This is a genomic window from Peribacillus sp. CSMR9 (assembly GCF_033141925.1).
Classification (GTDB): Bacteria; Bacillota; Bacilli; order Bacillales; family DSM-1321; genus Peribacillus; species Peribacillus simplex_A.
This window is the reverse complement of record NZ_JAOPHO010000004.1, coordinates 1-115,343: the sequence shown is the minus strand read 5'-3', so window position 1 is coordinate 115,343 and position 115,343 is coordinate 1. Positions and strand designations below refer to the sequence as shown.

The following is a 115,343-nucleotide window of genomic DNA, read 5'->3' as shown; positions in this document are numbered from 1 at the left end:
GTAGAAGAGTTGCGTGATACATTAGGACCGGCCGTCACTCCTAAGACTTTACAGGATCTACTGAAAGAATATGAAATGACTGAAGCTGAACTTACGGAATTATTAATAGATTACGGTGAATTGGAAGAAGGAGATTCCATCATCGATACCTTCCACTTCATTTACGACATAGAAGATATCATCGATTTGGAAATGGGTTATGATGATGAAGAGACGGAATATGATGATGAAGAGATCCTCGATTTAATGGATGGGCTCTTTTCTGAGATCGATCTTACAGACGAAGAGCTGGATAGATTCATGAACCACCTTTTACCTATCGTCGAGGATCCTTCTTTTGAAGATCGTTTAATGGCAATTTCCGATAGGATGAACCAACTCGATTATTTTGAAACAATTGATGAATTGTCTGCAGAGCAAGTGGCGGAATTGCTTTCTATATATAATGATCTGCAAAACTTGCTGCAAATTCAATTCAAATTCGCCTTAATTCAGGATGGCGTCACCACAAACCTATCCCTTGAGGCTTTATTCCAGCTTAAGGAATTGACGAATGCTAGTTTACTAGTTTCCATTTATGATTTAAACGGCAATCTATTGCTCGATTTTAAATTGACAGGTGAAATGATTGGTTCCGATTTAGTGAAAGAAACCGGTAATGACATCAAACAGTCCACTGAGGTCATTTCGAAAGTGGTTGAAGTAAAAAAAGAAAAGAAGAAGAAACCCGAGAAACACGCAAAACCCGTACATAAAACGGAAAAAGGCGGAGTGCTTCCTAAAACGGCTGGTAATTACCTATTCGGTGCTTTAATCGGTTTAGTGATGATGGGCATTGCTTTCGGATTAATTAGAAAAGCGAGACTTGCAAATTAAGATGAGCAAAAATAGGCAATCCAGGCATAAGAGAAAATGGTTACTCATCACGGCTGTTTGCTTTTTAAGCCTTGGTTTTTATTTTACAACGACAAACGCCTATACACTATTAAAAGGCTATGCCATATATAAATGGAATAAATCTGAAACACCCGAGACGACGGAGCTGGTCGAGGCGACGGCTAAGCTCCCAGGACCGAAGACGAAAGCAGATATTCCCGATGGGCCTGAACTATATGATGAACGGCCAAAGACAGGTGATTTGATGGGTGAGCTTTATATTCCAAAAATCGAGGCAACACTCCCAATTTACCATGGAACGGATGAAGATGAACTCGAAAAGGGTGTCGGCCATTATGCAGGGTCTGTCCTCCCCGGTGAAAAGGATAATTCCGTTTTATCCGGGCATCGAGATACCATTTTTAGAGATCTGGGTGAAGTCGGTAAAGGTGACTTGCTGATAGCCAAGACAAAAGCTGGTACGTTTACATATAAAGTGAGGAAGGTTCGTATCGTCGATGCAGATGACCGTACCGTGATCGTTCCCAAGCCTAAAGCAACACTTACAGTAACAACCTGCTATCCTTTTTCATATATTGGTAGTGCACCGGAACGATACGTATTGGTTGCCGATTTATTGAAAACGGAAATAGATAAATGAGATATGGGGGCTGAAGTTGTTCAGCCCTCTCTTCATAAATCTTAAAAAGATTGAGGTGGACAAGCTGAGTATGGATAAACAAGCGCAGGAAAAGTTTTTTCGAATCTTGAAAGACACTTATGAAACGACAGTGAACAAGGAAAATATATCGATTAACGAAGTCATAGATCATCTAAAGAATGAACTGACTCGGCTATACCCAAAATGCCATTAAAAAGACCTGCCGCATATTTGGGCAAGTCTTTTTTCATAAAGAAGTTTGCTGATCCCTCTCAAGCATTTCCTCTTTCGTATATATGATTTGCATTGGATTTCCCCCGACGAAAGCTCCCTCTGGAACATCCTTATGGACTAGCGTCCCTGCAGAAACAATCGCTCCATTACCAATTGAGAGCCCTGGAAGAATGGTCGAATTGGCTCCAATCAATACCTCATCCCCAATGACTACATCTCCTAAACGATATTCATGAATCAAATATTCATGAGCGAGAATCGTCGTATTATAGCCAATGACTGTATTAATTCCCACGGATATTTTTTCAGGAAACATCACATCCGGCATGACCATCAAAGCAAACGAAGTATGCTTTCCGACTTTCATATGTAAAAAAGTCCTGTAAAGCCAATTCTTCATACCCAGAAAAGGCGTATAACGCGCTAGCTGTATCACCACAAAATTCTTTACGACTTTCCAGAATGGAACGGTCTTATACACATGCCATAGTGAATTTGCCCCCTCAACTGGATAGCGGAACGTGCGTCTCATTTTCTATCCTCCATGAGCTTTTCAACCTCAACGATATTCAATAAATCTGCCATCTGCTCAAGCATATAGTCAGGATGGTAACTTTCCAAAAATTCACGGCCTTTAATGGACCATGAGACCCCTGCCGTTTTTGTCCCTGTGTTTTTCCCGCCCAAAATATCATGATAACTGTCACCAATCATGATCGCTTCCTCAGGAACCGAACCGAGTTGATTTAAAGCTTTTTCCAAAGGCTCTGGGTCCGGCTTTGCTTTTTCAACCTCATCCAGCGTGACCACCACTTCAAAGAACTGATCCAGTTTGCTTAATCTCAGACCCTTTTCGACGACATCACGTTTCTTTGTCGTAACGACCGCCAATTTATAGCCGCTCTGCTTCAATGTTTGAACGGTTTCGAATACCCCGTCAAATTGTGTGACAAGCAAATCATGGTTCTTCCAATTATGCTCCCGATAGAAAGCGATCATTTCATCCACTCGTTTTGGATCAATGGACGAAAAAGTATCAACCAAAGTCGGGCCGATGAATGTAATGATATCTTCCCGATTGAACTTTCCAGGACAAAAATGATTTAAAGTTTCTGTAAAAGAGGCGATGATCAATTCATTTGTATTGATCAACGTCCCATCAAGATCGAATAATAATGTAGTTATTTTACCGTTCATATACAGCTCCCTTTCTCTGTACTCTGTCAGTCCGATTCCAAATATACGCAACTGCCATCGTTAGAACAATAGCCGTGAGTAAGCGAATAAATAACAACGGCAAGACCGGAATCCCCAGTGGAATGAAAATCAGTGTGTCTTCTACAACTGCATGACAGGCAACTAAAAAGATGAATGCAATCGTCATATCCTTCTTCGAGACATTATCTTCTTTCGCTGCTTGAATCATTACGCCTGCCCCATATGCCAAACCAAGAGTCAAACCTGTCACGAAAGGCATCGAAGCATTCGGCTTCATCCCCAAGACCTTCATAAATGGAGCAAGGGCTTTTGAGAAGGCTTCCAGCCATTTCAAATCTTTCATGATTTGAACCACTACCATTAGCGGAATAACGATGACCGCCAGCTGGGCGATTCCGGAAAGGGCCTGGATGACCCCATGTAAAAGGATTGCACCCGCTCCGGTAATCTCAACAGTCTCCCCGATAGCCACTCCATGGGCCATTTCAGATCCGCCCTGCCAAACAAAATTGATGACGATTGCTGACAACAGCGCGAGCCCGACCCTTACTGTTAATATAATCCACAGCTTGACACCGGTTTTCATCGCCACACCTGACTCGATCAATAAATTATGTGAAAAAGATAGCATCATAGCGATAATGAAAACTTCTTTAACAGTCAAATCAAGCGTTAATATGCCCGCTATCGCTGCATACAAATTCAGGAAGTTCCCTAACACGAGCGGAATGGCCGCTTCCCCTGGAAGACCGATCAGATTCATTAAAGGAGCTATCAAGTTGATGATAAATGGTAATACAGGCGTATATTGAAGCACAGTGACGATCAGAGTAACTGGAAATATGACTTTTCCTAAAGACCAAGTTGTATTCAAGCCAGATAGAAGTCCCTTTTTAACCGAATCCACTATCACTATGCCCTCTCCCTTTACACATATTCCCTATTCATCTAAATATCTTTTGACTGCTTGCCCACTGACCCTTCTATAGACCACTAAAACAATGGCAACAACTACTAACACAATCGAGATCACTTGTGCGATCCGCAGTGATTCCGTCAGCATCAAACTATCCGTCCGGAATCCTTCAATGTAACAACGGCCGATGGAATACCATATCACATAGGTTAAAAATAGTTCACCCCTGCGCAAGTTCACTTTCCGTAAACTTAAGAGAATGATTACACCGACGATATTCCAAATCGATTCGTACAAAAAGGTTGGGTGATAATATGTACCGTTTATGTACATTTGATTAATGATGAAATCAGGCAAATGCATATTTTCCAGGAATGACCTTGATACTTCTCCCCCATGTGCTTCCTGATTCATGAAATTCCCCCAACGGCCAATTGCCTGCCCCAACAATAAGCTCGGTGCAGCAATATCCGCCAGCTTCCAAAATGAGACTTTCTTGACCTTGGCAAAAATTATGGCAGTTAACACCGCTCCAATCAATGCACCGTGTATGGCGATTCCGCCATTCCATATTTTTATGATATCCCCTGGGTTTTGTGAATAGTACTCCCATTGGAAGATGACATAATATATACGGGCACTAATGATCGCGATTGGGACGGCAAACAAAATCATATCAGTGAATATTTCCTTATCAAGACCTCTTCGCTCAGATTCCCTTAAAGCAATGATAAGACCCAGTAATACACCAAAACCGATGATTAGTCCATACCAATGTACCTGGATAGGGCCTAGATCAATTGCTATTGGATTCAGTGGCTGTATTCCTTGTTCCATTTTGTCCCCTCTTTTCCTATATACCTTTTAAAATTCATCATGTTCCGGATCTGCAATTGCATGATTCAAGCGATCTGAAAACTGTTCTGCAGCATTTACTCCCATTCGTTTCAGGCGGTAATTCATGGCTGCCACTTCAATGATAACAGCTAAATTTCGGCCTGGACGTACAGGTACGGTTATTTTCGTCACTTCTGTATCGATGATTTTCATTTTTTCTTCATCTAGACCAACCCGGTCATACTGCTTGTTTTTTTCCCATAGTTCCAGATTGATGACGATTGAGATCTTTTTATTGCTCCGGACTGCACCAGCTCCAAAAAGTGTCATTACATTAATGATTCCCAACCCTCTTATTTCAAGAAGATGTTCGATTAAATCCGGCGCATTCCCGACTAGCGTATCCTGGTCTTCCTGTCGGATTTCGACGCAATCATCCGCTACGAGACGATGACCCCGTTTCACTAATTCCAAGGCTGTCTCACTTTTACCGACGCCGCTTTTACCGGTGATCAGCACACCTAGCCCATAGATATCCACCAATACACCATGAACAGCAGTAGTGGGTGCCAATCTACTTTCAAGGAAATTGGTCAAACGGCTGTATAAACGTGTTGTCTTCATACTAGACCTCATCACAGGAACGGATTCCCGCTCAGAAGCTTCAATCAACTCTATCGGCACTTCCTGACCACGCGTAATGATGATGCCTGGAGTAAAGTCCCTGCATAACTCTTCCATCCTTTGTATTCGCTCCGGTTCATTCAACCGATTAAAAAAGGACATCTCCGTCATACCTAAAAGCTGTACTCGATCCGCGGGATAGTAATCAAAAAAACCGGCTATTTCAAGTCCTGGACGAGATAGATCACTCGTCACAATTGGTCGGTTAATTCCTTCTTCCCCACTGATAAGTTCTAGGCCGAACGCTTCAACTATATCCTTTGTACGGACTTTTGCCATATATCTTTCCTCCTTTTGGAGCGATGCTATTTCTAGAGATACTTTTACTATTTTAGCATTTTTCTGTTAATAACCAAACAAAGCATTATCGATTTATTGATTTTTTATTCACTTCCTTCGGCTGATGGCAGCGGGAAGGTCCCTGTGAATAGGAAAAAGATGAGATGAACATACATGAATCCTTACACTCGTTTCATGCCAATATAAGAAAGCCCGCCAGTTTATATCGGCGGGCTCACTTGTAGACAAAAGTAGTCGGAAAACGTATCTTTCAACAAATGATGTTCCCGAACCAACTCCAAAGCCTTCAACTACTTAGGTATGGTTTCTATCTAAATTCAATAAAAAAGTTGATTGGAGAGGAGCGTGCGGCAGGAAAAGTGCGTCTAGGGGAGAACCCCGCAGGCGCAAGCCAGGAAAAGCGATTGTCTGGAGCGGAAATCAACATCCAAATTGTACAAGCCATAAAAAAAATGTAGGCAAACTCGATTTTCATCGGGTTTGCCTACATTCTGAGCCCGCCAGTTATATCAGCGTGTTTTATTTTTCTTCAGGAAACCGTTATCGCAGCAGTCTTGGTTTCTGCAAAAACATGAAGAACAGGGACCTCTTCTTTAACCGTTTTAAACTTAAGGACCTTTTGAACGACATCACTTTTCTCTTCGATGATGGTCATTCCTTCCAAGCTTACATTAAAGCTTCCTAAGTTAGATTTTAACTCTCCTTCAATCGCCTTACCTTGTGGCAGGATCAGCTGGACTTTTCCTGTAACTGACTTAGCATGTATTGAATCGCAATCCATCCCTGAATTTGTACAGACGATTTCCCCATTGAAAGTTTGAACATCCACTTTCTTGAAGTACCCATCGGCATTAATCGCTCCATTCAGGGTCTCAGCTTCCAAGTAATTAAAGTTGGTATCTGAAATGGTGATCATTCCATTACCCGTTTCAAGCTCACACGAATCACCTGTACCCTGCATGATATGAATGGCACCATTCGCTGTTTTTGCTTTAAGGTTCTCTGATTTCAATGACTCTGTCGTGATTGCACCATTGAACATCCTTACATGAATGTCATCATATTCCTTCCTTGGAATGTACATGATCATATCGACCTTTATGGATTTTTCACGAACCTTGAACTTCATCTTTCCATCCTCGATCGAAAAATCGACTTCCTCCAAAAAGTTTTTCCTAGCTTCTTCCATATCCTCCACCCGGTATACCTTAGCTTGGCATTCAACCCGGACATCATTCTGATTCCATGTAGCGATTCTTATTTTCCCATTTGCTATATCTACATCAACTTCATTTAGAAAATCATAATCATGCTGAAAAATATGACTGACCTCCACAGATTTCCCGAAATTGAAATCAAGGTCTGTTTCTTTGATTTTCTTAAAAGCAGTTTCAACGAAATCAATAATCTTTTCTTTCGATGACTGGATATTCTTCTTAAACGTATCCTGAGTGCTTCCTTCGCTTTGCTTATCCACGACAACCGTCGATAATTCATTTTGTAATTTCTGCTCTTTTGCTTCACTTTCCTGACTAGCTTTTTCTAATTCTTCTAAAAGGCCCATAGCTTCTTCCGCTGATAGCTTGCCATCTTGAATCATTTCTAAAATTTTCTTTCTTTCCTCCTGCATGAACATTCCTCGCTTTCTCCTATCATTTTATTTATACATACGCCCAGATATCTAAAAAGTTTCATAAATACCATTTTTCCCATCATTCGACAAAGGAAAATGACAATTTCCGAAAAGGGAATTGTACGATTTCCCCGGAAATATCTTGTTTACCTATTGTTTAATCAAATGATTGATTAAATGCACACTGTCATTTTTCTACAAAAAAAACAAGCCGGCCGGCTTGTTCTTTTAAGCATGTTCATGCTCTTGTTCTTTTTCTTCAATCCAATTTTCCATACGAATTTGATCACGAGTCAGTACTGGTTTTAAGTATTTCCCCGTATATGATTCGGACACTTCACATATTTTTTCAGGTGTACCATAAGTGACGATCGTTCCGCCCTTGTCTCCGCCTTCCGGACCTAGGTCAATAATATGGTCCGCCGTCTTGATGACATCCAGATTATGCTCAATCACCAAAACTGTATCCCCATTGTCAACCAGCCGCTGCAAGACCTCAAGCAACCTCGCTATATCGTGGACATGAAGTCCTGTAGTTGGTTCATCCAAGATATAAAAGGAGCGCCCAGTGGAACGGCGATGCAGTTCAGAAGCAAGTTTCACCCTTTGCGCTTCCCCCCCTGATAAAGTGGTCGCAGGCTGTCCAAGCTTGATATAACCCAAGCCAACGTCAAAAATCGTTTGTAGCTTACGTTTGATTTTCGGGATATTTTCAAAGAAACTAACGCCTTCCTCAACTGTCATATCGAGAATGTCAGAGATGTTTTTCCCTTTATATTTCACTTCAAGCGTTTCCCTGTTATAACGTTTCCCATGACAGATTTCACAGGGGACATAGACATCAGGGAGAAAATGCATTTCAATCTTGATAATGCCATCACCACGGCAAGCTTCACAGCGGCCGCCCTTCACATTGAAACTGAACCGTCCTTTTTTATAACCGCGGATCTTCGCTTCATTAGTCGAGGCAAAAACGTCACGAACATCATCAAATACACCTGTATAGGTAGCTGGATTTGATCGTGGCGTTCTACCGATCGGTGATTGGTCAATATCAATGACTTTGTCTAAATGCTCAATGCCCTTGATCTCACGGAAATCTCCTGGTCTAGCTTTGGCCCGATTCAGCTTTTGAGCCAAAGACTTATGGAGGATCTCATTCACCAATGTACTTTTCCCTGATCCCGAGACTCCTGTAACGGCTGTAAAGACTCCAAGAGGGAATTTTACATTAACATTTTTCAAATTATTTTCCTTGGCTCCCTTTATTTCAATGACACGGCCATCATTCTTCCGGCGTTCCAATGGCAAAGGAATGAATTTCTTCCCTGCTAAATATTGGCCCGTTAACGATTTAGGATTATTCATGACCTCTTCCGGAGTCCCAGCGGCCACTATTTCTCCCCCATGGGCTCCTGCTCCAGGACCAACATCGATCAAATAATCCGCTGCAAGCATCGTATCTTCATCGTGCTCAACAACAATCAGGGTGTTCCCGATTTCGCGCATATTCTTTAACGTTTCAATTAATCGATCATTATCCCTCTGATGCAGCCCTATTGATGGTTCATCTAAGATGTACAGGACTCCTGTCAATCGGGAACCGATCTGCGTCGCCAATCGTATACGTTGCGCTTCGCCGCCTGATAATGTTCCTGCCGCCCTGCTCAACGTCAGATATTCCAAACCTACATTGGCTAGAAAACCGAGCCGCTCATGAATTTCACGTAAAATCAATCTCGCTATTGCAGCTTCCTTTTCAGTCAGATCAAGCTTATCGAAAAATACTAACGCATCTTCCACTGATAAAGCTGTTGTTTCACTTATATGGGCCCCTTGTATGAGCACAGAAAGACTCTCTTTTTTCAATCGGTGACCCTTACAGGTTGGACAGTGGTGTTCTGACATATATTTCTGCATTTGCTCACGAATAAAGTCTGAACTCGTCTCCTTGAAGCGCCTTTCAATGTTTCTTAAAACTCCTTCAAAAGGAATATATCCTTCTTGCACTCTTCCAAAATCATTTTTATAACGGAAATAAATCTTATCTTTACCTGAACCAAGCAAGACCTTCTCCAATTTATCTTCCGGTAAATCTTTAACGGGCATATCCATATCTATCGCATAATGGTTGGCTACCGCTTCAAGAAGCTGGGGATAATATTGAGAACTCGTCGGCTCCCATGGCGCAATAGCATGCTGACGGAGGCTTAATTCCTTATTCGGGATGACCAGATCACGGTCCACCTCAAGCCTCGCCCCCAAACCATCACAATCCGGGCAGGCTCCAAAAGGGCTATTGAAGGAGAACATCCTCGGCTCTAACTCTTCAATCGAAAATCCGCAGTATGGACAAGCATGATGTTCACTGAACAGCAGCTCTTCTTCACCCATAACGTCAATGATGACCTTGCCTTCGCCAAGCTTCAAAGCACTTTCCAGTGAATCTGCCAGCCGCGCCATGACACCCTCTTTAATGACGATCCGGTCTATTATGACTTCAATCGAATGTTTTTTATTTTTTTCGAGAGTGATCTCATCACTAAGATCATGCATTTCCCCGTTCACACGAACTCGGACATATCCTTGTTTCTTAACTTCCTCCAAAACCTTTGCATGTGTCCCTTTTCTGCCTGAGACAAGCGGTGCCAATACCTGAAGCTTGGTTCGCTCAGGGTAATCAAGGATGCGGTCCACCATTTGCTCAATCGTTTGTGAGGTGATTTCAATATTATGGATCGGACAGGTCGGCCTGCCCACCCGTGCATATAACAGCCTTAAATAATCATAGATTTCCGTAACAGTCCCTACGGTTGAACGAGGATTTCGACTGGTCGTTTTCTGGTCTATGGAAATGGCTGGTGACAAACCTTCAATCGCATCGACATCCGGTTTATCCACTTGGCCCAAAAATTGACGCGCATAAGCGGACAGTGATTCCACATAACGTCTTTGCCCTTCTGCATAAATCGTGTCAAAGGCCAAGGAAGACTTTCCAGATCCGGATAATCCGGTTAGCACAACAAGTTTGTCTCTCGGTATCGTGATATCAATATTCTTTAAATTGTTGGCCCTGGCGCCTTTTATCACAATTTTATCCATTGCCATGTTTCGTCACCCTTCCGCTTTTAACTCTAGTAATAAATCACGTAGCTCGGCAGCTCGCTCGAAGTCCAGTGCCTTAGCAGCTTCCTTCATTTCTTTTTCCATGCTTGCCATCACTTTAACACGCTCTTTTTTAGGGAGCTTCGCGAGGCTTGGTGCAAGATCTTCTTTATACGCTTCTCCTTCTTCGGCTACATGTGTGGCCCTGATGGAGTCTCGGATATCCTTTTGAATGGTTTGAGGCATTATTCCATGCTCTTTATTATAATTTTCCTGTATTTCACGGCGCCGCCTCGTTTCATTGATGGCAAGTTCCATCGAATTCGTGATGCGGTCTGCATACATGATAACGTGGCCGTTTGCATTACGGGCTGCACGGCCCATCGTTTGAATAAGCGAACGTTCCGAGCGAAGGAACCCTTCTTTATCGGCATCCAGAATGGTCACTAATGACACTTCCGGAATATCCAGGCCTTCCCTTAATAGATTGATTCCGACAAGTACATCATATTTGCCCATTCGCAGTTCCCGGATGATTTCTATCCTGTCTAAGGTCTTCACTTCCGAATGAAGGTATTGGACCTTGATGCCAATTTCCTTTAAATAATCAGTTAAATCTTCAGACATCTTTTTCGTTAAGGTCGTAATGAGGACACGTTCGTTCTTTTTGACCCGCTCCTGTATTTCACCGATCAAGTCATCTATCTGTCCTTCAATTGGCCGCACTTCAATCGTTGGATCCAGCAATCCGGTTGGACGGATGATCTGCTGAACCATTTCTGGCGTATGTTCGAGTTCATATGGTCCCGGAGTTGCCGAAACGAATATGGATTGATGGACCTTTTTTTCGAATTCTTCAAATCTTAGAGGCCGGTTATCTTTTGCAGACGGCAGACGGAAGCCATGATCGACAAGCACTTGCTTTCGTGCCTGATCTCCATTGAACATGCCCCGGATTTGCGAAAGGGTAACGTGTGATTCATCCACGACCAATAGGAAGTCCTCTGGAAAGTAATCCATTAAAGTGTAAGGTGTCGCACCTGATGGGCGAAGCGTTAGATGGCGGGAATAGTTCTCTATCCCTGAACAAAAGCCCATTTCCCGCATCATTTCCAAATCATAACGGGTCCGCTGCTCCAAGCGCTGTGCTTCAAGAAGTTTTTCATCTTCCCTTAATTCCTTTAATCTCTCTTCCAGTTCCATGTCGATATTCTGAATGGCTATCCTCATTTTCTCTTCTCGGGTTACGAAATGGGAAGCTGGGAAAATAGCGATATGTTCGCGTTCACCTGTGATTTCACCAGTCAGGGCATCGACTTCACGGATACGGTCTATCTCATCTCCGAAAAACTCGACCCGTACACAATGTTCATCGCGTGATGCCGGGAAAATTTCAACCACGTCACCGCGAACGCGGAAAGTTCCCCGTTGAAAAGCAATATCATTCCGCTCATATTGAATATCCACGAGCCTGTGGAGCAAGGCATTTCGGTCTATTTCCATGCCTGTACGGAGAGAAACAACCATCTCCCTGTACTCTTCCGGAGAACCCAGCCCATATATGCACGAAACACTGGCAATGATGATGACATCTTTCCTTTCGAACAATGACGAGGTTGCCGAGTGACGCAGTTTATCGATTTCATCATTGATGCTTGCATCTTTTTCGATGAATGTATCAGTGGAGGGAACATAAGCTTCTGGCTGGTAGTAATCATAATAGCTGACGAAGTATTCAACGGCATTATTAGGGAAAAACTCTTTGAACTCACTGTAAAGCTGCCCTGCCAACGTTTTATTGTGGGCAATGACAAGTGTCGGTTTATTGATTTGTTGAATAACATTCGAAACGGTAAACGTTTTCCCTGTCCCCGTTGCCCCCAATAATGTCTGCATTTCCTTTCCCTCTTTAATGCCTTCGACAAGCATTTCAATTGCTGCAGGTTGATCTCCTTGAGGAGAGTATTTTGAGACTAACTCAAACTTATCCTTCACCAAGCATAGCCTCCTATTGAAATATTTTTATATGAAAACGGGACATGAGCATATCCCTTCTATTTATTCCGGTTTAAGAAAGTATATATACTCATTCTACCACAATAGCCTCAAAACAAACCAGCAATAAGCGAACATCCATTCTATTTTTTGGTTTTATGGACTCATAGTTTGTTGAGGGAAATGGAAAGTTTTTAGAAAAAAAAAGCACCTTTGATGTCAGGCGCTCTTGGATGTTCGTTTCATCATTCTTTTTGATAACCAAAATCCCACTGTAAGGGATAAGGCATCAACGATGATCAATAAGTTTGTATGCGTATAACCTTTATATGCAGAAGCTGTAATCAAGGCAACAGTTAAAACAAGGCCCACGACATTGTTATAGGTGACTCTTGAAAATAGCATGACAAGTAGACAAGGAAAGAAAAGGGCAGAAAGAATTTTAATCATTTTTTCATCTCCTTTATAAGAGAAAAATAGAGTAGTTTCAGTTTAAATGATTATGAAGTTTTTTGCCAATTAATTTCCCACTAGTTTTTCAAAAGCATCCTTAGAAGATCGTTCCACCCACCCATCCATCAATTATGCCCATAAAAAAAAGAGGCAAACCCCTTTTAAAGGGATGTTTGCTTCTTTTCAGACCAATCAATATGGATCGGCTTCATGTCCTTTTCTAACTGCGACCTCCGGGTTATCCGTTCCACCCAGAGGTTTTGAAGATTCAGTATTTTCAGAAGCCGAGGCTAATCCCTCTTTCAATCTGCGGCCATACTCTTCATCAGCCTCTTCAGCGAGGGCAATCATTTTTACCTGAATGCGCTTGTCGGCAGGAGCCAATGCCGACACTAAATTGGAGATTAAATCATCTTTTTCCCAATCTTCGAATTCACGGAATGTTTCACCGGCCTGCTTCGTATTGCTTTGGCGATCGATTGTCTCACGGACAAGTTTCCCTTCTACCATAGGTGTATACTCCTTGCCCGTCTGTTCAGCTTCTTTCAAACCGCCAACTGTTGATGGTTCGTAGTTGATGTGGGGGCTTTGGTCCCCCCTGCCAACTTCATATTGCATCTGTCCGCCAGTCTGATTCGTGGCTGTCCGTTTCTTTGGAGCATTAATCGGTAATTGCAGGTAATTCGCGCCAACACGGTGACGCTGTGTATCGGAATAAGAAAAAGTACGTCCCTGTAACATCTTGTCATCCGAGAAGTCCAATCCATCCACTAGGACACCCGTGCCGAATGCAGCTTGTTCCACTTCAGTGAAATAGTCTTCCGGATTCTTATCCAATACCATCGTACCGACATGCAGCCATGGGAATTCATCTTTCGGCCAGATCTTTGTATCGTCCAGTGGGTCAAAATCCAATTCAGGATGATCGTCATCACTCATGATCTGTACGTTTAGATCCCATTCCGGGTAGTCCCCACGTTCGATCGCTTCATATAAATCCTGTGTGGCATGATTGAAATTCGTAGCTTGTATTTCATTAGCCTCTTTCTGTGTCAGGTTCTTGATCCCTTGTTTCGGTTCCCAGTGATACTTGACAAGTACGGCCTTGCCTTCCTCATTCACCCATTTATAAGTATTTACCCCTGACCCTTGCATCATGCGGTAATTGGCAGGAATGCCCCAAGGGGAAAAAACAAACGTAATCATATGAAATGTTTCTGGGGAGCTGGAGCAAAAATCGAAAATCCTTCTTCCGTCCTGGATATTCGTAACCGGATCCGGTTTGAATGCATGGATCAGATCAGGGAATTTCATGGCATCTCGGATAAAGAATATCTTCAGATTATTCCCTACAAGATCCCAGTTCCCATCTTCCGTATAAAATTTTACGGCAAACCCCCTGGGATCACGTAGCGTTTCCGGTGACGTCCCTCCATGAATAACAGATGAAAATCTCACGAATACCGGTGTTTTTTTACCTTTTTCCTGAAAAACCTTCGCTCTCGTATATTTTGAAATCGGCTCTTCCCCTGCTTTACCAGTCGGAACAAAATAACCATGTGCACCTGCACCACGGGCATGCACGACACGTTCAGGAATCCGCTCCCTATCGAAGTGGCTGATCTTTTCCAGGAAATCGTAGTTCTCAAGTGTACTTGGACCTCTGTTCCCTACAGTTCTAAGACTCTGGTTATTCGTTACGGGGTGCCCTTGCCTGTTCGTTAATGTTTCTTGCGCTTCATCATTGGTTTTTTTGGATTTATCAGACAAAAAAATTCCCTCCTTTGTTAATAAAAGCCAACATACTATACTTTCCCCTATTCCCTTTATTTCACTCTTCAATCTTCAAATTTAATAGAAATCAGATAAATAATTGCTTTTCTCCTATATGTGAATAAGTATATTTTCACTCCATTAATAACGCCGCTTCATAAAATCGAAAAAACATATAAGGAATCGAGGTACAAAAACGCGTAATTTGCAGGATATTAGAGCTAATAAACAACTGCCATTTTAGTTGGATCAGGATTCATTCCCAATCCTACGGAAGAAAAACTGTTAGCACCCAGTAACTATCAAGATACGCTGCAAACGGGATTCATGATGGATTGAAGCTTTAGAAGCATGAAGGGAGCATACCCATTTTTGTATAAGCTAGCAAAACCCAAATATAATGAAGTAAGGATAAAAAACAAAAAGCGGGGTGCCTTCATTGGACGAATCAATATTAGGAAGACTTGGCAGGATGATGACTGGAAAAACCAGTCGTTGGATTGTCATTGCTGTATGGATAATTACAGCAATTCTATTAACCTTCACATTGCCTGCAGTAAATGATCGAACAGCGAATAATGCCGCTGACTTGCCTGCAGACTCTGCTTCTGTCGTGGCTGATGAACTTATTAACGAAGAGTTTCCGAATTCTTCAGGATTACCGGCCCTGCTGACATGGCATCGGGAAGGAGGACTGACAGCAGCCGACTTGGCCGAAATCCAGTACATCTCCAAAGAACTTACAGATAACCCACTTACACAGCAATCTTTTTTACCACCGCTTCATGACATCCCATTGCCTGCTCTGCAAGAATCAGTTTCAGAGGATGGAACGACTTTCGTACAGCCGCTTTTCTTTAAGGAAAAGACCGGGACTGCCATTCTGGAAAAAAATCTTGGAACCATTAATGAAATAGTATCGGAACGCATTGGATCGGACCCATTCAAGGTCCCGACGGATTCAGATGAATTATCCCTTCGAGTGACGGGCCCTGTAGGGATATCCGTCGATGCAACGGGATTATTTTCAGGTGCTGATTTCCAATTGCTTTTAGCGACTGTAATACTTGTACTTGTTGTCTTATTACTCATTTACCGTTCCCCGCTTTTAGCCATCATCCCGCTAATCGGAGTAGGCTTCGCCTATCTTGTCACAAGTCCGATCCTTGGATACATGGCAGACCATGGTTGGATTACAGTCGATTCACAGGCCATTTCAATCATGACCGTATTATTATTCGGTGCCGGAACGGATTATTGTCTATTTTTAATCTCTCACTACAGAAGTGAATTAAGGACTCATGAAAGTAAACGGGATGCCATGATCGCGGCATTCAAAGATTCATCAGGCGCCATTGCGATGAGCGGCCTTACGATCGTCATTTCCCTACTAACATTGCTTGTAGCCAAATACGGAGCCTATCACCGTTTTGCTGTACCATTCAGCTTGTCCATTTTAATCATGATGGTAGCGGCTTTAACACTTGTACCGGCATTGCTTTCTGTATTCGGTAGGGCTTCCTTCTTCCCAATCGTTCCTCGCACACCAGAAATGGAAGAAGCACGTGCTAAGAAAAAGGGAAAAGCCGTCAAAAAACTTAAAGGATCAGGCCGAATCGGTAATTGGATTGGTCATATCGTCACAACCAAACCATGGATCGTCATTCTTACATGCCTGATCATCTTCAGTGTTTTAGCTGGATATTCTTCGCAAATAAAATATTCATATGATATTCTCTCTTCTTTCCCTAAAGATATGAACTCCCGGGAAGGCTATACTGTCATATCCAACTCTTACTCACCAGGCGAACTGGCACCAGCCACAGTGGTTGTCGATACGGATGGTAAGGATATCGATTTGTCGGATGCATTAAAAGGGATGAGCATCGTTGAAAGTGTTGCTGATCCAGTTACAAGTAAATCAAATAAAAATCTGCAATCCTATGAAGTCACATTCAACATAAACCCATATGATATCGAGGCCATTGATTCAATTCCAGAAATCCGCAATATGGTGGAGAAAGAATTGAAGGCGGCCAATGTCTCTTCAGTTGATGAAAAAGTTTGGGTTGGCGGGCAAACTGCGACACAATTTGATAAAAGGGATACCGTAAAAGCCGATGAATTCATGATCATCCCGATTATCATCGTCCTGATTTCCTTGCTCCTTTTAGCCTACTTGCGATCTATGACAGCCATGGTGTATTTAATGGGAACAGTCATACTCTCATTCTTTGCGGCTATGGGCTTAGGCTGGATAATCTTGCACTATTTCATGGGTGTGGATGCCATAGAGGGGACAATTCCACTTTATTCATTCGTATTCCTGGTCGCACTTGGAGAAGACTATAACATTTTCATGGTTTCAAGCATTTGGCGCAAGAAAAAAACGATGCCAATCAAGCAGTCCATAAGAGAAGGCGTTACAGAAACTAGCGGTGTGATCACTTCCGCCGGAATAATCTTGGCAGCCACTTTTTCCGTTCTTGCCACACTTCCCATTCAAGTATTGGTTCAATTCGGGCTCATTACCGCCCTGGGTGTGTTAATGGACACATTCATCGTACGCCCTTTCCTGGTTCCTGCGATAACCGCCCTACTTGGCCGACGTGCCTTTTGGCCGAGTAAAGTGACTAATCAACAAGTGAAACAACATGACAATTTATAAAGAAAGGTAATCACACCTCTTCTTAAAAGGCCCTGTGCCCCTTAAATGCACAGGGTTTTTACACGTTTTCTAAATAAAGGAAAACTTTCAGTTGACACTATTACTTTCACCTCTTATAATTACATTAAGTTCAAGTATCTCAAATTAAAGATATATAAGTTCAAGATTAATATTCAGGAGGAATAACCATGACCAATACAAAATGGACAGTCGACCCTACTCACAGTTCTATTGAATTTTCTGTAAAACATATGATGATTGCTAAAGTAAAAGGTAGTTTTAGCAAATTCGAGGCAATCATTTCAGCAAATCCATCGGATCTAACAACTGCGGATATCGAGTTTACCGTTGATGTGGCCAGTATTGACACACGCAATGCAGATCGGGATAATCACTTGCGTTCTGCTGACTTTTTTGATGTAGAAAAAAATCCTACATTATCATTCAAATCAACAAAAATAGTGAACACGGATGATGAATACGATGTAACAGGTAATGTAACCCTTAACGGAATCACACAAGAAGAAACTTTCGCCATCACCTTCGAAGGCCAAGGAAAAGATCCATGGGGTAATGAAAAAGCAGGCTTTAGCGGAAAAGGGAAAATTAAACGCAGTGATTATGGTTTAACCTATAACGCAGCATTAGAAACAGGCGGCGTACTAATCGGGGATCAAATCACTCTAACCATCGAAATCGAAGCAGCTAAAGAAGCTTAATGAAAGAAAGAAGCAGCCATCCCTAGGATGACTGCTTCTTTCTACATTTACCGGATTTACGAATTCCTCGTTTTATACAGTAAATAAATGAAGTATGGAGCCCCGATGCTCGCTGTAAAGACACCAGCCGGTATTTCCAAAGGTGAGAATAAGGTCCGTCCAACCAAATCCGCCACCATAACCAGGATGCCACCTAGCAAAGCTGAAGTCGGCAATAACACTCCAAAACTCGAACCAACCAGCCTTCTAGCCATGTGGGGTGCCATTAATCCCACAAAGCCTATTCCTCCAGCAAAAGCTGTAGAACCACCAATCAATGCTGTACTGATCATCAATAATGTAAATCGCTGTTTTTGGACATGCCCCCCAAGCCCCGTTGCAAGGTCATCGCCTAGCTCCTGTAAATTAATATTTCTAGCATACAGAAAGGCAAGTAAAAGGAATAGAATCGTCCACGGAGCAAGCACAGCAATATTACTCCAGCTGGAGTTTGACACTGATCCCGTGATCCAAAGGTTTGCCTGGCTCGCTAGAAAGACTGGGCCAAGAATCATCATCATTGTTGTGAGTGCCTTCATTAAAGCCATCACCCCAATCCCGATCAACACAAGCCTTATCGGGGGAACTCCATTTTTCCAGGCTAAGGAATAAACAAGTAAAGCTACGACTGTCGCCCCAATGAATGCAGCTAACGGCAGCCAATTGATGCTCACCGTTAACGAATGATTCTTGTCGCTAAAAATGGCCATGAAACCAACGACCGCTACAGTCGCTCCTCCTGTTATCCCCAAGATGTCAGGGGAGGCAAGTGGATTTCGAATCATCCCTTGCAGGATTCCTCCAGCTACAGCAAGACCCATCCCTACCAATAGAGCAACGATTATTCTAGGCAGCCGGAAAGATTGGATGATAAGCCGATCGCCCTCAGTTCCCCCTCCGCTAAAGACCTGGAGGACACTCAAAGGATGTATATTCATTTCACCCACTCCAGTACTGATCACAAATACTAATGAAGTGACTAAAAATAATATAAAGATCACGATCATGGCTCTTTTATCCATTAAGAATGATATTTTTTCATTAAAAAAACGAAAGCTCTTAAACGATTTCATCGACCGCTGAACCCCTTTCTAGCTATATAAATAAAGAATGGGGTTCCGATTATGGCTGTCATTACTCCAACCGGAACTTCTCGAGGCATCAGGATATACCTGGATATGATATCTGCTGTGATCAAAAGCACCGCTCCGAAAAGTCCAGAGAACGGAATCAACCAGCGATGATCAATGCCTACTATTGAACGGGTAAGATGCGGAACGACAATTCCTATAAAACCAATCGGGCCTGCAACCGCCACTGATCCTCCAGCGAGCAGAATGATTGCCAGTCCCAGAACAATTTTAAGGAAAACTATATTCAGTCCAAGACCTTTTGCAACATCTTCACCCATGGATAATACATTCATTTTACCGGAGACGACCAAGGCAATGCCCCAGCCAACAGTAAGATAAGGCAGGACGGCTATTAAATTGTCTAAACTTCTTCCGGAAACTGAACCAGCAAGCCAGAATAGGACTTGCTCTAAAAGGGCCTCGTTGGAAACGAGAAGACCTTGTGTCAGTGAAGATACCATGGCAGTCATGGCTGCACCGGCCAATGTCAGCTTCATCGGTGTCAAGCCGCCCCGTCCCATGCTTCCAATCATATATATGCTTATCGCGGCTATGGCTGCCCCTATAAAAGACAACCAAGTGAATACTTGAAGATTGCTTATCCCAAAAACGGTGACCCCAGTGACAACCGCCAATCCCGCGCCTGCGTTGACCCCGAATATATCTGGAGATGCGAGGGGATTTTTAGTCAGCGTTTGCATCAAAACCCCCGAGATGGCTAAACTTGCACCAATTGCCGATGCGATCAGGGCCCGTGGAAGTCTGACTGATTGAATGACAATGTGTTCATTCGTCCCATTGAAATGGGTAAAAGCATCAATGGCCATTTGCCATGTTGTATTTGTATATCCGTATACAATGCTTGAGCATAGTAAAAACAGCAGCAAAAGAATGGTAATGAATAGCCCCATCCATTTCTGCCATGAATTTTTTAATAACATAACCAGTTACCTTTCCAATCATGTTTGTAAATCCTTATTTTATTCAATTGTACTGGCGTTAACAGGATTATGTCAATGAATTTGAGAATCATTTTCAATTATATATTGACAGAAAAGTATATTCATTTTATGATGATGCTGGTAAGTGCGAATGATTATCATTTGCTTTAAAATTGGGAGGGATACATAGATGTTTAAAATAAAGTCATTTTTAACGATTTTTACAATATTTGCAGTCTTCCTTTTAGCAGCTTGCGGGAATTCGAAGGATCAAGCCGAAGGAAATAAAGCTGAAGACAAGAAAAAAGACACAAGCTACACAATAGAGCATGCCATGGGCACTACCGAATTGAAAAAAACGCCTAAAAGAGTGGTCGTTCTAACAAATGAAGGCACTGAAGCATTACTTGCTTTAGGAATCAAACCTGTTGGTGCCGTTAAATCATGGCTTGGTGACCCTTGGTACGACCATATTAAAGATGATATGGATGGGGTCGAAGTTGTTGGTGTTGAACATGAAGTTAACTTAGAGAAAATCGCATCACTGAAGCCTGACTTGATTATCGGAAGCAAGATACGCCAAGAAGCTGTTTATGATAAGTTAAATGCAATCGCCCCTACCGTTTTTTCTGAAACGCTAAGAGGAGATTGGAAAGAAAACTTTAAACTATATGCGAAAGCCTTGAACCTTGAAGAAAAAGGAAACGACGTAATTGCTAAATTCGATAAACGCACAGAAGATCTTAAAGCTAAATTGGGTGATAAGGTAAATCAAAAAGTTTCCATTGTTCGTTTCATGGCTGGAACAACTCGTATTTATTATACAGATTCATTCTCTGGAGTGATTTTCGATCAATTAGGATTTAAACGTCCAGAACAACAGAAGGAACTGTTCACTCCAAATAATAAATTAGGCAACCTTGCCATCGAGGTTGGGAAAGAAGCCATCCCTAAAATGGATGGAGATATTCTCTTTTACTTCACCTACGCTCCTGAAGGAGACAAACAAGCACTAAGCACTGCAAAAGAGTGGACTAATGATCCACTTTGGAAAAACCTTGATGCAGTCAAAAAAGGAAATGCTTATGAGGTTAGTGACGCAACATGGAATACGGCCGGCGGAGTAATAGCAGCTAATAAAATGCTGGACGATATAGAAAAAATCATGCTTAAAAAGTAAAAAGACAGGATCGCGATCCTTCTGAAAAACGGCCTTTCTCGATATAAGATTCGAGAAAGGCCGTTTTACTTTACATTCATGCGCTACGCTTTAATGACTTACCCCGCTTGTCCACTTTCCTTTAATTGATCGTCAACGAACAAGATGCCCAATTCGTAATGCTCCCCGTCAAATAAGGCTCTTTGCACAAAACGAATCTGTTCATTATTATCGATGACCTCAAGCTTGCAATGCGCCCGGTTTATTTGGAGCGCCCTGTATAACTCTTCTTCTTCCCTGACGACGACACCATTTATTTTCGAAATGACCTCCCCTTTAAGCAACCCCATCTTATCTGCCGGAGATTGAGGGATTATGCCTAAGATCTGGACACCAAGCTTACTTTTTGAAAAATAAAAAGGGAGCTTTTCATCCATTGCCTTTTGGGAATAATGCAGGAATTCTCGACCCAGGATTGCTAAAATGGCCGTAATGATTGCCAATGGCGGGTACCAGTAACCAACTGCCGCTAATAGAGTAATCACAAATCCCAATGCTCCAATCTTTTTGCCTTGCGCCCTAATGGCCTGTTCCGGGAGCGTCCCATGAACTTTTTGCTTGAAGCCGATTAAAATGGGAAGCACGATTGGCGACAGATTTATGGCCCCGATTGAAAAAACCGGATACCATTCGAAAGGCGCTGGAAGCTGTCCTCCTGGAATCATAACGAACATTGGAATTAGCCAGATTCGCTGTGAAACATACACACCTATCGGCTGCCCCCTCTTGGATACCTCCAACTGTGGGGATACCTTTTTACTTCCATTGCCTACAATCAAAAACCCTTCAGCAATCAGCAATAACCCTATCAAAATAACAAGTGTCGGATATACGGACCGATCCAGCTGATTAAACGCATCCTGAAATACCGTCAGCTTGATATCTCTATCATATAAAAAGAAAAGGATAAAGAAAGTGAGTCCCACCGTATAAACGGGGGAAACGAACCTCCTTTTCATGGATAACATAGACAAGATCGTAACCCCTGCCATGATGAACAGCGCCGCCAAGGGAATGGTGAGTCCCAAAGCCAACGTGAGGACAGAAAGGATTAATCCCCATATCAACCCTTGAGATAACATGGAACGCAGCTCCATGGAAATACTGTAGATCTTCGTATTAAAATCATGGCGTTCCCGTTTAACGCGAAGATAGCCGATGAATAAACAATATGCAATCGAAACATAAAGCAAAGGATGAAGGAAGAGTTTTCCTAATCCCATTAAGCATGCTATCAGCCAATCCGTTGTCAATTTCTATCCACCATCCTCAAAAGTAATCAAAATTTTGTTGAATTTCGTTCTGGTCATATACCTCCTATTCTATCAAAAATGTAACCTCCCTGCCTATTAAGATGCAGAAAAAGTAGCTTTATCTTTTGTTTCCCCTACACTGCCTTCATGTTTCCAGACGGAAGCTTGATCAAGCGCAAAAAAAGCACCGCTCCTTAAGCTGCGGTGCCTTCGCATTATTTCACTAAATAATTCAAAGCCGTGCGTAATTGAATATCATTATCTTCATCCTGGATCTTTTCCAGTATGGCGGATTCAAGATGTGCCGCGGTTTTAGCGTCCAGCTTGCCAGTCACTTTCAGTCCAAACTGTTTTTGGAATGCTTTTACAGCGACTTCCGTACCCCAATCGAAATAACCATCCTCACGACCCGGTTCAAATCCAATTCCTTTCAGAATGCTTTGTGCATACTGGATTTGTTCATCGTTCATATCCCGCTGCAGGACCTTCTCAACGGCCAGCTGATGGGCATTAAAGTAATCTGGCTGTTTTACTTTGATTGTCGGTTTGATCCCCTTTTTATGGATCCAGTTGCCTGAAGGCGTCAGCCACTTATATAATGTAAGTTTAATCTTACTGCCATCACCCATCGGTACAGCTTGCTGTACTGTGCCTTTCCCGAAGGTCTTCTCGCCGACCAATGGATAACCTCCCGCCTCCTGCATGGCGCCAGCCAGGATTTCCGAGGCTGATGCGCTGCCTTTATCCGTCAAAACGGCAATGGGATAATCTTTCGCTTTCTTAAGGCTTGTAAAAAACGATTGGGTTTCTCCCGTTCTTTCTGCAATTTGCAAATAGGGCTTTTCTTTTGTGATGAACTCGCCAAGAATCGTTTCCACACTAGAAAGAAGGCCACCTGGATTGCCTCGTACATCTATGACCAAGCCTTCGATTCCCTTCTTTTCCAGCTCCTTCATCTGTTTTTTGAAATCAGTGGCAGTATTCTCCGAAAATGTAGTCAACTCGATGTAACCTATTTGTTCTCCGGCGACTTCCTTAATTGATGAAAATACGGTATCCAATGGAATTTCAGCACGAACCATATTGAATTCAAGTGGATTGGCAACCCCTGCCCGCTTTATTTCCATTTTTACGGGTGACCCTTTTTCGCCACGGATTTTCAGGCGTGTTTCATATAGATCTAAACTTTCTACACTTACACCATTCACCTTAAGGATTTGATCTTTCGGCTTTAATCCAGCTTTTTCGGCAGGCGAGTCTTTGTAAGGAGATACAATTATGACCTTACCATCTTCCATTCCAATTTCAGTCCCTATTCCTTCAAAAGAGGAGTCCAAGGTTTCATTGAATTGCTTAGCGGTCTCCTTGTCCATATATACGGAATAAGGATCTTTCAAAGCTGACAGCATCCCTTGGATGGCACCTTCCACCAGATTAGAACCGTCCACCTGTTCTACATACTGGCTTACGATCAAACCGTAAGCTTGTTCCACTTTTGCCCATTCCTTATCCTTCGGTATTGTTTGACTTTCTTCCTTTGCTTCATTCTTATCCGGGAAGCTTGTCCAATATATGCCCCCCACTGCTCCAATGGCTAGTGACATGATGATTGCTAGAGGAAGTACCCATTTTTTGACCATATTTATCCCCATTTCTGACCCTGATATGTATTTCACTATATGTGGGGATTGGAATGAATATGCTTGAAGAAAATGATACACCACAAAAAAACAGATTAGGAATTTATCCTAATCTGTTTTTCCGATGATATATTGGGTATTAAATATTTATATAGTTTAATGGATTAACAGCATTTGACTTACTATAATTCCATGGCCCTTTATGTAACTCAAAGTGTAAATGCTGACCGGTTGAATGTCCAGTGCTACCCATGATGCCAATTTGTTGGCCTTTGGCAACAACAGAACCTTCGCTTACTTGTCTAGATCTTAAATGTGCATACACAGTAGTCCATTGCTGACCGCCGATTGAATGGGTAACAAAGATGACGTTACCGTATGTACTTGATAAGTAAGAACGGCTTACGACTCCGTCGGCTGCCGCTACTACTGGAACCGTTCCGCTAGCAGCAATATCGATGCCGGCATGCTGTTTATTCCAACGTTCACCCATTCTTGATGATACATATCCTGCACTTGGTCTAGTGAAAGTACCCGATGATACAGCTGGCACTTGACTTACATTAGACGAAGAGAGTGAAGGTGATGGTGATGAACTGTTGCTTTTTGCACTGGATTCTGAAGAAGTAGATTGTTTTTTAGATTCGGATGCTCGAGATGCTGCTTGTGCTGCCGCTTGAGCCGCTTCTTGCTCTGCACGTTTTTGCGCTTCGGCTGCCGCTTTTTTACGAGCTGCTTCCAATTCGGCAAGACGTTGATGCTCTAAGTTGATGGCTGACTTGATAGCTTTTTCTTGAGCAGCAAGATTCTCTTTTTCTTCCTCTAAGCCCATCTTCACATCTTCATGTTCTTGAGTTTGTTTCTTTAATTTCTTAACCAATGCGTCCTTTTCTTGCTTCTGCTGCTTTTGTTGCATTTGAATTTCCAATAGTTCAGCTTTTGCCACTTGTAAACTGGCAAGCTTCGTTTCAACGGCATTTTGCTTTTCTTCCAGATCCTTTTTATCCAGCTCATGCTGTTTTAAAATATCCCTGTCGGCTTCAGCAATTGTCGCTACAGCTCCGACACGGTCAACTAAATCCCCAAAACTGGATGATCCGAATAATACTTCAAGATAGTTCACGTCCCCACCAGTCTCCTGGAAAGAAAGTGCCCTTTCCTTCAATACTACATTACGTTTTGCGATCCGCTCTTTTAATACTTTAATCTCTTCTTTCAATGCCTCTATTTCTTTTTTCGTTTCTGTAATTTCAGCATTTTTAGCATCGATTTTTTTTGAGGACTCTGCAATTTTCGCTTCAATGGCCTCGATTTGTTCTTCTGCTGTCATTTGCTTATCCTGCAGGTTATCGATTTTCTTCTCCGTGTCGGAAATATTCGATTCAACCCCCGAACGTTTTTCCTGAATGGATTCTTTCTGTTTTTGCAGATCCGAAATCGACTCAGCATGAACCGAAGGTGCCGCTAAAATGCTTCCCAACCCAATCATGATGGAGGCATTCATGGCAATGATATTTTTTTTCACGTTTCATTTCCCCTTTCAATCCCGTTACATCCAGTGCCTTGTAACGTCTCTCTATCTGTATCTGGCTTCTTTTAATATTCGAGTGTAAAGATGCTTTTTTATACTTTCAAGAACTTCCTAACGGACATCAAGCTGCCCCATATCCCGATAACGGCGCCAATTACAATGAGGATGGCCGAAACTTGATAAATAAATGGGTTTGCAGGTAGAAAATCTATGAATTTGAACGTAATCTGCGGTGCAGCATATTTATAAATATTGTAGTAGAGTGCAGCAATCAGACCGATTGGAACGATGGAACCGAGGATTCCCAACCATAGTCCTTCCAAGAAGAATGGCCAACGGATGAATGTATTCGTTGCTCCCACTAATCTCATGATCTCAATTTCTTTTCTTCTAGCTACAATGGTAATTTTAATCGTATTCGAAATCAGGAACATTGCAGTAAATAGTAATCCTACAATAAGAACGATCCCTATGTTTCTCGCGATATTCACGAATTTGAATAGTTTCTCGACGTAGCCTTGTCCATATTTAACACTTTGGATATAATCAAGACCTTCGATTTTCTTTGCCACCTTGATGACATCTTGCGGAGATTTCGTTTTGATGATATAAACGTCCCTTAATGGGTTGTCCTGTTCAAATGGTTTAAAAGCATCACCATTATCGCCCAAATCATCTATTAAATTCGTAAGCTCTTCATCTTTTGGAGAGAAGATGACTGATTCAATGCCCTTCATCTCCGTAATCTTCCTACCAATTTCTTTTATATCGTCATCATTCGCCGCATTATCAATATGTGCACGAACTTCGACATCTTTCTCCACATTTCCCGCGATATGATTTAAATTCATCATGAGCACTAAAAAGACGCCAACCAATGTTAGTGTGACCGTTACTGCACTGACTGAAGCAAACGTCATCCATCCATTACGGCCAATATTTTTAAAACTTTCACGGAAGTGACGGAGCAATGTTCTAAATTTCATATCCGTAATCACCTCGATGTTCATCGCGAACTATTTTTCCACTTTCAATGGCAATGACACGTCGTTTGATATTGTTGACGATGTCCCTATTATGAGTGGCCATGACAAGTGTAGTTCCGCGTTTATTAATTTCTTCAAATATGTTCATGATTTCCCACGATGTTTCAGGATCAAGATTCCCTGTAGGCTCGTCGGCTATGACTACCTTAGGATCATTGACGATCGAACGGGCTATCGCAACCCTTTGCTGTTCCCCACCAGATAACTCGGAAGGCAGCATCCTTGCTTTATGTTTAATGCCAACCAGATCAAGAACTTCCATGACTCTCTTTTTGATTTCTTCTGGTTCCTTTTCGATAACTTCCATGGCAAATGCTACATTTTCATATGCAGTGAATGTTTGAAGGAGTTTAAAATCTTGGAATACCATACCGATATTACGGCGGAATAGAGGAACTTTCGAATTGCGGATACTTGGCAGGCTAATGCCATTGACCAAGATATTACCGCTTGTCGGCTTTTCTTCCCTATACATCATTTTGATGAAGGTCGATTTTCCGGCACCACTGGGACCTACTACATAAACGAACTCGCCTGGCTTTATTTTCACATTGATACCATTAATGGCAATTACGCCATTTGGATATGTCTTTTTCACATCTATCATTTCTATCATTCTAAAACCACCTAATTTGCTTGTATTATCACTATGTATCTACAGCTTTTTCGACAATTTTCACTGAAATCTGACAGGAATCTCTCTTACTTGAGCACAGAAACATTATAACATCAAATTTTGTCAAATTAAGCATAAAAAATATTACAGTTTCATTTCAGTTAGACATATATCAACATCTATGTAATATTCCTAGGATTTGATTGCTTGATAAGGGATTAAATGTGGTTATTCGAGGTTTTTAAAGGAGACTAAATGAAACGTCCTGCTAAGCAGAACGTTTCATGATCTTTACTTATGTTCGGCAAGCCATTCCGCGACCATACTCGCTTCCTTGCCTTGGATTATAGCTTTTGGCATTGCACCTTGGCCATTCGCAATGACCTTTTCGATGTCCGCTTTTGATAGCCTCGAGCCGACCTTCGTTAAATTCGGTCCCACACCGCCTTCGAGATTCACTGCATGGCAGCTTGAACATTTGTTTTCGTAAATTTTCGCGGCATCACCAGCACCAGCCGTTGTCGTTTCGCTATTTTTAGCAGGCTCTTTATCTGCAGCATCATCATTTCCACCGCATGCTGCCAAGGCCAAAGAAGTACCCAGAAATAAGGCTAACCATTTCATTTTCATTGAATTTACCCCCTCTGATTTATACCAGTACAAGAACATTATACCAATTTCATTCCAGTTTAAAACCCTCCCCAAGTACCTCCGATGCGTCGATTACAATTACAAACGCTTTAGGGTCAACTTGTTTCACCATTTGTTTCAATTTGGTGAATTCCGACTGGTCTATTACGCACATCATTATATAGGACGAGTATCATCCGTATAGCCGCCATATCCCGATATCCCTGTAACACCACCCCGGTCATGGCAATTATGGCCGAACCAACAATCACCCATCAATACTCCATTAACTTTTGCATTAAAGGATGCTTCGCCTCCCGGTTTCTTTTCCTCTATATATAGTATTGGCAAAACGAAGCAGAACATCCCTTTTCATATCCTGTTAATGTCAGCCAGAGGACGTGTTTAATAGGTCATTCAAGGATCTTTCATTCATACAAAACCATAAAAAAGCCGGACCGCGAAACGGTCCGACTTAATATCTTATAATTTTGAACGTAAGTACGCATCAATGAACATATCAATATCCCCATCCATGACAGCTCCCAAGTTTCCGGTCTCCGCACTAGTACGGTGATCTTTAACCATGGAATACGGGTGGAAAACATAAGAACGAATTTGGCTTCCCCAGCCAATTTCCTTTTGCTCACCGCGGATTTCATCCAAATCCGCTTGTTGCTGTTCAATTTCGCGTTGATACAATTTGGCTTTCAGCATATTCATGGCTTGGGCCTTGTTTTTGATTTGCGATCTCTCGTTTTGGCACGTTACCACAGTATTGGTAGGTAAATGGGTGATCCGGACTGCCGAGTCAGTTGTATTGATATGCTGACCACCTGCACCACTTGCCCGGTACGTGTCGACTTTCAAATCTTCCGTGCGTATTTCTATATTGATCGTCTCATCGAATTCCGGCATGACTTCACACGAAACGAATGAAGTATGGCGCCGTCCCGATGAATCGAAAGGAGAAATACGGACTAGACGGTGCACGCCCTTTTCCGCTTTCAAATAGCCATAGGCGTTATGGCCTTTGAAAAGTAAAGTGACACTCTTGATTCCAGCTTCATCACCTGGAAGGTAATCAAGGGTTTCCACTTTAAAGCCTCTTTTTTCACCCCATCTTGTGTACATACGAAGTAGCATGGAACCCCAATCCTGGGACTCCGTTCCGCCTGCACCTGGATGAAGTTCAAGAATGGCATTTTTCGAATCATATTCTTCACTTAGTAAAAGTTGAAGTTCAAAGTCATTCATCTTTTGTGAAAGAATCGTGATTTCTACTTCCAGCTCAGCCAAAAGTTCTTCATCATTCTCTTCTTTCACTAGTTCATATGTCAAATCCAGATTTTCATATGATTCATTAAGGTCGGACAATTGATTCACTTGTTCTTTCAAAGCATTCGTTTCATTGATGACAGTCTGTGCTTTTTGCTGATCATTCCAAAAATCAGGATGTGTCATCTCATTTTCAAGCTGTGCGATTCGTGCCTCTTTTTCATCTAAGTCAAAGAGACCCCCTAAAGTCCGTTAATCGTTGCGCTGTCCGTTCGAGTTCATTTCTAATTTCTGCCAATTCCATTTCTCTTCACCTCATTAAGTATGTTAAAAAAAATCCCTGTAGAGGGATTCGCTTCATTACAAATTAACCTCTTCAAACTATATGCAAATATATTGCTTTATGCAAACTAAACATGAAAAGAGGCGGCAAGCGTTAAACTTTACCGTCTCATAATCATTATACACCTAACTTTAGCCTAAATTACCATGGCAATTCTTATATTTTTTACCGCTGCCGCATGGACATAACGCATTCCGGCCAACGTCTTCCTTTTTACGGGCAGGGGCCTTTTTCACTTTTCCCCCGTCTTCTTCCTTCGGGTTGACCGCTTGTCCTTTTATGACTTCCTTCCGCTCTAAATTGTTGCGGATTTCAGCCTTCATGATATATTTAGCGACTTCATCTTCCATAGAAGCAATCATGGCTTCAAACATTGCGAAACCTTCAGATTGATATTCACGTAACGGATCGATCTGGCCATAAGCACGAAGGTGGATCCCTTGGCGCAATTGCTCCATTGCATCAATATGGTCCATCCACTTACTATCGACTGCACGAAGAACGATTACTTTTTCGAACTCACGCATTTGTTCTTCGGATAGCTCTTCTTCTTTTTGGTCATAGCCTTCTTTCACTTTTGCTAAAATGAATTCAACCAATTCCAATTCATCTTTTCCATCTAAATCATTTACAGTGATTGAGCCTTCATTGAATAGGTTACCATTCAGGTAATCGACTAAACCTTGTAAATTCCAGCCTTCCTCATCGCCCATTGGTGCAAATGCGGCAACATTGCGCTGGATGGATGCAGTAATCATCTTTTCGACGATTTCACGTAGGTTCTCACTTTCCATTACATCGAAACGCTGCTTATAAATAATTTCCCGTTGTTGACGGAGAACATCATCATATTGCAGTAACTGCTTACGTGAATCAAAGTTATTGCCTTCGACCCGTTTCTGTGCGGATTCAACGGCCCTGGTCACCATTTTACTTTGAATTGGCTGGGAATCATCCATACCAAGACGTGCCATCATGCTTTTCATGTTATCCGAACCGAAGCGGCGCATCAATTCATCTTCCATTGATAAATAGAATTGAGTGACCCCTGGGTCTCCTTGACGGCCGGAACGACCACGCAACTGGTTATCTATACGCCTGCTCTCATGGCGCTCCGTACCGATGACAGCAAGCCCACCAAGCTCCTTGACACCTTCACCAAGCTTGATATCCGTACCACGTCCTGCCATGTTGGTAGCGATCGTGACTGAGCCTTGATTACCTGCATTCGCAATGATTTCCGCTTCACGTTCATGGTTCTTTGCATTCAAAACATCGTGAGGGATCCCTTTTTTAGATAAATAGGCAGAAATGACTTCAGATGTTTCGATGGCAACCGTACCGACAAGCACAGGCTGACCCTTTGTATAACGTTCGGCGATGTCTTCCACGACAGCCTTGAATTTTCCATCAGTTGACGCGTATATAAGATCTGCCCGGTCATCCCTAACGATATTCCTGTTTGTCGGGATCGCGATGACATTCATATTATAGATATTGCGGAATTCCTCTTCTTCCGTTTTGGCTGTACCAGTCATACCGGAAAGTTTTTCGTACATCCTGAAATAGTTCTGGAACGTAATCGTCGCAAGAGTCATGCTTTCATTTTGAATCTCAAGGCCTTCTTTCGCTTCAATCGCCTGGTGGAGACCTTCACTGTAACGGCGGCCCTTCATCAAACGGCCAGTGAATTGGTCAACGATGACAATCTCACCTTCCTGGACCACATAATCCACATCCAAATGCATGGAAACATGCGCCTTCAACGCCTGATTAATATGATGATTCAAAGTAACGTGACTAATATCGAACAAATTATCGATGTTAAACGCTTTTTCAGCTCGGTTCATCCCATCTTCGGTCAGCTGAACACCTTTTGTCTTTTCATCATACGTGTAATCCGTATCTTTTTGTAACGTTCTCACAAACGCATTGGCTTGAATATAAAGCTGGGCCGATTTTTGTGCGGAACCGGAAATGATCAAGGGCGTTCTCGCCTCATCGATCAAAATCGAATCGACTTCATCAATGACAGCAAAGTGCAATGGGCGCTGTACCATTTGTTCTTTATATAACACCATATTGTCACGTAGGTAATCAAAACCTAGCTCATTATTCGTGCTATACGTAATGTCAGCATTGTACGCCTCTTGTTTTTCTTCTTTAGAATGACTGTTCAAATTCAATCCGACGGTCAAGCCAAGGAAATCATACAATACACCCATCTCAGTAGCATCACGGTGTGCCAGATATTCGTTGACAGTAACGACATGTACACCTTTACCAGTAAGCGCGTTTAAATAAACCGGCATGGTGGAGGTTAATGTTTTACCTTCCCCCGTTTTCATCTCGGAGATATTTCCATCATGAAGCGATGCCCCACCCATGATTTGAACACGGTAAGGATATAAGCCCAGAGCACGCTTTGCCCCTTCACGCGCAACCGCAAAAGCCTCAACTAGCAGATCATCCACTGTTTCCCCGTTTTGATAACGCTCTTTAAACTCACCCGTTTTGGCACGCAGCTGTTCATCCGATAACGCAGCCGTCTTATCAGCCAGCGCTTCGACCTGATCAGCGATTTTTTCCAAACGCTTTATTTCCCGCTTATTCGGATCAAAAACTTTATTTAATATATTAAGCATTCAATAACGCTCCTCTATTATGGTAATGATCGTTCAATAACAAAATTCATATAAGTAAGAAGAAACACACCTTCTATTATTACAATCCACGCTTAATTTTACCACTTCTACCCTAGAGGTACAACTTCATGTCACTTACCTGGTATAGACCTGAATACAATTCTTGCGAAAAACAATGGATAAATGAAGAGTAAAACTGTTAAAATAAAAGGAAGTATAAAAAATATATTGCAAACTCCCCACTATTCCAAATGCAACTGAGAACTATCCATAACCTTCCATCACTAGATCTGTGTCCTTCTCTAGCGATAGCATGTCAAGGTAATCAAACCTTACAGGCTCCATGCTTTGAATGATTTAATGTGGGCTACTCAAACTTATAAGCAGAAGATAAATAGAACATGTTTCGAGGTGGTATTGATGATTGGTAAACGTGTAAAAAAACTGCGAGAAGAAAAGAAAATGTCCATGACTGAACTCGCCGATAAAGCGGGGGTGGCAAAGTCTTACTTAAGTTCGCTCGAGCGAAACTTACAAACGAATCCTTCTATTCAATTTCTTGAAAAAATCTCCGCCGTGCTTAACATTCCTGTTGATGCCCTTCTTTACGATGCACCAAATAAGGAAAACTTGGACACTGACTGGATGAAAATCGTTGAGGAGGCTATGAATTCGGGTGTATCAAAACAACAATTCAGGGAATTCATCGAGTTTAATAAATGGAGGAAAGATAAAGAAGAATAGTAGTTTAATAATCTACCTACATAATCCGGAAGAATACAGCTTGAATGAACTAGACTTGCTAGAATCTCATGGAAGAACAACCCTATAAACAGCTAATGAATTGAACCACTGTTTATAGGGATGTTCTCGCTCCTTTTCAGTACTCAACTTCCATCGTTCTCCTCTAATGTAACCTCAAGGCTTTCCCGTTCAAAAAAAGCACTAATTTCCTCTTTTTTGAAACCCAAGCTCCTTGCTTCTGAAATCAACTTTACCCATTCTTGATCTATTTCCACATTAGCCACCTCTTCTACCTCCTAAAATACTCTTTGTATTTCAGGCAGACCAGCCATCGCAGTCGCTAAACCTTAGACCTGTGCCTTTGCGCCCTAATCTTCCAATAAGTTTGCCTTTGTCGTGTTACTATTACCAAATACATTACTTTTAAACATATTATAACGGATACACACTCCATATATTGCTATTTTATGTCGGTAAACTATCTAAAAGCAAACCTTTTATCCGACAAAATATTACAATATTAGGAATATTTAATATTAATTCAATCATTATCAAAGTCCTATTCATATTCGCTTTTTTATAAAATGGGGGATACTGCCTTCATTAACCATTCGATGGGCGTATTAATTCTCTCTTTAGGTGCAATCAATTTTTTGCACAGTTAAGTCCTCACCGCAGATCGGGCAAAGCCACTTTCCATATTCGGCACTGCTAAAGGAAGCCCTATGGTATTTATGGCAATTGTTTCGATATAAAAAATGCCCCCTCTGCACCTTGATCAAATGTTTTTTTGCAAGAAACTACTCGTTCTCTTTAAAGAATTAACAACTTGAGTATAGTACAAAAGTTGGAGGTATTTGAATAGGTAAAAATAAACGTCTATCTCGTTAAAGAACAAGAATTGTTCGTTAATTACAGTCATTTTTTATACCTTTTGATTATATCCATCTAACTTTAGTAAAATAGTAATGAAATAATCAACAGCAAACATATGGACTCATCGGCTATTAATGTAATGGGAAACTACCAAAATGTATAAAAAAAGCACAACCCAGAGGCTGGGTTGTGCTTTCGATCTAAGATTAATATATTTAACTAGGTTCAATTAATCCGTAGCGTCCATCTTTACGTCGGTACACCACGTTCGTTGTGTTAGTATCCGCATTCGTATATACGAAGAAACTGTGACCAAGCATATTCATTTGTAAAATGGCTTCTTCACTGTCCATCGGCTTCAAATCAAAGCGCTTATTGCGGACCACTTCAATATCAGTATCCTCTTCGAATTCATCCACCACTTCGTCAACTTCCGTATTGAAGGCGAATGCCTCAGGAGTCGGAGATAGGTTGTTCCGGAACTTACGATTGACCTTCGTTTTATGTTTACGAATTTGGCGTTCAAGCTTATCATTGATCAAGTCAATGGCAGCGTACATATCCGCATTTTCCTCTTCAGCGCGAAGAACCAAATTCTGCATAGGGATCGTCACTTCGACTTTGGATGTATTATTGTTCACTTTCAAATTCACTAACACATTTGCATCTGGTGTATTGTTAAAATATCGTTCTAACTTGCCAATTTTCTTTTCGACGTATTCTCGAATTGCTGGAGTTACCTCAATGTTTTCACCGCGTACGTTGTAATTCATAAAGTGAGTCCTCCTTAAATTAAGACTATACAGTTAGATTCTACAATACCCCTCCGGTTCCCTTTAGAAACACATCATGAAATATGTCGAAATTATGAAGCAATTGTCGGAAGGTTTTGGAAAGGGTTGATGTCTGCCCTAGCTTCATTATAACAAATGCCTAGCAATAAAGAAAAAATTAAGCCCGAATTATTTACAGAAAATTTAAAAATATTTAACATAAAAACCGTTTGGAATCCAAACGGCTGGGTAATCAATTTCTTTTATCGTAGAACATGCCATCGATTGATAGACTTTCATAGGGGTTCGTGTACTTATTAGATGACTTTTTCTTCTTATTTATTTCCTGGATGTCCCGCTTTATCTCCAGCTTTTGGAGATAAAGCATGCGATCGACCTGTTCGTTAAGTAACATTGTTGCACGGCCAAGCTGTTGCTCTTCACCAGTAAAAGGCGGTTTGATTTGAGAAAGAAGTTCATCCCGCTGGTCAATCAGCTGTGTGAACCTTTCTATTTTATCTTCACGTTCTGCAATCGTCCGATCTTCCAAAACGGCAAGTAATTCAACAGTCAAATCATGAAATGTTTGAATGATCATTACACTTGACCGCTTTGTGTAAACTGTTTTTTCCGGTTCATCTGAATAACTTCCTTCCAGGTATTACGGAAGTCAGTAACGAGTCCCTCGACCTCTTCCAAGGCTGCAACATCATTTTTCATATTCGCCTCTATCAGACGTCGGTTCATGAAATCATACAGACTCATCATTTCCTTGGACACTTCGACATCCATATTCAGCGTCACCATCAATTCATGGACAATGTTTTGCGCCTTTATGATGTTGGTATTTTTCGCTTCGATATTTCCTTCTTCAATTGCTTTTTTCCCAAGCATGATGAACTTTATGCAGCCATTATAGAGCATTAATGTAAGCTCTCCCGGGGATGCTGTATTGACTGAACTTTGTTGATATGATTGATATGGATTATTTATCGCCATATTTATCTTCCTTTCCGACTTGCCTTAACTAAAATAAGAAGCTAACGATGAACTTTGGCTGTTTGCCTTTTGAATCGCTTTTTCCATGGCCGTGAACTGATTGTAGTAGCGCGATTCCAATTTCATTAACTTTGCTTCAAATGTTGATATCCTCTTATCCAACCCATCAACCAATTTTCCAATTGTAAAATTGTTATTAACATATCCGGCCTTTCCGGCCTTTTCAGTAATCACTTTCATGGATGATTCTATATCATCCCGTAACCGGCGCGCGAGGCCTTTATCGCTTTTCTCCGTTCCATTGGCCATGAACATATCATAAATCGCATTGGGATCTTCACTAATTGCTGCCCGGAGCTTGTCCTCATCAATCGTTAATTTACCGCCCTCCAAATAATTCTTGGTCGTAGTGATACCCAAACTGCTGAGATTGTTTTTTCCTGTGATTCCATCCACCGAGGTGTATAGGGACGTTCTCATCGTAGTTAGGAGACTTTTTAGTGTTGAGTCACTTTTTAACGTTCCGCTCTTCGCTTTCTCATCCCACATCTTCACTTCATCTTCTGTCATTGCCTTCTTTTGCTCAGTAGTAAGCGGGGTAAAGGAGCGATATTTCGCTTCACCTGTTTTATCCTGAACCTTTTTAATGATTTCATTGTATTTATTCACAAACTGAGTGATTGTGTCCAAGATGGAATCCACATCAGCCGTTGATGAGAATGTGATGGTATCCGTCGTTTTCTGCTTAACCGTTATTTCCACTCCATTGATTTGAAACGTATTCGAAGGCCGGGAAATGTCCAGTCCATTATAAGTAATCGATGCATTTTCCCCTTTTGCGCCGCCAGCCCCTTCATTATTACTGCTCATTTTTAACACAGCAAAAAAATCTCCGCTACCCCCTAATTCAATTTCAGGACGATCATTTACATCACCGGTATTTTTAGCAGTGATGGAAAACTTCTGGGAGGTTTCATCAAAAAATAGAGTCACTCCCGAGTTAGCATTAATTTTATTAATAACACTCTCTAGCGTATCGTTTTCATTAAGAGTAAGCGTATACGGTTTGTCCATTGTTACTCCATCTTTTACTTCCGTATCAAAACCGCCATCTTTATTGATAGCCAGTATCGTAATATCTTGAGGAGTCGTGATACCCAATTCCGATAGTTTCTTTTTGGAATCAGTAACTGCTGATTTATCTGTACTGGTCATGGTTGCTGCTTTGGCAAGCCCATTCACCTTGATATTTCCAGTAAAATCACTGGTCGAGCCCACATTTCTCACCGATACTGCCTCTGGATTCGATACCGATATTTTCTTTTTAATAAAGGAAGACTGCTTCCCAACCCCATCACGAATGAGTCTATCCAATTCTGATAAAGATGTATTTATCGAGCGGTAATCATCCCGCTGCCACTCGGAATACTGCTTTTTCTGTGTTAATTTATCCAAAGGCACCCGTTCCGCCTGCATCATACTCTTAACTAATTCATCAATGTCCATTCCACTCGCAAAACCACTGATTCTTACCACAATCAATCACCCGCCTATATTTTTTCATCCACCATAATCCCGACAAACTCTGTCATTGCCGCATAGAAATCCAGTAACTTCTTAGGAGGGATCTCCCTGATCGTCTCATCCGTAACGTCATCCACAACCTTGACATAATACTCATTCAGCTCCTCATACTCAAAACGGATGGCCGTTTGTTTGGATCCAGGAAGGTGTTCAAACTTTCCACTACTTCTTTCACCTTTTCTTTAGCAGGCTCATTATTAGATTCCACACTTTGTTCTGAATAGGCAAGCGTATTCATTTCACGTTGATAATATGAACTAATTCCGTCTGAGATTGCTGTTCTAAGCTGTGAGGAAAGAATATTCGTGGACAAACTCTCCAGCATCTAAATAGCCCCCAATTTGATCTATATACTTTTTATATCGGTAATTAAGGTTTTATTTTTAGTCACTCATAGATTTTGGTTGCACCTGCAAATACTCATTAATGATCCTTTGCTATAAAAGAGATTCTACTAAAAAAACTCCAGAAAAATATTTGGGGTCTAGTTGATTTCCACTCCAGGCACTCGCTTTCCGCGGGCGGTCCGGGAGACTCCTCGGCGCTTTTGCGCCTGCGGGGTCTCCCTTGGACACGTATCTCCCGCAGGAGTCTCGTACCTTCCGTTCCAATCAACTTTGTTCTAATATTTAGATAGAAAGCCCTTTACCTACAATCTTGTTTAGGACTTCCCTTTTTATTCAAATAATCAGCGAACATACTAAAAATTGATATATCCCATCCAGCTTGTGATTGATAGCTGTGTTCACAGTCATTTCACCATACACATTACTGACATCTTCAGCTATGTATTTTGCAGTGCCATCATACTCCATAAGGTTCCTTGGTGACATGAACGAATGGTCCCTTCCTTTTTAAGGGGCAGTAATCTCTTTTTTTCTACATCACAGTGTTCCTTACACCCTTCAATCAGTACAAATAAAAGAGCCTGACACAAAGTGTCAGGCTCTTTATTGTTAAGCTAACTATTCAATTAACGAAGTAACTGAAGAACGCCTTGCGGTTGCTGGTTAGCTTGAGCTAGCATTGCTTGAGATGCTTGCGCCAAGATAGAGTTTTTAGTTTGCTCCATCATTGTTTTTGCCATATCTGTATCACGTATACGTGATTCAGCAGCAGTCAGGTTTTCAGAAGAAGTACCTAAATTGTTGATAGTGTGCTCTAAACGGTTTTGGTTTGCACCTAGTTTAGAACGCTCTGCTGATACCGTATTAATTGCGTCATTAATTTTTGTAATTGCTGCAGCAGCACTAGCATGGGTTCCTACATTTAATGCTTGCTCAGTTGTTTGGTTATTAGTTCCGTCTGTTACTGCTAATCCTGCATTATCTGCTCCTTTAGTAGATATACCTAAAGCTTCTGCACTCATATTTCCAATATCAAGAGTCAAACTTTGTTTTTCATTAGCCCCAATTTGGAATTTAAGGCTCTTATCCGGGTCAGCAGGAACTGCGTCGACCTTTTCTGCACCCTTAGTAACTTCTGTTACAGTTCCAACGCCGTTACCAGTCAAGGCAACAGAAGATTCTTTGTCAGCTTTTTGAGTTAAAGTAATTTTTCCTGTTCCAGCATCAACAGCTACAGAATAGTTATCTTTAAGTGCGGCATTACCTTCGATGGCAGCTTTTAATGTATCAGCATTACTGAATTTACCTGTAGCTGGATCCTCATCCCCTGCAGCTACAACTGTGAATGTTTGACCACCAATTTCAATTGTATCGTCTACAGTGGTGGAAATTGATCCAAAATCAAATGAGTATTCTCCTGCAACTGCTGGTTTCCCTGCCACTGCTGCTCCATCTTTGTCGCCGTTTAATAGTTTTTGATTATTGAACTCAGTTGTGTTAGCGATACGGTTAATTTCAGATGTTAGGGAATTGATTTCTTTTTGGATTTCATTACGGTCTGTACCAGTATTAGTGTCTGTTGCTGCTTGTGTAGCAAGCTCACGCATACGTTGCAGAATATCAGTCGTTTCGTTTAATGCACCTTCTGCAGTTTGAATCAAAGAGATAGCATCTTGTGAGTTACGGGAAGCTTGGTCCAAACCGCGGATTTGTCCACGCATTTTTTCAGAGATTGCAAGACCGGCAGCGTCATCGCCTGCACGGTTGATACGCATACCTGATGCAAGTTTCTCCATTGATTTAGATTGTGCATTCGTTGCACTTGATAATTGACGGTGCGTGTTTAAAGCTGAGATATTGTGATTGATAATCATTTTATGTTTCCTCCTTGAGTTTTAAGTTCCCACGTCCATGTGGTTGTTTACGAAAGCAATGAATAAGTCAATTTCACTGCTCATCGTTGTATATTTAATATCGGCCTGCTTGGAAACATATTTAGCGGGTTTTCAAGATTTTTTCTTGAAATACTCATTTATATTTTCCAGAAGATTGGTTTTTATTTCAGAAGCTTCGCTATTTTCCTGCTGGATGGACAGGTAGATTTCCTTCCTATGGATATCGACGTTTTTAGGAGCATTGATACCCAGTTTAATTTGTTCTCCCTCAACAGCCAAGATCGTAATTTCGATATCATCGCCAATCATGATCGCTTCGTTTAGCTTTCTGGTCAATACGAGCATCATTCCTCCCCCTGTTCTGCTGGAGGTTCAATCAATCTGTGCTTTGTACGGTATTCACTGCCGTTCATGATAAATTGCTTTCCCGTTTTTTTAGAGGCATTTATGATGATGGGAGCCTGAAGATTCGCCGTCGTTTCATTGAAAGGGTCTTGAATCGTTAATATGACGAAAGTAATGACTTCCAGTTCCGTTTCTATTTGTAAAGAAGATAATACCTCATCCGGAAGCTCCACTTCGTAATCACGAAACACTTCAAAAGGATTTGTCACAATGAAGGCAACCTCTTTTGTTTTTACAGATTGCAGGACGAAAAAGGGCGTGTCATCCAGAGTTAGCAAGCAAAACTGTTTTTCTTCTAGAAATCCTGGTATCCCGCTATCAAATCGATAAATCTCTTCTTCCACTAATTCGATTTCGCCATGAAATTTTGTTTGTAGAATCATCATTGTTTCACTCACCTATCTCATCCGGAAATAAATTGATGAAATCTATATCCAGCGCATTTTTTTGTAGAATTTCCACATCTGCACTCCCTGGTGTGTATGTATGGTTCGGTCTATTGATTCGAGCATCAATGATCGGTTTTTGAGCGGTTGCTTCAATCTCCACCTGGGCCGGCTGATAGTCAAGCTTCACGCTGAAATGAGAGGGAATCCACCCAAGATTGAATTGCTTCTCCGGTCCTTTGCTGTTTTGCCTGGCCTGTTCAGCGAGTGCATTACCGCCTTTTTCAATATGCCTTAGCTCCGTCCCCCGCTGAGCACGTCTTGCCATACCAGCCAGCCAATCTTGATATCCCTGCCGGGCAAATTCCTCCACTCGCTTTGAAAGGCTTTTTAAATCCATATCTTCCCTGGCTTGTGACTGGTCGATCGTCAGCTTGCCTGGGGCCGTTCGGATTTCCAGGATTGCCTGCGGCTGTTCGATAGATTGGTCCGCTGCCTTCTGTTCGATTTGCTGTACAGGCTGTTCTATATTCAATCCAATCTTCATTGAGGTGGATTGCAATCTAATTTGTGGAATCTGCATCATCAACACTCCTTAAGAGAAAAAAGCTATCCTTTTAAGAATAGCTTAGCGAAGAAAATCCAATAAACTTGGTTGCATGATTTTTGCACCGATACTTAATGCAGCACTATGGATACTTTCCTGGGTCGTCAAATCCATGATTGCTTTTTCGATATCGACATCCTCATTTTTCGAAAGGATTTCAGTAGCAAAGACCTCCTGCTGTTTGAGGCGGTCCGTCATCAGCTCAATCCGATTCTGCCTTGCGCCAACCTGTGCTTGCATGCCTAAGAAAGTATTTATGGTTGCGTCAAGTCCTGCCAGCGTGCCACTCACGTCACCACCGTTTTCAAGTGCGTCGATTGTTTGGTCAATGCTTCCCCCAGCGGCAAGCGCATCACCAAAAATCTTCGAACCGTCCGTATTGATTTTCAGGGAAATCCCGGAAAACACTTCAAGGTTTATGTCTCCTGTGCCATACACCGTATTCCCATTCCCATCTTTAACCGAAGACGGTCTCACATTTGTATCCTGGCCGTTGAAAATATATTTCCCGCCTATCTGTGTGTCGCCAAGAGTTATGAGATGTTCTTTTAATTGCTTTATTTCCTCAGCAACATTTTTCAGTTGTTCGCCTTCATACGTACCATTGCTGGCCTGAACCGTCAACTCACGTATCCGCTGCATGGCGGAAACAGCTTCAGAAATGGCATCATCCGTGCTGTCGATCCAATTTGTCGCCTCGGCAATGTTGCTCTGATACTGCCCTATTTGATTGAGGTTTGTCCGGTACCCCATTCCCATCATGGCAGCGACAGGGTTATCGGATGGTTTGGAGAATTTCTTTTGAGAGGAAACCTGCTCTTGCAGCTTGGCCATCTTCTCGTAACTGCTGCTTAAATTGCTTAACATATTATTGGTTAGCATCGATTGCGTTACCCGCATGTTCGTTCACTCCCATTATCGGCCTACAGTGCCCATTCCGTTTATGATTTTATCGAGCATTTCGTCCATCATCGTCATCATTCTTGCAGAAGCATTGTATGCTTGCTGAAATCTGATCATATCGGTCATCTCTTCATCCAAGGATACAGAACTGACAGAGTCTCTATTTTGGTTAACGGATGTAGCAAGCACGACAGAATTAGAAAGGTTTTTTTTGGCGCTTTGAGAATCCACACCCAGTTTTCCGATGATTCCGGAATAATATGTGTCGAAACTTCCCGTCAATTCCTTTGAATTTTGGTCTTTAGTCGAGTACTCACTAAACGCTTTCTTCTTCAGGTCAGCCAGGAGTTTGGCATTTTCATTATCCCCGGATGCCCCTCCGCTTTTAGCGCCTGCGGCAATTTTCGAGGGATCCTTTACGATTTCACTATTCACCTTGATGCTTTGGGCAGCGCTCTTACCTGGTTCTATTTCAAAGAAGTCCAATGTTGAAGCATCGCTATCACCTAGTGCATATCCTTGTTTGTGGATGGTATTAAACTCGTTCACAAAAGCCGTCGTCATATTATCCAGCTTTTTTAGCATATCAGGATACGCTCCCCCGATCGTACCATCATCCTTTTTATAACCAAAATTGTTGATCAAACCGGATAGTTCCCCCGAGAATTTGTAATCCGTCATTGTTTTTGAACCGAACTTCACTCCGTCTACCATACCTGTCGTTTTATCATAGCTAACTTCAACTTTCGAAGTTCCCACCATCCCAGTTTGGTTAACACTTACTAGATTGATAGGCGGCACATAAGACGAACCGTCTTCTTGCATCAATTCGATGTTGTATAGCCCTGCAGCTACATCGCTGGATCTTCCGTAATCCGTCGGAATGACGTTATTCACTTTTATGCTGACAAGCTGCGAAAGTTGGTCTACAAGTACATCACGTTTATCATAAAGGTCATTTGGAATATATCCATGCGGCTCCACTTTACTGATTTGTTGATTGAGTTGATCAATGCTGCTAATAAGCGTATTGATTTCGTTCGCTTTGACGTTCATCTGATTACCGATATCCGTTTGAACGCTCGTTAGCGATTTGTAGTAGTAGTTAAGGGTATCCGCGACCATGACGCCCGTTGAGGCAACGACTTCACGGGCCCCGGAGTTTTCCGTATTGGCCGTCAGCCCTTGCAGCGAATTCCAGAACTTCTCCATCGTGGCAGCTAATCCGCTGTCGGTTGGTTCATTCATGATCCCTTCCATTTTAGACAATGATTCGCTCATGGCCCCGTAAAAACCAATTTTATTACTTTGTGTCCTGAATTGTGCGTCCAGGAAACTATCCCGGATCCGCTGAACCGTTTCTGCCGCTACCCCTGTCCCGATTTGGCCAGCTACGCGCGGGCTGTTCAATCCGACAGTTGGAAAGCCAGACGTCTGTACCAGGTTGACCCGCTGCCTTGAATATCCTAATGTATTGGCATTGGCCACATTATTTCCTGTCGTGTACAAGGCTCCTTGAGAGGTGGATAATCCGCGCTTTGCCGTCTCAAGACCCATAAAGGTTGAAATCATTTGCTCAAACCTCCATCTTTTTTCTGTTTCTTAAGCTTTTGAATCAAACATTGCCATGACGCTTTTTACCGGCTTTTTAACCGAATCCCCATAATTCAAGTTCTGATTCTGCGGCCTCAGCATATCCAAAGAGACATTGATGAATTGAAGGGATTGATAGATTAATTGCTGATTTAAACCGTTCCGCTCTTTCAGCTTAGTCACTTCATCAATCAATTCCGCTTTTAGCCGTTCAATGATTTCCGTTTCAACTGGTCCTGTCAGTTCCGTTACGGCATGGATGGAGGCCTTCTTTCCCACGGTTCCATTTACTGCAAGAAATTCCTTGACTGCCCCCTCTCTCTCCATATCGGTTTGACTGATTGCTTTAATATGCTTTTGTTCCTGAATCAGCAGGGCAGTAATTGCCTCGGTATCACTTGCTTTCAAAATGGCCGTTTTTCTTATCGCTAATTGATTGAAGCTTTTATGAAGCTTGATCAATTTTTCAAGCGATTCGATGATGTTCCGTGCAGACATTTTGCTGCCTCCTCTGCTCATAAATGAAGGACGGAAACTGGTCCCGTCCACTTCATTCAAACTTTAGTTCATTTCCGGTAAAAATCGATGAGACCTTTAGCCGTTGCCTGCGCATTCAATTTATAATTTCCGTTTTCAACTTGGATTTTCAGTTCGTCCACCTTTGCTTGTCTAGCAGCAGGAATCGGAGATGATTGCTGCATTTCTTTTGCCGCTGAAGAAATTTCAACTTTATCCGAGGCATTGACCTTAGACTCTTTGATATTCCCCGTTTTATTGGCTTGAAGATTATACGGGTTAACACCTGTCATACCGATGTTATTGATTTTCATATTCCAGATCCTCTCCTACGGTCGATTTTTTTAAATCCCATAACAATATGATTCTTCAGCAGACCATGAGAATGCTCTGGACTGTGTTATTCACCCTATTGTTATTATCGACAAAGAATCGATTTCTTTTATTGTTTCCTGTAATCTTTCCTTCGACAACCATTGTCGAATATTGTTCTCAATATCGGATATTTTAACAAATCATGCATGCTTTCGCCATGATATCTACCCTTTTTGATCATCCTTCATGTAGTACGTATTTTTTTTATCATTTCCTTGAATTTCAGTTTGGCGCCTTTCCTCACTTTCAAATGCCTGCAAATCCGTAACGAGGGAATCGCTGCACTTGCCGCATAACCTTCCGATCTTGATGTGAGTGCCGCACTTTTCACAAGGAATTCCTAGATTGGGAAACTGCGAAATCCTTAGCTTTCCTGTTTTCACAAATTTAATAATTAAAGTTTCTTCAACGCCAGTTTCCTTAACCACTTGCATCATGGACGCCGTTCTATTTATTTTCTTGCGAATATAGGCATACACTTTATCATATTGGGCTTCTTCTTCTTTATAACAGGCATCGCATAGATCACGGAATTTCGTCATAACGAATAACGAATTACAGTTTGGACAGTTGAATATTCCCATTGAGTTTCCCTCCCTCACCATCACAACGATTATTCTTATTACTGTATATATCGAATAATACCAGCGATACTTTAGGACGTTTATTAAAATTAGCTGTTTCACCTAGCCAGGGTGATGGATGATACCTCTCTGGCCCCAGCCGTTTTTAATGCCTTGGCTGCATGCCTGAGCGTTGTGCCTGTAGTGTAAATGTCATCGATGATCAAAATTGATTTATGCTCCAGCAAATCCGTTTGTATGACCTGAAAAACCTGGGGTAATGACATTCTCTCTTGACGTGACTTTTTTGACTGTTTTTCCGTATGGATCCTTGTTAAGATCTCGGCAGTGTGAAGTCCAAGAAGTACTGCCAAAGCCTGTCCCTGGTTGAATCCCCGCTCCCTAAGCCGTTCATCACTAAGCGGGATGGCCGTTACCAGGTCAAACTCCATGTCCTTTAACCTGTCTTTCAAAAAAGGGACGAATACCTCAGCTAATGCATAATCCCCTCGGTATTTATATTTAGCAATAATATCTTTTAAGTCTTCATTATAATGAAATAGCGATATGTTCTTCGACAAATAGCCGGACCATTCCCTATTCCTTTCCCATCTTGAACAATCCAGACAGATGTCACCAGTACTGTAATTCCTGCCCAGCTCCCTTGAGCACATTGTACATGTTTCCCCGGTTATCCTATTAAGTTTCCCCTCACACTTTTCGCAAATTACCTTTGCCTCAGCCCTCACCAATAGGCTCCTCCATGTCAATGCTTCCTTCATTCCTTCATCACAAACTAGGCATCTCTTCATCCAGCAGCCCCCTTTTCATGGCATCTTTATTCATCATTTGTATATGGTGAACCGTCTCAACCATCGCTTTACTTTTACCGTAATGAAAAAAACTAATCGTCCCGGCAGGGTTAGCAAAGCTTCTCCCTACCCGGCCGGCAATCTGGACGAGGGCACTATCTGAAAACACTTTATGTTCAGCACCAATCACGGCTACTTCCAACCGTTCAATTGTCACGCCGCGTTCCAGGATGGTCGTGGTCAATAATCCAGGAACCATTCCATTCCTTAATGCCATTACTCTTTCTTTTCGGTCAGGGTGCCGTGAGTGGACAATCGATAATTTAGGGGACAGCATTTGAAACAGCGGAAGTGCCTGCTCCATCACTTGAATGCTTGGGAAAAACAATAGGAAGGGGATATTCTGCTCAAGTCGTTCACATACCCATCCTTTGATTGCGGGAGGAATCTTTTTTTGATGAAATTGTTTTTGCCAGTTGCCGCTCCATTTCATTTCAGGGACAGGGATTGGCTGACGATGATAGCGGGCTGGGATTATAACGGCTTTCAATTTGCCGCTTCGATATAGTCGCTGCATTCGTTTCGAAGGTGTGGCGGTCAAGTAGATGGTTGCGGCAGAAAACTTTTTTGATTTATTAACTGCATAATGCAGCGAATCATCAATTGAGTAGGGAAACGCATCGACTTCATCAACAATGATGACATCGAAGGCTTCAATAAAACGGAATAGCTGATGGGTCGTAGAAACAGTTAGTGGCGAAAACGCATGTCGATCTGTACTGCCGGCGTAGAGCGCCGTGACTTCAATGGCAGGAAAGGCTTTTTTTAACCTTGGTGAGAGTTCGAGAACGACATCGGTCCGCGGTGTTGCCAAACAAATTCGTTTCCCAGCAAGCAAGGCTGCCTCAATCGCTGCAAATAGGACCTCTGTCTTACCGGCACCACATACAGCCCATACAAGGAATTCACCTTTTCCGTTTACCGCCTCAACGACACAGTCAGAAGCATATTGTTGACCTGCAGATAAAGTGCCTTCCCAACTCAACACATTGTCAGGTATCTCAAACTGAAAACCCGGACCGGTCCACCTATATAACTTTGCACATTCACTGACTCTTCCCATCATGATGCATGAGCGGCAGTAAGTACAATCCTGATTGCAAATCTTGCATGGGAACGTATAAAACAAAGCTTGATCTTTGTTACCGCAGCGCACACAGTTAAACAGGCCATTACTGGACTGCACTCCGTAAGTTTCCGAGACATACCCATTCTTGAGATGCCCTGCGATGAGTTCCTGGGAGAAGGGGATTTCGAAGGCCAAAAGGTGCCTTCCCGTGAGATGGTGCTGAAGTTCCGGAGAAAAAAAGGGGGGAATGACCATATTTTCCAAACTGTAACCTTCTTTCTTAATAAACTATACTCCTCCATATCATTCGCTTTTTACTCTCAGATCCCTTTTTGCTCATAAAAAAACGCCTTCCTCTTTTTCGAAGGAAAGACGTCCCAGCTTATATTTTATACCAGCCCATCCCCATCGAGCCTTCGCCCAGATGCGTTCCGATTACTGGACCGAAGTAGCTGATATCGAACTCGACATTAGGGAATCGTGCTTCGAGTTCGGTTTTCCAGTCTTTAGCTTCACTTTCTCGCTTTGCATGAATAATGACAGCTTTATACTTCTCTCCACTCGCCGCGTCTTCTCCAAGTAAATCGGCAATTCGTTTCATCGCTTTTTTTCTAGTACGGATTTTTTCAAATGGGACGATGATTTTATCAACAAAATGGAGGACCGGCTTTACTTGAAGCAGACTGCCAATCAATGCTTTGGCACTGCTTAAGCGTCCACCGCGCTGTAGGTGGGATAGGTCATCTGCCATGAAGTATGCCCTGACCGATGGTTTCATTTCTTCGAGCCTGGCCATGATCTCTCCTGCAGCTTTACCATCAAGTGCCATCTTAGCCGCCTCGATCACGTAAAACCCCTGGACCATGCAGCTGACTTCCGAATCAAAGGCATGTACCCTAACCCCCTCGACCATTTCACCTGCCGATACCGCTCCTTGATACGTACCACTGATACCACTCGACAAATGAATCGAAATAACATCATCATATTCTCTTTGCAGCTCCTCGAACTTTTCGACAAACTGTCCGATTGGGGGCTGAGAAGTGGTCGGCAATTTCTCCTGCCTCTTTACTTCCTCATAAAACTCATCCGCAGCAATGTCCACTTCTTCCCGGTAAGCTTCATTGGAAAAAATGACATTAAGCGGCATCATATGTATATGTAAACGTTCACGAATTTCCTTAGGTATATATGCAGTGCTATCTGTTACGACTGCGGTTTTCATAAATAATACCATCCTTATAAAAATTTACTCTGTATCTTATTCACCATTCTATCTGAAATTGCCTTTATTTGCATTAAATAGCTTTCTTCATTACCGGAAATATGTAAAAATTAGTCAAATCTAGCCATCAAAAAAAGCCCGGACTTTCAGCACGCATTGCGGAAACTGAAGAGCCGGACTTATCGAATACTATAATTACTTCACTTCTACCCAGCCATTTTTAATGGCAAGGACAACCGCTTGTGTACGGTCATTCACATTCATCTTTTGAAGAATGTTACTCACATGGTTCTTGACTGTTTTTTCACTGATATATAGGGTTTCACCGATGGCACGGTTGCTTTTTCCGTCAGCTAGAAGTTGAAGCACTTCACATTCGCGTCGAGTCAATAGGTGCAGCGGCCTCCTGATTTCTATTGCATGTACGGAATCACGATCAGCACCCTCTTCGGCTGCCAAGCGGCGATATTCTTTAACTAAATTATGGGTAACCTTCGGATGAAGGTATGAGCCGCCTTCAGCGACTACACGAACAGCATCAATCAACGCATCTGCGTCCATTTCCTTCAACAGGTAACCTTGTGCTCCCGTTTTCAATGCGTGCTGTACGTAGTTTTCATCATCATGAATGGAAAGGATGATTACTTTTGTTTCAGGGTAACGGTTCACGAGCATTTTTGTTGCTTCGACCCCATTCATATTCGGCATGTTGATATCCATGATAACAACATCCGGTTTATGTGTTTCAACGAGATCCATAGCTTCGCTTCCGTCATCGCCCTCGGCAACAACATCAAAGGATGATTCAAAATCTAATATACGCTTTACGCCTTCGCGGAAAAGCTGATGGTCATCGATAATGATTATACTAGTCTTCAACGGCTTCTTCCTCCTAGTTTCTATTCTAAAATTTATAAATGATAGGGAATCTGTATAAACACCAAAGTGCCCGCCCCTGGTTGTGAATCGATCGTCATTTCACCTTCGAGCAGCTCGACTCTCTCCCTCATGCCTACCAGGCCAAATGAACCTTCCTTTTGGATCGAAGAGTCAAACCCTTTTCCATCATCCTTGACGACGACGGTCACCATCTCTTTGGAAATGGACAGTTTAACTTGAACCTGTTTTGGCTCCGCATGCTTCAATGAATTTTGTACAGCCTCCTGAACTAGCCTGAATAAAGCGACCTCCATATCGGAAGGAAGCCTTTTGACCTGCCCAAGGTTGACGAAATTCAAATGCACGCCAGTATTATAGTCTTCGGTCGTTTGCAGGTACTTTCTGAGGGTAGGTACAAGGCCTAGATCATCAAGGGCCATAGGGCGAAGATCATAGATGATTCTGCGCACTTCATATAAAGCATTCCTTACCATGACCTTTAAACTGCGGATTTCAACCAGCGCTTCATCAGGACCTCTCTCGCGTTGCACTCGCTCTATCAGATCAGAACGCATCATGACGTTCGCCAGCATTTGAGCCGGACCATCATGAATTTCACGTGAGAGCTTTTTACGTTCCTGCTCCTGGGCTTCGATTATTTTCAAGCCGAAGTCCTGTTTGCGTTTCGCTTCTTGGAGGGCTTCCCCTACAAATTTAAGATCCTGCATCAAATAATTCTGTACAACCGATATTTGCGAGACGAGATGCACCGCTTTATCGATCGTCTGCTGTAAACCTCTTAACCTTAATTCAAGTTCATCCCGGCGATTACGGAGCTCTTTCTCCAATTGCCTGTTTATTTGCAAATCGACTTGCAGCTTATGTGCCCTTTCATAAGCATCGCGTACCTGTTCTTCAGAAAAATGGTTGAAGTGCATACTGACTTCGGAAAGCCTTTTTCGAGCAAACCTGGCCTTTGAGTCCAGTGCATCGCTGTCGGTTATCACAATGGCGACCCTAATTTTCACATCGTCGAGCTCTTTTGTTAATGATTCAAAGTCCTTTCGGCATTGTTCGCCGATATCAAAGACTTCATCCTTACTTTCACTAACAGTGCTCACCATTGTTTCTAAGATCTTGTCCAATGCTTTAGCATCAACCTTTTTTATGGACATTAAGATCCCCTCCACTTAAATCAAAAGACTTAAACAATTTCTTGTCTTAAAGACTATGTATATGGAAAAAAGTTCTTTTTCCTTTTTCATGAATGGTTAATTTTCAGGAAACTTTTGTATAAAGTAACCTTCATGAACATATTGTACCAAAAAAATAATAATAATACGTTATTTTCCTTATTTGATTTTCACAAAATGTGCAATAACTTTCCATCTCATATTATCGGCTATTAGGGATCATGTAATAGTCACCCATCAAAGGCAGAAAGCCATTTCTATTATCCCAATACAAATTATCCTTTTCTATCAAATGGGATATTCCGCTCCATTGATTATCATATGAAACAGATGCATTTAGTAAATGGCAAAATCCTTGAAATGAGAGGACACGTTAAGGACAAGGCAAGATAATGGCACAGAACTCATGTTTTTCCTACATTGTTATTCTTTTAAGCATATATGATCAGCTAATAATAATAGCAGGCAATAGAATTAATTATAACACGTACAGCTTTTTCTTATATTAAAGTTTCTTTACACATATGGCATGAAATAGAATCGTCATTGCCACTTTTTCCGCAAAGCCTTATAATGAATCAACTAATAGGAAGTACGAAGGTGGAATAGTATGCTCACTCAATATTTAACGGTGACAGGACGCGGCGAACATGAAATCGTCATTGAAAAATCCCGTTTTATTTCCCACATCGCCAGGGTCGAAACCGAAGAAGCCGCACAGGCCTTTATCCAGGAAATCAAGAAAAAGCATAAAGATGCAACACATAATTGTTCAGCCTATATGATAGGGGAACAAAATCAAATCCAAAAAGCCCTTGACGATGGAGAACCTAGCGGTACAGCAGGCGTCCCTATCCTTGAAGTTCTAAAGAAAAAAGAACTGAAAGACACCGCCGTTGTCGTCACACGGTATTTTGGTGGCATCAAACTTGGTGCAGGAGGTCTCATTCGCGCTTACAGTAAAGCGACTTCAGAAGGAATAAATGCCACTGGTGTAGTCATTAGAAACTTAATGCGGGTCATTTCGACAACCGTCGACTATACCTGGCTTGGAAAATTGGAAAATGAACTGCGATCTTCGATTTATCAAATAAAGGAAATCAAGTACCTTGAACAGGTCGATATCCAAGTATATGTTGAAGAAAAACAAAAAGAGGCATATACCGCCTGGATGACAGAGCTGACAAATGGTCAAGGCCAAATTACAGAAGGCGAAATGCTTTATTTGGAACAGGAATTCGCTTGATTTTCTCCTGCATATTTTTCCTTTTTTTTGCTGTAATATAATTGAAAAGAAATATATATTTTACGAAGTTATTAAATCATTGTAAAATTAAGATTAATATATGACGAAATATATTGTAGGATTCGAAAAATGGCGATTTATGTCTGATGTTCGCTATTTAAAAGGAGAAGAAAAAGATGTCTACTACTAGGCGTGTCTATAAAGTTAAAAAAACAAAGAAAAAAAGGCGGAAGAGGCTTTGGTTATTGCTTGTTCCCCTACTGGTACTTGGTCTAGGGGCCACTACGTATGCTGCAACTATATATTTGAAAGCCCAGGATGTTTTCAAGAATTCCTATGACCCGGTTGAAGCTTCAGCCAAGCGGAGTGAAGCGGTAGATCCCCTTAAAGATAATTTCTCGATTCTTTTCATAGGGATCGATGATAGTGATAAACGTGACTATAAAGGACACTCACGTTCGGATGCTTTAATCTTGGCCACATTCAATAAAGATCAGAAATCCATTAAACTTTTAAGCATCCCCCGTGATTCTTATGTGTACGTTCCAGCCAAAGGCGTAACCACGAAAATCAACGCGGCCCATGCTGCAGGTGGACCAAAAGCAACGATGGACACAGTTGAGGAGCTACTCGATATCCCTGTCGATTATTATGTCCGCATGAACTTCAATGCTTTCATCGATGTCGTAGATTCATTGGATGGAATCAAAGTCGACGTACCTTATGAAATAAATGAACTGGATTCACATGACAAGAAGAATGGCATCCATCTTGAAAAAGGATTACAGACCGTTGATGGTGAAGAGGCATTAGCCTTTGCAAGGACACGTAAAAAGGACAGTGATATCCAACGTGGTGAGCGTCAACAGGAAGTCCTTAAAGCCATCGTCGCCAAAGCAACTTCTGCTGGGTCCCTAACGAAATATACAGACGTAATGGAAGCTGTCGGTGACAATATGACGACGAACCTACAATTCTCACAAATTAAGGGTTTCATAAAATATGTGACTACCGATAAGGGTCTTAATCTTGAAACCATCAAACTTGAAGGTCAGGATTCTTACATTAACGGAACCTATTATTATCAACTAAACGATACATCAGTAGCGAACGCTAGGCAGACACTTCGATCCCACTTGAACCTGGGGCCAAAAGAAGGCAATCAAACTGAGGCCGTTCAATCGAAAACACAAGAATAAAGTGAAACCCCCACTCTTCATGTAGTGGGGTTTTCCTTTTTTCATGAATCATCCGGCTCACTTCTGAAATTCCTACCCCACTTCCAAGTCAGGGATAACCGATAGAAGAAAAAAGCCTCCAACCGTTTTTAGTAACGTTTGGAGGCTTTTCATCTATTCAAATCTATTAATCTATTTGCAAAGCATTATGGCTTGTTTTTAAAGTTGAGCATCTTCAGCAATGGCTGATAGTTTGAATTGACCAAACCAATTTTCTCCACAAAAATTTCGATGATCAGCAGGAGTCCGGTTACAAGGATCAAAGCTCCCCACACCGTTGCAAATTGAAAGATTATTGCCGCTAAGCCGAAGCAAGCAGCTAAAGCGTAAATGAGCAAGACAGTCTGCTTATGAGTGAATCCCAAGTTTATCAAACAGTGATGCAAATGGGATTTATCAGCAGCCGAGATCGGCTGTTTATTGACGACCCTGCGGATAATCGCGAAAAATGTATCCGAAATAGGCACACCCAAGATGATGATCGGTACGATCAAGGAAATCATCGTAACGTTTTTAAACCCTTGCAGGGACAGAACGGCAATGATGTAACCTAAGAATAAGGCGCCTGTATCTCCCATGAAAATCTTTGCCGGATGAAAGTTATATTTCAAAAAGCCAAGAGTGCTTCCAATCACGATCAATGCGACCATGGCAACAAATAGGTCCCCTTTGATAAGGGCCATTGTTGCAATTGTCACTAATGCAATTGTCGAGACACCGCCTGCAAGGCCATCCAGTCCGTCTATCAGGTTGATTGCATTAATGATGCTGACGATCCACAAAATGGTGATCGGTATACTTAAAACACCAAATTCAAGTGTATCGGTAAAGAACGGCAAATTGATGAATTCCACTTGAAGACCGCCCCATAATACGATAATGAGGGCCGCCAAAATCTGGCCAAGGAATTTGGGTGCAGCTCTTAATTCAAAAATATCATCAGCCATTCCAATTAATATGATGACAAGAGCACCTACTAGAAGAGGCAATTGCTCCCACAAGTCATTCGTAAAAATTAACGTAAAAATTAAGAATGTAATGGAAAAACTCAAAAATATAGCTAAACCGCCCATGCGCGGCATAATTTTACTATGCACTTTTCGCTCACTCGGTTTATCGGTAGCTCCTAATTTAAAGGCCAACTTTCCGACAAAAGGAGTCAAAAAAATGGATAATAAAAAGGCTACCAACAAGGCCCCTATTAACATCAAGAACCACCTCAATTCAACTAAAAATCTAATACCCGTAACGATCTATAAGAAAACCTATATATAAATGCTTATTTTAATTTTTCATCCTCAAATAAACATTATATACGTTTTTGGCTAAAATCTCTATAGAAAAGTTGTTTTTTGCAAATTTTTGTAAATCCGACCCTATCTTTGTCAGGTCCCCGGATTTTTTTAATTCTAAAGCATTGCAGATCGCCAAGTTCAGTTGATCGACATTTCCTATTTCTGTAATCCAGCCCTTTCCCCCATCCGGAATCAATTCCTTTACACCGCCAACATCACTAGTGATAGCCGGAAGACCGGACCTTGCTCCTTCAAGTAAAACCAGTGGAAAGCTTTCGCTTAAGGAAGTCAATAACGTGACGTCCCCCATTGGGTAGATTCTTTCTAAATCTTCACGATAGCCCAAAAAGAACACGTGATCGGATAATCCCTTTTCCGAGACCATCTCTTCCAGAGCAGTTCTCCTGCTCCCGTCCCCTAAAAGCAACAGTTTTACATGGGGGAATTTCGATACCACTTCACTTAATGCCGCTAAGGCAAATTCGTGACCTTTCACCGGTTCAAGCCTTGCAGGCATGATGATGATGAAATCATCTGCCCCAAACCCAAAATCATCTCTTTGAAAGGGGAAAGGCAATTCCTTTTCAAAGTCGATTCCATTTAGGATTTTTGTTATTTTGGACGAGTCGATTCCTTGGTCAATCAAGCCTTGCTTAAAGCGATCGGAAACTGCCAGTATATGATCTGCATATTTAAATGACCTTACATGAAGTCCCGTAAACAATTTTCCTTTTACACCCTGACCCAAAAAGTCATGATGAGGTGAACTGTGAACAGTAAGGAGCCAAGGGCGTTTAATGAAGCGCTTTAAAAAGGCACCATATATATTCGCCCGCGGTCCATGGGTATGGATGATGTCTATATTATTAAGACGGATAAAGTCCCGTAAAGGTTTCAAAATTGAAAGGTCAAATTTGGAATGTTGCTTGAAAAGTTCGGTTTGTATCCCGGAAGACATGGCCCGCCGGTAAAGTTCACCATCTTCAAATACAGCAAGCAAGCACTCCTCTTTATTCAATTGGTTCAGTAAGGACATAATATGAAACATACCGCCGCCAGTTTCATTGCCAGCGTTTAAGTGCAAGACTCTCATCCATTCCACTCCTTATGTTCAGGAACGCTGGACCGTTTTCCTTAACCGTCTAACCTTGAATACGAATCTTGGCAAAGCAAGCATCCGTTTCCACCGTGAAGGTTGCTGGATCAGTCGGTACAACCATTCAAGACGCATCTTCTGCCAGAAAACCGGGGCGCGGTTCACCTTTCCTGCAAGAACATCAAAGCTTCCCCCAACTCCCATGAAGATTCCTTTTTTAAATAACGGATAATGCCTGGAAACCCATTTTTCCTGTCTAGGAAACCCTAATGCAGTCAAAATGATGTCAGGTTCAAGTTCCGCTATGGACTTGGCCAGGCTATCGTCCTTAATATCGATATAACCATGGTTGTATCCCACCAACTCGAGGCCAGGGTATAGCTCTTTTGCTTTAAGGGCCGCTGTTTCAATAACCTGTTCCTCCGCTCCGAGCAGATATACCTTCAGCGCTTTTTCATCAGCGACCCGAAATAATTCATTCATCAAGTCGAATCCTGTAATCCGCTCTTGTAAAGGTTGATTTAGCCATTTAGAGGCCATAATAATACCAATGCCATCCGGAGTGATGTAATCAGCCGATATAATGATGTCCTTATAATCCTGATGTTCATTTGCATACTCAACTATTTCTGGATTTGCCGTAACGACAAACGTTTTTTCCTGATTCATTAATCTTGGATAAATCATTCCATTCATGAATTCATCCATATTGCTATCGATGAATGGTATGGATAGTATCTCAACAAACTTTTCTGTCATTTCACTTCAGCCTTTCATATGTACTATACATCTAAAGGGTGGGGTATTATTCAAGAAATTTTTTCATACACATCAAAGAACGTGATTTTCGATTCAAAGGTGGTTAATCAATTGAAATTTATAGAAAAACAATCGTTATTCATTCTAATCATGTGCCTGCTCGTCCCATTAGCAGTGCCTCACCCTATCACCGGTTACATGGCAACGGTGTTAATGCTCGTTTTTATCGGTATAAATAAAAAAAACCTGTTATTAATTCTATTCATTTACTTCCCTGCCCGTCCCTTATTGATGGAACTGAATAGCGGCTTAACCTATACAGGTGATCTGATCATCCTCACCTTATTCATTTCTTTGCTTATGGAAAATTTCAAGAAATACGAATGGCAAATTTCTAAATATCATTTTACTGTGCCATTTTGGTTGTTTTGTTTAGTTGGTGCAGTAGCTGGACTCCTAAACGGAGTGGGTATCTTCCCCATCCTATTCGAACTCCGGGCATTGCTTGTTACATTCTTACTTCTTTACATTATCGGTGAATTAAATCTAGAAAGAAAGGATATCTTTCGCTTTTTGAAGGTAATCCTAATATTTACAATCTTTCTTTGCCTGTATGGCATATTGGAGAAAATCTTTTCGCGTACGATCTTGCTTCCCCATGAATGGGAAATGTGGAATCTTTCTCCAACTAACCGGATGAGGATTTATGGAGCACCTGCCAACCCTAATGTATTTGCCTTATTCTTAAGCATTCAGTTATTCCTTAGTTTCTTTCTATTTCAGTCGCTGAAAAAATATAAACCCTTCGTCTTTCTAACGTCCATCTTACTTTCTGGTACGTTACTGCTCACCTATTCACGGGGTACGATGATTGCATTCGGCTTCGCGGCGCTCGTGTTTATAATTTGGACTAGAAATAAATCATTTCTCAAATATGCTGTAGGCGCATTCGGTCTCGGCCTGCTTCTGATTTATTACCCTGTTCTATTCGCTTCAAGTAAAGTGGAGGTATCCGCATTGGTTCCCATGGAAAATATGGCAATTGGCAGCACTCCCACTTCCGAACACGAACATGCCCTTTCCAATCGATTTTCTGAAATGTTCTCTAATACGACTCTTCACCAAAGTACAGAATGGGGCCGATTATATGTCCTAATCAAGGGACTTGAAATTTTCAAAGATCATCCCATAATTGGCACAGGGCTAGCAACCTTCGGAGATTCTGCCACCCTTTCCTTTTCCTCACCAATCTATCAGGAATACAAAATTGGTGAAAGGATGTATACCGATAATCAATATATCCAAATTCTTGTTCAAACTGGGGTGCTGGGTTTTCTCGCGGTACTTGCATTCATTCTTTTTACCTACCGTAAAATCATTAAATCGAGAAATGGCACTTTAACGGTATTTACTATCTGCCTGATGTTAGCAGCATTGCTAGCAGGACTTTTTTACAATATTCTAGAAGATAAAACGTTTACACTATTTTTTTATAGTTGTTTAGGTTTCTGTTTACAAAAGGATATCATTTTAAAGGATTGAAAATATGCCTACTCTTTCACATGTAATTAAATCGGTCGGGCTAGTCACTATTATTGCAGCCATTGGAAAAGTCCTCGGATTCGGGCGGGAATCGATCATTGCCGCCTATTTCGGTGCATCGTCAATGGCAGATGTTTTTTTCGTGGCAAGCCTCATACCAACCATTTTATTTACGGCCCTCGGCAGCGGTCTTCAGGCAGGCGTCATTCCCATTTACTTGGAAAAGAAGGCGGATAACCCTTTGAAAGCTGATGAATTCATCAGTGTTTTAGGTTCCTTCTTTATGTTGATAGCCGGATTAATGACTATTGCCTGCATGATTTTCACAAAGCCGCTCGTCATAATGGTAGCCCCCGGTTTCTCTGATTCGGAACTTGCTCTGACGGAGTCCCTGACCCGGATCATGCTGCCAAGTTTACTATTTTTCACACTTTCATACATGGCGACGGGAGTCCTGAATGCGAATAAGCGTTTTATTCTTCCAGCACTCACTTCGACTGCACAAAACACGGTCATTATAGCAGCCACCGTTTTGTTCGCTGCTCCCTTTGGGGTTGAAGGGCTGGCTTGGGGATTTGTGTTCGGTGCGGCCAGTCAGTTCCTGATTCAATACCCATCATTAAAGAGATTCGGAATCCGGCCCATCGTCTCTTTCCTGCCTCATAAAAGGCAGATCGTTCAAACACTGTACACCTTTTACCCGATTATCATCGCCGCTTTGGCGATCCAATTGAATAGTGTCGTCGATCGGATCATTGCCACCTCGCTCGAAACCGGAAGCGTATCAGCTCTGAACTATGCGAATCGGCTGCTGTGGCTGCCATTAAGCATTGTCCTCACGCCGTTGATTACCGTATTGTATCCTACAATCGTCGAGCGGGCACTTATAGGCTATCAATCTTTCCTTAATTTGACCTTAAAAGGTCTGAAGTCACTTTTATTTTTAGCCATTCCTTTCATGATCGTCATGTTAATCAGCGGAAACAGCTTAATCACTCTGGCTTTCCAACGCGGGGCTTTCGATGCTTCAGCCACCGAAACGACCTATAATGCATTTACCTTTTATTCAGCTTCCCTCCCATTCTTTGCATTAAGGGATTATTTGATGAACGCCTTCTATGCCTTAAAGAAAACAAAAGTGGCCATGTATTCCTGCCTGTTCGCCGTATTGCTTAATGTCCTGCTCAGCTGGGTCCTATCACGTTATCTTGGTGTCGGCGGAATTGCCTTAGCCACAGGGATATCCATGCTCCTGCAATCTCTCTACCTATTCGGCTTCCTATGGTTAAAGACAGAAAGAACGGACAAGGCCGCTTTCAGGGATGTTTTTCAGGAAAGCGGCAAGCTGATCATCATCGGAACCATCATATTCGGACTTGCGCTCTGGGTCCATCCGCTTACCGAAACGTTCCCCATCATTATGGAATTAGTGATCATATCGCTTGTGGTATTCGGATTATATTTCGCATTAGCCACGCTTTTTAAAGTAAGCAGCCTGCAAGCAATGAAAAGGATAAGATCAAAGTAATAAATTAGAAGAAGGAGTGCCATTATGAACATATTAATCACGACGATTTTCAACTACCCTCATGAAGGAGGGCTATCAAGTCATATCACTACGTTAAAAAAGGGGTTAATGTCACGGGGCCATAATGTGGACATATTATCTTTCTCTCAATTGCCCCCTTTCAAGAGGAAGATACTCGCCCAAGCTCCCGGTTTTTTATTGAATAAAGTAAAACAAGGGAGCGGTCAGCTTTTCAATGACAAACAGCGCCAAAAATTATTGGCTTCATCTATTAAAAGCTTGAAAAAGAACTATGATGTCATTAATGCCCAAGACATTTTCGCAACGCTTGCTTCCATTGAATCCGGGATTCCAACGGTACAAACCGTCCATGGGTATTATTCATTCGAAGCAGTCAGCAGGGGTGCCCTCCTTCCGGACAGTGAAGAAGATTTAATCATTCGGGAGCTTGAAAGAAAAGCCTATCAGTCTGCTGCAAAAGTTGTGACGGTCGATCAAAGGATCAAAGACTATATAAATCATTTGGCACATATAGAGGCGGAAACGATCAAGAACTTCATTGACGTGTCAGCTTTCAAACCGGAAACGGAAAAGCGGAAGCAAACCCGTCAGGATTTTCAAATCCCCCTACATAAAAAGATGCTTTTCGTCCCTAGAAGAATGACGGAAAAGAACGGTGTCATCTACCCGCTCCTTGCTCTGCCGGAGGTGCTGGAAAACCACCCTGAAACGGTATTGGTCTATGCGGGTACAGGAGAACAGCGAACCCGGCTTGAGGAAGCGGCAGCACGGCTCAAATTATCCGATTCCGTACTTTTCTTAGGTTCAGTGCCTTTCGAGAAAATGCATAGCCTCTATGAAGCATCGGATATCGTACTCATCCCAAGTGTTCATTCCCACGGGGTGGAAGAGGCGACTTCCATATCTGCATTAGAAGCGATGAGTTGCCGCTCACCCGTCATTGCAAGTGCAATCGGGGGTTTAAAGGAGATTCTCATTGATGGTGAAGATGGTCTGTTAGTTGAGGAAAAAAATATAGAAGCACTTGCACAAGCGATCTCTATTCTGCTTAATGACACTAAATATGCAACAATGTTAGCTACGAAAGCAAGATATAAAATGGAAAGCGAATACTCCCACCTTACAGCTGCCGAGCGGTTTGAGAAAACTTATGATGAAGTGCTTAACTAAAAAAAGCAGACCCGATGGCCGGGTCTGCTTTTCACTATCATACCAGTGTAGAACTACGTCTTTTCATTTGTTCTTCACGGTACTTTTTCTGTTCTTTTTTAGACATGGCGTTATATTCTTTTAAGAATGCTTCATATTGCGGCATTACTTCGTTCATGGCACCGTATGCTTTTAACTCTCCATACTCAAGCCATAGAGCCTTTTGGCAAAACTTCTTCATCTGACCGATTGAATGGCTGACAAAGAACATCGTTTTGCCTTTTTCCTTAAATTCGTTCATTTTCTCCAAACACTTTTCAGCAAAGTTTTTATCCCCGACCGATAAGGCTTCATCAATAATCAGGATATCTGGATCAATATGCACGGAAATGGAAAAACCAAGCCTGGACTTCATACCGCTTGAGTAGGATTTCACCGGTTGATCAATGAACTTGCCAAGCTCTGAAAACTCAATGATCTCAGGCTCAAGTTCTTTGATTTTATTTTTATCGAATCCGAGCATAAGCATTTTCAGCTCAATGTTTTCTCTGCCCGTCAACTGATTATTCAGGCCCGATGAAACGGCAATCAAAGCCGTTTTCCCGTTAGTTTGGACATTTCCATCCGTAGGCGGGATAATACCTGCAATAATATTGGACAATGTGGATTTCCCGGATCCGTTGACCCCGACAAATCCTATTACATCGCCCTTTTCCGCTTCAAAACTTACATTTCTCAGAGCAAAGTACTCTTCCCCATAGCTTTTAGGTAAAAGGAGATCCAATAATTTTTCCGAGTTTTTATTATATAATTTATACTTTTTCGTTATATCTTTGACAATTACCGATTTTTCCAATTTTTCTCACTTCCAGTTTACTTAAAGTCAACAAAGCGATCTCTAAACCTAACATGCAGCGAGGAACCTATCAAAAAGAAGACGATTACGACTGCCCAGAAATATAGCGTATATTCCCAATTCACTATTAGGTACCATGATTCCCCCAATAACGAAGCTCGATACCCATCCACAATATAATATAGAGGATTCAGCTTCATGATTTTAACGATTACAGGATGGTCATTAGCATTTAATACCCAAAGGATTGGTGTTAAATAAAACAAGACTTTCATTAATGACACGATCATATTGTGAACGTCGCGAATAATGGTTGATAAGGTTGACGAGATTAAGCCAAATGAAAATAACAGCGCAACCGTTGCGGCAACATAATACGGCAGTTGTATGATGTAAACTGTAGGGAGGTATCCAGTAAAACCTAATAGTATGATAATGACTCCCAGCAGCACGAGATGCTGATACAACTTAGCAAAAATGACATACGAAGGAATGACACTCATCGGAAAGCTCATCTTGGATACCATATTCAGTCGGGAATAGACGGATTTGGACGTTTGGGTTATAGCAGGATTCACAAAAAACCAGACAACGATCCCTGCCATAAGCCATGGAAGGAATTCTTCACCGCGATTTAAGATTCCAAATCCGAATACAAACCAATAAATCGCAATCTGTATCATCGGATTGATGATTTCCCATAGGATTCCCAGGTAGTTATTACTGTTGGCACTTTTCACCTCATAAACAGATAAACGCCTTACCAAATAAAAATTGTTGATTTGTTCTTTTAAAACGGTCAAAGCTGAACTCATATATTACACAGACCTTCCTAAAAACACTTTTTCTACGACACGGCGTGAAGCCTGGCCATCCTCGAGGGCACAAAACCGTTCGTGAAAGTGATTGAACTCATTGTTATTTTCAAATTTGATCGCACTGATACTATCAATGACCGCATCAGATGTTTTTACTAACATACCTGGCGCATTCTTTTCAAAATCAAAGTAAAACCCGCGAAGCTTGTCCCTGTAATTTTCAATATCATATACATAGAAAAGCATCGGCCGCTTTAAATTTGCGTAATCAAAGAATACGGATGAATAGTCGGTTATTAATAAATCCGAAATAAGATACAAATGACTAATATCTTCGTAATTGGATAAATTGTAGGCGAATCCTTGATAAGCTGTTAAATCCAAGTTCTCAGAAACCAAATAATGAAGACGGAGCAAAATGACATACTCCTCCCCCAGCTCCTGTTTCATTCGATTCAAATCCAGTTTTATTTCAAATTTATATTTTCCCTTGCTATAAAACTCATCATCCCTCCAAGTAGGGGCGTATAAAATGATCTTTTTCTCTATTGGTATACCCAACTTCTGTTTCAATGAGTCGATTGTATCACGATTATTCCCATTGTAAAGTATATCATTGCGCGGATAACCAGTTTCGAGAATTTTAGAAGTATCGACATTGAAGGCACGGGCAAAAATTTCACTTGAATAAGCATTCGGTGAAATTAAATAATCCCACTTACTTGATTCGGCATGGAAATTTTCTTTATATTTATCCGTCGTTGTTCCAGGCATGTGTACTTCATTCATATCTGCAGCAAGTTTCTTTAATGGCGTCCCATGCCACGTTTGCAAATAGATTGTGTGCTTCGGCTTCGGAATCCAAAGCGGGAGCCTGCTGTTCGTTACCCAATAACGGGCCCTGGTCATTTTAAGCAGCCAATTGAATGAAAAACGATTGAGATACGGAATGCCTGCCTCTTTGAAATGAGCACTATATCTTTTATCTACGCTCCAATACATTTTATATTCAGGATGGTGACTCTGCAAGTATTCATAAATCGCTCGTGGATTACAGCTATACTGCTTTCCTAAAAAACTCTCAAATATTACAAGCTTATGATCCACTGGAAATGCTTGCCCTACCATTGCAAAAGCCATTTTATATCCTCTTAAAATAATTGCTTTAGCCCCATTTTTTAATAGCGATAGAAAGGAAGGTCTCTTTGAGGTTTGTATTGTTTCATTTGACATATCTGATCTCCCTTTTTATTAATTAGTAATAATTGAGTAATGATTATAATTAATCGTGGAGCACTGTCTTTCTTTGTGTTATCAGCCTATTAACACAATCCCCATAACCCACTACATACAATCATCATCAAACTTCTTCTCAAATATATCAAATTAAAAATAAGCTCGCCCAATAAAAGGGAGAGCTTATTTTTGGTGTACCTCTAACAGCTACTCCAAAGACTTTATAGCTAGTCCCAAATTATTTGCCACTGTTGTATAAAACTCCACATTTTTGTTATTATACGCCATCTTATTTTTCAGGATTCTTTTAATATTCACCAATTGATAATCATTGTATCGAATGAACACTGTAAATAATGACTTTTCCATTCGGTCAATTTCATCTAATGAAACAGTAAAATGACCTCTATTACCTTCTATTCGAACTTCACAGTTGATTTCATTGTCCATTCTTTTTCTATCACGTATTAATACGGACTCTATGTTGTTTATATCATCACCATAAATCTCAAAACTCTGGTGGTAGACATTATCGATAACATAAGAATCTATTGCACGAGCAAGCATCGGTATCCTTACGAAGCGATAATCACCTTCCAGAAATGGAAGTTCATAATAAGGCAAACAATCTTTAATAAGATATTTTTTATTAGCATCTTGCTTTAACCATTCAAATAACCTTACGAAATCATCAATACGATCCGCCATGAATAATTCAATGGCAAATTTATAGATAGGGACTTTAAATTCATTCTTAAAGTCATATGACAGGTTTTTCGTTGTTTCGACAGCATCCCTTAATACTTCTATAAAATCTTCTTTTTTCTTGGATTTCACAAAAATTTGACTGTCGAACGTTTTTACAATATCGTACTCATAAATCCGGTTGAGGGCCACTCTTTTCAGTTCAATGGCTATATCCTTGGATTGAATATACCTTATTATTTCGACATCCGCTTTTCTTTTATCTAACACATTCGTAACACGTGTTAAAGAATTTGGATTTTCTGAAGTTCTGTTGACATAATAAATAGGTTTTTTAGTAGTTGAAACTGCTCTGACTTTAAAGAAAACATCTGTAAAAAACCATTTATCTTCACCGAATTTCATATTTGGAAAACCAATTTCATTTTCTTTAACCATAGACAAATTCATCATTCTGGCCGTTGGACCCATATGATAAAAAAAGTGCGGTACATCCAATGGGGTAATGCTTCTTCTTTCTTTAATAGAAGCAAACTCACCAATTACAGTCTCTGACTCAGATTCGACTTTTACCGTTTTGCCCACTACATAATCATCACCTGTTTCCTCCAGGATGTTATAGAGGCTTTCCAGTCCATCAGGAGCAAGCCAGTCATCTGCGTCCAAAAAAGTTATATATTTAGATGTTCCCAGTTCTATTCCTATGTTTCTGGGGGTCCCAGGTGACCCATTATTTCCCTCAAGGGAAACTAAACATATATTTTTATATTTAGCTGCATACTCCTGAATAATTTTAACGGTATCATCAGTCGAACAATCATCTATAATTATATATTCAATCTGATCTATACCCATGGATTGATTTATTACTGATTCAATCGTTTTTCTAATGAATTTTTCAGCATTAAAAGCAGCAGTAACTACAGTGACTTTTTTAACTTTTCCTAAAAATTTATTTCTTAAGCTTGAAGGATTATTTTTTATTTGAATATTGCTGCTCTTTAAAAGTTCCCTCGCTTTTTGACGCACCAAAAAATTCATACGGTTCCTCTCCTTTATGTGTAGAGGCACATGCTTCGATTAGGCAGCCAGTTTACCAGTTACTTAAAAGCAAAAATACCCTTTAAGGAATCAATCATCAAAAAATTTATCCACGATTCTCTGTGTAGCTTTACCATCTTCTATTCCACAATACTTCTCTCTAAATAAACTATATCTCTTTTTGTATTGCTTGTTTATTTCATCAATATCGCCAATAGTTTCGATAATCTCTTCAGTTGTTTTTAAAAAAGGACCTGGTGCTTCTTTTTCAAAGTCCATATAGAATCCACGGATGTTATCTCTGTAATCTTCCATATCATAAGTGTAGTACAAAATCGGACGAGCAGTATTAGCAAAATCGAACATTACTGAAGAATAATCAGTAATCAATATATCAGAAATCAGGTAAAGTTCCTGTATATCTGAATAATTGGATACATTTATAACGAAATCCTCAAATTCACTCGGGATGCTGAGATTATTACTTATAACAACATGCATCCTTAACAATAGGACATATTCATCTCCAAGTGCTTCTTTCATTCTTTCTAAATCAAATTTCAACTCAAAAATAAATTTATTATTTTTAGATGTTTGATTATCCCGAAATGTAGGAGCATATAAGATGACTTTTTTTCCTGTTGGTATCTTCAGTTTTTCAATCACGGACTTGGCGGTCATTGAAGCATCTTCCCTATAAAATAAATCATTTCTTGGATAGCCCGTTTCTAATATTTCTCCTTCATATTTGAAAGCACTTCTGAAGGCCTTGGACGCATAGGGACTTGGTGATATTAAATAATCCCAAGTTCTCGTTGCACCATGAACCCGATTTAAGTACCCATCGTCTCTTCCTTGTATATTTTCTATATCAAATAGCATTTTTTTCAAAGGGGTACCATGCCAAGTCTGAATATAAGTCGTTTCCTTCCTTTTGCTTAGATAGGTAGGGAAGTTTTGATTATTTATCCAATAGCCGGCTTTAGCTAAATAATAATAGTATTCCGGGCTTAAACGTTTTACCAGCTTCGTATTCTTTCCTTTTATTGGTAAATTACCATTATACACCCAAACTTTTTTATAATTATTGTCCCTTTTCACTAGCTCTTCATATATATACTTGGGGCTATCTGCGAATTGTTTTCCTATTCCACTTTCAAAAAGAATAAGATTCCTGTCAACCGGGATAAGCCTAGACATAATTTTATATACATTTTTCATAACAGGGAAATACTTTTTACTTTTCCTAAATCGATTAACAAAGAGCTTAACAACCGGATGGTTATATAATTTACTTAGTGAATTTGGATCTTTTTCAGCATGTTGAATCACTTCGAATATCCTTGAATTAGAATGAACATCGCGATATTTAATAAAACGGTCGGCCTTGTCCATATACTTTTTCTTCATGACAAAATCAGACTTGGCATATTCGGCTAAAACACCTAACAATTCATCCAATTCATCAACGATTTCACCCGGAAGATCGTTATCCAAATCCAAATGTGACGGTCTTTTCCCTATAAAACGGTTTCTATCAAATTGATAGTAAATCACCGGTTTATGCAGGAAACTGAAGTCAAAAGCTACACTTGAATAATCCGTAATCATAATCGCACTTTCCTTAATTAATCTTTGGACATCCACTTCACCCTGACTAATTACCCTAACTGGAGCATCTTTAAAATAAGACGTGAATTTCTGCATATTAGGGTGAAGGCAAAAAATGATTTCAAACCCATTATTTTTAGATAAATCATGTAAAACCGGGTGATTCACTAATTTCTGATACCTTTCAAAATACTCGCTTTCCAAAAATATTTCATCGGATGTAATCCAATCTCTCCATGTTGGAATGATCAATAATTGCCGCTTTATTAAAACATCACCCTTAAACAGCGAGTCGAACCTTGACAGTCCCGTTGTGAATACTTCTTTTTCGTTGTACCCAAAATCAGTTACGATCATATCCTTTTCGAAGTCTGAACTTACTAGAAAAACATCCGTACTAAAACCAGAGGTTGCCTTTTTCCCGTAGTTTGCCACCATATTCTTAGTACCCATAACACCATGCTGTAGAAACACCTTAACACCCTTAACACGATTTTTAAATTCAGATGTTCTTAAAGGATATAAATAATCTGGATGATGTGATGAAATAATACGTGTTGATTCCATTGTCTTTTTAATATGTTCCTTTGACTTGAAATAAAGTATATTTCCAAAGGGCTCGACGTTCTTAGCTTCCACAGAACTCTCTTCTATTACATAATACACTTCTTTTTCAGGGTGATTTTCTCTCATATATTTAAAAAAATGATATCCAGTATCCTGGGCTTTATAAGTTCTTTCTCCAATAATCCAGACATCCTTTTTCTTTTTAAATAAACCCAGAAATCGCCTCCACCCCATCATCCTTTTTAAGTATCGATATGTTTCCGTAGGGAAGGTAAACACTTCCAAAGATAAATTAGCTGCTTTAAAGGTATAGTATGGATTGACTATAGCAACTCCATTATCCGAGATAACATCGGTCTTTTTAGTGAATATTTTAGTTCTGGTGGTTGGTCTTCCGACGCGTATCATTTTCGGCTCTTCCTGATCATGCAAATATAATTTCATGTAAATATCATATACATCATCTTCCAAATCCACACTGACCAATTGTTCTAAATCCAAATTCATATCATATATATATCGATTCAGTCCATATTTCTTAATATTCATTTCCTTATTATGAATAAAAGATATATTTGCCTGATATTCTTTGTCACTTTGCCTGCCTTTTACTAGGCTCTCACCTTTTATTATCTTTGAATTCTTGGTGAAGATTTGACCACTAATATGCATTGTCTTCGATTTGTTGGTGATTTTTTCGATTTGAGACTTAATCGAAATTTCAGGGGTCTTATTGATATAAAGAGATAAATTCCCTTTATTGGTTATAGAGAATATACTTTGTTTATCTTCATAGGTATAAAAACCTAAATTGTTCGTGTATGTTTCCTGAAAACGCCCTAGACGAATTGGATATTCAATATTAACCTGTTCGCATACTTCTACATATTCAGCTTTATGTTCAATATTAAGGATTGATTTTTTGCTTAGATTTTCAACTGGAACGGAAACTTTGATATAACAGTCATAAACAGAATGGGGTTCATCTTCTAATTTTCGGATTAAATCTATTAGATTTATTTCAAACTCAAATTTATGTGAAACCACCGATTCCGCTATTTTAAATTTTTGATCTTCATTTCCCCTAGAATATAGCCATAGTTCTTTCGCACAATAATGTTCTTTTGAAAATTGACCTTTTATAAAGAGCGTATTTTCCTCTTGCACAATGGACAGAACTTGTTTCAACTTAATTTTAGGGGTTTTTCTTGCTTTCCTTTTTCTAAGAAGCTTTTTTATCATTTTAGACCACCTATAACAAATTATTTAAATAAATGAATCTTTCATTGCACTTTAAAATCATAAACTTTTTTCGGTTTTTCCTCAATATCAGGTGAAATGTTCATATATTACCCAAATCGCCTTGAATATACAAAATGGGACATTATTGGTTAGCTTATCCTAATAGAACCTTTAAATGTGAGTCACTTGCAGCTTACATCGAATATTACATATCTTAATTTTTTGATATCGTTTGGGTTGAAAACAACACCTTTACTTCAATCGGCTAAAAGACCAAGTTCTACAAGCCAATGACTGTCCCCTTGAGCACAATGTGTTCGTTGCCAAGGAAGGACTAACGTAAAAATCATTTGCATGTCCTTCCGTTGCCAGCCAGAATAGAAAGGGTATAGCAAAATCAAGATGCTTAATAGCATAGGAGCATTCTTAACATCATAGTTAACGCTTTCAATACAGGAATAGGCTAAATAGGTCTATAAAATGTTCTCCGGTAGGTTTAGAGTCTATACATGACTCATCCTCTGTCCTTCATAGATCGAATTTAGATTTTTTAATGACACTTTCAACTTCTATATTATATAACATGGATTTTATGATGTTCTCACCTACAAATGGTAAAATGTGAATGGCTTATGCTAATTACAGCAAGAATCATATTTTTTTTGTAATTTTGTTAAGCAATCACCTTTGACTCCAAGTAATAAGAGTGGTGTGTGTTTGAAATTATATTAAATACTATTCAATATAAACCATACAATATCTATTTCAATATAAAATATTTTGTATGGACACATTAATATTCCCTCCAGAATAATACAACTTAGTCAACATTTAATTATAGCTTAAAAATTAATATCTACAATTATCATTAAATTAAATAAATGTGGTTTATTTGTAAAAAAATTGTGGTTTATTTGTAAAACTATTAAGTTATAATTAATAGGAGAAAGACTTACTTAAAAACGCATTTGTCTTGCCTTTAAGCAAAAAGCTGAATGCCCTGAAAAGCTGGTTACCTGTTTTATTGTTTCATTTAATATTCTAATAGTCCAAATATATATCCTAATTTAATTAAGGAAATAAAGAGTCTTACAGGAGGAATAAAAATGAAGAAAGTAATCACTTATGGAACCTTTGATTTACTTCATTGGGGTCATATCAATCTATTAAAACGTGCTAAAGATTTAGGGGATTATCTTATCGTTGCCATTTCCACGGATGAATTCAATGCTTTAAAAGATAAAAAGGCTTATCATAGCTTTGAAAACAGGAAGATGATCCTTGAATCAATCCGCTTTGTGGACGAGGTTATACCGGAAGACAATTGGGAACAAAAGAGAGAAGACATCCTTCGTGAAGGTGTAGATATCTTTGTAATGGGAGATGACTGGAAAGGCCAATTCGATGAATTATCTGAAGTTTGTGAAGTGGTCTACCTTCCAAGAACAATTGGCATTTCTACATCCCAAATTAAAGATGACCTTTTACAAGTTACTAATGGCTAAAGAATTCGCGATAGGAATTTACCTTTTTTGTTTTAAGGTTTTATTCTCTATCTTTAAAATTTTCCCTTTACGTGATAAAACGACCTTTGTCACATCATTCGGGGACAACTGCCAATATATAGCGGATGAAATGGACAAGCAGGACATTCCTATTCAAAAAGTATTTTTAATGAAGCCGAGCAGTCATATAGAAGTGAAGGACGATGGAAAAACCATCGTCCTTCCGTTTGAATCTAATAATATCATTGCCATGATCCAATCGATTTATCACCTCGCTACATCAAAATGGCTCATCATTGATAATTATTTTGGCTTTCTTTCAGCTATTGCATTCAAAAAGCAAGTGAAATGTGTTCAAGTGTGGCATGCGGCCGGTGCCGTTAAGCAATTCGGGGCAAAAGACCCTTCCATTCAAAACCGCTCTGCCCGTGCAAGGACAAGATTTTTAGAGGTATATAAAAAATTTGATTATGTTACGTCAGGTTCAGAGAGAATGGCGGAAATTTATCAAGAAAGTTTTCAATTGCCGACATCCCATATTCTAAGAACCGGGATACCTCGGACTGATTTCTTTTTCAATGATGAATCAAAAAAAACTGCACGCAGTTCGTTGCTAGCCAAATATCCAGAACTTGAGCATAAGAAAATCATTTTATATGCCCCTACATTTCGTAATGACGGCTTGAACAACGGAGAGATTGCACTCGATTTGGAAATGCTCTACAAGGAACTAAAGGACGAACAATATGCGTTATTACTTAAACTGCATCCAGCTGTAAAAACGGGGGATGATCTACAACATAAATTCCCAGGGTTCGTTTACCCTGTCAAAAGTGAATTTCACGTAAATCAACTGCTGATCAGTACGGATCTTTTAATAACCGATTACTCTTCGATTCCATTTGAATTCTCTTTTTTGGAAAGACCAATGATATTCTTTGCATATGACTTAGAAAAGTATGTGAAGGAACGGGGATTTTGGGAGGATTACGCCTCTTCCATGCCCGGACCGGTGGTATCTACCACTGAAGAGCTTTTAGGGAAAATACGGGTCGCAGATCAATCATTAATGAAGATTGCTCCCTTTAACCAAAAATGGAATCAATACTCCACAGGAAATTCAAGTAGGAATTTAGTTGATTTCCTTTTTAAATAAGGCTGTTTTCACATACTTTGTTGCTATTTACCAGGTAGTGAGTTGTGGTTGATTTCCCCTCCAGATGCTCGCTTTCCGCGGGGCGGGCGGTGAGCCTCCTCGGCGTAAACGCCTGTGGGGTCTCACCTGTCCCGCTGCTCCCGCAGGAGTCTCGCACTTCCGCTCCAATCAACCTTAAATAGTTTCGTTTTAAAAACAACAATCTTTACGAAAAGAGCCTTAAATAAAGTCAACCCACTTTGTAAAATGAAGTCGGTTTTTAATGTTAAGTGGCAGAATATCCAATAACCCCTCATAAAAAGAGGAAATACCTTCTCAATGTGAAATTAGATGGGACAGGAAATGAACATTCTAAAAATAGCGCTATTTTTACAGGGATTTACAAATAGGAAAACACGAAGCCACATTGTGAGAAAGGACTCATATTATAGAAAATATTGTAGATTACATCTCTCAAAACTAACCAATATAAACCAGTAAAATACTACTATTTTCCCCTTGTAACAAAAATGTAATATTTTTTAACCCTTTTCATTTGTTAGAATAGGGAAAAAGACATATTCGAGGTGGAAAACCGTGAAAAAAAGTGTAGTCGCATTTTCGACATTAGCCATTTTATCTTCGACTTTTGTTTCTCCTGCCCTTGCCAGTACATATACAGTCAAAAGCGGCGATAACCTAAGTAAAATTGCACAGAAGCATAATACGACAGTAAAAGACTTAAAACAGCTTAATAACTTAAAAACAGACATTTTGAAAATTAATCAAAAATTAATTACATCCAACTCCAAAACAACATCAAATGCTTCTTCAGTTTCCGTGAAAAAAACAAAAAATACCACATATACCATTGTTTCAGGTGATACCTTAACAAGGATAGCAAACAAGCATAACCTTACACTTGCTGAATTGATGAAATTGAATAACTTAAAATCCGATAGAATTTATGCAGGTGCTAAACTTATCGTATCTAAATCAACCACTACCACTACCATTGATTTACCCAGCAGCTCCAAGCCGTCCAATGTTACACAGACCCCAGCGAATTCAGCTACATACATTGTGGTAAAAGGTGACACACTTTCCGGAATTTCCAAAAAAACCAATTTGACTGTAGCTCAGCTTAAATCTAACAACTCGTTAAAATCAGATTTAATCAGAGTTGGACAAAAACTAAAATTAGGTAAATCGGCAAGTACAGCCCCTGCAGATAAAAATGATGGAAAAGTGGAAGCCCCAAGTTCCGGGAACAAAGTAACCACACTCGTTTCCGAAGCAAAGAAATTAATTGGATCACCTTATTCGTGGGCGGGCGCCTCCCCATCAGGTTTCGATTGCAGCGGATTTATTTACTATACGTTCAAAAAGGCCGGGTATGAAGTTTCCAGGCTATCATCTTCCACATATTATGATATGGGTAAAAGGGTTACTTCACCGAAAAGTGGCGATCTTATCTTCTTTGCAACGGGTTCTAATAAATCAGTTGTAAGCCATATGGGAATCTACTTGGGCGGTGGGCAGTTCATTCATGCCTCAACAAGTAAGGGAGTAGAAATCACTTCTACTTCAAACTCCTATTTCAAGAGCAGAATCATCGGTTATAGAAGTTTATAGGATTTACTTGCAGACTTTCTCTTAAAGCCGAAGTTCATGTAAGAGAATCACATCTTCTTTTTATCTATGGGTATATAATTAACTAATATTCGAATGATTAGGAAGCGAAGGAATTCATTTTCTGTGAATCCTTCGTTTTTTTTGAATAAAAACAGGTAAATATGCACTCTAAGTACAAAAAGAAACTATTCTATTTTTGATTAAAAAAAGGTATAGTTAAAAACATACCGACTAGGTACTTTTTCACATCTTCCATTTAGTGGAATGGTTCAGGGAGGAATTAGATGAGATCCGAACAACAAAAAAAGAAAAAGAAACGCAAATCGTTTAAAATAATCGGCTTCACCCTTCTTATCCTTTTCATTGGCACAGTTGCTTATGGAGCTTCAGTTTATCAATCTTTGGCAGGTGCGATTCAAACTATGCAAGGTACTGCGCATAAAACGGATAAGCGTGTAGATGACATCAAGTTCAAAAGCAAAGATCCATTTTCAATACTAATTCTTGGCGTGGATGAAAGGAAAAATGACAAAGGTCGATCAGATACGATGATTGTCATGACTGTTAATCCTAAACAAGAATCCATTGAATTATTGAGTTTACCCAGAGATACGCGTACAGAAATCATCGGTAAAGGCACAAATGATAAAATGAATCATGCCTATGCCTATGGCGGAGTTTCCATGTCGATAAACACAGTGGAGGCCTATTTGGATATTCCGATTGATTATTACGTCAAAATGAATATGGAAGGCTTTCAGGATATAGTGAATGCCGTAGGCGGTGTCACTGTTGATAATGATATGGACCTTGCCTATAAAGGGTATAATTTTAAAAAGGGCACAATCGACTTAAATGGAAAAGAGGCATTGATTTATTCCCGAATCCGAAAGGAAGATCCCCGCGGGGATTATGGACGGCAAATGCGGCAACGCCAGGTTATCCAAGCCGTCATGAAAAAAGGGGCAAGTCTCTCAACACTTACCAATTATGACGATATTTTCGAGGCACTAGGTAAAAACGTGGAAACCAATTTAAGTTTCAATGAAATGTTGAGTATCCAAAATAACTATAAATCATCCCTTAAAAATATAAAACAATATACTCTTGAAGGTGACAATCAAAAGCTAGATGGCGTTTGGTACAACATTGTTCCAGAAGATATAAAACTTGAAGCCCAGAACCGTGTGAAGAAACATCTGGGATTATAATGGAGAAAGGATGGCTTTTATCAGTCATCCTCTTTTTTTCGGTCAATCCTTCGTTTGTTTAAAATAATCGGTACGTATCACTTGGTCACTCAGATCAACCTCCTTTTGGTCTTCTGGTGAAAATCCTTCGACCTTCCCTTTTCCATTTATTTTCATTTGAGAACCATAATCCCCTTTTAATATCAATGCGTCGCCATCTTCGCCATTCAGCATGCTCTCCCCAAAGTATGATGAACTCTTAATATTTAATAAATCGTATAGAGTTGGTAAAATATCGACCTGGCCCCCTACCTTATTAATCGTTCTTCCTTCCATATCCTCCTGATAGATGATCAACGGAATGGGCATATATTTTTCAATCCACTGCTCATCGCTAATTTTATTCTCGTAATACGCTTCAACTTCTTGTTTATCTTTTAAAAATAGTCCATCATGATCTCCGTATATGACAATCACGCTGTCTTTCAATTTCCCGTCATCCTTCAACTTCTTTACGAAATCCCCGATGGCTGAATCTGTATAATGAATTGCTTCGAAATATTTAGTCAGATAGCTGTCCTCTTTTCCAACTTTAGGTTTCAATGTTATCTGTTCCTTCGGTAGCGAAAAAGGTACATGGCTGGTCAGCGTAACGAAAAAAGCGTAATAGGGATTTTTTTTATCTTTTAAGAAATTATAGCTTTGATTGAAGAAACTGCGGTCTCCCAGGCCCATCGATATCATCTCATCCTTCTGCATATCCTCTATGGAAAGATAGTCATCAAACCCTAGCGAGGGATATGCATGCTGCCTATTCCAGAAGTCTTCTTCATCTCCGTGGAAAGCATAACTTTGATAATCCGACTTCTTTAATTCTTTAGCAAGACCCGGAAAATCATTATAAGGGAACCGAAAAAAGGTCGCGCCTTGCTTTAAAGGAAATAAACCGGTATTCACGATCAGCTCTCCGTCAGATGAATTTCCAAATACAGTCTGTGGATATACATGCGGGAAGTACAGACCCTCTTTCGCCAATTCATTCATGAATGGCGTGACCTCCTGTCCGGCACTCTTTTGAAATAGCGGAAACGCCTGTAAAGATTCCACCTGGATGATAATGAGATTCTTCCCTTCCAAAGAGCCTGAAAACGCATGATCCTGCCTGTTCTTTTCATCGAAGTAATCAGAAACGGCCTTCTTTTCTTTCGAAGACATACCATGCCTTCCCGAGTCAGTAAAATAGGCATACGTATCCAATACGTGATGACCGATCGGACCCCAGTTTCGCAAGAAGGTATTCGCCTCATAACGCCGGGTTATATCGACCTTATCGATAAATATATTCTTTACCGGCTTTAGCCCCGCTATCATGAGGAATATTACGGCCGGTACAAGTGCCATATGCTTGAGGGGGTATTTTTTCTTCATGAATGACTCCGCAATTGGAAAGCCTAACAGAAGAAAGATTGAATCCTTCATTTTCATCATACTGAATATACTTTCACCAAGCCCATTCAGATTGCTTTTTTGCATCCACATATAGGAAGTGATAGGTGTCGAGTAATACCGATAAAACCAAATGTCCCCAAGGAAAAAGGCCATGATCGAAAGAAGGAAGACTGAAAAAATGATGCCCTTTAGGACTCCATTCGGTACGCATTCCTTCAGATAAACAATAAAACCGGCAACGCCGATGATTATCGTAAAAATTCCAATCGAAAGATCATTACCCATCCTATCATTCGTATAAATGAAAAGTATTGCCACGATTGAAATGGACATAATCTCAAATAACCGTTCCTTCAATCGCTGATTCAGGTTGTTCTTCATGCTCCTGCCACTTTCCTCTTCATTATTTCCAGGACTTAATTAAGCCTGATTACGGAAGAATACTTATAAATATTACTTAGCGTTGCCATTTATGAGAAACTGCACACAGAAAACAGCATAAATATTTGGCAGTTATCCAACTAGTCTTTAATGTCTTCCTTTAAAAACAAAAAGCCTTCATCGGATGAAGGCCTTTCAACAGTCTTAATCATTTCTGCGTGTTTTGATTTGGCAGTCCGGCAAAAAAATATCGTCCGGCTGCCGCCAATCATCGTGTTTTTCCTACTATCTCTTCCATTCAAAAGCAATCTTCCAATCTTCATCAGGAATCGATTCTGCCAACATATCCCCTTCTTCGAATAAAAACCGCCATGGCATGCTTGAAAGTGCTGGTATCTCACCCAGCTTTGAAAGATCGAAAGCCTTTTTTGCCAATAATTTTCCGTTCCCATCCACTAACAGTAAATCCACGATATCAAACAGGACAGCTTTCTCCAATGAATTTCGTAGAAAAGCCACTATGATTACATCATCCTCCACCCTAGTCAGCTTAACACCGGAAATTGAAATTTGATTCGGTTTTAATGCAGGCAGCCTTTGATGGTGGAATTTATATACATATTCCTCTTGCTTGGAAGTTTCCCAATCCTTGTGAAACATTAGGGAAGTATGAACAGTGACATCCGAATTGTGTACCTTATGCCCATCTGAAGCTAAAGTATTTTCCCTTTCGTTAACCCCTTTATCCCTTTTTCCAAAAAAACTCATCATTCATCACTCCCCAAAAGCAGCTTCGTCTTCCTGATTGCTTTTCATATATTCCATAAAGCCGATGCTAATCTCCGACTCGATTTTACTTAATAGAAGATTGAATTGACTAAGAGCTTCTTTTTCAAACAGCATATATGGGTCCTGTTGACCATAACCGATTAAACCCATTCCTTCCTTCACACTATTCATTTCGTCTAAATGGTTCATCCAATTTGTATCAATATGCTGCAGCATGAAAACACGTAACTGATTTTGCCATTCTGCATCGGCTTGAAAAATTTCAAGTATCGCTTCCAATTCACCTAAAGCATCCAGAGCTTTTCCCTCAACTATATGACCTTCTAAGTCCTGCAAATCACTTGCCTGCCAATCCAACGTCAGGAAAGCAAGGGAAAGCTCTTCAATAAAGGCCGAGTAATCAGGTTCCTCTATATGATCATGGTAATATTTCACTATGAGCCGACGAATGTATTTTTCGATATATTCAAGTAAAATGGCCGACATCCGTCCAGATTCCAAATCTAGTATCCGGTCTCTCATCGCGTATATGATTTTACTCTGCTCATTTAATGCATGTTCTAACTTCAATAAATGGTAACGGCTTGATTGATGCATCTGCTCTATCGTTTCCTGCACCCTTTTCACGAATTTTTCGGGTGCAGGGCCCACCACCAATCCACTTTCATCCGTTTTGATTTTCTTTATATACCGTTCGAGTTCTTCTTCATCATAGTAATCAAACAAATCATCTTCAAATGAAATGATGAATTGTGTTGAACCTGGATCACCCTGCCTGCCGGAACGTCCCCTAAGCTGCATATCAATCCGATTGCTTTCATGTCGCTCAGTACCGATAATATGAAGGCCGCCCAATTCCTTGACAGCTTCATCCAATAATATATCGGTTCCTCTCCCAGCCATGTTCGTCGCCAGCATCACTTGATATTTTTGGCCGCTATTTGCGATGATTTCCGCTTCATCCGCTTCCGTCTTCGCATTAAGGATTTGATGCTTAATTTTCGCCTTCTCTAAATGAACCGAAATTTTTTCAGATTGCTCAATGGAGGTCGTCCCGATCAAAATAGGTCTACCTTCATTATGAATCCGTTTTACTTCTGTGACGATTTTGTTGATTTTGCTCATTTCATCCTTATAAATTAAATCAATCTCATCAACACGAATAATGGGCTTATTAGTTGGAATTTCAATGACGGGGAGCTGATATATTTCCTGGAATTCCGACTTTGATGGCATGGCACTGCCGGTCATCCCAGATATTGAATGATATAAACAAAAATAATTTTGGACGGTAATCGCTGCCTGTGTTTCATTCTCTTCGGTAATCTCCAAGCCCTCTTTTGCCTCAATTGCTTGATGAAGCCCATCACTGAAGCTTCTACCTTCCATCACCCTGCCTGTGAATTTATCGATTAACGCAATCCTTCCATCCATGACAATGTAGTCCACATCCAATTTCATAATCGCGTGGGCTTTAAGTGCCTGTGTTACATTATGTAATAACTCTTGATGATCCAGTCCATACAGATTTTCGATACCAAAGGCCTCTTCAATCTTCAATGCCCCTCGGTCCGTGAAAAAGGCAGCCTTTGACTCAATGAAAATCTCGTAATCATCATATTCTATAAATGACTTCATGATTTGTGCAGTGATCTGGTGAAGCCCAGTACCATCGCTTGACTTGCCCGCAATAATTAATGGTGTCCTCGCTTCATCAATCAAGATGCTGTCAATCTCGTCAACAATGGCAAACCGGTGTCCTCTTTGAACCTTTTCTTCTCTTCGGAAAACCATATTATCACGCAAATAATCAAAACCGAACTCTGTTGCCGTTCCATACGTGATATCCGCCGCATACGCTTCACGTTTTGCAGAAGGCTCCAATTGGGAAATGTTCAAACCGACCGTCATTCCTAGAAATTCATGAATTTGTCCCATTAACTCTTTATCACGTCTTGCCAAATATTCATTGGCAGTAATAATATGGACACCATTCCCGTACAGTGCATGTAAATAGCTTGGTAAAGTAGACACAAGCGTCTTCCCCTCGCCCGTATTCATTTGTGCAATGCCCCCTTCATTCAGGACAAAACCGCCAGCAAGCTGAACATCATGGTGCCTAAGATTCAATACTCGTTTAGAAGCTTCCCTTACTACCGCAAAAGCTTCGATTTGTATATCCCATATATTTTTACCAGCATCCAATACGCTTTTAAATCTATCCTTCATTCCGCTTAATTCTTGATCTGAATAACTTTCATACTTACCTTCTAGTCGATTCACGGCATCAACCAACTTATACATTCTATTCAAGTCTTTAGAGCTTTCTTTGAAGAACTTTTTCATACTGGATAGCATAGGGTTCTCTCTCCTATTATTTCAAATGAACTCTAGTGAAATTATATCAGTTATATATTTACTGTTTATAAATTATTGCCTATATATTGTAATTTATAGAAAAGTTTTTTCACTTTATTACAATATCATTTTAAAACTGTATATTCTTTCATTATTCAATGAGTAAAAAAAGGTTCAGGTTACGGGTTGGCGGATCATTCGTCAGCTAACATTCTTCGCGATTGCTTTTTCCTTGTTGCACAAACTGGCAATATAGGCAGGCTCTTTACTTTTGCATTCACATAGCGCAGAAATTAATGAATATTATGAAGGGGTTTTTTTATCGATTTTAACAAAGAATATGGAGACTTTCACCCATTGGAGGATTACCGATGAATAAGACATCCAGAAGTCATAAACTTTTACAGTCTCATCACTTTGGATTACTCGTTCTTATCTGCTTTATTTGCATGACCTCTCCTATTCAAGCAGAAACAAAGAACACCCCCAGGAATGTCATAATGCTGATTGGCGACGGTATGGGGTTAGGTGCAATAGAAATTGCCCGACAAATGGAATATGGAAAAACAGGTATTTTACATTTGGAAAAACTGGAGCACGTTGCCCTAATGCGCACCTATTCCGCCAATAATTACGTCACTGACTCAGCGGCAGGTGGGTCCGCGATTGCCACTGGAATAAAAACCAACAATGAATCGATCGGTGTCGATGCCAATGGTTCCGAGGTAGATAGTGTATTGGATGCATTTCAGGCTAAAGGAAAAAAAGTCGGGATCATCTCAACCAATATGGTAGTCGATGCCACTCCTGCAGCCTTTGGTGCAAGTGTATCTAACCGCTGGACAGGTGGCGCGAATATCGCGAGGCAGCTCTTTGATAACCGGATCGACGTCATTCTTGGCGGAGGTTCCAGTTATTTCGAGGCAAATAAGCAGAATGGCGAGGATTTAATCGCTAAATTTAAACAAGCTGGCTATGGGATTACAACGACGAAAGAAGAACTTAGTTCCATTAATAAACCGGAAAAACTTTTAGGGTTATTTCACCCTACCTATATGAATTTTAAGCTGGATAAAGAAGTATTACATTCACAAGAGCCATCTCTGCCCGAAATGACATCCAAAGCGATTGATATTTTATCCCAGAGTGATAAGGGATTCTTCTTGATGAGTGAAGGTGCACGTATTGATCATATGGAGCATGCAGCTGATATCACTGGAATATGGAAAGAAACGATCGAATTTGACCAGACCGTGAAAGAGGTTGTGAATTGGGCAAAAAATAGAAATGATACTTTGATTGTTGTGCTTGCAGACCACGAAACAATGGGGACCTCCGCTTCTGAAACGATGGATATCCCTGCATTGAAAAAAATCAGGGTTTCTTCTGAATATATGTCCAAACAACTTATATTCGATAAAAATAATGAAATCATTCCAGAAAGTGTCGTTTCCGCATTCAAGAAGTATGCACATATATCCCTTACGGATCAGGAAGTTCATCAATTCATCGATAACGTAAAAAAGAATAGAACGCTTGTCTATCCACAGCATCAAATTGATTGGGAAATCGGAAGCACCATCGCCAAGCATTATAAGGCAGGTGTAGCTGATAGAAGCATACGGGCCGCCAGTTCCACAGGAGGGCACACCGCCAATATGATTCCCATTTTTGCTTCTGGCCCGGGAAGCGAAGCCTTTGATGGGGTCATTGAAAATACAGATGTTTCGAAAATCATCACAAAAGCCGCCGGTGTTCCGTTCACACCTGGTCAGCATAAAACAAAAGAGGAATGAATTCATTCCTCTTTTAAGTTCATTCTCCTGTCTCTTCAACTGGGTTTTTTCGGGTATTCAGGTCCGTCAACTCAAGTTTTGTGGAATAACTCCGATGTTTTGGGCAATTACTAACGATATTGCGCGATATCCCTGAGTTTAGTGGATTTATTCGTATGTTCCAAGCGTTTACTCGTGAGTTTAGTGCGTTTACTCGTGAATTCACGCCTTTTACTCGTGAGTTTAGTGCGTTTACTCGTGAATTTGCGCCTTTTACTCGTGAGTTTAGTGCGTTTACTCGTGGAATCGTGATTTAGTGATCGGACCAGTTGATAAAAAGACGCCATGAATGACGTCTTAATTACTCATTTTTTAACATGTTTTATTAAAACATACCCAATTTGGCTTCCTTTTTTCACTTTATACCACTCACCTTGTTGAGATAGTATCGTAATGGTTTGATCCCTGTTCAGTTTCCCTACCGTTTTAGAAGATGTACTTCTTTTTTCTTTAATATGTAATACACTTGCTGTCACTATTCCCATCGTCTTCCTAATAGGGATTTTCGTTGAAACGGTATTCCGATTGTCGCTCTCATCCTTAGCGGAGATGGTCACGGTAAACGTCCCGGTGGACATATTTCTGAAATCCCAAGTTGCCGATTGCCTGCCTTTAGTGACCTGCCTTGAAGCAAGGGTTCCAACCACTATTCCTTTACTGTTCTTGATTTCCACTGTTACATTGGCATTTTCATTTATTATATACGTTATGTTCGCTTTCTCGGTACTGTAATTACCCGATGTATCGACATCGGTGATATCCGGAGCCGATGCATCCTTATTTATCTTAATCTTCATTGTTGTCGAACCTTCATTACCGCTTCGGTCCATTGCAGACATTTCTGCTGTATATGTACCGTTATTTACAGCTTTCGTGTTCCAGGTTGCTGAATGGCTCCCCTTTTTCAAGGTTTGGTCATGGACTGGGGTGGCTAAGACTTTCCCCTTACTATCTTTAATCGTGAGTGAAACTACAGCTTCTTCTTTAAGGGAGTATATGATTCCAACCTCATCATTTATATGATCCTGCTTCGCTTTTAGGTTTATTGGATTCGGTGCCGCCTTCGCAACAAGATCCCTTTTAGGTTCAGACACTGCATGTCCATATTCCTTTTCTATATTAGTGTTAGGATAATAAAAACCCAAGATCTCTTGATACGTTTGACCTGCTTCCGCTCTGTTTTTCGCTCCAACCTGACTTAGGCCGACGCCATGTCCGTATCCTGACCCTTCAATAGCAATTCTGGAAGGATCGGAAGATGAATGGTCAACCAGGTAGCTTTTCATCACATCCTGCCCCACCATGCCCCTAATTTTGGAAGCCGCTACATTCGTAAGGCTAACCTTTTGCTCCAAAAGTTTCCCCCTTTCATCAACGAGATTCCTTACATAGAAATTGATTTGGATGGAGCCTTTCGTAACCCGGCCTCCCGTTTTTTTATCAGTTAAGGTTAAAGCGGGTATTTCAGCAATTTTAATATCCTGCTTGGCATATCCGTTATTTTTCAGCCAAACCTTCAGCTTAGGTACAACCGCTTTATCTTTTTCCTGTACACTTGTCCACCATTCATCCGGCTGTGATAAATCTTTCTTTGACAGGTCAATTTGCTGCTTGTCCAGCGTTATCGCCCAATTTGTTTTTGTATCATAGGAATCTTCTTTTATAGTTAAATATGCAAGAGGGTTCCCACTTGACCAAACATTCGAATTCGATTCGGTCATGCCTCCATTGCTTGAGGAAAAAAACGCTTCGATTATTTCACCATCATGTTTGATTACCATACCCGTTGTCTGCTCAATGGCTGAATTAGATTGGTAGTGACCGTCCGCCCCGCCATATACTTGGTAGGAAACCGTATCATCAATTAATGTGGATTGATGGCGAAGTGCATAAGTCCGGGCTGCAATTGCCTGTGCCTTTAAGGCTTCGGAATGCCATAGTGCGGGCATTTCCCGCGGGACAACGCCCTTTAGATAATCTTCAATGTAAACATGATTGATAGGACGAATGTAACCGCCCTCCACTGTAAATAAAAATGATCCTGTATACGGCCGGCCGTTTATGGACAATAAAGCATCTTGTTTAACAGGAATTATCTTTAAGGAGGCATCGGATCCCATTTTCTTGGAATCTTTGTAAACGCCAAGTTTTCCTGACTCCATTTTCAAAGTCAGTTCTTCCCCCTCCTTGATGAATGTCTCTCCCCCTGAAGTACGATAGTCCCCGGTTGCCGTTAATTTGACACTGGTTTGATTCCCTAAGTAATTCTTCAGTTTCACTTCCATCGTTTTACTCTCTTCCGCTGCCGATGCTTCATGAGAAGGAAATGCAGAAAAAATGATAAAGAAAGCAATAAACAAATACTTTAGACTCCTCATTCCTCTTCATCCTCCCTAAACTATTTATCCTTCAAAGATTTCCAAGTTCCTTATACGCTCAATTCATTGTCCATAACGGCCAGGATGATGTCACTGCTGCTGAATGATTCCAGGACCATAGAATTCAGGTCCCGGGTTCCCTTATTCATTATTCGTAAAGGCTGCTATGATTATGGCAACCTATATTCCGTTCACAGAACTCTCTTTTTACATTCTGGATGTATGGCTCATTATCCTTCAAATCCAACCTTTAATATTGAGATAACGTGACTCATTCCATAACCGGTGAAAAAATAAAAAAGCTGGACACGGAAGAAACCATGTCCAACTTTTTTAGGGTAAATGCTAGATGCATATAGCCCATTACCGATGAATTATTTCTTTACTTCAAATACTTCTTCAAAACCGGTTTCATATGATCGATGACTAAATGGCTGCCGCCACGTCCTTTCACATCTTCAATCATCCAGGCCATGAGAAGTTCTGGATCTTTTGTGTCCATGGCAACAAACCAGCCATTTTCCGTTCCGTCAGAATTTTTGGATGCCTTGATTTCAGCAGTTCCCGTTTTGGCTGCCATTTTGATGCCAAGATCATTTATTCCATGTCCGCTTCCCTTAGGATGTTCCACCACTTGTGTCAGCATCTTGGTGATCTGATTTGCTTGGTCAGCTGATATGGCATTTTCTTTCCATATTTTCTTTTCTATTTTATCTCCAGCTATCAAAGAAGGTGCCAGGATATTTCCTTCATTCAAGAAGGCTGAATAGGTCATAGCGAGATGAAGCGTGCTCATTTGGACTTGCGCTTGACCATATCCAGCGTCTGCCAAGCGTCCTTCACTGTCGATCTTACCAATGCTCGATGCTTTGATCGGATAATCGTAGTTCAAAGCTTCATCAAATCCGAATGCCTTGAGTCCATTTGTGAATTTTTCCTTTCCAAGCCCCAATGCTTTTTGGGCAAAGTAAATATTGTCTGAATAAATTAATGCCTTTTCCATATCGATTGGAACACCGGGGTCAGAAACCCTTGTAATGGAATGGTCTTTCCATGTCGATTTGGCCCACGTTCTTCCTTCGATATTGATCGCCTCATTCGGATCCACACCATTTTTCAAAGCGATTGCCGCAGTTATGGCCTTAATGGTTGAACCAGGTGCAAACGTCGAACTGAAGCGGTTTAGAAGCGGTTTTTTTGGATCTTCTTCAAGCGCTTTTTGTTCCGCTTTTGTTATCCCGAATATATATTTATTAGGATCAAATGACGGACTTGAAACAAGTGCAAGTGTTTCGCCGGTCTTCGGATCAAGTGCCGATGCTGATCCTGCTTTGTTCTTATATTGCTTAAAGATATCCTTTTGAAGCTCGGCGTCGATGGTCAATGTAATTGTTTCTCCCTCTTCAGCGGGCTTTTCAGCAATCACCTTTTCTTCGCCATTTGCTGTTTTAATAAAGATCTTACCGCCCGGTTTCCCTTTAAGGCGTTCTTCTAAAACTTCCTCAAGGCCGCGCTTGCCAATAACGTCATTTGAGGTGTAGCCTTTTCCCTTCAATTTCTCCAGGTCTTCGGCCGATGCCTCGCCGACATATCCAATTAGATGGGCAGTAGCCTCTTTATATGGATATATGCGTTCTTCCGTATTATTGACCGATACCCCAGCAATGCCCAATAGCTTTTCCAGGGTTGCAGCATTATCACTTGACATTTTCTTGATAGGGACGAAATAGCTGGGCTTTACCCATGATTGTTTTAATTTCTGATTCACTTCGTCGGTGGACATATTGAGGATTCCAGCGACCTTTTTAACCGTTTCGGATGCGTTGGCCATTTTCTCTGGCACAATTCCTACTTCCGATACCGTTCCATTCATGGCAAGACCATGTTCATGTCGATCGACAATTTCCCCGCGAATGGCTGGATACGATTCGACCGATATCTTTTCACCAGCTTCCAACTGAGGGAATATATAGCTTTCATCCCACTTTATGTACCAATTCTCTTCCTCACCTTCCCCTTCCTTGACAAGGGTCGCTTTATGGTCAGAGCTGACAGCCCCCGCCATAGTGGACATATCTACGGTATAATCAAGGTTTACCTTTTCTCCATCTTTATGATCTTTTTCTTCTTTTGGCTGTTTATAATCCACCTTTAATTGGTTGACTTCTATGCCCTTATAGATTTTTTCATAACGCTTCGCAAATTCATCCGCACTGATTTCTTTCTTTGTCTCAGGTGACAGATACTCGTACATTTTCTTAAAATCCTGTTTATTCCAAAGCTTCGTGTATGCCGCAAAGCGATCTTCTGGACTTGGCTCATCCGAGCATCCGGCCAGGAACAATACGCTCATCAACAATAAGCTGGAAACTAAAACTAGTTTCTTCATGATTTCCTCCCAATGAATAGTTAGAATGGTATACATATAGTTTATCAAAATATTAGGGGAATGGGGGAATTTGTATGACCAATTTCTTCATTTTGCTAATTTACCATGTTTTTTCTAAAGCAAAAGTCCTGTACATAGTGTACAGAACTCTTTACTAAAGCATTCTTTTTTTTCGGCTTTTCTTCTCTTGCAACCATTTTTTCAAGAAGAAAAAACCCATGACGCCCGAAATGATGAGACCGCTTGTCGTTACAATGACAGCTATCCATTCGTATAAGGTGTAATCCATATATGCTTTCCAAGGTAATTTCCCTTTCCAATCTTCAATATATAGATTCATTCCGAATATCCCGGAGATAACCGTATAAATCGTTAGTATTTGCAAAAGATAATTACTGCTTTTCCCAGCCAATTTATCCTGATTTTGATAAAGGTAGGAAAGGGTCTCCTTCACTTCTTTGTAGAGTGGAGCTATCCTGAAGGTTTCATCCGTTTTTTTGAATAGCTCTTTACCGATAGCCGTACTATTGACTTCAGTAAATAAATATTTTGCAGAAAACTCAGTGATCATGAAAATCAGCATTTCCGTATCCGACTGATCTTTTTCTACATCTATCTGGGAATTCTCATGAGCCAATTTGAGCAGTACGATCTTATAATAGAAGAAAAGCAACACTGTATAAAAGTGCTGGCCATACATTTCGCTTGCCAGTTCCTGTTCCAGTTTACTTGTTGCTTTCGTGACACACGCAAAATGATACATGCTTGTTACATAATAGGTTTCCTTGCCCCACCTGTCATATACTCTTTCTTGATAATACTTTTCAATATAATCAGGGTTTAGTGCCCCTATATATGGCGCTCCATCATTGTCATATCCGTTCAGCTCGCTGATCCGGAATAAGTCATTTTTAGATATATCACGATTCTCAGGGAATGCAATATAACTGATTACGTACATTCTTTCATCGATGAAGAAGGGTAAACTGCCAAAATAGGTCGGGTCCGCCTGATCTTCATCCATATATTTTTCCATTGGCGGCAATAGTTCATTAAAGATGAAATCCTTCACCTGTTCATACTGATTTTCCCTACAGCCGACTTTCGTTTTCTCTTCGTCATCGGCAATCGGTTCGAGGATTCGGAATGTATCGCCAAAATAGAGCACATCATTATAGGAAAGTCCTTCAGGTAACGTAACACGAAGATTCATCATGCCAATATGAAATGGGCATATAAAAATATCTATAGAGTTAATAATAAATGGGGTATTTAGATAGGGAGATTCGAAGGTACATTCAATATCCAGTTTTTTCGTAAAACGGCGCAAGCCTTCCTTCTGTTGTGCGTTACCTGGAAATAATATCGGCTCGATGTAAGGCATAAAATACTTTTCCAATTTACGGTGTGAAACTTTATGGCCACCGTAAAATTGATTTTGTTGTTCCATATCTTTCAAGTTCAAAAAAACGAAATTGTCATCAAACAACTTTTCGACAAACTTTTCAATCATATTTCCTTCAAGGGTAAACGGAAAGATGTATTGCTGGAAAGTTCGCTTCGTGGGATCATTCTTATTTACTTTCACATCCATAAAATATATTCCTCCGATTAAACTGGGATAAATCCAGGTTTAATTCATCTTGTTTCTTATATTTACCCATGTATATATAAACAAAACGAAACATATTATAGAAATAAAGTGGACATATTATCCAAGAAAAAAAGATCCCCCAAGCAAGCGCTCAGGGGCCATCGAAAAGAGTTCTCCAACTCTCTTCACTTTAGGGTACTAGAAACTGATGTTTCTAATGAAAAATCCGATATTCGGACCATTTTAGCATTTATTTTCAGTATGATAAAACACGGAATCCCTTCATATTTGGACTTTACGGCTTATTATTAACTTATTAATCCGGATATACAGTCGTTAACACATGAAAATATAACTATAGGAATAAACACAAGATCTCCTTACCATTTAATCCATCCTTTTATCATAAAAATCACGTTTTAAATAATGGAAAAAGGGTAAATAAAAAAAAGAAAAGGGGAGACATCATGAAAACCGATAGCAATAAGCAACACTTTAAATTTTTCGAGAGAACAAATAACTCTAAACCAAGCGAAAGAAAACAAATGAGCGATTTCGTCAAAAAAATGAAAATGAATGCTCAAAACTCTCATTTAAATGGTAAAAACTCATGACATATGGGATGTCATGAGTTTTTATCGTTTAAAGTGCGATTTCATTTCCCTGAAGGTTATGCCTCACACATTTTTTGATACCGATTACATTCAAAAAATGTTGGATTTTCTTCATGGAGGTTGCCTGATATTCATCTAAAATGGCAAACTCTTTAATATAAGCGATTTTTTCTTGTACATCTGTATCTATATGATCATGGCTGTATTCTTTTTCATTCGATTTTTTGCATGTGTACACCACGGCTTCACCAATTTTCCTGGTTGCCTCATCAAAGTAAAAAGAAAACACAATGGCACATTCTTCATCGTAAAAAGAGGGTTGAACTTTCATATTAATATCAATCATTAACCTTACACCTCTCCCCGTTTTGTTATTTACACTATAACAAAATTAATAAAAGGAAATAGGCGTTCCAAACTACCCTCACGGTTCTTCCACACCTACCAAATGGACCTTACACTCCCAATGCATAGATAATTATAACTACAGGAATATGCGCAAAAGAATAATCCATTGATAAGAAAAAAAAAACATCTTCAAATGAAGATGCTGAATGAGTGATTGGAAGCTTCATTACTTATTTATATAAACCTGGAAGTTCTGCGTAAAGGCCTGGTAATTCGCTTGGGACAATAACGAAAGCAGCGATGATAAGAAAAGATACGACTAATGCTTTAGTACTTTTTTTCATAGGTCATTCCTCCTTTTCTTCAAAAAAATATTGGTTAAAATAGAAATTAATTCTATAGTTATATTTAACCACATTTCTTTTAACCATATATTTCGACTAAAGAATCTATTTAATCAGTTAAGGACATGTACATACAGCTTTCACCGATTTTTCATAACAAAATATAACTCTAGGCATATTTCAAGGAGAATCAAAATGGATTTTTTTGCAGTTGGACAAAAGATCAAAGAGCTACGTAAACAAATCGGACTTTCCCAGGAAGAGTTGGCATCCGGCATTTGTACACAAGCCCAGATCAGTAAGATTGAAAAAGGCGATGTCTATCCATATGCATCCACTCTCTACTTAATTTCTCAACGTTTAGGCGTTGATGTAAACTATTTTTTCGATATTGGAATGACCCCTAGGCTGGATTACGTGGAAGAAGTGATTTATCAATTAAAAATAGCCAGAAGAACCCGAAATTATGAGGAAATGCAGCAAATTGTAAAGGCTGAGGAGAACAATCCTCTCTTTCTTCAGAATAAAAAGAATCATCAATTGATACTTTGGCACAAGGGGATATACGAATACGAAAAAAATAAAGATTTAGATAAAGCCATTGAATTTATTAATCAGGCCATCGCCATCACTCATACGACTGATAAAATTTATTCAGAACGGGAACTTGAAATCTTGAGTAGCCTAGGTGTAATGTATGTTGCCGAAGAACAATACGAAAATGCATTTGCCTTGTTAAGGAAAGCTTTAGATCACTTGAAAGCCCTGCCCTTTTTGACGGATAAAACGCTAAAGACACGTTTGTCCTATAATTTTGGCAGAGTGTTAACACGCCTGGTCCGATATGAGGAGTCCATTACCTGCTGCCAAGATGCCATAAAGTGGTGCCTCCAACATGATCAATTATATGCTTTAGCGGATTTACATTACCATTTAGGTTATAATTTTGAACTCGTAGGTAACTTTGATGAGGCAAAAGAGTACTTGGAAAAGTCAGCATTTCTCTTCACATTACAAAAAAATCATACCTTTGCTACATTCATCAACAAAAAGTTGGACAGTTGGAAGAATGAAATGAAAATAAACTAATTCCATATATTAAAGCCATTCCCCACGGGAATGGCTATTCCCATTCACAAGAATATGTAGAATCTATCACATATCAATTCCAAAACCTCTATTCTACATTTCAAATTCCAAGCCAAAATGAAGTATAATAAAGAGATGCTTCAAAAACCCACTTTTAAAAAAGGGTTCCGGCCCCTCATCACTTGGTTTCGTGAGTGTGAAGAGGATGAAGGATTCGTGGCATCGTTATCTTGAAGGCCAGTTATTCCTGTTTGGAAGGCTATATATCCGTACTGCTTATATTCATGAGGGTTTTTGACGATATTGACTTTTACAGGGTTTAAATGAATATACGGCTTGTGGCATTGATGATTTGTTCGATTAAATGGATGAAGATGCAAAGTGAACGGCCATGAAATAAGTCCAGCATGATGCATATGATGGCTAAAAAAAGGCATTGCGGCAATTGCTCGGGATGTAATATACACGTCAAATCCTCGGTTAACCGAGGCAATAATATGGTTATTAAAGTACTGATAGTTCATGATATACAAAATATAATTTTGGTTAACAGGGATTGACCCTGAAGGAGGAGAGTATGGAGCGGGAGTTGTTGTTAGTTGGGGAAAGGCTGGCGGAATTTTTGGAGGTCGGGAATCCGGAAGATTCGGACGTGGTGAATCAAGGGCTCCAGTTATACCGTCAGGGGCTTGTTGATATTAAAGAAGAAGCGGTAGATACGATTGTGGCCGAGGTACAGGATGAGACTCGCTTTAAGTCCAGGTTGAATCTTCTCTTCCCTCAGGATGGAAGCTGTACATGTGATTCAAGGTTCATTTGCCGGCATCAAATGGCCGTTTTCTTTTCTGCGTATTCAGAAAACGCTAGTGTTTCCGATTGGCTGAGTGAATGGAAAGCACCAAAAGATACCTCAACCGCCCAAGCACTTCAGCAAGTAAAACGGGCGAGTGAATTACTTAAACAAGCGGGGGAGAAATCCCTCATCTTAGATAAAAACTATCCTTCATGGAAGCAATTCGTGAATGCAACCTTTGCGGAACATGTCGAGCCCCATATAGGCGAGCCTACTTATATAATTGAAAACCATATACAAACATACTTTAAACGCCTTAGCTCTAAAGCTCCAATGGAAAGGGAATGGAAACTGCTTTATCATTTTGTTACGCAATTTTGCACGATGCAGCTGACACTGAGAATGATTCAGTTACATAAAAGTCAGCCGCAAACGATTCGGGTCTTTTATGCACTTGCTGTCGACCTAGCGGAAGAGCTGCATGAAACGGTACAGCCGCTTAGCCGGCAAGCCAGGCCCTTCGCCTTTGACCCCTTCGTTTTCAGCATCAAGGAAGATGTAGCTAAATTACTTGACGGAGTAGAAGGTCTAGAATATGAAAAGATCGATCTCTACCGGGAGATTTGGAGCTTCTTATTCTCCAATTCCTCATGGCGTAAAGAGGAACTGGAACGAATCAAGAAAGAACTTCCTGAGAAGTATATGGGCACAACTGAGAGGACGTCCTATTCCCTCGCAGCCATTCACCTTTCCCTTCTGGAGAATCAAGATAAACAAGCGATTGGACTTCTCCATGAATTGAAGAAGGAAGCCTGTCCATACATTTTTTATTGGCTGAATCTCCTGTCTGAATCAGACAATCGGTCACGGGCCATTCCTTTCATTGAATTCATCATCGCTAATGTCCAGGAGTTCCTTGCCGATTTATCCGATTATTATCAGCGGGTAGATTTCGTAAGGACCTTTACGACTTTAATCAGCAGTTGCTGTTATAAATTAAAACGGACCGATTTGCTAGAGAAATTCTACAGAGCCACCCTTCCGCACAGCTATTGGAACTATGCAAATTTCCTTTTTGAACAAGGACAATATAAAAAATGGGTGGAGATGCATATTTACTCAGAAATCAGCATTGACTTAATCAGCAGTGAATCCATCAAAGAAGTGGTCTCTAAAGAACCGGAACTAATCCTGCCCCTTTATTACCATGCGGTCCAGGAAAAAGTTTCCTTAAAAAACCGGCCTGCCTATAAGCAAGCTGTCCGTTATTTAAAAAGGATGCGCACCATCTATAAAAAGAGCAAAAAGGAAGACGTATTCGAACGTTATATTCTGTATGTGGCCGATTCAACCAAACGGCTTCGCGCTTTCCAAGAAGAACTAAAAAGGGGTAAGCTTATCGATGTTTAATCCAGGGAAATTAAAAATCAAAATAGCGGCTCTCGAAAACGGATCCTACGCCCTTGGTGCCGTCAATGAAGAGAATGCCTTCCTCAACACGAATTATATACGCAGGTTGCTATTCAATTGGGATGACGCAAGCTTTTATGGAACTAAAATGACTTCGGATACCATTGATGGAAATCCTGTATTCATTCTTGACGCTTGGGGACTCCTCAACTTTTTTGCGAAGGAAAGTTTCAACTCCTTCATAGAATGGGAATGGTCGGAGATATCCTCCCTTTGCCTGTCTGCTGCGCCTGTTCTTCATGAATCCATTGAAGCGGGGATCCCCGTACCGGATTTCACTAATCTTCAGTTGGACTCCATCGGCTGGAAGCTGCCGGAAGAGGTAGAGGAGGAATTCGTCCCTTCCTTTTGGGAAGAAGAAATATCTTTAGATCTCCCTTCACCAGAAGTGGAAACTAATCGGACTTTTATCGAGAAATGGTATAACGGTGCCGCTAATATGTATTTAAAAAACTACTCACCTATGCAGCATAAATGGAGTGAAGCCGTCGGGGCATTAAAGGATTCAAGACTTTCCCCCGAAGAATTGCAGGCCTTTTTTGACAAAGACAGCTGGCAGGAATGGCTTGGGACCCAGCCCGATCCCAAACCATTCACTATAGGCCTCCGTTTGACTGAGCCTCCGGATGGTAATGGGCCCTGGGTACTTGATGTTACCCTTCGTTCCAAAAGGGATGAGAATATCATCGAAACCTATACAGGAAAAAAACTGCCGCGCGGCTGGAATAAGTATGCAAGTGAAGTGGTGCGTGCTACGAAACGCTGGCAACTCGTCGTGCCATGGCTTGGAGAGAATGGACGTCTAAAAAGGGAGATTTCGGAAACGGATGCATGGGAATTCTTGACCGACGCAAGCGAAAAACTCCTGTTTCTTGGCGTCGAAATTCTCCTTCCATCCTGGTGGCTTGCCTTGAAGGAGTCTTCTTTGAAGGTGAAGGCGAAAGTAAAGAGCCAATCGAACCGCGGCCCGTCTTATGTCGGGTTAAAAGCTTTAATGGACTTTGATTGGCGGTTCTCTTTAAATGGAAAAGAGCTCACTGAGGCGGAGTTCGAGGAGCTCGTCGATGAAAAAAGGCGGCTTGTTTTCATCCGCGGTCAATGGGTCAAGCTTGACCCCGCTTTCATTAAACAAATTCAGGAGCTGATGGAAACAGCTAATGAAAAAGGAATCCAACTGACTGACTTGCTGCAGCAGGAACTGTTGAACGGCGTAAATGAAGATGACGATAGTGATTCTGAAAACGACGAAATGCTCCGAATTCAATTTGAATTGAACCAGGAGCTTCGTAAAATGGTGGGAAGACTCAGGGAAACCAAAAACATCTCCATCCTGCCCGTCCCTAATGCACTTCAAGGTGATTTACGCCCCTATCAAAAACTGGGCATGAGCTGGCTCCTTTTTTTAAGGGAGCATGGCTTTGGTGCTTGTCTAGCTGACGATATGGGGCTTGGAAAAACAGTCCAGATGATAGCCTACCTCCTTCATGTAAAAGACAAAGAAGGAGCCAGTAAAGAGCTGCCCACTGCCCATATGGACGAACAAAAGAGTGAACCGATCATTGTTGATGAGGATAGTAACGCAGAGAGCTGCGAAGAGGCTGAGGTCAATACCGCTACATGCGAATCGGTCTCTGTACAATCGTCGCTCATCGTATGCCCAACATCCGTCCTAGGCAACTGGCAAAAGGAATTGGAGAAATTCGCACCAACACTAAAAGTTCACCTTCACTACGGGTCTAATCGGGCTAAAGGTGAAGCATTTGCTAAAATAGCAGTGGATCATGATATTGTCTTAACATCATATGGCCTTACCCACCAAGATGCAGCTGAACTATCCTCCATCCATTGGAGCAGCGTGATCCTTGATGAAGCACAAAACATCAAGAATGCCCAAACAAAGCAATCCAAAGCGGTCCGCAAGCTAAATGGCAGGCATCATATTGCCTTATCGGGTACGCCAATGGAAAACCGTTTAAGTGAGCTATGGGCGATTTTCGATTTCATAAATAAAGGGTATCTTGGAACGCTAGGACAGTTTCAGGAAAAATATGTGGCAACCATTGAACGTGATGAACAGAAGGATAAAATTAAGGAATTACAGCGTTTGATACAGCCATTTTTGCTCCGCCGTACAAAACGCGATAAAGAAGTCGCCCTTAATCTGCCGGATAAGCAAGAACAAAAGGAATTCGTACCGCTTACCACCGAGCAAGCATCGTTGTATGAACAACTGATCAAAGATACATTCACTGATATCGAACAACTGTCGGCCTTCGAAAGAAAAGGCATCATCCTGCAGATGCTGAATAAGCTAAAGCAACTTTGCAATCACCCGGCTCTTTACTTAAAAGAGATGGAAAAGGAAAACATCATGAAGGCGCCTAACCGTTCTGGCAAACTCGAGAAGCTGACTGAGCTTGTCGATGCTGTCCGCGAACAGGATGAAAGCTGTCTCATTTTCACTCAATATATTGGTATGGGCAATATGATGAAGGAATTGTTGGAAAAACGGTATGGCTTTGAAGTGCCATTCCTGAACGGGAGTGCGAACAAGAAGCAGCGTGATGATATGATCACTCGATTCCAAGATGGGGAATTCCCTGTCTTTATCCTGTCGTTGAAAGCAGGCGGCACGGGGCTGAATCTAACAGAAGCAAACCACGTGATTCACTATGATCGCTGGTGGAACCCAGCTGTTGAAAATCAAGCAACCGACCGTGCATATCGAATTGGACAACAGCGTTTCGTTCATGTTCATAAGCTAATTTGCACAGGGACACTGGAAGAAAAAATTGACCAGATGCTTGACAAAAAGCAAGCCCTGAACGACGAGATCATCAGCAGTGACAACTGGATCACCGAACTTTCCACAGAGGAAATCAAGGACTTGGTTGCTCTTCAATAATATTCTCACACTCAAAAATCCGCTCTCACGATACGAAGTTGAATGAGGGCATGCTAGCTTATCAAGACATAAGAAAATAAAGGAGAATACATATTCGATATGTATTCTCCTTTTTATTCAAAAAGCACCGGTTAATGCTGCAAAAATGACCTCAGTTACTTCATTTTCCAAACTCTGAAAACCTTTCACTGGTATATAACTTTCCCTGTCCGCCCATACTTAAGTAGCCATCCACCATCGATCTAAATCTGTTCAAATAAGTCTGTATCTTTAAAGTGTCGCTCATCATTTTTCCCGAACGTTGAAAGAGGCACTTTATCATGGAAACCATAGCCTAAGAACCACCGGTAAGCCATATTTGTTTCAACTCCTTCGATCGTTTTACGCATGGAACGAATACCGAAGTTATATTGAATGAATGTCAGTTTAACTAAAATAACTGGATCAATACTTGTGCTTCCTACCTCTGAATACATATCTTTCACCAAGTCATATTGTTTGAGAAGTCAATGGCGGCCTCCATTTTTCGAACCAAATGGTCGCTGGCACCAGTTGATCTAAAGTAATCATTTCAAGTTGATCTCGCTGAATGGAATCATGTTTCGAAAGCATCGTCATCACTTCAAGTTTTAATACTTCCATTTTAAAACAAAAAAGACTGTAGGCAAAAGGAGATTTTAATTTTATAACAAAGTTGATTGGAACGGGTGTGCGAGACTCCTGCGGGAAAAGCGCGTCTAGGGGAGACCCCGCAGGCGCAAGCCGAGGGCGGACCGCCCGCGGAAAGCGAGTGCCCTACGTTCCAATCAACGTTCAAATTGTACAAGCCATAAAAAAACTGTAGTCAAGTTCGAACTCAGATGTCATTTTCTGTTTCAAAAAATCGATTTCACCATATAGAGTGCCGTAATCCAGATGATGATTGCAGAGATTTTATTTAATATTCCAAGGAATTTGCCTGATGCATCAACCTTTTTCAACAACCTTCCCGCAAAACATAATCCATGGAACCAGCACCATGACACAACGATGCATGTTCCCGTGAAAATCACTTTATCCATTCCTGAATAAACAAGTGAGCTCGAACCGATTACACCTATCGTATCCAAGATTGCATGTGGATTCAGTAATGATACTGATAAGGTAAATACAATTTGTTTTTTGGTGGACATTTGCATAGTTTGAGCGTCCGACTGTGGGTTCGCTTTGGCAGACCAAATTTGAAAACCCATATACAATAAAAAAATGACTCCGAATATGATTAATGTAAGACGCAGCCAATCATATTGCATGACAATCAACGAAACACCCAAAATAGCTAACAGGATGAGCACTGTATCACAAATGGCAGCTGTGATCGTTGCAGGCAATGCTTTTTTTAAGGTCGGTTGGATTGCACCTTGATTAAAAATAAATACATTTTGCACTCCTAATGGAAGTATCAGCCCCAATGCCAATAATAATCCATGAAAAAATGGTCCCATACGAATACTTCCCTCCATTCACATTCAGTATAATGAAAAAGACAAAGGAATTGACCCTCCATTTGGTTGGTATTCAACCCAACCAATTTATAATGAATTTAGAACATGAAAGGGGTGGTTTTCGTATGTTTATCGACTGGAGGCCAAACCGGCCGTCGAGCATATCACTACACCAACAAATAGTAGATTGGATGAAACAACAAATTACACAAGGGGAATGGCCGGTTGCGACCAAGCTTCCATCACAACGCTCATTAGCCGATTCTTTTGGCGTAAACCGAAGTACCATCATTACAGCTATGGATGAATTGATTGCGGACGGATTATTAGAAACTAGGGTTGGATCTGGCACATTCGTTTCGAATAACACATGGAATGTGCTCGTCTCTAGCAAACAGCCCGACTGGAAAAACTATGTCCGCAATGGCCTTCATGAACCTAATTTAAAAACGATTCAGGACATTAATCAGCATGAAACGGACTCTGCCATCATCAGATTGGGCACCGGTGAACTTTCTCCAACTCTATTGCCTACTAAAAAAATCGAAAAGTCTTTGCAATCCACTTCTTTTGACGCCCACTCATTAGGTTATTCTGAACCCAAGGGTGATAAGAGGCTACGCCAAAGTATAAGTGTTTATTTAGAAACAAAAGGAATCAACGCTAGCCCAGGCTCCCTCATGATCGTTTCTGGCGGGCTTCAAGCACTCCAGTTGATTTCAGTTGGTTTACTTCAAAAGGGCTCAATGGTTTTACATGAATCCCCTTCCTATTTAAATTCTGTTCATCCCTTTCAATCTGCGGGGATGGACTTAGTAGGTTTATCAAAACAAGGCCGGGAAAGTATTCCGACACAAATAAAGCGCATCAATGGAAGGAAGAAAGCGTCACTGTTTTATACTGTTCCAACGTTTAACAATCCAACCAATACTACATGGACTAAAGAAGAAAGACTAAACCTCTTATCCACATGCAAAAAAGAACAGATTCCGATTATTGAAGATGACGTATATAGTGACTTGTGGTTTGAAAAGAGACCACCGCTACCTATAAAATCCCTTGATACAGATGGCCTTGTATTGCACATTGGCAGTATGTCCAAAACATTGAGCCCCGGATTGCCCATCGGATGGATTGCTGGTCCAATAACTGTGATTGAACGTTTAGCAGATATTAAAATGCAAATGGATTACGGTTCAAGTGCACTGTCTCAACACCTTGTCGCAGAATGGTTAGAAAGTGGTCAATATACAAAGCATTTAGAGTGGCTAAGGCATCAGTTGATAGTACGTAGAGATTTTACATTATCTCTTCTCAATCAATATTTTAAGGGACTTGCAGAATGGCAAATACCTCAAGGCGGATTTTATATATGGGTAAAGTTATGTAAACCAATTGTGAATCAAAGCCTTTTCAAGCAAGCGATAAAGGAGAATCTTCTCCTTAATCCGGGGTACATATATGAACCAAATAACAATACGCATCTACGGCTTTCATATTCATACGCCTCGGAGGAACAATTAGCTTATGGTATCCAAACCCTCTCAAAGATCATTCGGCGGTTGATTTGATACATGACATCATCGTGTTGAGACATTGATGGAGCTGCCTTGGCAGCCCCATTCTTATTGAACTGAACAATCTGAGTGGGTAAAGAAGTTGTCGAATTACGTTTCACTTAACGAAAGTCACCTGCCTAAGAAAGTTAAAGAGGATATCACGGGGTAGCGGCCTTCCTTTTTACATTCCACTCTTTCGGTTGGATGATGAAAAAAGAATGGTGATTTCCATGATTGATCATAATATGATCGAGGATTGCGGTAAGCGCCTCACCCTTATTCTGCTGATATTCATCTGAACTTTCCTCAATGGTGATTTTTTCCTGGTGGGGGTCATAATTAATAGATGTTTTAGCACCCTTTTCAAAAAAAGAAAGGGTAACCTCCTGACATAGGGGATAATCCTGATAGGGTGAATCCGAGCGGGGCTCCTTTTCAAATGGAGAATTGACGTGCTGAAGTGCATCAAAAAAACTTGGTTTTGTAAGATTTGACCTGTGGCTTCCTATTTCTTCAAATTTCACTGTAATTCCACGACTATATACCTTTTTGCTCGATTTCTTCTTATAAATCATAGACATCCTCCTTTTTTCTGATTCTTTATACCTAATTCCTTTATCTTTCACCAAATACCTGCTAGATAATAAAAATAATTCCCCACTAATAGATTTCCATATTAGCACAGTGAAAACACAGGAAACTACACCTAAAGAATTATACTTCAAATCCATAATCCGGAAAAAAAAGCCCTCTTGGATAAGAGGACTCATACTGAAGACAAATTTGAATAAAGCGAGTTTGCCTTCAGTTTTTTCTTTAAAAAAGTTCCAATCAACGTTCGAATTACACAAACCCTCAAAAAAACTATCGGTAAAATCAATTATGTCTACAAACTGCAGCCCTCTTGGATAAGAGGGCTGTTTTTGGTCATTTTTTTGCTTTATTGATGTTAAAGGATTTCTTCGATTCATTTCCTGCAAGATCTGTCACCTTAAATTCAAACTTGTTGTTGCCTGATTTAAGCGGCAATTCCAAATCCTCTATCTTCTTCTTATAGGCACGCATTTTATATGGTTCCTTGAATTCATTATAGAAAACTTCGCTTCCGTTTAGATAAAGGCGGATTTCATCGAAATTATCTTCTACCGTCACATCCACTTTTGGATTTTTGCCTTTGACTCCCACAGTTGCCGGTACACCTTTTACTTTTAAACCTGGCTTTGTTGCATCGACCATAATCGTCCGTTTAAAGGAAACCGTGTTATCCCATTTGTCCGTTGCTTTAACCGTAAAGTTTTGGACGCCATCTTCAAACTTCTTTTCATAAGTGAATTCATATTTATTATTCGTTTTGTTATACGTTACAGGGACCGTTTTATCATCGATTTTAAATTCTTTGATTTCCGACGCTTCTTCAATATCTCCTGTTATTTTGATTTTATTTTTATTGTTCACGCTTAAGGCCTCAGGACTTTTGATCTTTACAGCTGGTGCATGATTATCGATTGGAGCTGAATCATTAGCTAATTCAGTTTCAGCCGTTTTTTCATTACCTGCATAGTCAATTGCCACTACCTGAACCTTTTCCCCTTTTACATCAGGTAGAGTGAATTGTTTCGCATTCGCTGGAAGCGGCTCTTCCATTATGGATGCTCCATCGACTTGTACATCGTAATAGGCAAGTCCTGAACCATTCAAATTATCCTTACCTTGGATGGTTAATACATTACCTTTTTTCGAAATCTTGACTGTCGGCTTTACCGTATCGATTTTGATAGGCATTTTAAACGTCTGCCATTTTGCACCCTCGTAATCTATCATCGCTTTGATTTCAAAATAATAGACCCCATCCTTAGCGAGTGCATTATTGATTTTACCGTCCCATTTACGGGCTGGATTAATTGTGTATGCAGACCCTTTTCCACCATCATAATAGTCCTTTCGCACATTATTCTCCGTGCGAATTTTCCGGACTGATTTGTTCTCACCATTCAATATATTGAACTCTGCCTTTTTCGCATTTCTCAAGAATGATAGGACCGGCACGAAGTCATCCTGTGCTCCATCGCCATTGGGGGAAATCGCAATATTTTTTCCATTAAATGTTTTTCCTGCAGGGTCATAGCCAAGATAAGTGAAATCTTTCCCTGCTGTCGATACTCCTCCTGCCCTGCCATAGAAAGACTCTTTATCATATATAGTGCCATCCAGGATCGGTGCCTTGTCCCATTTCCCTTTAAACCCTACATACGGTACATGCAGTTCCGGATGAGTGTCAGCTGGATCCTTCAATGAAATGAACCCTTCAACAAAATATCCATTTGGGAAGACCTTGTCAATGTCTACAAGAGTCTGAAGGTCATCTCCAAGCACCTTTGCATTGGATATGTCCACTTTCACTTCGAATGTAACCGATTTTTTTGCAGGTACGGTAATCTTATTTGTATTTCTATTATTGATTTTAATTGAAGCGTCCTTAATTTCCTGTGCTTCTAACTGGTTAGCGGAATAACCCAGTTGTCCCTGGATTGCATAGTCTGTTTGGATATTTCCTTTTACATCATATTTGACTGCTTTGTTGCTGAAGTTTTCAACCTTTAAAGTAAACGCGAACTTATTGCCGATCTCCTTCATTGCAACCTTCGCTTCTTTCGTGAATGCCTCCGTCACGACAGCTGGTGTGGACAATGCGGCTTGCAGCTGCATGACTCCAGCTCCTTGCCTGCGAGGCGAGTAAGGGTTATCCCAGTCAAGGGCCTTATTTACGACACCCTGATCCGTTAATGGTTTTGAAGTATTCATCATCAGGTTCTTAGCCAAATTTGCCCGGGCAAATCCATCTAATTTAAAGTCTTTATCCACTCTTTCAAGAACCAGTGCAGAGCCGCCGGAAACATGTGGTGCAGCCATCGAAGTACCGCTCATCATACCATATTCATCATTGTTCAACGTCGAATAAATTTGTCCGCCTGGAGCAGTGATTTCCGGTTTGAAGTCCAGGTTCGGTGCGACTCCCCATGAACTGAATGAGCTCATTTTTCCTGCTTCTGGATTTACAGCTTTTGTTTTATCACCATTAAAGGTAATCTTCACCTTTTCTCCATCCATTAAGGCCGTTTTCAGCTTTGCACCATCCGATTTCAACATAAACAGCTGCGGAATGGTGATGCTTGGATCTGTAGCCATGGAGATATATCCGTCAGCATTATTGAAAATAATCACGCCAGCCGCTCCTGCTGCCTGGGCATTTTGCGCTTTTTCTATAAAAGAAAGCGTGCCGCGCTCGATGAGGGCGAATTTTCCTTTTACATCCACTTTGGAAAGCTCCCCTGGCGTCCCAAGACCTGCAGCGACCAAGTCATATGTTTTATCCTTTAATGCATTGGGATGTACGCTTGAGGCCGACATGAACGGCGCTTTTCCTGCTTGCCCGTTTATATCATATGTCGCCGCATCCAAATCCATATAGTTATTCTCGACCGATGCAACTTGTACCGAATCATAAGCAAGTCCAGGTGAACCTGAAACTCCAATATCCGGGTTCGAGGCTGACGGGTTTGCAAATCCATTTCCAAAGTGAGCCGAGTTTCCTGCTGAAATCGACATGAGAATCCCATTATCAACAGCTCTAGATACCGCCTGCTGCTCAGGATCTTCTGCTGATACAAAACCTGCAGTGGAACCAAGGCTCATATTCAGCACATCTGCCCCAAGGATGATTGCATCGTCAATTGCCTTAATATATATATCGCCCCAAGTTGTTTGCATGGCGGGATCATTTCCGAAGACCTTCAATGCTAGCAGCTGGGCTTCAGGAGCAACCCCTTTAATGCCGCCATTCTCTTCATCCCCATTGGCGCCAGCGGTTCCTGCTACATGCATTCCATGCATGGAGGCCCCTTCACCAAGGTCAAGGATTTCTTCATTTTCATCCATGTAATTGTATCCATAAGGTACCTTCGCCGTATAATAGTTGCCTAATAGATGGCTAGATTCCTTTATTCCGCTAATTTCACTTTCAGTCAGTTCTGCCTTATTCTCGTCGTTTAGGACCATATCACGGTGTGATGGGTCGATTCCAGTATCGATAATCCCGACGACCATCCCTTCGCCTTTATATCCATATTCCCGCCAAGCTTCCTGGGCTTGGACAAGTTCTTTACTATAAAGCATCTCGGGTTTTTCTACAGGACGTTCATATTCATTCGCTATATGTACCTCAGCAACTTCAGGCATGGCTTCCACCTTTTTGATTTCACCATACTGAAGTTCACCACTGAACCCATTGACGACTGTCGTAAAGCTTTCAAGTTCCTTGAAAGCTATTTTTTTCGCTTTCACCTTTTTTTTCAATTTCTTCTGGTTAGCCAGCTTTTCAGACTTTAATTGTTGTTTCTTACTTTTCGATAACTGTTTAAATAGCTTACCCTCTTTGGAAGCTATTTCTATCGCAGGCGCTTCCTTCATCTCTACGATGACCCTGACCTTCTCGTTACTTTTATAATTCTTTCCCATATCGTTTTTCTTCAACTTCAGGATATTCTGCTTATTTTTCTTCCCTTCACCAGAGCCGCTCGGTGAATTCGGAAGCTGGGCAGCGGAAACGCTTGCAGTAAACACTAATAGAAAGATTGCTAGAATGGACAAGCTACGTTTAATCAATGAACTTTTCCCCCTCTAAAATAATGAATATTTGGAATTTTCTTACTGAGTATAAAAGTATCACAACTTTTGGGGTGATTTTAAGAGATAATAGTCACTATTTCCCTATTTAGAACTAGGATATTGTCATTATTTTTCATATATTAATAGATTCACAAGATAATCGACAAAAAGATGGTGATGTTAAAACTAACATCACCCATTTACTTCTAGTTTTTCATTCTTGGATCCAAAGCATCGCGCAGTCCATCACCCATTAAGTTAAAGCCGAGGACAGTTAGCATAATCGCAAGACCAGGAAACAGCACCGTCCATGGTGCCTGAATGATAAATGACCTCGAATCGGCAAGCATTTTACCCCACTCTGGTGCCGGCGGTTGAGCACCGAGACCAAGGAACCCGAGTGCTGCACACTCAATGATGGCGGTGGCAATCGCCAAAGTACCTTGAACGATGATGGGTGCAAGGCTGTTCGGAAGGACGTGGTGAAGTAGAATCCTGCCATCCCCCATTCCTATTGCCTTGGCAGCTGTTACATATTCCTCTTCTTTCACCGTTAAAACTCTCGAACGCAAAAGCCTCCCGAATATCGGGATGTTGACGATGGCAATGGCAATGAGTGCATTGCGAAGAGAAGGCCCCAAAACGGCCACTACGGCAATGGCAAGCAATATACTTGGGAATGCCAGAATGATGTCAAAGACCCTCGATATGATTGTATCTATCCACTTACCGTAATACCCGGCAATGATTCCAAAAAAAGATCCAACCACGACAGACCCTGCTACAGATAAAAAGCCGACTCCTATTGATATGCGCGAGCCATAAATGACCCTGCTCAAAATATCACGGCCAAATTCATCCGTTCCAAACCAGTGTTCCGCAGACGGCGCCAAATGTTTGTCACTTAGCTTTTGCCCCTCAAATGAATAGGGTGCTATAAGCGGCGCGAAGATGGCGATTAAGATGAAAAATAAAACAATCCCCATACCAACAAGGGCTACCTTATTTTTCTTAAAGCTTTTCCATCCTTCCTTCCAGGGAGAGATGACTTTTTCCTCTGTTTCTTTAGGAGGAAGGATTGGCGATGTATTCGTTGCAATTTCAGGCATGAGTTTCCCTCCCTATTTATACTTAATCCTAGGATCGATCGCTGCATACAACAAGTCCACAACAAGATTAATCATGACAAACAAAAAGGCGATGACCAGAATTCCGGACTGTATGACCGGATAATCCCGGGATAGTATTGCATCATAAATATATGTACCGATACCTGGCCATCCAAAAATGTTTTCCGTTAAAATGGCGCCGCCTAAAAGTAATCCTGTCTGCAGGCCGATAACCGTCACCACTGGAATTAATGCATTCTTGAAGGAGTGCTTGTAAACGACCCAAAACATTCTCATTCCCTTAGCACGGGCTGTACGGATGAAATCCGACCTCATAACCTCCAGCATGGACGAACGTGTCATCCTTGCAATAATGGCCATCGGAATGGTCGCAAGCGCAATTCCTGGCAAAATGAGATGTTTGATCACTTCAAAAAACTGATCCACCCTGCCAGCAATGAGTGTATCCATCAAATACAAGCCCGTTATGGCCGCAACGGGATCCCTGATATTATCCCGCCCTGTCGTCGGAAGTAAATCCCATTGAATTGAAATGATGTATTGCTCCATTAATCCCAGCCAGAATATAGGCATGGACAACCCAATCAATGCAATCACCATGGCTACATAATCAAACCATGAGTTTTGGAACCATGCTGATATTATCCCTGCATTTACACCAATGACCACTGCGATGATCATGGCGATCAATGCAAGCTCAATAGTGGCCATTAGGTATGGCCCGATTTCTTCGGAAACCGGACTATTCGTTTTTAACGATACACCCAGGTCACCCTTTAGCAGGCCAGATAAATAATCCCAAAATTGAATGAACCAAGGTTTATCCAAACCGAGTTCCTTTGTCATTGCCGCAACTGCCTCTTTTGTTGCTTGCTGTCCTAAAATTACTTGTGCTGGATTTCCAGGGATCGCCCGAATCATCATGAATACAATAAATGCCATTCCGAGTAACACTGGAATGAGAGATCCTAAACGTCGTACGGTATAGGAAAACAAAACAATCACCCGCCTTTTAAATAAGGGTCCTTCGAAGCGCCCTCGATCATTTTGAAATGCATTCCATAACAAAACCGGGCAGCATGCATAAATCCATACTCCCCGATTCGTACGGTTAATTCTCTATAGACACGTTAACTAAAGATTGAGAACCGGTTGGATGCGGAACGAATCCTTTTATTGTCTTAGTTCCAGCAAGTTGTGGTAAAGAGTGTACAAGTGGAACCCATGGTGCTTCTTCATGAATGATTTCCTGAGCTTTTCCGTATAACTCATTACGCTTGGCTTCATCAGCAGTGGACTGAGCTTCGATCAATAGCTTATGGACTTCCTCGTTTGCATAACGGGCATAGTTGTTGGAGCCGATATTATCTTTATCCAATAATGTGTAAAGAAAGTTATCCGCATCTCCATTATCGCCTGTCCAGCCTAGCATGAAAGATTGAGCTTCACCAGCCTGCACTTTCTCTAAGTATGCAGCCCATTCATAGGAAACGATATTTGCTTCAATGCCTACTTGTTTTAAGCTTGCCTGAATGGCTTCAGCCACTTTTTGACCATCTGGCATATATGGACGTGGTACCGGCATTGCCCAAAGGTCCATTTTGAACCCATCTTCTAGTCCAGCCTTTTTAAGTAATTCCTTAGCTTTTTCTACATCGTAGTCATAGTCTTCAATGTTGTCATTGTAGCCAGAAACAGATGGCGGCATTGGATTCTTGGCAGGCTCTGCTGTGCCTTCGTAAAAGTTATCAATGATTTCTTTTTTGTTAATTAGGTGAGAGATGGCTTGGCGTACTTCCTTTTTGTCGAATGGTGCTTTTTCAACATTGAATGCAAAGTAGCCGACATTCATGGATGGACGTTCGAATATTTGTAGTTTGTCATCCCCTGTTACTTTGCTTATATCACTTGGATTTAACCCGTCCATTAGATCAACTTCACCTTTGATTACAGCATTTAAACGTGCGGAGTTATCTTTAATGACTTTAAACGTGATTCCATCAAGCTTTGGCAGTCCATCTTGCCAATAATCATCATTTTTCACCACTTCAATCGTATCGCCTGGTTTCCATGATTTGAATTTGAATGGACCTGTTCCAGAAGGATTCTTACCGAAATTGTCTGCATCTTTTTCAAAGCCAGTTGGACTTGCTATGGCAAATGTAGGCATCGCAATGTTCTTCAAGAATGGTGCCTGCGGACGATTTAACGTGAATTCCACTGTATTATCATCAATGGCTTTTACCTCTTTGATAACATGACCTTCATCACCTTCAAAGCCGCCAAACATAGAGGCATAGTATGCAAATTTAGCTTCATCCTTACTTTGTGCCCAGCGCTGAAAGTTTTTAACAACTGCTTCTGCATTGAAATCCGAGCCATCATGGAACTTGATGCCGGTTTTCAATTTGAATGTATATGTCTTTGCGTCATCTGAAACTTTCCATGATTCTGCAAGACCTGGCTTTATTTCCGTATTATCTTCCCCGTATTTTACAAGTGTTTCAAAAACCTGCTGTGTGACGATAAATGATTCACCATCCGTTACTATAGCGGGATCTAGTGAAACTGCATCGCCGCCTTTACCGTAAATCAAAACGCCCCCTTTCGCTTCATTTGATCCCCCTTTATCATCATCTTTCTCTTTTGATGTAGACGAGGAGCATCCTGCAAGTGCAAGTGAGAGCGCCAGGATAGTAGTCAACAATAAAGCCAATGTCTTCTTCATATTCTTCCCCCTTTACTTTTTTAAAAATTTATGTGTACGTTAAATGTCAATTGTATAAATGACAAGCAACGTAGTGACCGGGTTTATGCTCATGCAAGACGGGTTTTACTGATTTGCACTCTGCCATGGCCTGTGGGCATCTCGTATGGAAGGGACAACCGCTTGGCGGGTTAGATGGGCTTGGAACATCACCCTGCAGGATTACCCTATCCCCTTTGTATTCCACATCCGGGATGGGCACGGCTGATAGTAAAGCCTGTGTATATGGATGAAGCGGATCTTCATAAAGTCCTTCACTTTCCGTCAATTCAACGATATGTCCAAGATACATGACACCGACACGGTCGGAGATATGCCTCACCACTCCAAGATCATGGGCAATGAAAAGGTAAGTCAAATCAAAATCTTCCTGCAAATCCTGCAGGAGGTTCAAAACCTGGGCCTGAATCGACACATCCAGTGCAGATACCGGCTCATCGGCAATGATCAGCTTTGGGTTTACCGCAAGTGCCCTGGCGATGCCAATGCGCTGCCGCTGGCCCCCACTGAATTGATGCGGATACCTTTTAGCATGGTAACTGCTTAAGCCAACAACCTTAAGAAGTTCCTGCACACGTGCCTTACGCGCCTTTTTATCTTTAACCCCATGAACGATGAGCGGTTCCTCCAATATTTTTTCAATAGTATGCCTGGGATTGAGGGAAGCGAATGGGTCCTGGAAGACCATCTGCATTTCACGGCGCATCTTTCTCATTTCACGGGAAGATAAAGCCGTCAGGTCCTTTCCTTCGAAATAAACATTCCCTTCGCTCGGCTCAAGCAATCGAAGCAATAATCTTCCCGTCGTCGACTTTCCGCAACCGCTTTCACCGACAAGACCTAAGGTTTCCCCTTTATAAATGGAAAAAGACAAACCATCAACTGCCTTGACCTCTCCGATGGTCTTTCCGAGAACCCCTCCTTTGATTGGAAAATGCTTCTTTAGGTTTTCTACCTTAACCAATGTTTGATTCATGCAAGGCAGCCCCTTTCCCATCTTCATACAGCCAGCAGCGAACATGCCTGCCCTCATCAAATTTCAAAAGAGACGGGTTTTCATTTACACATTGCTCCATGGCATGGGAGCACCGGGGGGCAAACTGGCACCCGAGGTTGCTTGTCCCGGGTTTTGGCACATTGCCCGGTATCGAGTAAAGGCGATCTTTCTTTATTCGCATATCGGGAATCGACTGAAGTAAACCGACCGTATAAGGATGCTTAGGATTTTGGAAAATCGTTTGCACATTTCCTTCCTCTATCACCTTGCCGGCATACATGACAATGACACGTTCACACATTTGCGCCACAACGCCAAGATCATGGGTAATCATCATGATTGCCGTGTCTGTTTCTTTATTTAAATTCTTCATTAACTCTAGGATTTGTGCCTGGATCGTCACATCCAAAGCCGTTGTCGGTTCATCGGCTATAAGGAGTTTCGGCTCGCAAATCATGGCCATTGCTATCATGACCCTTTGTCTCATTCCACCCGAAAGCTGATGCGGATATTCTTTGAGCAATTCCTCGGCACGGCCAAGCCCAACCAGCTTCAACATTTCCACCGCTCTATGTCGGGCCTGTTTTTTGTTCCATTTTTTATGTATCCGAAGCGTCTCAACCAACTGCTCTCCAATAGTAAACACAGGATTCAAGCTTGTCATCGGTTCCTGAAATATCATCGCTATGTCATTCCCGCGAATCTTTCTCATTTTCGCTTCAGAGGCATTTGCGATATTCTCCCCTTTAAAGAGGATTTCTCCCTCCACCTTACCAGCAGGTGAAGAAACCAGACCCATGATGGATAAAGAAGTTACGCTTTTTCCGCATCCTGATTCTCCTACAATCCCTAAAACTTCACCAGGATTGACGTGAAAATCGATTGAATTTACGACAGGAATCACCCCATCGTCAGTACGAAAACTGGTTCGCAGCCCATTCACCTTAATAATTGGTTCATCCATCAAATCACTTCCTATATATAACTTTTTTTCCATTACATTATTTGGTTTATTATTGCATCAAAATTAAAATTTTACAATATATTTTCTAAAAATTCTAATTTAACAGAATATTTTTTTATTTTTTATATACTCACATTTTGGCATAAAAAAAGACTGCTTATTTGCAGTCTATGAAAGAGGGGAATCAGAAAACTTGATTCCAAATGAGGGTAAATCGGAGTTTCCAGCGAGGAAAAAGCTATATTTGCTTTGGGGAAGTAAGGGATGAAAATGAACTTATACTACAGTCAAGCTTTACAGAAGTTTTTTCGTCATCGGAATATTTTATGCTTTGTTCAAGTGCTGAAATTCGTTGCATTAATTTTTCATTATGTTCGTATAAATACTTGTTTTGTGTTTTCAGTTGAGTAAGCATCAAATTAATCTGTACTAATTCATATTCATTATTCGAAGTTTTCACATGGGTCTTCGCCACATGACGGATCAAATCACTTATGAGTTCTTCCATCCGCTTTTTCTCATGCATTGTCTAAAAGCGAGCTTGCTCCTGCCCGGAGGCAAGCTTTATTTCCTTTACTCATGCTCGACCTCCACGTAAGACTATAAGCCAATATGTTCAAAATCCTTGGGTTTAATATCGTTTTGTTTAGATGCGATGAATTGAACCCTCTCGGCGACCACTTCAGTAACATATACATTTTTACCCTCTTGATTTTCGTATCTCCTTGTCTGTATTCTGCCTGTGATACCGATTAAGGCACCCTTTTTACAGTACTGAGCAGTATTTTCAGCAGACCTTTTCCATATGATGCACTGTACAAAGTCCGCCTCATATTCACCAACAGTATTACGGAAGTTCCGGTTGACTGCTAACGTTATATTGGAAACAGCCTTGCCGTCTGGTGTGTATCTTAATTCGGGATCCTTCGTAAGCCTGCCGACGAGGGTAACTTGGTTAATCATTTTTTCACTCCTTCCTCTTTAATATGCTTTTATCATACTCGTTCTACCTTCGAATAAAAAATGAAGGAAATGGCATTATTCCACCCTTTTCCTTCTTAAAAAACCGTTTGAATTGATGTAAAATCAATTTTTTTCGATTAAAATCAAGTAATAAACGCATAGTTAACAAAATTTAATATTTTGCAAATTTTTATTCTATCCTGCATAATTTAGACAATTGCTGGGTTTTCATTTCATTAAGGGACTATCTTTTAGTATGATATAATTACCTTTAAAAGGATTAATCGACATGAACCATTCCAGATAAAATAAAATTCACGTTTAAGAAGGGGCTTTTATCACTCTTCTGGCAAGAAATGGAGGAATTAGATGAAATCATTTAAATTAATTTCGTTGCAAATTGTTACTGAGAATTTACAATTGATTGATATTGTATTAACAGATGGACTAATAATAAATAAAGAAAACGATGCTAGAACATGGTTACTGGAAGCCTTTGTAGAAGAAAAGCATTTCAAAGAGCTTGAACCCTCACTCCCCAATATAGACGGAGAGGTTTATATCCAGGCCGTCATTACCAAAAAGGACAATGAACCGGCATTGTTTCACACTGTTTTACGCACCATAAGAAAAGTAGGCAACCATTATAGCCTATTATTCCTTGGTCACATCCAAAAAACGCGTAGCAAATATGCTGAACTTCTTCTTGAAGATTTAGTCCAAAAAGGTCTCGTCGGCGATGAATTAATAAATGAGTTTAAGCAAAAAATCCGTTCAAAGCCTAAATTAGCTACGAATAAATAACCCCCCCTTTATTTCCCTAATCGAATATACACAAAAAAGACTGACTTAGACGAATAAGGATGATAATCCTCTTCTTAACTAAGCCAGTCTTTTTCAATCTGTGCTAATTACTTATTGTCGTCGTGTTTCTTGTCAATCAAGTCATTTGCATCATTATTGTCATTGTCATTGTCATTATCATTATCATTATCAATCACATCATTATTATCATCATTCAAGTCGTTATTATCCGTGCCGTTGTTATCCTTTACACCATTTTTATCCTTATCTATGATGTTGTTATTATCTTCTGGTGCGGGTTTGTTGTCATTATCCTTATCATTCGTTCCACATCCAGCAAGGAACATAATAGATAATAAAGATCCCCCAATTAGTGCAAAAATTCTTTTCTTCATTTTTGGCAACCTCCTTTCCTTCTTTATCATTAGTTATTTTGCCCGAATGAGAAAATAACTTGCGTCCTATTTTTAATTTTAAAAAGGAAGGAAATACACTTACCTCATATTTATTGGAATTTAATCATTAAAAAATGCCGGACATATAAAAATGTCCGGCATTCAAAGGGAGAATGGAAAGGGTCTAATTAAAAAAGCCCAGGCAGTACTCTTTAATATATACACCGCTGCACGATTCCTTAAACCACTTTTAAAAATATAGTCATATTAGTCCATTTTCTTTCCCCGAAAATGAATGCACTTCTTATTTGTCACCAAAGGCAAACATGATTTCGGCTTCACATGCTACTTCTCCGTCTACCGTTGCCACTGCTTTCCCTTTACCCATTGAGCCTCTCATACGCACTATTTCTACTTCCAGGCGCAGTTGATCACCTGGTTTTACTTGCTTTTTAAAGCGGCAATTATCAATTCCAGCAAAAAATGCAAGCCGTCCTTTATATTCTTCTTGTTTCAAAACCGCTACAGCGCCAACTTGCGCTAAAGCCTCTACAATTAAAACACCAGGCATAACTGGGTAATCCGGAAAATGACCATTAAAGAATTCTTCATTAGCTGAGACATTCTTCAAACCTACCGCTCTTTTCCCTTCATCTATTTCTATGATCCGGTCCACTAATAAGAATGGGTAACGATGCGGAATAATTTCCTTTATTTGTGTGATATCAAGCATTTTTGTTCCTCCTATGATTTAAATATTTCTAACATAACGTTAACTCGCCCCTGCCATAAAGACAGAGGCGTAGTTGCTATGTAATATAAATCCGTTAACGACAGCAACTACCTCAATGGAACTACGCATCCTTGTTCACTATATCAATAATATGGGTCCATGTGGATTTTTGGAAAACATCCATTGCATGTCCTCCCCCGATCACACTGTATCCTATAAGTGCCCCGGATAACACAGCAATGAAAATCAATCCGATAACAATGAGTAAACGAAGCCAAATTGGCAAAAGACGGACCTTGATTCTACGATTCGGTTTCGTCTCAACTTCCTTTATCTCTTCTTCAATTTGTTGTCTCATTACACGATTTTGTTCCATATAGAATGTGAAAGCTCCTTTTTCTAAGAAAACTCGCCGACTGATTCCCCCCATACTCCAGAAAATAGGCAGCTATGGACAAACGATTCTCTTTGATATGAATTCATTATAACCGATTTGCTATAATTCCGCAGGGAGACATTTTATTTTCCCCGATAACTTAACGGATTCCATTGATTAATCCGCTCATTTGATCAGCCATCGTTACAGCCCGGGATTGAAATTGATAAGACCGCTGAACATTGATAAGATCCGTCATTTCTTTGGAAAGATCGACATTTGAGGACTCCAGAGTTCCTTGACGGATAGCTATTTGGTTGCGGGAATCCCCTGTTAATGCGGTCATGATATCGTCATCAGTTACACCCAATTCATTGATGTTTCCGGGCAGGCCAAGTAAATTTCCGCCTAGCCGCTCAAGAAATTGCGGCTTCTTTATCGAGACGATGCCGAGCCCAAAACTCTTTTTTCCGTATTCTTCCGTATCGACCGTCAAAAAACCATTTTTCGAAATCTTAATGTCTCTAACATTTCCGTCAATAAGGATCGGGTCACCATTTTCATCAAGCACCTGATGTCCAGCAGAGGTAACGAGCACCATTTGGTCCTGATCATTCGCATTTGGAGATAAATAAAAGGCGCCATCCCTTGTAAGCCTTGTATTAACCCCTTTACCGTCCTGAACGCTTACGGTGAAGAATTGGTCTTCACTAGTGAATGCAGCATCAAGATTACGGTCCGTAGTCTTTAAGGACCCCTGTGAAAGCACCAATTGAGACTGGCTTATCTTAGCACCTGTTCCCTGCCTTATGCCAGGTGTGGTCAACCTTCCTTTTTCCTTGGTCTCACTCGGTTGATTATTGAAACTCTGGGTCAGTAAGTCATTGAAGCTCGTTTGGGTCTTTTTGTAGGCAGTCGAGTCCACATTAGAGATATTATTACTTATTTGATCGATTTTACTTTGAAGCTGGTTCAGCGTATTTGTCGCTGTCATCATGGTACGATTCATGTATATTCCCCTTACATGTCCAAATTTCCAAAGGCGGTTTTATGCTAATGTTCAATTAAAGCCTGCCAACTTCATTGACCGCTTTATCCAAACTTTTATCATAGGCTTGGAGAACCTTCTGACTCGCTTCAAAAGAGCGGTATGCCGACATCATTTCTGTCATCGTTCTCGATTGGTCGACATTAGAGCCTTCAAGGAACCCTTGCTTAGTAGAAAAACCGACCCCTTCAGACGTGTATGCGCTAGGTAACTTCCCATCATTCACAGCCTTATAAAAGCCTTCCCCATCCTTAATGAGCTGTGATGATGGATCATCTGAATAACCGATGCCGAGACGTGCCGTTTGAACATTCCCTTCTAAAATAACACCGTTTTCCGTTACGGTGAACTGATCGCTATCAAGCTGGATTCGATTATTATTTTCATTCAATACATAATGACCGGCAGGTGTAGTCAGATAACCTTGTCCATCTAGAGTGAAACTGCCGTTGCGCGTATAACGGATGCCAACATCACCATCCTGAACAGTAAAAAACACCGACCCTCGCAGACCGGTTTCTTCATTGATCGGAAGGTTTTCATCGGCCAAGGAAATATCTGTATTAAGCTCGGTTTCCTCCAATGTACCCTGGGTAAATAAAGGATTTGCCTCCTGTACGTAAACCCCAGTACTGAGCCCCCCGACCTGGGATAATTCAGGCAAATTCAATTTATTCTCCGCAGGAACCGTTTTGCCTTCTATGTTGCTGATAAGCATTTCCGGAAAAGACCTTACACTCATTTGATCTGCTTTATACCCTGTTGTATTCGCATTGGACATATTGTTTGTGAGCAATTCTGTGCGCCTTTGCTGTGTAAGCATCCCGGAAGCAGCTGTATAAAAACCTCTTAACATCCTCTTCACTCCTCATTCTACATAACTTATCCCGTTCAATTTCTCATATTTATCTTATCGGTCATGAACGTCAGTATCTTAAGGAAAGGACTAGCATTAGGCAGAAGAATTTATATGTATCGTAGGCTAGGTCAGATTTAAAGGAATGGTGTTAAATTCTCGACTAAAAGAAGAGGGCCTATTGCTCATCAGTACTAGAACTGCACGCACTTTCACTATGCCTCATGTTTGTCTGAACCTTAGACCCCTATCTTATGATGCAGATTTCCATCCGCTTTTTAGTTGAATTTGTGCCGTGGCAATTTATCCATATTATCAAGCATGATTCCAGTTCCAATCGCTACACAATCCATCGGGTGTTCGGCAACGAGTACTGGGACCTTAAGCTCTTCAGCGAGGAGTAAATCAATCCCGTGAAGCAACGCTCCCCCGCCTGTTAAAATGACGCCGCGATCGATGATATCAGCAGAAAGTTCAGGCGGTGTCCGCTCAAGTACGCTTTTTGCAGCTTGTACAATGATTGAAACCTGCTCACGAAGAGCTTCCTCAATTTCTTCCGAATTGACCGAAATGGTTCTAGGTAATCCTGATACCATATCTCGTCCACGAATATCGATGACTTCATTACGGGAACCAGGGAAGACTGTTGCAACCTGAATTTTAATGTTTTCCGCTGTACGTTCACCAATCAGAAGCTTATACTTCCGCTTGATATAATGTAAAATTTCATTATCGAATTTGTCACCGGCCATTTTAATGGAAGAAGATGTAACGATATCCCCCATTGAAAGGACGGCAATATCCGTTGTACCCCCGCCAATGTCCACGACCATATTGCCGCTTGGTTGAAAAATATCCATGCCGGCACCGATTGCAGCCACTTTTGGTTCTTCTTCAAGGAATACTTTCTTCCCTCCGCTTTTTTCAGCAGCTTCTTTAATCGCCTTTTGTTCGACACTTGTTATGTTCGTCGGGCAGCAGATCAAAATTCTAGGCTTTGAAAGGAAGCCTTTCACATTCAATGTATTGATAAAATGCTTAAGCATCGATTCTGTTACATCAAAATCCGCAATGACCCCGTCTTTTAATGGACGAATTGCGATGATGTTTCCTGGAGTACGGCCTACCATTTTACGAGCTTCTTCCCCGACAGCAAGAACACGGTTCGTATTCTTATCAATCGCTACTACCGAAGGCTCATTTAACACAATTCCTTTACCTTTGACATGTATAAGAACATTGGCTGTTCCAAGATCTATCCCAATATCTCTAGCAAACATTTCTTAAATCCTCCTTGAATATCCTCACATATAACCTACTTCTGTCCTAATTGTTTATTTTACCATATTGCATTGGCACAAGTAAGTATGAATTATAAATAAACACTAGTACTGACTATTTTTACCTCTTTTTCCAATATGTAAAAAAATCCGATGCCTTATGTACTATCTTCGGTCTTTCCCCACAAAAAAATTCCGGCAAGGAACCGCAGTCAAGGTTAAGAAAAAAGCTGACACAATTCCATGTCTCTTTATTCATCCCCTGATTGCTGGATTCGCTTCCAAATGCCGGAATGATATCACAAAGATTATTTGACGATTTCTTCTTCTCTTTCCGATCGTTTATATTTTAACTTTGTCGCTTCTCCACCTCGAAGGTGACGAATGGATTTGTGATAATCCAATATATCCTTCACTTCGTTAGCCAAATCAGGATTAATTTCTGGCAGCCTCTCAGTTAAGTCTTTATGAACTGTGCTTTTAGAGACTCCGAACTCTTTTGCAATGACGCGGACTGTTTTTCTAGTTTCCACGATATACTTTCCTATCTTGATAGTTCTTTCTTTGATGTAATCGTGCACACCACTCGACCTCCCCAAATTGGATGTGAGAAGTGTGAAATGAGATTCGTATTTTTCGAATCGAATACCGCTGCCCTATAAACAATGAAAGATAGAATTATTCACCTATTAGATAATTTGTAATAAACGATTCCTCACCTCAAACACTCTCTTTGCATGGTTTATAACATCTTATTAGCTTGGTTAAGAATATATGCCTAATGGGACAGGAGGTTTGGATTTATTTCTGATTTTCAACTGTTTATTTTCCTTAAGAACAAATTATTTCCCGAGAAATTTGTCGGAAATTCAAATGTTTCAGCATATCGGCCAATATTTCCTCGAAAATCGAGTAGGAGGAGGCGCCTAGCCTCCGACCTCTCACACCACCGTACGTACCGTTCGGTATACGGCGGTTCAG

At 40.7% G+C, this 115,343-nt stretch carries 94 protein-coding genes, 4 pseudogenes and 1 riboswitch (1 of these 99 running past the window's edge); of the genes and pseudogenes, 23 read left to right on the top strand and 75 right to left on the bottom strand.

Annotated features, from left to right (window positions below; translation table 11 throughout):
• The 3 genes from N9I19_RS04830 to N9I19_RS04820 all read left to right on the top strand — a co-directional run.
• A protein-coding gene (locus tag N9I19_RS04830) for a processed acidic surface protein (RefSeq protein ID WP_317777136.1) crosses the window boundary here: on the top strand, window positions 1–876 show its 3' portion. 195 nt of this gene lie to the left of the window's left edge; 876 of the gene's 1,071 nt are visible here — the last part of the coding sequence; the start codon falls outside the window, past its left edge; it ends in the stop codon at window positions 874–876.
• 1 nt (window position 877) lies between these two features.
• Window positions 878–1,537: a class D sortase gene (locus N9I19_RS04825; protein ID WP_176431804.1), complete on the top strand. Its 660-nt coding sequence runs from the start codon at window positions 878–880 to the stop codon at window positions 1,535–1,537.
• A 70-nt stretch (window positions 1,538–1,607) separates the two neighbouring features.
• A complete protein-coding gene (locus N9I19_RS04820; protein ID WP_317777135.1) occupies window positions 1,608–1,751 on the top strand; it encodes a YwzD family small protein in 144 nt (47 codons plus the stop codon).
• A 33-nt stretch (window positions 1,752–1,784) separates the two neighbouring features.
• Here the strand turns inward: N9I19_RS04820 and N9I19_RS04815 are convergent, their stop codons facing one another.
• The 10 genes from N9I19_RS04815 to N9I19_RS04770 form a co-directional block, all read right to left on the bottom strand.
• Window positions 1,785–2,303, bottom strand: coding sequence for an acyltransferase (locus tag N9I19_RS04815; RefSeq protein WP_317777134.1), 519 nt, complete (start codon window positions 2,301–2,303; stop codon window positions 1,785–1,787).
• The gene (gene ppaX, locus N9I19_RS04810; RefSeq protein ID WP_089361952.1) at window positions 2,300–2,968 is read right to left on the bottom strand and encodes a pyrophosphatase PpaX; all 669 of its coding nucleotides are present in this window, start codon (window positions 2,966–2,968) and stop codon (window positions 2,300–2,302) included. The genes N9I19_RS04815 and ppaX overlap by 4 nt, the downstream gene beginning before the upstream one ends.
• Window positions 2,958–3,902 (bottom strand): nucleoside recognition domain-containing protein, encoded by a 945-nt coding sequence (locus N9I19_RS04805; protein ID WP_317777133.1) that lies wholly within the window; start codon window positions 3,900–3,902, stop codon window positions 2,958–2,960. Before N9I19_RS04805 ends, ppaX begins: the two co-directional genes overlap by 11 nt.
• A 27-nt stretch (window positions 3,903–3,929) precedes the next feature.
• Window positions 3,930–4,742 carry a prolipoprotein diacylglyceryl transferase gene (gene lgt / locus N9I19_RS04800; RefSeq protein WP_317777132.1) on the bottom strand — a complete coding sequence of 271 codons (813 nt, stop codon included), beginning with the start codon at window positions 4,740–4,742 and terminating at the stop codon, window positions 3,930–3,932.
• A gap of 27 nt (window positions 4,743–4,769) precedes the next feature.
• The gene (gene hprK / locus N9I19_RS04795; protein ID WP_125159785.1) at window positions 4,770–5,705 is read right to left on the bottom strand and encodes an HPr(Ser) kinase/phosphatase; all 936 of its coding nucleotides are present in this window, start codon (window positions 5,703–5,705) and stop codon (window positions 4,770–4,772) included.
• Between the two features lie 550 nt (window positions 5,706–6,255).
• On the bottom strand, window positions 6,256–7,362 hold the full coding sequence (locus N9I19_RS04790) for a DUF4097 family beta strand repeat-containing protein (protein ID WP_317777131.1): 1,107 nt from the start codon (window positions 7,360–7,362) through the stop codon (window positions 6,256–6,258).
• Window positions 7,363–7,587: 225 nt separating this feature from the next.
• Window positions 7,588–10,467: an excinuclease ABC subunit UvrA gene (gene uvrA / locus N9I19_RS04785; RefSeq protein WP_061465575.1), complete on the bottom strand. Its 2,880-nt coding sequence runs from the start codon at window positions 10,465–10,467 to the stop codon at window positions 7,588–7,590.
• Window positions 10,468–10,473: 6 nt separating this feature from the next.
• Window positions 10,474–12,459: an excinuclease ABC subunit UvrB gene (gene uvrB, locus N9I19_RS04780; RefSeq protein ID WP_061466296.1), complete on the bottom strand. Its 1,986-nt coding sequence runs from the start codon at window positions 12,457–12,459 to the stop codon at window positions 10,474–10,476.
• 219 nt (window positions 12,460–12,678) lie between these two features.
• Window positions 12,679–12,909, bottom strand: coding sequence for a CsbA family protein (locus N9I19_RS04775; RefSeq protein WP_061465576.1), 231 nt, complete (start codon window positions 12,907–12,909; stop codon window positions 12,679–12,681).
• 195 nt (window positions 12,910–13,104) lie between these two features.
• Window positions 13,105–14,682 (bottom strand): catalase, encoded by a 1,578-nt coding sequence (locus N9I19_RS04770; RefSeq protein WP_317777130.1) that lies wholly within the window; start codon window positions 14,680–14,682, stop codon window positions 13,105–13,107.
• Window positions 14,683–15,157: 475 nt separating this feature from the next.
• Here N9I19_RS04770 and N9I19_RS04765 point away from each other — a divergent pair, with 475 nt between their 5' ends.
• Complete coding sequence (locus tag N9I19_RS04765; protein WP_317777155.1) at window positions 15,158–17,353, top strand: MMPL family transporter; 2,196 nt, start codon at window positions 15,158–15,160, stop codon at window positions 17,351–17,353.
• Between the two features lie 188 nt (window positions 17,354–17,541).
• Window positions 17,542–18,072, top strand: coding sequence for a YceI family protein (locus tag N9I19_RS04760; RefSeq protein WP_317777129.1), 531 nt, complete (start codon window positions 17,542–17,544; stop codon window positions 18,070–18,072).
• 56 nt (window positions 18,073–18,128) lie between these two features.
• Here N9I19_RS04760 and N9I19_RS04755 read toward each other — a convergent pair whose 3' ends face one another.
• Together N9I19_RS04755 and N9I19_RS04750 are read right to left on the bottom strand one after the other, a co-directional pair.
• Window positions 18,129–19,184, bottom strand: a complete 1,056-nt coding sequence (locus N9I19_RS04755; protein WP_317777128.1) for a FecCD family ABC transporter permease — start codon at window positions 19,182–19,184, stop codon at window positions 18,129–18,131.
• Window positions 19,181–20,185, bottom strand: a complete 1,005-nt coding sequence (locus N9I19_RS04750; protein ID WP_061465580.1) for a FecCD family ABC transporter permease — start codon at window positions 20,183–20,185, stop codon at window positions 19,181–19,183. The genes N9I19_RS04755 and N9I19_RS04750 overlap by 4 nt, the downstream gene beginning before the upstream one ends.
• 190 nt (window positions 20,186–20,375) lie before the next feature.
• Here N9I19_RS04750 and N9I19_RS04745 point away from each other — a divergent pair, with 190 nt between their 5' ends.
• Complete coding sequence (locus tag N9I19_RS04745) at window positions 20,376–21,365, top strand: ABC transporter substrate-binding protein (protein ID WP_317777127.1); 990 nt, start codon at window positions 20,376–20,378, stop codon at window positions 21,363–21,365.
• Between the two features lie 98 nt (window positions 21,366–21,463).
• Here N9I19_RS04745 and N9I19_RS04740 read toward each other — a convergent pair whose 3' ends face one another.
• From N9I19_RS04740 to secA (N9I19_RS04700), 9 genes and pseudogenes are all read right to left on the bottom strand, one after another.
• Window positions 21,464–22,657 (bottom strand): PDZ domain-containing protein, encoded by a 1,194-nt coding sequence (locus tag N9I19_RS04740; RefSeq protein WP_317777126.1) that lies wholly within the window; start codon window positions 22,655–22,657, stop codon window positions 21,464–21,466.
• A 215-nt stretch (window positions 22,658–22,872) separates the two neighbouring features.
• The gene (locus tag N9I19_RS04735) at window positions 22,873–24,297 is read right to left on the bottom strand and encodes a S41 family peptidase (RefSeq protein WP_061465583.1); all 1,425 of its coding nucleotides are present in this window, start codon (window positions 24,295–24,297) and stop codon (window positions 22,873–22,875) included.
• Window positions 24,298–24,436: 139 nt separating this feature from the next.
• The gene (locus tag N9I19_RS04730; protein WP_317777125.1) at window positions 24,437–25,822 is read right to left on the bottom strand and encodes a murein hydrolase activator EnvC family protein; all 1,386 of its coding nucleotides are present in this window, start codon (window positions 25,820–25,822) and stop codon (window positions 24,437–24,439) included.
• A gap of 98 nt (window positions 25,823–25,920) precedes the next feature.
• The gene (gene ftsX / locus N9I19_RS04725; protein WP_317777124.1) at window positions 25,921–26,814 is read right to left on the bottom strand and encodes a permease-like cell division protein FtsX; all 894 of its coding nucleotides are present in this window, start codon (window positions 26,812–26,814) and stop codon (window positions 25,921–25,923) included.
• A complete protein-coding gene (gene ftsE / locus N9I19_RS04720) occupies window positions 26,804–27,490 on the bottom strand; it encodes a cell division ATP-binding protein FtsE (RefSeq protein WP_089361962.1) in 687 nt (228 codons plus the stop codon). The genes ftsX and ftsE overlap by 11 nt, the downstream gene beginning before the upstream one ends.
• A gap of 291 nt (window positions 27,491–27,781) precedes the next feature.
• Window positions 27,782–28,120: a cytochrome c551 gene (gene cccB, locus N9I19_RS04715; protein WP_317777123.1), complete on the bottom strand. Its 339-nt coding sequence runs from the start codon at window positions 28,118–28,120 to the stop codon at window positions 27,782–27,784.
• A gap of 49 nt (window positions 28,121–28,169) precedes the next feature.
• Window positions 28,170–28,354, bottom strand: a pseudogene (locus N9I19_RS04710) (YitT family protein); the annotation flags it as partial.
• Between the two features lie 249 nt (window positions 28,355–28,603).
• A protein-coding gene (gene prfB, locus N9I19_RS04705) for a peptide chain release factor 2 (RefSeq protein ID WP_317777122.1) occupies window positions 28,604–29,702 on the bottom strand; the annotation gives its coding sequence in 2 pieces (ribosomal slippage) (window positions 28,604–29,638 and window positions 29,640–29,702; 1,098 coding nt in all).
• Window positions 29,703–29,872: 170 nt separating this feature from the next.
• Window positions 29,873–32,386: a preprotein translocase subunit SecA gene (gene secA, locus N9I19_RS04700; RefSeq protein ID WP_317777121.1), complete on the bottom strand. Its 2,514-nt coding sequence runs from the start codon at window positions 32,384–32,386 to the stop codon at window positions 29,873–29,875.
• Between the two features lie 420 nt (window positions 32,387–32,806).
• Here secA (N9I19_RS04700) and N9I19_RS04695 point away from each other — a divergent pair, with 420 nt between their 5' ends.
• Window positions 32,807–33,130 (top strand): helix-turn-helix domain-containing protein, encoded by a 324-nt coding sequence (locus tag N9I19_RS04695; RefSeq protein WP_061465590.1) that lies wholly within the window; start codon window positions 32,807–32,809, stop codon window positions 33,128–33,130.
• A gap of 143 nt (window positions 33,131–33,273) precedes the next feature.
• Here N9I19_RS04695 and N9I19_RS04690 read toward each other — a convergent pair whose 3' ends face one another.
• The 21 genes and pseudogenes from N9I19_RS04690 to N9I19_RS04590 all read right to left on the bottom strand — a co-directional run bounded on the left by N9I19_RS04690 (window position 33,274) and on the right by N9I19_RS04590 (window position 50,172).
• Window positions 33,274–33,414, bottom strand: a complete 141-nt coding sequence (locus N9I19_RS04690; RefSeq protein ID WP_081108949.1) for an anti-repressor SinI family protein — start codon at window positions 33,412–33,414, stop codon at window positions 33,274–33,276.
• A 31-nt stretch (window positions 33,415–33,445) separates the two neighbouring features.
• Window positions 33,446–33,530: riboswitch (cyclic di-GMP riboswitch) on the bottom strand.
• 691 nt (window positions 33,531–34,221) lie between these two features.
• A complete protein-coding gene (gene hpf, locus N9I19_RS04685) occupies window positions 34,222–34,779 on the bottom strand; it encodes a ribosome hibernation-promoting factor, HPF/YfiA family (protein ID WP_317777120.1) in 558 nt (185 codons plus the stop codon).
• A 253-nt stretch (window positions 34,780–35,032) separates the two neighbouring features.
• Window positions 35,033–35,377: a flagellar protein FliT gene (fliT, locus tag N9I19_RS04680; protein ID WP_061465592.1), complete on the bottom strand. Its 345-nt coding sequence runs from the start codon at window positions 35,375–35,377 to the stop codon at window positions 35,033–35,035.
• Window positions 35,377–35,778: a flagellar export chaperone FliS gene (fliS, locus tag N9I19_RS04675; RefSeq protein WP_089361965.1), complete on the bottom strand. Its 402-nt coding sequence runs from the start codon at window positions 35,776–35,778 to the stop codon at window positions 35,377–35,379. The genes fliT and fliS overlap by 1 nt, the downstream gene beginning before the upstream one ends.
• A gap of 24 nt (window positions 35,779–35,802) precedes the next feature.
• Window positions 35,803–37,314 (bottom strand): flagellar hook-associated protein 2, encoded by a 1,512-nt coding sequence (locus N9I19_RS04670; protein WP_317777119.1) that lies wholly within the window; start codon window positions 37,312–37,314, stop codon window positions 35,803–35,805.
• A 14-nt stretch (window positions 37,315–37,328) separates the two neighbouring features.
• Window positions 37,329–37,600: pseudogene (flaG, locus tag N9I19_RS04665) on the bottom strand (flagellar protein FlaG).
• 442 nt (window positions 37,601–38,042) lie between these two features.
• Window positions 38,043–38,195, bottom strand: coding sequence for a hypothetical protein (locus N9I19_RS04660; protein WP_317777118.1), 153 nt, complete (start codon window positions 38,193–38,195; stop codon window positions 38,043–38,045).
• 140 nt (window positions 38,196–38,335) lie between these two features.
• Complete coding sequence (locus N9I19_RS04655; protein ID WP_317777117.1) at window positions 38,336–39,583, bottom strand: flagellin N-terminal helical domain-containing protein; 1,248 nt, start codon at window positions 39,581–39,583, stop codon at window positions 38,336–38,338.
• A gap of 132 nt (window positions 39,584–39,715) precedes the next feature.
• Window positions 39,716–39,949, bottom strand: coding sequence for a carbon storage regulator CsrA (gene csrA, locus N9I19_RS04650; RefSeq protein ID WP_284471979.1), 234 nt, complete (start codon window positions 39,947–39,949; stop codon window positions 39,716–39,718).
• Window positions 39,949–40,392: a flagellar assembly protein FliW gene (fliW, locus tag N9I19_RS04645; protein ID WP_284471978.1), complete on the bottom strand. Its 444-nt coding sequence runs from the start codon at window positions 40,390–40,392 to the stop codon at window positions 39,949–39,951. The genes csrA and fliW overlap by 1 nt, the downstream gene beginning before the upstream one ends.
• Window positions 40,393–40,399: 7 nt before the next feature.
• Window positions 40,400–40,978 carry a DUF6470 family protein gene (locus N9I19_RS04640; RefSeq protein ID WP_317777116.1) on the bottom strand — a complete coding sequence of 193 codons (579 nt, stop codon included), beginning with the start codon at window positions 40,976–40,978 and terminating at the stop codon, window positions 40,400–40,402.
• A gap of 45 nt (window positions 40,979–41,023) precedes the next feature.
• Entirely contained in the window at window positions 41,024–41,902 is an 879-nt protein-coding gene (gene flgL / locus N9I19_RS04635) for a flagellar hook-associated protein FlgL (protein WP_284469251.1), read from the bottom strand.
• Window positions 41,903–41,917: 15 nt separating this feature from the next.
• Complete coding sequence (flgK, locus tag N9I19_RS04630) at window positions 41,918–43,477, bottom strand: flagellar hook-associated protein FlgK (RefSeq protein WP_317777115.1); 1,560 nt, start codon at window positions 43,475–43,477, stop codon at window positions 41,918–41,920.
• Between the two features lie 30 nt (window positions 43,478–43,507).
• Window positions 43,508–43,996 carry a flagellar protein FlgN gene (locus tag N9I19_RS04625; protein WP_176431806.1) on the bottom strand — a complete coding sequence of 163 codons (489 nt, stop codon included), beginning with the start codon at window positions 43,994–43,996 and terminating at the stop codon, window positions 43,508–43,510.
• A 68-nt stretch (window positions 43,997–44,064) separates the two neighbouring features.
• Window positions 44,065–44,328: a flagellar biosynthesis anti-sigma factor FlgM gene (gene flgM, locus N9I19_RS04620; protein WP_061465602.1), complete on the bottom strand. Its 264-nt coding sequence runs from the start codon at window positions 44,326–44,328 to the stop codon at window positions 44,065–44,067.
• Window positions 44,329–44,553: 225 nt separating this feature from the next.
• A complete protein-coding gene (locus N9I19_RS04615) occupies window positions 44,554–44,973 on the bottom strand; it encodes a TIGR03826 family flagellar region protein (protein ID WP_125159811.1) in 420 nt (139 codons plus the stop codon).
• 98 nt (window positions 44,974–45,071) lie between these two features.
• Entirely contained in the window at window positions 45,072–45,764 is a 693-nt protein-coding gene (locus tag N9I19_RS04610; protein ID WP_284469247.1) for a ComFC family protein, read from the bottom strand.
• Complete coding sequence (locus N9I19_RS04605) at window positions 45,742–47,088, bottom strand: ATP-dependent helicase ComFA (protein WP_317777114.1); 1,347 nt, start codon at window positions 47,086–47,088, stop codon at window positions 45,742–45,744. The genes N9I19_RS04610 and N9I19_RS04605 overlap by 23 nt, the downstream gene beginning before the upstream one ends.
• A gap of 187 nt (window positions 47,089–47,275) precedes the next feature.
• On the bottom strand, window positions 47,276–48,118 hold the full coding sequence (locus tag N9I19_RS04600; RefSeq protein WP_061465605.1) for a DegV family protein: 843 nt from the start codon (window positions 48,116–48,118) through the stop codon (window positions 47,276–47,278).
• A 195-nt stretch (window positions 48,119–48,313) separates the two neighbouring features.
• Complete coding sequence (locus N9I19_RS04595) at window positions 48,314–48,997, bottom strand: response regulator (RefSeq protein ID WP_061465606.1); 684 nt, start codon at window positions 48,995–48,997, stop codon at window positions 48,314–48,316.
• Window positions 48,998–49,029: 32 nt separating this feature from the next.
• A complete protein-coding gene (locus N9I19_RS04590; RefSeq protein WP_317777113.1) occupies window positions 49,030–50,172 on the bottom strand; it encodes a sensor histidine kinase in 1,143 nt (380 codons plus the stop codon).
• 628 nt (window positions 50,173–50,800) lie between these two features.
• Here N9I19_RS04590 and N9I19_RS04585 point away from each other — a divergent pair.
• Window positions 50,801–51,436: a YigZ family protein gene (locus N9I19_RS04585; protein ID WP_061465608.1), complete on the top strand. Its 636-nt coding sequence runs from the start codon at window positions 50,801–50,803 to the stop codon at window positions 51,434–51,436.
• A gap of 176 nt (window positions 51,437–51,612) precedes the next feature.
• Entirely contained in the window at window positions 51,613–52,635 is a 1,023-nt protein-coding gene (locus N9I19_RS04580; RefSeq protein ID WP_317777112.1) for an LCP family protein, read from the top strand.
• A gap of 185 nt (window positions 52,636–52,820) precedes the next feature.
• Here N9I19_RS04580 and N9I19_RS04575 read toward each other — a convergent pair whose 3' ends face one another.
• The 3 genes from N9I19_RS04575 to N9I19_RS04565 all read right to left on the bottom strand — a co-directional run bounded on the left by N9I19_RS04575 (window position 52,821) and on the right by N9I19_RS04565 (window position 55,824).
• Entirely contained in the window at window positions 52,821–53,882 is a 1,062-nt protein-coding gene (locus N9I19_RS04575; protein ID WP_317777111.1) for a glycosyltransferase family 4 protein, read from the bottom strand.
• A gap of 76 nt (window positions 53,883–53,958) precedes the next feature.
• Window positions 53,959–55,062: a glycosyltransferase family 4 protein gene (locus tag N9I19_RS04570; protein ID WP_317777110.1), complete on the bottom strand. Its 1,104-nt coding sequence runs from the start codon at window positions 55,060–55,062 to the stop codon at window positions 53,959–53,961.
• 18 nt (window positions 55,063–55,080) lie between these two features.
• Entirely contained in the window at window positions 55,081–55,824 is a 744-nt protein-coding gene (locus N9I19_RS04565; RefSeq protein WP_317777109.1) for a WecB/TagA/CpsF family glycosyltransferase, read from the bottom strand.
• A gap of 111 nt (window positions 55,825–55,935) precedes the next feature.
• On the opposite strand from N9I19_RS04565, the gene N9I19_RS04560 reads away from it, so the two are divergent.
• Genes N9I19_RS04560 through N9I19_RS04550 form a run of 3 tightly spaced genes read left to right on the top strand, consistent with a single transcriptional unit; the run spans window position 55,936 to window position 60,085 of the window.
• Window positions 55,936–57,366, top strand: a complete 1,431-nt coding sequence (locus N9I19_RS04560; protein ID WP_317777108.1) for an O-antigen ligase family protein — start codon at window positions 55,936–55,938, stop codon at window positions 57,364–57,366.
• Window positions 57,367–57,370: 4 nt separating this feature from the next.
• Complete coding sequence (murJ, locus tag N9I19_RS04555) at window positions 57,371–58,894, top strand: murein biosynthesis integral membrane protein MurJ (protein ID WP_317777107.1); 1,524 nt, start codon at window positions 57,371–57,373, stop codon at window positions 58,892–58,894.
• A 24-nt stretch (window positions 58,895–58,918) separates the two neighbouring features.
• Window positions 58,919–60,085 carry a glycosyltransferase family 4 protein gene (locus N9I19_RS04550; RefSeq protein WP_317777106.1) on the top strand — a complete coding sequence of 389 codons (1,167 nt, stop codon included), beginning with the start codon at window positions 58,919–58,921 and terminating at the stop codon, window positions 60,083–60,085.
• A gap of 37 nt (window positions 60,086–60,122) precedes the next feature.
• Here the strand turns inward: N9I19_RS04550 and tagH are convergent, their stop codons facing one another.
• The 5 genes and pseudogenes from tagH to N9I19_RS04525 all read right to left on the bottom strand — a co-directional run bounded on the left by tagH (window position 60,123) and on the right by N9I19_RS04525 (window position 68,140).
• The gene (tagH, locus tag N9I19_RS04545; RefSeq protein WP_061465616.1) at window positions 60,123–60,920 is read right to left on the bottom strand and encodes a teichoic acids export ABC transporter ATP-binding subunit TagH; all 798 of its coding nucleotides are present in this window, start codon (window positions 60,918–60,920) and stop codon (window positions 60,123–60,125) included.
• A gap of 17 nt (window positions 60,921–60,937) precedes the next feature.
• On the bottom strand, window positions 60,938–61,735 hold the full coding sequence (locus N9I19_RS04540; protein ID WP_089361985.1) for an ABC transporter permease: 798 nt from the start codon (window positions 61,733–61,735) through the stop codon (window positions 60,938–60,940).
• A gap of 3 nt (window positions 61,736–61,738) precedes the next feature.
• Window positions 61,739–62,944, bottom strand: a pseudogene (locus tag N9I19_RS04535) (CDP-glycerol glycerophosphotransferase family protein); the annotation flags it as partial.
• Window positions 62,945–63,181: 237 nt separating this feature from the next.
• Complete coding sequence (locus N9I19_RS04530) at window positions 63,182–64,720, bottom strand: glycosyltransferase family 2 protein (RefSeq protein ID WP_317777105.1); 1,539 nt, start codon at window positions 64,718–64,720, stop codon at window positions 63,182–63,184.
• A gap of 90 nt (window positions 64,721–64,810) precedes the next feature.
• Window positions 64,811–68,140: a CDP-glycerol glycerophosphotransferase family protein gene (locus tag N9I19_RS04525; protein ID WP_284469235.1), complete on the bottom strand. Its 3,330-nt coding sequence runs from the start codon at window positions 68,138–68,140 to the stop codon at window positions 64,811–64,813.
• Window positions 68,141–69,246: 1,106 nt separating this feature from the next.
• Between N9I19_RS04525 and tagD the strand changes: the two genes are divergently transcribed.
• The 4 genes from tagD to N9I19_RS04505 all read left to right on the top strand — a co-directional run bounded on the left by tagD (window position 69,247) and on the right by N9I19_RS04505 (window position 73,626).
• The gene (gene tagD / locus N9I19_RS04520) at window positions 69,247–69,645 is read left to right on the top strand and encodes a glycerol-3-phosphate cytidylyltransferase (RefSeq protein ID WP_061465620.1); all 399 of its coding nucleotides are present in this window, start codon (window positions 69,247–69,249) and stop codon (window positions 69,643–69,645) included.
• The gene (locus tag N9I19_RS04515) at window positions 69,638–70,801 is read left to right on the top strand and encodes a CDP-glycerol glycerophosphotransferase family protein (RefSeq protein ID WP_317777104.1); all 1,164 of its coding nucleotides are present in this window, start codon (window positions 69,638–69,640) and stop codon (window positions 70,799–70,801) included. The genes tagD and N9I19_RS04515 overlap by 8 nt, the downstream gene beginning before the upstream one ends.
• A 576-nt stretch (window positions 70,802–71,377) precedes the next feature.
• Window positions 71,378–72,415: a C40 family peptidase gene (locus N9I19_RS04510; RefSeq protein WP_317777103.1), complete on the top strand. Its 1,038-nt coding sequence runs from the start codon at window positions 71,378–71,380 to the stop codon at window positions 72,413–72,415.
• Between the two features lie 284 nt (window positions 72,416–72,699).
• Window positions 72,700–73,626: an LCP family glycopolymer transferase gene (locus N9I19_RS04505; RefSeq protein ID WP_317777102.1), complete on the top strand. Its 927-nt coding sequence runs from the start codon at window positions 72,700–72,702 to the stop codon at window positions 73,624–73,626.
• Between the two features lie 42 nt (window positions 73,627–73,668).
• Here the strand turns inward: N9I19_RS04505 and N9I19_RS04500 are convergent, their stop codons facing one another.
• The 4 genes from N9I19_RS04500 to secA (N9I19_RS04485) all read right to left on the bottom strand — a co-directional run bounded on the left by N9I19_RS04500 (window position 73,669) and on the right by secA (N9I19_RS04485) (window position 78,582).
• Window positions 73,669–75,435: an LTA synthase family protein gene (locus N9I19_RS04500; RefSeq protein ID WP_317777101.1), complete on the bottom strand. Its 1,767-nt coding sequence runs from the start codon at window positions 75,433–75,435 to the stop codon at window positions 73,669–73,671.
• Between the two features lie 140 nt (window positions 75,436–75,575).
• On the bottom strand, window positions 75,576–75,737 hold the full coding sequence (locus N9I19_RS04495; protein WP_317777100.1) for a hypothetical protein: 162 nt from the start codon (window positions 75,735–75,737) through the stop codon (window positions 75,576–75,578).
• Window positions 75,721–76,203, bottom strand: coding sequence for an SLAP domain-containing protein (locus N9I19_RS04490; RefSeq protein ID WP_317777099.1), 483 nt, complete (start codon window positions 76,201–76,203; stop codon window positions 75,721–75,723). The genes N9I19_RS04495 and N9I19_RS04490 overlap by 17 nt, the downstream gene beginning before the upstream one ends.
• 6 nt (window positions 76,204–76,209) lie before the next feature.
• Complete coding sequence (secA, locus tag N9I19_RS04485) at window positions 76,210–78,582, bottom strand: preprotein translocase subunit SecA (RefSeq protein ID WP_317777098.1); 2,373 nt, start codon at window positions 78,580–78,582, stop codon at window positions 76,210–76,212.
• Between the two features lie 371 nt (window positions 78,583–78,953).
• Here secA (N9I19_RS04485) and N9I19_RS04480 point away from each other — a divergent pair, with 371 nt between their 5' ends.
• Window positions 78,954–80,378, top strand: coding sequence for an alkaline phosphatase (locus tag N9I19_RS04480; RefSeq protein ID WP_317777097.1), 1,425 nt, complete (start codon window positions 78,954–78,956; stop codon window positions 80,376–80,378).
• A 155-nt stretch (window positions 80,379–80,533) separates the two neighbouring features.
• Window positions 80,534–80,674 (top strand): hypothetical protein, encoded by a 141-nt coding sequence (locus tag N9I19_RS04475; protein ID WP_317777096.1) that lies wholly within the window; start codon window positions 80,534–80,536, stop codon window positions 80,672–80,674.
• Window positions 80,675–80,722: 48 nt separating this feature from the next.
• On the opposite strand, the gene N9I19_RS04470 is transcribed toward N9I19_RS04475, so the two are convergent.
• The 4 genes from N9I19_RS04470 to N9I19_RS04455 form a co-directional block, all read right to left on the bottom strand.
• On the bottom strand, window positions 80,723–82,795 hold the full coding sequence (locus N9I19_RS04470; RefSeq protein ID WP_317777095.1) for a SpoIID/LytB domain-containing protein: 2,073 nt from the start codon (window positions 82,793–82,795) through the stop codon (window positions 80,723–80,725).
• A 382-nt stretch (window positions 82,796–83,177) separates the two neighbouring features.
• A complete protein-coding gene (locus N9I19_RS04465) occupies window positions 83,178–85,184 on the bottom strand; it encodes a penicillin-binding transpeptidase domain-containing protein (protein WP_317777094.1) in 2,007 nt (668 codons plus the stop codon).
• Between the two features lie 154 nt (window positions 85,185–85,338).
• The gene (locus N9I19_RS04460; protein WP_317777093.1) at window positions 85,339–86,778 is read right to left on the bottom strand and encodes a hypothetical protein; all 1,440 of its coding nucleotides are present in this window, start codon (window positions 86,776–86,778) and stop codon (window positions 85,339–85,341) included.
• 642 nt (window positions 86,779–87,420) lie between these two features.
• Entirely contained in the window at window positions 87,421–87,738 is a 318-nt protein-coding gene (locus N9I19_RS04455) for a hypothetical protein (RefSeq protein WP_061465635.1), read from the bottom strand.
• A 541-nt stretch (window positions 87,739–88,279) separates the two neighbouring features.
• Between N9I19_RS04455 and N9I19_RS04450 the strand changes: the two genes are divergently transcribed.
• From N9I19_RS04450 to N9I19_RS04440, 3 genes are all read left to right on the top strand, one after another.
• Complete coding sequence (locus N9I19_RS04450) at window positions 88,280–89,173, top strand: helix-turn-helix domain-containing protein (protein ID WP_284469220.1); 894 nt, start codon at window positions 88,280–88,282, stop codon at window positions 89,171–89,173.
• A gap of 577 nt (window positions 89,174–89,750) precedes the next feature.
• On the top strand, window positions 89,751–91,376 hold the full coding sequence (locus N9I19_RS04445; RefSeq protein WP_317777092.1) for a hypothetical protein: 1,626 nt from the start codon (window positions 89,751–89,753) through the stop codon (window positions 91,374–91,376).
• A complete protein-coding gene (locus N9I19_RS04440; protein WP_317777091.1) occupies window positions 91,369–94,341 on the top strand; it encodes a DEAD/DEAH box helicase in 2,973 nt (990 codons plus the stop codon). Before N9I19_RS04445 ends, N9I19_RS04440 begins: the two co-directional genes overlap by 8 nt.
• A 245-nt stretch (window positions 94,342–94,586) precedes the next feature.
• Here the strand turns inward: N9I19_RS04440 and N9I19_RS04435 are convergent.
• A pseudogene (locus N9I19_RS04435) lies at window positions 94,587–94,953 on the bottom strand (transposase); the annotation flags it as partial.
• A 263-nt stretch (window positions 94,954–95,216) separates the two neighbouring features.
• Entirely contained in the window at window positions 95,217–95,825 is a 609-nt protein-coding gene (locus N9I19_RS04430) for a LysE/ArgO family amino acid transporter (RefSeq protein WP_317777090.1), read from the bottom strand.
• A 125-nt stretch (window positions 95,826–95,950) separates the two neighbouring features.
• On the opposite strand from N9I19_RS04430, the gene N9I19_RS04425 reads away from it, so the two are divergent.
• Window positions 95,951–97,396 (top strand): aminotransferase-like domain-containing protein, encoded by a 1,446-nt coding sequence (locus tag N9I19_RS04425; protein ID WP_317777089.1) that lies wholly within the window; start codon window positions 95,951–95,953, stop codon window positions 97,394–97,396.
• 146 nt (window positions 97,397–97,542) lie between these two features.
• On the opposite strand, the gene N9I19_RS04420 is transcribed toward N9I19_RS04425, so the two are convergent.
• The 8 genes from N9I19_RS04420 to ssb form a co-directional block, all read right to left on the bottom strand.
• Window positions 97,543–97,959 carry a hypothetical protein gene (locus N9I19_RS04420; RefSeq protein ID WP_317777088.1) on the bottom strand — a complete coding sequence of 139 codons (417 nt, stop codon included), beginning with the start codon at window positions 97,957–97,959 and terminating at the stop codon, window positions 97,543–97,545.
• 352 nt (window positions 97,960–98,311) lie between these two features.
• Window positions 98,312–102,046, bottom strand: a complete 3,735-nt coding sequence (locus N9I19_RS04415; protein ID WP_317777087.1) for a S8 family serine peptidase — start codon at window positions 102,044–102,046, stop codon at window positions 98,312–98,314.
• Between the two features lie 209 nt (window positions 102,047–102,255).
• A complete protein-coding gene (locus N9I19_RS04410) occupies window positions 102,256–103,158 on the bottom strand; it encodes an ABC transporter permease (protein WP_089362004.1) in 903 nt (300 codons plus the stop codon).
• Window positions 103,159–103,170: 12 nt separating this feature from the next.
• The gene (locus N9I19_RS04405) at window positions 103,171–104,175 is read right to left on the bottom strand and encodes an ABC transporter permease (RefSeq protein WP_061465651.1); all 1,005 of its coding nucleotides are present in this window, start codon (window positions 104,173–104,175) and stop codon (window positions 103,171–103,173) included.
• A gap of 115 nt (window positions 104,176–104,290) precedes the next feature.
• A complete protein-coding gene (locus N9I19_RS04400) occupies window positions 104,291–105,907 on the bottom strand; it encodes an ABC transporter substrate-binding protein (protein WP_061465653.1) in 1,617 nt (538 codons plus the stop codon).
• A 46-nt stretch (window positions 105,908–105,953) separates the two neighbouring features.
• Window positions 105,954–106,922, bottom strand: a complete 969-nt coding sequence (locus tag N9I19_RS04395) for an ABC transporter ATP-binding protein (protein WP_061465654.1) — start codon at window positions 106,920–106,922, stop codon at window positions 105,954–105,956.
• Window positions 106,903–107,907, bottom strand: coding sequence for an ABC transporter ATP-binding protein (locus tag N9I19_RS04390; RefSeq protein WP_317777086.1), 1,005 nt, complete (start codon window positions 107,905–107,907; stop codon window positions 106,903–106,905). Before N9I19_RS04390 ends, N9I19_RS04395 begins: the two co-directional genes overlap by 20 nt.
• Before the next feature lie 600 nt (window positions 107,908–108,507).
• Window positions 108,508–108,870, bottom strand: a complete 363-nt coding sequence (gene ssb / locus N9I19_RS04385) for a single-stranded DNA-binding protein (protein WP_061465657.1) — start codon at window positions 108,868–108,870, stop codon at window positions 108,508–108,510.
• Between the two features lie 369 nt (window positions 108,871–109,239).
• Between ssb and N9I19_RS04380 the strand changes: the two genes are divergently transcribed.
• Window positions 109,240–109,674 carry a YwpF family protein gene (locus tag N9I19_RS04380; protein ID WP_089362008.1) on the top strand — a complete coding sequence of 145 codons (435 nt, stop codon included), beginning with the start codon at window positions 109,240–109,242 and terminating at the stop codon, window positions 109,672–109,674.
• Window positions 109,675–109,781: 107 nt separating this feature from the next.
• Here the strand turns inward: N9I19_RS04380 and N9I19_RS04375 are convergent, their stop codons facing one another.
• From N9I19_RS04375 to spoIIID, 7 genes are all read right to left on the bottom strand, one after another.
• Entirely contained in the window at window positions 109,782–110,069 is a 288-nt protein-coding gene (locus tag N9I19_RS04375) for a hypothetical protein (RefSeq protein WP_317777085.1), read from the bottom strand.
• 304 nt (window positions 110,070–110,373) lie between these two features.
• Window positions 110,374–110,802 (bottom strand): 3-hydroxyacyl-ACP dehydratase FabZ, encoded by a 429-nt coding sequence (gene fabZ, locus N9I19_RS04370; RefSeq protein ID WP_061465660.1) that lies wholly within the window; start codon window positions 110,800–110,802, stop codon window positions 110,374–110,376.
• 121 nt (window positions 110,803–110,923) lie between these two features.
• Window positions 110,924–111,178 (bottom strand): DNA-directed RNA polymerase subunit beta, encoded by a 255-nt coding sequence (locus tag N9I19_RS04365; protein ID WP_061466309.1) that lies wholly within the window; start codon window positions 111,176–111,178, stop codon window positions 110,924–110,926.
• 160 nt (window positions 111,179–111,338) lie between these two features.
• Window positions 111,339–112,187 (bottom strand): flagellar hook-basal body protein, encoded by an 849-nt coding sequence (locus tag N9I19_RS04360; protein ID WP_317777084.1) that lies wholly within the window; start codon window positions 112,185–112,187, stop codon window positions 111,339–111,341.
• Window positions 112,188–112,242: 55 nt separating this feature from the next.
• Window positions 112,243–113,082, bottom strand: coding sequence for a flagellar hook-basal body protein (locus tag N9I19_RS04355; RefSeq protein ID WP_317777083.1), 840 nt, complete (start codon window positions 113,080–113,082; stop codon window positions 112,243–112,245).
• A 278-nt stretch (window positions 113,083–113,360) separates the two neighbouring features.
• Window positions 113,361–114,362 (bottom strand): rod shape-determining protein, encoded by a 1,002-nt coding sequence (mreB, locus tag N9I19_RS04350; RefSeq protein ID WP_057911932.1) that lies wholly within the window; start codon window positions 114,360–114,362, stop codon window positions 113,361–113,363.
• A gap of 308 nt (window positions 114,363–114,670) precedes the next feature.
• On the bottom strand, window positions 114,671–114,943 hold the full coding sequence (gene spoIIID / locus N9I19_RS04345; protein WP_034315767.1) for a sporulation transcriptional regulator SpoIIID: 273 nt from the start codon (window positions 114,941–114,943) through the stop codon (window positions 114,671–114,673).
• Between the last annotated feature and the right edge of the window lie 400 nt (window positions 114,944–115,343).

What these genes read in the sequence shown, in the direction of transcription:
- N9I19_RS04820 (WP_317777135.1), top strand. Translation starts at nt 1,608, where the DNA reads ATGGATAAACAAGCGCAGGAAAAGTTTTTTCGAATCTTGAAAGACACT.
- N9I19_RS04400 (WP_061465653.1), bottom strand. Translation starts at nt 105,907, where the DNA reads ATGAAGAAGACATTGGCTTTATTGTTGACTACTATCCTGGCGCTCTCA.
- flgM (WP_061465602.1), bottom strand. Translation starts at nt 44,328, where the DNA reads ATGAAAATCAATAACATCGGTATGACAGGTGTTAACCCGTATAATCTT.
- flgK (WP_317777115.1), bottom strand. Translation starts at nt 43,477, where the DNA reads ATGATTTCAACCTTTATGGGTCTTGAGACGGCAAAGCGCGGATTATCC.
- N9I19_RS04735 (WP_061465583.1), bottom strand. Translation starts at nt 24,297, where the DNA reads ATGGTCAAAAAATGGGTACTTCCTCTAGCAATCATCATGTCACTAGCC.
- N9I19_RS04475 (WP_317777096.1), top strand. Translation starts at nt 80,534, where the DNA reads ATGTTCCAAGCGTTTACTCGTGAGTTTAGTGCGTTTACTCGTGAATTC.
- N9I19_RS04425 (WP_317777089.1), top strand. Translation starts at nt 95,951, where the DNA reads ATGTTTATCGACTGGAGGCCAAACCGGCCGTCGAGCATATCACTACAC.
- N9I19_RS04655 (WP_317777117.1), bottom strand. Translation starts at nt 39,583, where the DNA reads ATGATTATCAATCACAATATCTCAGCTTTAAACACGCACCGTCAATTA.
- N9I19_RS04505 (WP_317777102.1), top strand. Translation starts at nt 72,700, where the DNA reads ATGAGATCCGAACAACAAAAAAAGAAAAAGAAACGCAAATCGTTTAAA.
- ftsX (WP_317777124.1), bottom strand. Translation starts at nt 26,814, where the DNA reads ATGAAATTTAGAACATTGCTCCGTCACTTCCGTGAAAGTTTTAAAAAT.
- N9I19_RS04465 (WP_317777094.1), bottom strand. Translation starts at nt 85,184, where the DNA reads ATGAAGAAACTAGTTTTAGTTTCCAGCTTATTGTTGATGAGCGTATTG.
- ftsE (WP_089361962.1), bottom strand. Translation starts at nt 27,490, where the DNA reads ATGATAGAAATGATAGATGTGAAAAAGACATATCCAAATGGCGTAATT.
- N9I19_RS04765 (WP_317777155.1), top strand. Translation starts at nt 15,158, where the DNA reads ATGATGACTGGAAAAACCAGTCGTTGGATTGTCATTGCTGTATGGATA.
- N9I19_RS04570 (WP_317777110.1), bottom strand. Translation starts at nt 55,062, where the DNA reads ATGAGAGTCTTGCACTTAAACGCTGGCAATGAAACTGGCGGCGGTATG.
- N9I19_RS04525 (WP_284469235.1), bottom strand. Translation starts at nt 68,140, where the DNA reads ATGATAAAAAAGCTTCTTAGAAAAAGGAAAGCAAGAAAAACCCCTAAA.
- N9I19_RS04355 (WP_317777083.1), bottom strand. Translation starts at nt 113,082, where the DNA reads ATGTTAAGAGGTTTTTATACAGCTGCTTCCGGGATGCTTACACAGCAA.
- N9I19_RS04750 (WP_061465580.1), bottom strand. Translation starts at nt 20,185, where the DNA reads ATGTTATTAAAAAATTCATGGCAGAAATGGATGGGGCTATTCATTACC.
- secA (WP_317777121.1), bottom strand. Translation starts at nt 32,386, where the DNA reads ATGCTTAATATATTAAATAAAGTTTTTGATCCGAATAAGCGGGAAATA.
- N9I19_RS04610 (WP_284469247.1), bottom strand. Translation starts at nt 45,764, where the DNA reads ATGAAGAGATGCCTAGTTTGTGATGAAGGAATGAAGGAAGCATTGACA.
- N9I19_RS04460 (WP_317777093.1), bottom strand. Translation starts at nt 86,778, where the DNA reads ATGGATGTGAAAGTAAATAAGAATGATCCCACGAAGCGAACTTTCCAG.
- N9I19_RS04430 (WP_317777090.1), bottom strand. Translation starts at nt 95,825, where the DNA reads ATGGGACCATTTTTTCATGGATTATTATTGGCATTGGGGCTGATACTT.
- N9I19_RS04420 (WP_317777088.1), bottom strand. Translation starts at nt 97,959, where the DNA reads ATGATTTATAAGAAGAAATCGAGCAAAAAGGTATATAGTCGTGGAATT.
- ppaX (WP_089361952.1), bottom strand. Translation starts at nt 2,968, where the DNA reads ATGAACGGTAAAATAACTACATTATTATTCGATCTTGATGGGACGTTG.
- N9I19_RS04390 (WP_317777086.1), bottom strand. Translation starts at nt 107,907, where the DNA reads ATGGATGAACCAATTATTAAGGTGAATGGGCTGCGAACCAGTTTTCGT.
- N9I19_RS04660 (WP_317777118.1), bottom strand. Translation starts at nt 38,195, where the DNA reads ATGTCACCAAGGAACCTTATGGAGTATGATGGCACTGCAAAATACATA.
- N9I19_RS04600 (WP_061465605.1), bottom strand. Translation starts at nt 48,118, where the DNA reads ATGAAAACCGCAGTCGTAACAGATAGCACTGCATATATACCTAAGGAA.
- N9I19_RS04790 (WP_317777131.1), bottom strand. Translation starts at nt 7,362, where the DNA reads ATGTTCATGCAGGAGGAAAGAAAGAAAATTTTAGAAATGATTCAAGAT.
- N9I19_RS04395 (WP_061465654.1), bottom strand. Translation starts at nt 106,922, where the DNA reads ATGAATCAAACATTGGTTAAGGTAGAAAACCTAAAGAAGCATTTTCCA.
- lgt (WP_317777132.1), bottom strand. Translation starts at nt 4,742, where the DNA reads ATGGAACAAGGAATACAGCCACTGAATCCAATAGCAATTGATCTAGGC.
- N9I19_RS04565 (WP_317777109.1), bottom strand. Translation starts at nt 55,824, where the DNA reads ATGACAGAAAAGTTTGTTGAGATACTATCCATACCATTCATCGATAGC.
- N9I19_RS04410 (WP_089362004.1), bottom strand. Translation starts at nt 103,158, where the DNA reads ATGCCTGAAATTGCAACGAATACATCGCCAATCCTTCCTCCTAAAGAA.
- hpf (WP_317777120.1), bottom strand. Translation starts at nt 34,779, where the DNA reads ATGAATTACAACGTACGCGGTGAAAACATTGAGGTAACTCCAGCAATT.
- N9I19_RS04530 (WP_317777105.1), bottom strand. Translation starts at nt 64,720, where the DNA reads ATGAATTTTTTGGTGCGTCAAAAAGCGAGGGAACTTTTAAAGAGCAGC.
- mreB (WP_057911932.1), bottom strand. Translation starts at nt 114,362, where the DNA reads ATGTTTGCTAGAGATATTGGGATAGATCTTGGAACAGCCAATGTTCTT.
- N9I19_RS04815 (WP_317777134.1), bottom strand. Translation starts at nt 2,303, where the DNA reads ATGAGACGCACGTTCCGCTATCCAGTTGAGGGGGCAAATTCACTATGG.
- cccB (WP_317777123.1), bottom strand. Translation starts at nt 28,120, where the DNA reads ATGAAAATGAAATGGTTAGCCTTATTTCTGGGTACTTCTTTGGCCTTG.
- hprK (WP_125159785.1), bottom strand. Translation starts at nt 5,705, where the DNA reads ATGGCAAAAGTCCGTACAAAGGATATAGTTGAAGCGTTCGGCCTAGAA.
- N9I19_RS04640 (WP_317777116.1), bottom strand. Translation starts at nt 40,978, where the DNA reads ATGCAGATTCCACAAATTAGATTGCAATCCACCTCAATGAAGATTGGA.
- N9I19_RS04480 (WP_317777097.1), top strand. Translation starts at nt 78,954, where the DNA reads ATGAATAAGACATCCAGAAGTCATAAACTTTTACAGTCTCATCACTTT.
- N9I19_RS04825 (WP_176431804.1), top strand. Translation starts at nt 878, where the DNA reads ATGAGCAAAAATAGGCAATCCAGGCATAAGAGAAAATGGTTACTCATC.
- flgL (WP_284469251.1), bottom strand. Translation starts at nt 41,902, where the DNA reads ATGCGGGTAACGCAATCGATGCTAACCAATAATATGTTAAGCAATTTA.
- N9I19_RS04585 (WP_061465608.1), top strand. Translation starts at nt 50,801, where the DNA reads ATGCTCACTCAATATTTAACGGTGACAGGACGCGGCGAACATGAAATC.
- N9I19_RS04440 (WP_317777091.1), top strand. Translation starts at nt 91,369, where the DNA reads ATGTTTAATCCAGGGAAATTAAAAATCAAAATAGCGGCTCTCGAAAAC.
- csrA (WP_284471979.1), bottom strand. Translation starts at nt 39,949, where the DNA reads ATGCTCGTATTGACCAGAAAGCTAAACGAAGCGATCATGATTGGCGAT.
- tagD (WP_061465620.1), top strand. Translation starts at nt 69,247, where the DNA reads ATGAAGAAAGTAATCACTTATGGAACCTTTGATTTACTTCATTGGGGT.
- N9I19_RS04590 (WP_317777113.1), bottom strand. Translation starts at nt 50,172, where the DNA reads ATGTCCATAAAAAAGGTTGATGCTAAAGCATTGGACAAGATCTTAGAA.
- N9I19_RS04760 (WP_317777129.1), top strand. Translation starts at nt 17,542, where the DNA reads ATGACCAATACAAAATGGACAGTCGACCCTACTCACAGTTCTATTGAA.
- fliW (WP_284471978.1), bottom strand. Translation starts at nt 40,392, where the DNA reads ATGATTCTACAAACAAAATTTCATGGCGAAATCGAATTAGTGGAAGAA.
- N9I19_RS04470 (WP_317777095.1), bottom strand. Translation starts at nt 82,795, where the DNA reads ATGAGGAGTCTAAAGTATTTGTTTATTGCTTTCTTTATCATTTTTTCT.
- N9I19_RS04580 (WP_317777112.1), top strand. Translation starts at nt 51,613, where the DNA reads ATGTCTACTACTAGGCGTGTCTATAAAGTTAAAAAAACAAAGAAAAAA.
- ssb (WP_061465657.1), bottom strand. Translation starts at nt 108,870, where the DNA reads ATGATTAACCAAGTTACCCTCGTCGGCAGGCTTACGAAGGATCCCGAA.
- N9I19_RS04755 (WP_317777128.1), bottom strand. Translation starts at nt 19,184, where the DNA reads ATGAAATCGTTTAAGAGCTTTCGTTTTTTTAATGAAAAAATATCATTC.
- N9I19_RS04695 (WP_061465590.1), top strand. Translation starts at nt 32,807, where the DNA reads ATGATTGGTAAACGTGTAAAAAAACTGCGAGAAGAAAAGAAAATGTCC.
- N9I19_RS04745 (WP_317777127.1), top strand. Translation starts at nt 20,376, where the DNA reads ATGTTTAAAATAAAGTCATTTTTAACGATTTTTACAATATTTGCAGTC.
- N9I19_RS04450 (WP_284469220.1), top strand. Translation starts at nt 88,280, where the DNA reads ATGGATTTTTTTGCAGTTGGACAAAAGATCAAAGAGCTACGTAAACAA.
- secA (WP_317777098.1), bottom strand. Translation starts at nt 78,582, where the DNA reads ATGCTATCCAGTATGAAAAAGTTCTTCAAAGAAAGCTCTAAAGACTTG.
- N9I19_RS04515 (WP_317777104.1), top strand. Translation starts at nt 69,638, where the DNA reads ATGGCTAAAGAATTCGCGATAGGAATTTACCTTTTTTGTTTTAAGGTT.
- N9I19_RS04380 (WP_089362008.1), top strand. Translation starts at nt 109,240, where the DNA reads ATGAAATCATTTAAATTAATTTCGTTGCAAATTGTTACTGAGAATTTA.
- N9I19_RS04360 (WP_317777084.1), bottom strand. Translation starts at nt 112,187, where the DNA reads ATGAATCGTACCATGATGACAGCGACAAATACGCTGAACCAGCTTCAA.
- fabZ (WP_061465660.1), bottom strand. Translation starts at nt 110,802, where the DNA reads ATGCTTGATATCACACAAATAAAGGAAATTATTCCGCATCGTTACCCA.
- N9I19_RS04625 (WP_176431806.1), bottom strand. Translation starts at nt 43,996, where the DNA reads ATGTCTGCACGGAACATCATCGAATCGCTTGAAAAATTGATCAAGCTT.
- murJ (WP_317777107.1), top strand. Translation starts at nt 57,371, where the DNA reads ATGCCTACTCTTTCACATGTAATTAAATCGGTCGGGCTAGTCACTATT.
- N9I19_RS04550 (WP_317777106.1), top strand. Translation starts at nt 58,919, where the DNA reads ATGAACATATTAATCACGACGATTTTCAACTACCCTCATGAAGGAGGG.
- N9I19_RS04445 (WP_317777092.1), top strand. Translation starts at nt 89,751, where the DNA reads ATGGAGCGGGAGTTGTTGTTAGTTGGGGAAAGGCTGGCGGAATTTTTG.
- N9I19_RS04365 (WP_061466309.1), bottom strand. Translation starts at nt 111,178, where the DNA reads ATGGAACAAAATCGTGTAATGAGACAACAAATTGAAGAAGAGATAAAG.
- uvrA (WP_061465575.1), bottom strand. Translation starts at nt 10,467, where the DNA reads ATGGCAATGGATAAAATTGTGATAAAAGGCGCCAGGGCCAACAATTTA.
- N9I19_RS04375 (WP_317777085.1), bottom strand. Translation starts at nt 110,069, where the DNA reads ATGAAGAAAAGAATTTTTGCACTAATTGGGGGATCTTTATTATCTATT.
- N9I19_RS04775 (WP_061465576.1), bottom strand. Translation starts at nt 12,909, where the DNA reads ATGATTAAAATTCTTTCTGCCCTTTTCTTTCCTTGTCTACTTGTCATG.
- N9I19_RS04540 (WP_089361985.1), bottom strand. Translation starts at nt 61,735, where the DNA reads ATGAGTTCAGCTTTGACCGTTTTAAAAGAACAAATCAACAATTTTTAT.
- N9I19_RS04455 (WP_061465635.1), bottom strand. Translation starts at nt 87,738, where the DNA reads ATGATTGATATTAATATGAAAGTTCAACCCTCTTTTTACGATGAAGAA.
- fliT (WP_061465592.1), bottom strand. Translation starts at nt 35,377, where the DNA reads ATGATCATTCAAACATTTCATGATTTGACTGTTGAATTACTTGCCGTT.
- N9I19_RS04490 (WP_317777099.1), bottom strand. Translation starts at nt 76,203, where the DNA reads ATGAGTTTTTTTGGAAAAAGGGATAAAGGGGTTAACGAAAGGGAAAAT.
- N9I19_RS04575 (WP_317777111.1), bottom strand. Translation starts at nt 53,882, where the DNA reads ATGTTAATAGGGGCCTTGTTGGTAGCCTTTTTATTATCCATTTTTTTG.
- N9I19_RS04615 (WP_125159811.1), bottom strand. Translation starts at nt 44,973, where the DNA reads ATGGGAATATTCAACTGTCCAAACTGTAATTCGTTATTCGTTATGACG.
- N9I19_RS04500 (WP_317777101.1), bottom strand. Translation starts at nt 75,435, where the DNA reads ATGAAGAACAACCTGAATCAGCGATTGAAGGAACGGTTATTTGAGATT.
- fliS (WP_089361965.1), bottom strand. Translation starts at nt 35,778, where the DNA reads ATGGCGATAAATAATCCATATCAATCATATCAACAAAGTTCAGTCAAT.